The sequence below is a fragment of the Aerococcus sp. BD502 genome (assembly GCF_057919555.1).
Genome location: NZ_CP147972.1, coordinates 1,253,186 through 1,365,000, shown reverse-complemented (window position 1 = coordinate 1,365,000; position 111,815 = coordinate 1,253,186). Strand labels below are relative to the sequence as shown.

General features: G+C 48.9%; 100 protein-coding genes, 1 tRNA gene, 1 rRNA gene and 1 pseudogene (1 of these 103 cut by a window edge). 33 read left to right on the top strand and 70 right to left on the bottom strand.

What is annotated here, in order from left to right; genetic code table 11:
- The 3 genes from WF803_RS06365 to WF803_RS06355 all read right to left on the bottom strand — a co-directional run.
- Positions 1–36 (bottom strand) — tRNA-Ile (locus WF803_RS06365) (it extends 38 nt beyond the left edge of the window).
- A gap of 80 nt (positions 37–116) precedes the next feature.
- Positions 117–1,666 (bottom strand): 16S ribosomal RNA (locus WF803_RS06360).
- Positions 1,667–2,039: 373 nt separating this feature from the next.
- Positions 2,040–2,495 carry a Fur family transcriptional regulator gene (locus WF803_RS06355; RefSeq protein WP_489610705.1) on the bottom strand — a complete coding sequence of 152 codons (456 nt, stop codon included), beginning with the start codon at positions 2,493–2,495 and terminating at the stop codon, positions 2,040–2,042.
- A 167-nt stretch (positions 2,496–2,662) separates the two neighbouring features.
- Between WF803_RS06355 and WF803_RS06350 the strand changes: the two genes are divergently transcribed.
- Positions 2,663–3,787, top strand: coding sequence for an FUSC family protein (locus WF803_RS06350; RefSeq protein ID WP_489610704.1), 1,125 nt, complete (start codon positions 2,663–2,665; stop codon positions 3,785–3,787).
- A gap of 58 nt (positions 3,788–3,845) precedes the next feature.
- On the opposite strand, the gene WF803_RS06345 is transcribed toward WF803_RS06350, so the two are convergent.
- Positions 3,846–4,988, bottom strand: coding sequence for an SGNH/GDSL hydrolase family protein (locus WF803_RS06345; RefSeq protein ID WP_489610703.1), 1,143 nt, complete (start codon positions 4,986–4,988; stop codon positions 3,846–3,848).
- 246 nt (positions 4,989–5,234) lie between these two features.
- Between WF803_RS06345 and WF803_RS06340 the strand changes: the two genes are divergently transcribed.
- Positions 5,235–5,795, top strand: coding sequence for a DUF402 domain-containing protein (locus tag WF803_RS06340; RefSeq protein ID WP_489610702.1), 561 nt, complete (start codon positions 5,235–5,237; stop codon positions 5,793–5,795).
- A gap of 96 nt (positions 5,796–5,891) precedes the next feature.
- Here WF803_RS06340 and mutY read toward each other — a convergent pair whose 3' ends face one another.
- From mutY to WF803_RS06320, 4 genes are all read right to left on the bottom strand, one after another.
- A complete protein-coding gene (mutY, locus tag WF803_RS06335; RefSeq protein WP_489610701.1) occupies positions 5,892–7,115 on the bottom strand; it encodes an A/G-specific adenine glycosylase in 1,224 nt (407 codons plus the stop codon).
- Positions 7,102–8,094: a RecX family transcriptional regulator gene (locus WF803_RS06330; RefSeq protein WP_489610700.1), complete on the bottom strand. Its 993-nt coding sequence runs from the start codon at positions 8,092–8,094 to the stop codon at positions 7,102–7,104. Before WF803_RS06330 ends, mutY begins: the two co-directional genes overlap by 14 nt.
- An 81-nt stretch (positions 8,095–8,175) precedes the next feature.
- The gene (locus WF803_RS06325) at positions 8,176–8,427 is read right to left on the bottom strand and encodes a helix-turn-helix domain-containing protein (protein ID WP_489610699.1); all 252 of its coding nucleotides are present in this window, start codon (positions 8,425–8,427) and stop codon (positions 8,176–8,178) included.
- Positions 8,428–8,433: 6 nt separating this feature from the next.
- Entirely contained in the window at positions 8,434–9,402 is a 969-nt protein-coding gene (locus WF803_RS06320) for a glutathione S-transferase family protein (protein ID WP_489610698.1), read from the bottom strand.
- Between the two features lie 132 nt (positions 9,403–9,534).
- Between WF803_RS06320 and WF803_RS06315 the strand changes: the two genes are divergently transcribed.
- Together WF803_RS06315 and WF803_RS06310 are read left to right on the top strand one after the other, a co-directional pair.
- Positions 9,535–10,431 (top strand): DMT family transporter, encoded by an 897-nt coding sequence (locus tag WF803_RS06315; protein ID WP_489610697.1) that lies wholly within the window; start codon positions 9,535–9,537, stop codon positions 10,429–10,431.
- 1 nt (position 10,432) lies between these two features.
- Positions 10,433–11,833, top strand: coding sequence for an RsmF rRNA methyltransferase first C-terminal domain-containing protein (locus WF803_RS06310; RefSeq protein WP_489610696.1), 1,401 nt, complete (start codon positions 10,433–10,435; stop codon positions 11,831–11,833).
- A 44-nt stretch (positions 11,834–11,877) separates the two neighbouring features.
- Here the strand turns inward: WF803_RS06310 and WF803_RS06305 are convergent, their stop codons facing one another.
- On the bottom strand, positions 11,878–13,413 hold the full coding sequence (locus tag WF803_RS06305; protein ID WP_489610695.1) for an AbgT family transporter: 1,536 nt from the start codon (positions 13,411–13,413) through the stop codon (positions 11,878–11,880).
- A gap of 339 nt (positions 13,414–13,752) precedes the next feature.
- Here WF803_RS06305 and WF803_RS06300 point away from each other — a divergent pair, with 339 nt between their 5' ends.
- The 5 genes from WF803_RS06300 (at position 13,753) to WF803_RS06280 (ending at position 19,103) form a co-directional block, all read left to right on the top strand.
- The gene (locus WF803_RS06300; RefSeq protein WP_489610694.1) at positions 13,753–14,703 is read left to right on the top strand and encodes a metal ABC transporter solute-binding protein, Zn/Mn family; all 951 of its coding nucleotides are present in this window, start codon (positions 13,753–13,755) and stop codon (positions 14,701–14,703) included.
- A gap of 60 nt (positions 14,704–14,763) precedes the next feature.
- A complete protein-coding gene (locus WF803_RS06295; protein ID WP_489610693.1) occupies positions 14,764–15,510 on the top strand; it encodes a metal ABC transporter ATP-binding protein in 747 nt (248 codons plus the stop codon).
- Positions 15,503–16,378: a metal ABC transporter permease gene (locus tag WF803_RS06290; RefSeq protein WP_489610692.1), complete on the top strand. Its 876-nt coding sequence runs from the start codon at positions 15,503–15,505 to the stop codon at positions 16,376–16,378. The genes WF803_RS06295 and WF803_RS06290 overlap by 8 nt, the downstream gene beginning before the upstream one ends.
- Before the next feature lies 1 nt (position 16,379).
- Complete coding sequence (locus WF803_RS06285) at positions 16,380–17,528, top strand: metal ABC transporter permease (protein ID WP_489610691.1); 1,149 nt, start codon at positions 16,380–16,382, stop codon at positions 17,526–17,528.
- Positions 17,529–17,648: 120 nt separating this feature from the next.
- Positions 17,649–19,103: an FAD/NAD(P)-binding protein gene (locus WF803_RS06280; protein WP_489610690.1), complete on the top strand. Its 1,455-nt coding sequence runs from the start codon at positions 17,649–17,651 to the stop codon at positions 19,101–19,103.
- Positions 19,104–19,144: 41 nt separating this feature from the next.
- Here the strand turns inward: WF803_RS06280 and WF803_RS06275 are convergent, their stop codons facing one another.
- Positions 19,145–19,894, bottom strand: a complete 750-nt coding sequence (locus tag WF803_RS06275) for an SIR2 family NAD-dependent protein deacylase (protein ID WP_489610689.1) — start codon at positions 19,892–19,894, stop codon at positions 19,145–19,147.
- Between the two features lie 192 nt (positions 19,895–20,086).
- Between WF803_RS06275 and sdaAA the strand changes: the two genes are divergently transcribed.
- Entirely contained in the window at positions 20,087–21,661 is a 1,575-nt protein-coding gene (gene sdaAA, locus WF803_RS06270; protein ID WP_489610688.1) for an L-serine ammonia-lyase, iron-sulfur-dependent, subunit alpha, read from the top strand.
- A 152-nt stretch (positions 21,662–21,813) separates the two neighbouring features.
- Positions 21,814–23,544 carry an IS1182 family transposase gene (locus WF803_RS06265; protein ID WP_489610687.1) on the top strand — a complete coding sequence of 577 codons (1,731 nt, stop codon included), beginning with the start codon at positions 21,814–21,816 and terminating at the stop codon, positions 23,542–23,544.
- Here WF803_RS06265 and ypfJ read toward each other — a convergent pair.
- Positions 23,510–24,448, bottom strand: a complete 939-nt coding sequence (gene ypfJ, locus WF803_RS06260; protein WP_489610686.1) for a KPN_02809 family neutral zinc metallopeptidase — start codon at positions 24,446–24,448, stop codon at positions 23,510–23,512. The two genes, WF803_RS06265 and ypfJ, sit on opposite strands and share 35 nt — an antisense overlap.
- A 256-nt stretch (positions 24,449–24,704) precedes the next feature.
- On the opposite strand from ypfJ, the gene WF803_RS06255 reads away from it, so the two are divergent.
- The 3 genes from WF803_RS06255 to WF803_RS06245 all read left to right on the top strand — a co-directional run bounded on the left by WF803_RS06255 (position 24,705) and on the right by WF803_RS06245 (position 26,884).
- Positions 24,705–25,376: a UPF0236 family transposase-like protein gene (locus tag WF803_RS06255; RefSeq protein ID WP_489611906.1), complete on the top strand. Its 672-nt coding sequence runs from the start codon at positions 24,705–24,707 to the stop codon at positions 25,374–25,376.
- Entirely contained in the window at positions 25,274–26,020 is a 747-nt protein-coding gene (locus WF803_RS06250; RefSeq protein WP_489611905.1) for a UPF0236 family transposase-like protein, read from the top strand. The genes WF803_RS06255 and WF803_RS06250 overlap by 103 nt, the downstream gene beginning before the upstream one ends.
- A gap of 351 nt (positions 26,021–26,371) precedes the next feature.
- Positions 26,372–26,884: a type 1 glutamine amidotransferase domain-containing protein gene (locus WF803_RS06245; RefSeq protein ID WP_489610685.1), complete on the top strand. Its 513-nt coding sequence runs from the start codon at positions 26,372–26,374 to the stop codon at positions 26,882–26,884.
- Positions 26,885–26,932: 48 nt separating this feature from the next.
- On the opposite strand, the gene epsC is transcribed toward WF803_RS06245, so the two are convergent.
- The 4 genes from epsC to WF803_RS06225 form a co-directional block, all read right to left on the bottom strand.
- Entirely contained in the window at positions 26,933–27,451 is a 519-nt protein-coding gene (epsC, locus tag WF803_RS06240) for a serine O-acetyltransferase EpsC (RefSeq protein ID WP_489610684.1), read from the bottom strand.
- Between the two features lie 15 nt (positions 27,452–27,466).
- On the bottom strand, positions 27,467–28,372 hold the full coding sequence (gene cysK, locus WF803_RS06235; RefSeq protein WP_489610683.1) for a cysteine synthase A: 906 nt from the start codon (positions 28,370–28,372) through the stop codon (positions 27,467–27,469).
- Positions 28,373–28,488: 116 nt separating this feature from the next.
- Positions 28,489–29,850, bottom strand: a complete 1,362-nt coding sequence (locus WF803_RS06230) for an alanine/glycine:cation symporter family protein (RefSeq protein WP_489610682.1) — start codon at positions 29,848–29,850, stop codon at positions 28,489–28,491.
- 259 nt (positions 29,851–30,109) lie between these two features.
- Positions 30,110–30,937, bottom strand: coding sequence for an exodeoxyribonuclease III (locus WF803_RS06225; protein WP_489610681.1), 828 nt, complete (start codon positions 30,935–30,937; stop codon positions 30,110–30,112).
- Positions 30,938–31,101: 164 nt separating this feature from the next.
- Here WF803_RS06225 and WF803_RS06220 point away from each other — a divergent pair, with 164 nt between their 5' ends.
- The 4 genes from WF803_RS06220 to WF803_RS06205 are packed head-to-tail and all read left to right on the top strand — an operon-like array spanning position 31,102 to position 34,147.
- On the top strand, positions 31,102–31,479 hold the full coding sequence (locus WF803_RS06220; protein WP_489610680.1) for a GntR family transcriptional regulator: 378 nt from the start codon (positions 31,102–31,104) through the stop codon (positions 31,477–31,479).
- Positions 31,472–32,158, top strand: a complete 687-nt coding sequence (locus WF803_RS06215; RefSeq protein ID WP_489610679.1) for an ABC transporter ATP-binding protein — start codon at positions 31,472–31,474, stop codon at positions 32,156–32,158. Before WF803_RS06220 ends, WF803_RS06215 begins: the two co-directional genes overlap by 8 nt.
- A complete protein-coding gene (locus WF803_RS06210; RefSeq protein ID WP_489610678.1) occupies positions 32,155–32,943 on the top strand; it encodes a hypothetical protein in 789 nt (262 codons plus the stop codon). The genes WF803_RS06215 and WF803_RS06210 overlap by 4 nt, the downstream gene beginning before the upstream one ends.
- Positions 32,944–32,953: 10 nt before the next feature.
- A complete protein-coding gene (locus tag WF803_RS06205) occupies positions 32,954–34,147 on the top strand; it encodes a hypothetical protein (RefSeq protein WP_489610677.1) in 1,194 nt (397 codons plus the stop codon).
- Between the two features lie 265 nt (positions 34,148–34,412).
- Here WF803_RS06205 and WF803_RS06200 read toward each other — a convergent pair whose 3' ends face one another.
- From WF803_RS06200 to pdhA, 21 genes and pseudogenes are all read right to left on the bottom strand, one after another.
- Positions 34,413–34,718, bottom strand: a complete 306-nt coding sequence (locus WF803_RS06200; RefSeq protein WP_489610676.1) for a hypothetical protein — start codon at positions 34,716–34,718, stop codon at positions 34,413–34,415.
- Positions 34,693–35,043: a DUF4298 domain-containing protein gene (locus WF803_RS06195; protein WP_489610675.1), complete on the bottom strand. Its 351-nt coding sequence runs from the start codon at positions 35,041–35,043 to the stop codon at positions 34,693–34,695. Before WF803_RS06195 ends, WF803_RS06200 begins: the two co-directional genes overlap by 26 nt.
- A 17-nt stretch (positions 35,044–35,060) precedes the next feature.
- Complete coding sequence (locus tag WF803_RS06190; RefSeq protein WP_489610674.1) at positions 35,061–36,773, bottom strand: IS1182 family transposase; 1,713 nt, start codon at positions 36,771–36,773, stop codon at positions 35,061–35,063.
- Positions 36,774–36,944: 171 nt separating this feature from the next.
- Positions 36,945–40,265: an LPXTG cell wall anchor domain-containing protein gene (locus WF803_RS06185; protein ID WP_489610673.1), complete on the bottom strand. Its 3,321-nt coding sequence runs from the start codon at positions 40,263–40,265 to the stop codon at positions 36,945–36,947.
- A gap of 506 nt (positions 40,266–40,771) precedes the next feature.
- On the bottom strand, positions 40,772–40,957 hold the full coding sequence (locus tag WF803_RS06180) for an LPXTG cell wall anchor domain-containing protein (RefSeq protein WP_489610672.1): 186 nt from the start codon (positions 40,955–40,957) through the stop codon (positions 40,772–40,774).
- The gene (locus tag WF803_RS06175) at positions 40,890–41,135 is read right to left on the bottom strand and encodes a hypothetical protein (RefSeq protein ID WP_489610671.1); all 246 of its coding nucleotides are present in this window, start codon (positions 41,133–41,135) and stop codon (positions 40,890–40,892) included. The genes WF803_RS06180 and WF803_RS06175 overlap by 68 nt, the downstream gene beginning before the upstream one ends.
- Before the next feature lie 59 nt (positions 41,136–41,194).
- A complete protein-coding gene (locus WF803_RS06170) occupies positions 41,195–41,359 on the bottom strand; it encodes an albumin-binding GA domain-containing protein (protein WP_489610670.1) in 165 nt (54 codons plus the stop codon).
- A gap of 989 nt (positions 41,360–42,348) precedes the next feature.
- The gene (locus tag WF803_RS06165; protein WP_489610669.1) at positions 42,349–42,492 is read right to left on the bottom strand and encodes a hypothetical protein; all 144 of its coding nucleotides are present in this window, start codon (positions 42,490–42,492) and stop codon (positions 42,349–42,351) included.
- Positions 42,493–42,841: 349 nt separating this feature from the next.
- Positions 42,842–43,112: pseudogene (locus WF803_RS06160) on the bottom strand (transposase); the annotation flags it as partial.
- A gap of 19 nt (positions 43,113–43,131) precedes the next feature.
- Positions 43,132–44,085: an arsenosugar biosynthesis radical SAM (seleno)protein ArsS gene (gene arsS, locus WF803_RS06155; protein WP_489610668.1), complete on the bottom strand. Its 954-nt coding sequence runs from the start codon at positions 44,083–44,085 to the stop codon at positions 43,132–43,134.
- A 135-nt stretch (positions 44,086–44,220) separates the two neighbouring features.
- A complete protein-coding gene (locus WF803_RS06150; protein ID WP_489610667.1) occupies positions 44,221–44,517 on the bottom strand; it encodes a DUF2129 domain-containing protein in 297 nt (98 codons plus the stop codon).
- 11 nt (positions 44,518–44,528) lie between these two features.
- Complete coding sequence (locus WF803_RS06145) at positions 44,529–47,960, bottom strand: pyruvate carboxylase (protein WP_489611904.1); 3,432 nt, start codon at positions 47,958–47,960, stop codon at positions 44,529–44,531.
- Positions 47,961–47,996: 36 nt separating this feature from the next.
- The gene (locus WF803_RS06140; protein WP_489610666.1) at positions 47,997–49,226 is read right to left on the bottom strand and encodes an FtsW/RodA/SpoVE family cell cycle protein; all 1,230 of its coding nucleotides are present in this window, start codon (positions 49,224–49,226) and stop codon (positions 47,997–47,999) included.
- Entirely contained in the window at positions 49,219–49,509 is a 291-nt protein-coding gene (locus WF803_RS06135; protein ID WP_489610665.1) for a DUF1507 family protein, read from the bottom strand. Before WF803_RS06135 ends, WF803_RS06140 begins: the two co-directional genes overlap by 8 nt.
- A gap of 103 nt (positions 49,510–49,612) precedes the next feature.
- The gene (locus WF803_RS06130) at positions 49,613–50,578 is read right to left on the bottom strand and encodes an acyltransferase family protein (protein ID WP_489610664.1); all 966 of its coding nucleotides are present in this window, start codon (positions 50,576–50,578) and stop codon (positions 49,613–49,615) included.
- A gap of 50 nt (positions 50,579–50,628) precedes the next feature.
- On the bottom strand, positions 50,629–52,476 hold the full coding sequence (typA, locus tag WF803_RS06125) for a translational GTPase TypA (RefSeq protein WP_489610663.1): 1,848 nt from the start codon (positions 52,474–52,476) through the stop codon (positions 50,629–50,631).
- Between the two features lie 110 nt (positions 52,477–52,586).
- The gene (locus tag WF803_RS06120) at positions 52,587–52,874 is read right to left on the bottom strand and encodes a UPF0223 family protein (RefSeq protein ID WP_489610662.1); all 288 of its coding nucleotides are present in this window, start codon (positions 52,872–52,874) and stop codon (positions 52,587–52,589) included.
- A 288-nt stretch (positions 52,875–53,162) separates the two neighbouring features.
- On the bottom strand, positions 53,163–54,581 hold the full coding sequence (gene lpdA, locus WF803_RS06115; RefSeq protein ID WP_489610661.1) for a dihydrolipoyl dehydrogenase: 1,419 nt from the start codon (positions 54,579–54,581) through the stop codon (positions 53,163–53,165).
- A gap of 11 nt (positions 54,582–54,592) precedes the next feature.
- Entirely contained in the window at positions 54,593–55,927 is a 1,335-nt protein-coding gene (locus tag WF803_RS06110) for a dihydrolipoamide acetyltransferase family protein (protein ID WP_489610660.1), read from the bottom strand.
- A gap of 55 nt (positions 55,928–55,982) precedes the next feature.
- Entirely contained in the window at positions 55,983–56,975 is a 993-nt protein-coding gene (locus tag WF803_RS06105) for an alpha-ketoacid dehydrogenase subunit beta (RefSeq protein WP_489610659.1), read from the bottom strand.
- Between the two features lies 1 nt (position 56,976).
- Entirely contained in the window at positions 56,977–58,080 is a 1,104-nt protein-coding gene (gene pdhA / locus WF803_RS06100; protein WP_489610658.1) for a pyruvate dehydrogenase (acetyl-transferring) E1 component subunit alpha, read from the bottom strand.
- Positions 58,081–58,435: 355 nt separating this feature from the next.
- Here pdhA and def point away from each other — a divergent pair, with 355 nt between their 5' ends.
- On the top strand, positions 58,436–59,011 hold the full coding sequence (gene def, locus WF803_RS06095; RefSeq protein WP_489611903.1) for a peptide deformylase: 576 nt from the start codon (positions 58,436–58,438) through the stop codon (positions 59,009–59,011).
- Between the two features lie 58 nt (positions 59,012–59,069).
- On the opposite strand, the gene coaBC is transcribed toward def, so the two are convergent.
- From coaBC to pfkB, 3 genes are all read right to left on the bottom strand, one after another.
- Positions 59,070–60,272, bottom strand: coding sequence for a bifunctional phosphopantothenoylcysteine decarboxylase/phosphopantothenate--cysteine ligase CoaBC (coaBC, locus tag WF803_RS06090; RefSeq protein ID WP_489610657.1), 1,203 nt, complete (start codon positions 60,270–60,272; stop codon positions 59,070–59,072).
- A gap of 46 nt (positions 60,273–60,318) precedes the next feature.
- Positions 60,319–62,304: a PTS fructose transporter subunit IIABC gene (locus WF803_RS06085; RefSeq protein ID WP_489610656.1), complete on the bottom strand. Its 1,986-nt coding sequence runs from the start codon at positions 62,302–62,304 to the stop codon at positions 60,319–60,321.
- Positions 62,305–62,383: 79 nt separating this feature from the next.
- The gene (pfkB, locus tag WF803_RS06080; RefSeq protein ID WP_489610655.1) at positions 62,384–63,319 is read right to left on the bottom strand and encodes a 1-phosphofructokinase; all 936 of its coding nucleotides are present in this window, start codon (positions 63,317–63,319) and stop codon (positions 62,384–62,386) included.
- A 187-nt stretch (positions 63,320–63,506) separates the two neighbouring features.
- Here pfkB and WF803_RS06075 point away from each other — a divergent pair, with 187 nt between their 5' ends.
- The 3 genes from WF803_RS06075 (at position 63,507) to WF803_RS06065 (ending at position 65,943) form a co-directional block, all read left to right on the top strand.
- On the top strand, positions 63,507–64,154 hold the full coding sequence (locus tag WF803_RS06075) for a 50S ribosomal protein L25 (protein WP_489610654.1): 648 nt from the start codon (positions 63,507–63,509) through the stop codon (positions 64,152–64,154).
- Between the two features lie 198 nt (positions 64,155–64,352).
- Positions 64,353–64,682 carry an iron-sulfur cluster biosynthesis family protein gene (locus WF803_RS06070; RefSeq protein ID WP_489610653.1) on the top strand — a complete coding sequence of 110 codons (330 nt, stop codon included), beginning with the start codon at positions 64,353–64,355 and terminating at the stop codon, positions 64,680–64,682.
- A gap of 61 nt (positions 64,683–64,743) precedes the next feature.
- Positions 64,744–65,943 (top strand): hydroxymethylglutaryl-CoA reductase, degradative, encoded by a 1,200-nt coding sequence (locus WF803_RS06065; protein ID WP_489610652.1) that lies wholly within the window; start codon positions 64,744–64,746, stop codon positions 65,941–65,943.
- Positions 65,944–65,987: 44 nt separating this feature from the next.
- Here WF803_RS06065 and WF803_RS06060 read toward each other — a convergent pair whose 3' ends face one another.
- Positions 65,988–67,184, bottom strand: a complete 1,197-nt coding sequence (locus WF803_RS06060) for a hydroxymethylglutaryl-CoA synthase (RefSeq protein WP_489610651.1) — start codon at positions 67,182–67,184, stop codon at positions 65,988–65,990.
- 60 nt (positions 67,185–67,244) lie between these two features.
- Here WF803_RS06060 and WF803_RS06055 point away from each other — a divergent pair, with 60 nt between their 5' ends.
- Positions 67,245–67,376, top strand: coding sequence for a hypothetical protein (locus tag WF803_RS06055; protein WP_489610650.1), 132 nt, complete (start codon positions 67,245–67,247; stop codon positions 67,374–67,376).
- A gap of 44 nt (positions 67,377–67,420) precedes the next feature.
- Here the strand turns inward: WF803_RS06055 and WF803_RS06050 are convergent, their stop codons facing one another.
- Complete coding sequence (locus tag WF803_RS06050) at positions 67,421–70,333, bottom strand: insulinase family protein (RefSeq protein ID WP_489610649.1); 2,913 nt, start codon at positions 70,331–70,333, stop codon at positions 67,421–67,423.
- A 685-nt stretch (positions 70,334–71,018) separates the two neighbouring features.
- Between WF803_RS06050 and pgeF the strand changes: the two genes are divergently transcribed.
- Entirely contained in the window at positions 71,019–71,789 is a 771-nt protein-coding gene (gene pgeF / locus WF803_RS06045; RefSeq protein WP_489610648.1) for a peptidoglycan editing factor PgeF, read from the top strand.
- Between the two features lie 7 nt (positions 71,790–71,796).
- Complete coding sequence (locus WF803_RS06040; protein ID WP_489610647.1) at positions 71,797–72,681, top strand: cation diffusion facilitator family transporter; 885 nt, start codon at positions 71,797–71,799, stop codon at positions 72,679–72,681.
- A gap of 69 nt (positions 72,682–72,750) precedes the next feature.
- On the opposite strand, the gene WF803_RS06035 is transcribed toward WF803_RS06040, so the two are convergent.
- The gene (locus WF803_RS06035) at positions 72,751–73,233 is read right to left on the bottom strand and encodes a redoxin family protein (RefSeq protein ID WP_489610646.1); all 483 of its coding nucleotides are present in this window, start codon (positions 73,231–73,233) and stop codon (positions 72,751–72,753) included.
- Positions 73,234–73,637: 404 nt separating this feature from the next.
- Between WF803_RS06035 and WF803_RS06030 the strand changes: the two genes are divergently transcribed.
- A complete protein-coding gene (locus tag WF803_RS06030; protein ID WP_489610645.1) occupies positions 73,638–75,563 on the top strand; it encodes a heavy metal translocating P-type ATPase in 1,926 nt (641 codons plus the stop codon).
- Positions 75,564–75,648: 85 nt separating this feature from the next.
- Here the strand turns inward: WF803_RS06030 and WF803_RS06025 are convergent, their stop codons facing one another.
- Positions 75,649–76,833, bottom strand: coding sequence for a glycosyltransferase (locus tag WF803_RS06025; RefSeq protein WP_489610644.1), 1,185 nt, complete (start codon positions 76,831–76,833; stop codon positions 75,649–75,651).
- A 654-nt stretch (positions 76,834–77,487) separates the two neighbouring features.
- Here WF803_RS06025 and WF803_RS06020 point away from each other — a divergent pair.
- Together WF803_RS06020 and WF803_RS06015 are read left to right on the top strand one after the other, a co-directional pair.
- Positions 77,488–78,144 carry an endonuclease III domain-containing protein gene (locus WF803_RS06020; RefSeq protein ID WP_489611902.1) on the top strand — a complete coding sequence of 219 codons (657 nt, stop codon included), beginning with the start codon at positions 77,488–77,490 and terminating at the stop codon, positions 78,142–78,144.
- A 179-nt stretch (positions 78,145–78,323) separates the two neighbouring features.
- Positions 78,324–80,033, top strand: a complete 1,710-nt coding sequence (locus tag WF803_RS06015; protein WP_489610643.1) for an IS1182 family transposase — start codon at positions 78,324–78,326, stop codon at positions 80,031–80,033.
- On the opposite strand, the gene purD is transcribed toward WF803_RS06015, so the two are convergent.
- Genes purD through purS form a run of 8 tightly spaced genes read right to left on the bottom strand, consistent with a single transcriptional unit; the run spans position 79,991 to position 89,108 of the window.
- Positions 79,991–81,247, bottom strand: a complete 1,257-nt coding sequence (gene purD, locus WF803_RS06010) for a phosphoribosylamine--glycine ligase (RefSeq protein WP_489610642.1) — start codon at positions 81,245–81,247, stop codon at positions 79,991–79,993. The genes WF803_RS06015 and purD overlap by 43 nt on opposite strands.
- A gap of 9 nt (positions 81,248–81,256) precedes the next feature.
- Positions 81,257–82,810 (bottom strand): bifunctional phosphoribosylaminoimidazolecarboxamide formyltransferase/IMP cyclohydrolase, encoded by a 1,554-nt coding sequence (gene purH / locus WF803_RS06005; RefSeq protein ID WP_489610641.1) that lies wholly within the window; start codon positions 82,808–82,810, stop codon positions 81,257–81,259.
- Entirely contained in the window at positions 82,782–83,390 is a 609-nt protein-coding gene (gene purN / locus WF803_RS06000; protein ID WP_489610640.1) for a phosphoribosylglycinamide formyltransferase, read from the bottom strand. Before purN ends, purH begins: the two co-directional genes overlap by 29 nt.
- On the bottom strand, positions 83,383–84,396 hold the full coding sequence (gene purM, locus WF803_RS05995; RefSeq protein WP_489610639.1) for a phosphoribosylformylglycinamidine cyclo-ligase: 1,014 nt from the start codon (positions 84,394–84,396) through the stop codon (positions 83,383–83,385). Before purM ends, purN begins: the two co-directional genes overlap by 8 nt.
- Positions 84,389–85,939, bottom strand: a complete 1,551-nt coding sequence (gene purF / locus WF803_RS05990; protein WP_489610638.1) for an amidophosphoribosyltransferase — start codon at positions 85,937–85,939, stop codon at positions 84,389–84,391. Before purF ends, purM begins: the two co-directional genes overlap by 8 nt.
- A complete protein-coding gene (gene purL, locus WF803_RS05985) occupies positions 85,915–88,149 on the bottom strand; it encodes a phosphoribosylformylglycinamidine synthase subunit PurL (protein ID WP_489610637.1) in 2,235 nt (744 codons plus the stop codon). Before purL ends, purF begins: the two co-directional genes overlap by 25 nt.
- Positions 88,150–88,186: 37 nt before the next feature.
- The gene (purQ, locus tag WF803_RS05980; protein ID WP_489610636.1) at positions 88,187–88,852 is read right to left on the bottom strand and encodes a phosphoribosylformylglycinamidine synthase subunit PurQ; all 666 of its coding nucleotides are present in this window, start codon (positions 88,850–88,852) and stop codon (positions 88,187–88,189) included.
- A gap of 1 nt (position 88,853) precedes the next feature.
- Entirely contained in the window at positions 88,854–89,108 is a 255-nt protein-coding gene (gene purS, locus WF803_RS05975; protein ID WP_489610635.1) for a phosphoribosylformylglycinamidine synthase subunit PurS, read from the bottom strand.
- 229 nt (positions 89,109–89,337) lie between these two features.
- On the opposite strand from purS, the gene purE reads away from it, so the two are divergent.
- A complete protein-coding gene (purE, locus tag WF803_RS05970; protein ID WP_489610634.1) occupies positions 89,338–89,826 on the top strand; it encodes a 5-(carboxyamino)imidazole ribonucleotide mutase in 489 nt (162 codons plus the stop codon).
- On the top strand, positions 89,819–90,955 hold the full coding sequence (gene purK, locus WF803_RS05965; protein ID WP_489610633.1) for a 5-(carboxyamino)imidazole ribonucleotide synthase: 1,137 nt from the start codon (positions 89,819–89,821) through the stop codon (positions 90,953–90,955). The genes purE and purK overlap by 8 nt, the downstream gene beginning before the upstream one ends.
- A 52-nt stretch (positions 90,956–91,007) precedes the next feature.
- Here the strand turns inward: purK and WF803_RS05960 are convergent, their stop codons facing one another.
- Positions 91,008–91,463 (bottom strand): DUF4430 domain-containing protein, encoded by a 456-nt coding sequence (locus WF803_RS05960; protein ID WP_489610632.1) that lies wholly within the window; start codon positions 91,461–91,463, stop codon positions 91,008–91,010.
- 156 nt (positions 91,464–91,619) lie between these two features.
- On the opposite strand from WF803_RS05960, the gene WF803_RS05955 reads away from it, so the two are divergent.
- A complete protein-coding gene (locus WF803_RS05955) occupies positions 91,620–93,086 on the top strand; it encodes an amidase family protein (RefSeq protein WP_489610631.1) in 1,467 nt (488 codons plus the stop codon).
- Between the two features lie 52 nt (positions 93,087–93,138).
- Here WF803_RS05955 and WF803_RS05950 read toward each other — a convergent pair whose 3' ends face one another.
- From WF803_RS05950 to WF803_RS05890, 13 genes are all read right to left on the bottom strand, one after another.
- Positions 93,139–94,005 (bottom strand): immunity protein Imm33 domain-containing protein, encoded by an 867-nt coding sequence (locus tag WF803_RS05950; protein WP_489610630.1) that lies wholly within the window; start codon positions 94,003–94,005, stop codon positions 93,139–93,141.
- A 71-nt stretch (positions 94,006–94,076) separates the two neighbouring features.
- Positions 94,077–94,556, bottom strand: coding sequence for a threonine/serine exporter family protein (locus tag WF803_RS05945; protein ID WP_489610629.1), 480 nt, complete (start codon positions 94,554–94,556; stop codon positions 94,077–94,079).
- Positions 94,556–95,329 (bottom strand): threonine/serine exporter family protein, encoded by a 774-nt coding sequence (locus tag WF803_RS05940; RefSeq protein WP_489610628.1) that lies wholly within the window; start codon positions 95,327–95,329, stop codon positions 94,556–94,558. Before WF803_RS05940 ends, WF803_RS05945 begins: the two co-directional genes overlap by 1 nt.
- Before the next feature lie 117 nt (positions 95,330–95,446).
- Entirely contained in the window at positions 95,447–96,469 is a 1,023-nt protein-coding gene (locus WF803_RS05935; RefSeq protein WP_489610627.1) for a PTS sugar transporter subunit IIC, read from the bottom strand.
- A 419-nt stretch (positions 96,470–96,888) separates the two neighbouring features.
- Positions 96,889–97,413, bottom strand: coding sequence for an FUSC family protein (locus tag WF803_RS05930; RefSeq protein ID WP_489610626.1), 525 nt, complete (start codon positions 97,411–97,413; stop codon positions 96,889–96,891).
- A gap of 26 nt (positions 97,414–97,439) precedes the next feature.
- On the bottom strand, positions 97,440–98,435 hold the full coding sequence (locus tag WF803_RS05925) for an asparaginase (RefSeq protein WP_489610625.1): 996 nt from the start codon (positions 98,433–98,435) through the stop codon (positions 97,440–97,442).
- Positions 98,432–99,133: a hypothetical protein gene (locus WF803_RS05920; RefSeq protein WP_489610624.1), complete on the bottom strand. Its 702-nt coding sequence runs from the start codon at positions 99,131–99,133 to the stop codon at positions 98,432–98,434. Before WF803_RS05920 ends, WF803_RS05925 begins: the two co-directional genes overlap by 4 nt.
- Before the next feature lie 118 nt (positions 99,134–99,251).
- Positions 99,252–100,760, bottom strand: a complete 1,509-nt coding sequence (locus WF803_RS05915; RefSeq protein WP_489610623.1) for a YfcC family protein — start codon at positions 100,758–100,760, stop codon at positions 99,252–99,254.
- A gap of 361 nt (positions 100,761–101,121) precedes the next feature.
- Positions 101,122–101,343, bottom strand: a complete 222-nt coding sequence (locus tag WF803_RS05910) for a hypothetical protein (protein ID WP_489610622.1) — start codon at positions 101,341–101,343, stop codon at positions 101,122–101,124.
- Positions 101,315–101,716 (bottom strand): UPF0236 family transposase-like protein, encoded by a 402-nt coding sequence (locus tag WF803_RS05905; RefSeq protein WP_489611901.1) that lies wholly within the window; start codon positions 101,714–101,716, stop codon positions 101,315–101,317. Before WF803_RS05905 ends, WF803_RS05910 begins: the two co-directional genes overlap by 29 nt.
- Before the next feature lie 237 nt (positions 101,717–101,953).
- On the bottom strand, positions 101,954–103,183 hold the full coding sequence (gene arcA, locus WF803_RS05900; RefSeq protein WP_489610621.1) for an arginine deiminase: 1,230 nt from the start codon (positions 103,181–103,183) through the stop codon (positions 101,954–101,956).
- A 217-nt stretch (positions 103,184–103,400) separates the two neighbouring features.
- A complete protein-coding gene (locus WF803_RS05895) occupies positions 103,401–103,955 on the bottom strand; it encodes a DUF4352 domain-containing protein (RefSeq protein ID WP_489610620.1) in 555 nt (184 codons plus the stop codon).
- Between the two features lie 111 nt (positions 103,956–104,066).
- A complete protein-coding gene (locus WF803_RS05890; protein ID WP_489610619.1) occupies positions 104,067–105,221 on the bottom strand; it encodes an MFS transporter in 1,155 nt (384 codons plus the stop codon).
- A gap of 276 nt (positions 105,222–105,497) precedes the next feature.
- Here WF803_RS05890 and WF803_RS05885 point away from each other — a divergent pair, with 276 nt between their 5' ends.
- Positions 105,498–106,100, top strand: coding sequence for an NADPH-dependent FMN reductase (locus tag WF803_RS05885; RefSeq protein WP_489610618.1), 603 nt, complete (start codon positions 105,498–105,500; stop codon positions 106,098–106,100).
- 26 nt (positions 106,101–106,126) lie between these two features.
- Positions 106,127–106,615 (top strand): dihydrofolate reductase, encoded by a 489-nt coding sequence (locus WF803_RS05880; RefSeq protein ID WP_489610617.1) that lies wholly within the window; start codon positions 106,127–106,129, stop codon positions 106,613–106,615.
- Positions 106,616–106,703: 88 nt separating this feature from the next.
- Here the strand turns inward: WF803_RS05880 and WF803_RS05875 are convergent, their stop codons facing one another.
- The 5 genes from WF803_RS05875 to WF803_RS05855 are packed head-to-tail and all read right to left on the bottom strand — an operon-like array spanning position 106,704 to position 111,716.
- Positions 106,704–107,183, bottom strand: coding sequence for a hypothetical protein (locus tag WF803_RS05875; protein ID WP_489610616.1), 480 nt, complete (start codon positions 107,181–107,183; stop codon positions 106,704–106,706).
- A gap of 3 nt (positions 107,184–107,186) precedes the next feature.
- On the bottom strand, positions 107,187–108,368 hold the full coding sequence (locus WF803_RS05870; RefSeq protein WP_489610615.1) for a cobalamin-independent methionine synthase II family protein: 1,182 nt from the start codon (positions 108,366–108,368) through the stop codon (positions 107,187–107,189).
- A 9-nt stretch (positions 108,369–108,377) separates the two neighbouring features.
- Positions 108,378–109,190, bottom strand: coding sequence for a phosphate/phosphite/phosphonate ABC transporter substrate-binding protein (locus WF803_RS05865; protein WP_489610614.1), 813 nt, complete (start codon positions 109,188–109,190; stop codon positions 108,378–108,380).
- Between the two features lie 51 nt (positions 109,191–109,241).
- On the bottom strand, positions 109,242–110,366 hold the full coding sequence (locus tag WF803_RS05860) for an acyl-CoA dehydrogenase family protein (protein ID WP_489610613.1): 1,125 nt from the start codon (positions 110,364–110,366) through the stop codon (positions 109,242–109,244).
- Positions 110,367–110,381: 15 nt separating this feature from the next.
- Positions 110,382–111,716 carry a Na+/H+ antiporter NhaC family protein gene (locus tag WF803_RS05855; RefSeq protein ID WP_489610612.1) on the bottom strand — a complete coding sequence of 445 codons (1,335 nt, stop codon included), beginning with the start codon at positions 111,714–111,716 and terminating at the stop codon, positions 110,382–110,384.
- Between the last annotated feature and the right edge of the window lie 99 nt (positions 111,717–111,815).

The window sequence follows — 111,815 nt, the reverse complement described above, 5'->3', positions numbered from 1 at the left end:
TCAGGGGTGCGCTCTAACCAGCTGAGCTACAGGCCCGTTAATGGGCAATAGTCAAGCGACCTCTCAAAACTAAACAAAGAGCGTTCCGGTGTATTCCGATTTTTTTATATCCTTAGAAAGGAGGTGATCCAGCCGCACCTTCCGATACGGCTACCTTGTTACGACTTCACCCCAATCATCTGTCCCACCTTCGGCGGCTGGCTCCAAAAGGTTACCCCACCGACTTCGGGTGTTACAAACTCTCGTGGTGTGACGGGCGGTGTGTACAAGACCCGGGAACGTATTCACCGCGGCGTGCTGATCCGCGATTACTAGCGATTCCGACTTCATGCAGGCGAGTTGCAGCCTGCAATCCGAACTGAGAATGGCTTTCAGGGATTCGCTGGCTCTTGCGAGTTCGCAGCCCGTTGTACCATCCATTGTAGCACGTGTGTAGCCCAAGTCATAAGGGGCATGATGATTTGACGTCATCCCCGCCTTCCTCCGGTTTGTCACCGGCAGTCTCGTTAGAGTGCCCAACTAAATGCTGGCAACTAACAATAAGGGTTGCGCTCGTTACGGGACTTAACCCAACATCTCACGACACGAGCTGACGACAACCATGCACCACCTGTCACTCTGCCCCCGAAGGGGACCCACTAATCTCTTAGTGTAACAGAGGATGTCAAGACTTGGTAAGGTTCTTCGCGTTGCCTCGAATTAAACCACATGCTCCACCGCTTGTGCGGGTCCCCGTCAATTCCTTTGAGTTTCAGCCTTGCGGCCGTACTCCCCAGGCGGAGTGCTTAATGCGTTAACGGCGGCACTGAAGGGCGGAAACCCTCCAACACCTAGCACTCATCGTTTACGGCGTGGACTACCAGGGTATCTAATCCTGTTTGCTCCCCACGCTTTCGAGCCTCAGTGTCAGTTACAGACCAGAAAATCGCCTTCGCCACTGGTGTTCTTCCATATATCTACGCATTTCACTACTACACATGGAGTTCCATTTTCCTCTTCTGCACTCAAGTTCCTCAGTTTCCAATGACCTTCCACGGTTAAGCCGTGGGCTTTCACATCAGACTTAAGAAACCACCTGCGCTCCCTTTACGCCCAATAAATCCGGACAACGCTTGCCACCTACGTATTACCGCGGCTGCTGGCACGTAGTTAGCCGTGGCTTTCTGGTAAGATACCGTCAAGACGATAGCAGTGACTCTATCGTTTGTTCTTCTCTTACAACAGAGTTTTACGATCCGAAGACCTTCTTCACTCACGCGGCATTGCTCCGTCAGGCTTGCGCCCATTGCGGAAGATTCCCTACTGCTGCCTCCCGTAGGAGTCTGGGCCGTGTCTCAGTCCCAGTGTGGCCGATTACCCTCTCAGGTCGGCTATGCATCATCGCCTTGGTGAGCTTTTATCCCACCAACTAGCTAATGCACCGCAAGGCCAGCGATAAGTGACAGCAAAGCCGTCTTTCAACCTGAAGTCAGGTGACTTCAAGTATTATGGGGTATTAGCACCCGTTTCCGGATGTTGTCCCCCGCTTATCGGTAGGTTCCTTACGTGTTACTCACCCGTCCGCCGCTAACGTCCGGGGTGCAAGCACCCCTTCAGTTCGCTCGACTTGCATGTATTAGGCATGCCGCCAGCGTTCGTCCTGAGCCAGGATCAAACTCTCATGAAAGAAAGATTTTGATCAGCTCAAAATTTACTGACAGTTTTTTGTCTTGTCTAGACTTGAATTGTTGGGATTTGCCTCAAGCAAATTCCCTACACATTTGGTTCGTCTCTTTGTTCAGTTTTCAAAGGTCACATCTCGTCGCTCTCACGACGCGACTATTTTATAATAGCCTACATCAGGAATAAAGTCAAGCGGTTTTATAAAAATTATTTTATCCATTTTTTAAGTTCCGCTCTCTTAGCGACAAATATTATCTTAGCAAATAGTTTGGTAAGTTGTCAACTCTTTTTTGCAAAGTTTTTTGAATTCAGAGATCCCAAAAAATTGAGCTGCGAGTATATTAATAGTAGGAAGCCATTCGTCTAAGGGAAAATTTCTACTTTGCCTGTTGTTTTTCCAAGCAAAGCGGGCAAAGGCCGTAGAATTCGATTTGATGCCCATCGACTCGGTAGCCCGTTCGCTCAGCGGCAAAATTTTCTAGGCTCGTGAGCATGGGATAATCCAAGTCCATAATGCGGCCGCATCCTCGGCAAATCACATGATAGTGCTTGTTCAGCTCAAAATCGTAATGGCTAGCTCCCCCGCCAGATTTAAGCTCTTTAACGACATTTAATTTCACCAGCAAGCGCAAGTTATTGTAAACCGTAGCTAAACTCAGACTATCGAAATCATCAAGCAAATCGTCATAAATGTCTTCGGCACTGGGATGGCGATCGCTGCAAATCAAATATTTAATGATCGCCCGCCTTTGTGGGGTAAAGCGCACGTGATGCTGAGCTAAACTATCTAAAGTATCCTGATACTTTTGTTGTTGATCAGTGTTTAGTTGCATGTCAAGCCTCCTCTCTTTAGCTTCTATACATAGTCCACCTCTTATTGTAGCGATCTTTTTTAAAAAAAGAAAGTTAAAAAGCTTCTAGAGGCTTGTGTTATAACTTTTAGAAAGGTATTTTTCATGCTAATCTTAGAGTAAACAATTGAAAAAGGAGTTATAACAATATGAAACTGGGGGCAAGAACAATCAAAACCGGCTTTGGGGTCGCCCTAGCCATTATCATTGCAAATCTCCTGCCGGGTATTGATCCAACCATGCCGGCCTTTACGGTAGTGCTTGCTATGCAGCAATCCGTCGGAAAAACTTGGTCCACAGTCTTAGAGCGTATTATTGCTGCCATCCTGGGTGGCGTCATGGCGATGGCCATGTATTATTTTTTCGGCAATAACGCCATGATTGTCGGCCTAGCGGTCATCTTGTTTATTTTAGTCTTAAACTTTCTTCATTTAACCGATGTGATCCCGCTTGCTACCATCGCAGTGGTGATCATTATGCTAGCACCCTATGATGGCTTTAATGGCCAGGAATTAGTCCAGCACGCCGCGGTAATGCGGGTGGTAGAAAGTATTTTAGGTGTCTTTATTGCTTTTGTCATCAACACCTTCATTTTCCCGCCCAAATATGACGCTGTTCTCTATGATGACATTAATACGACCAACACCGAAGTCCTTATCCGCTTGCGGGCTATTTTAAGGAAGAATGGTGAATACTCAACACTTAATTCCGATATTAGTTGGATGAGGAAACGCTTCGCCCATACGGAATATCTCTTCGACCTTATGCGTGATGAATACTTGTGGTGGCGAATTAAGGGAATTACGGAGTTCAAACGAAAACTGGTTATTTTTCGCAGCTTCCAAAAAGCGCTCTACCAATCCACCCGTCTTCTCCGCATTTTACATGAACATACTTATATCATTTTTGAAATTCCCGATCCCCTGCGCCTGCAAATACGCGAGCGTATTGAAACCTTATGCGCAGCCCACGAGCAAATTTTTCTTAAATTTGATGGCCGCATTTCCCCCGATGAAGTTAATTTCTTCAAATCTTCCGCCGACTACCGGCAGGAATTAATGGAAAATATTTTCAAAGAAGCCCATCTCTCCGGTGAGCAAGTGGATCGCTCTGAACTGGAGCGAAGTAACGCCCTCATCCTCATTGCGAGTGCCATCATTCGCTACGAGGATGCCTTAGTCCATTTGAATATGCTGGTTAGAAGCTACCATAAATACCACGGGGAGGATGAATTCCGTGCTGACAGCCTAACCGGCCGCGAACAGCGTTCCTAAAAAAAGCTCAGAAGTCTTCACCTTCTGAGCTTTTCGGCTTTAGCCTGCTATTCATTTCCTAATTTCCACCTGGAGGCGTGCCCTGGCCAACGCCATGATTTCCTCCTTGATTAACCGGAGGATTTTGGGGTTCTGGAGCCGGCTGCGGGGCGGGTTGTTGGGGCATTGGGTTGGGCGAGGGCGTCTGCTGTTGGGCCGCTTCCTCCCGGCGGCGTGCCTCTTCTGCTTCTTTTTGCCGCTTCTCTTCGGCAGCTCGAGAAGCTTCAATTTCGGCTTGACGTTGGGCAGCCGCTGCCGCTGCGGCTTCTTCTTCCTTCGCTGCCTCAATACTTTCTGCCTTAGCTTTTAAAGCCGCTAAGTCATCCGTCTTCCCCCGATAGCCACGGCGTGTATCAATTTTATTTTCCTTAAGAGCTTTAACTAAGATATTTTGTAGGGCTTCATTGCCTTTTTCAGTGAGGACATTCTCTTCTGCCTGATAGAAATCGTCTAGACTCTCCTTTTCAACCTGTGCTTGGAAGTCACGCTCTAAGCCCAAGGTGGTTAGGCCGGCTTCACCGAGTGCTTCATTTAAGCGACTGGTATAGGAGAGAGCCATCTCATCGGTGCTTAACACCGGCATGACGGTGAAGAGAATAAGGGTATCCGGATTCGCCTCCCGCAGGCGGGCATAAAGTAATTGATATTCCCGCACCGTATTTTCCAGAGTTTTGCCCTCACTATACCAAGGCCAGGCGTTGACAGGCACCATCAGCACATGGGGCTTTTTCTCCGCCACTACCTCAGGGAGGTTTTCACTCCAGTCCGCCCAGGCACTTTCACTATAATCAATCGTTTCTGTCATTTCTAAGGGCAGCCCCTTCGCCAGCTGCGCCATGGCCCCAGTCAGCAGTTCACGTTGGATCGCCGTCGTCTGCACGCCCATCACTTTGGGCTTTTCACCCATAGCTTTGACATATTTCAAATAATCTAACACGGTTGCCGACTGGCGTGATGCTTCAAAAGCCTTCACATCAAAATCTTCAGTCAGCTTCTCATCCTGATCTTTCTTGGACTGGGCTTCTAGCTCAGTGGGTTCATCTTGGGCGAGATGTTTTTCTTCACGTCCCTTTCCGATGACATAGCTCGTCGCCACGATCGCCAAGCCCACCACAATCGCTGCTAAGATCGTGATGAGTGTTTTTCTCTGTGAGCGGTTCATTGTAACACTCCCATCTTTTAAGTCTCATCTTATTGTACCATAAAAGCCGGCTCGTCTTCTGTTTGAATATTAAGTTTAAGGAAAACAAGTGACTTTAGAAGAGTCGTCAGTGTTGCCGTAAGCTCAGTCAGGGAAGTAATATTTTAACCTGCCAGCTGCCAGCATTCAACTTACCTTTTACCAAGCTCCTATGTTATACTGGAGAAGCATTGTTTTGAATACACTGGGCAGAAAGTAGGAATTTTGATGCGAGAACCACGTGAAGGTGAATTTATCGCGGTCAAAAGCTACAAGCACGACGGCAGTCTGCACCGAGTCTGGCATGATTGTATGGTACTGAAGACAAGCGACCAAAGTCTGATCGCCTGCAATGACCATACGCTCGTTACCGAAGCCAATGATAGGCGTTGGGTAACCCATGAGCCGGCCTTACTCTACTTCCACAAGAAGTACTGGTTTAATATCGTCACAATGATCCGTCAGCGCGGTACATCCTATTACTGCAATCTAGCCACGCCTTACCTTCTGGACGAAGAAGGGCTGAAATATATTGACTATGATTTAGACATTAAGATCTTCCCAAATGGGGAGAAAAGATTATTGGATGTGGACGAGTACCTCGAGCATGGCGCTAAGATGGGCTACCCTTACGATATCGACTATATTGTCACCAGCTACCTCTATGAATTGGACCGCTGGATTCGTGAAGGTATAGGTCCCTTCAGTGCGGCCTATGTCGATTTATGGTATGAACGTTACTGCCAATTAACCCAAAGGCAATATCGGAAACGGCGCCGCAAACATTAAAAATTAATTAATGGTAGGTAACTTTTGACCCGAATGTATTCATACAAAAACTGGTCTAATACCAGCCAAGCAGCCAACGAAAGGCTGCTTTTTTCTTTACCCCTCTTTTTGAGGCAAGAGGGACCAGATTTTTTCCTGTAAGGCAGACGTCGCATATTTTTTTAGGTTAGTGGGCGCCACCCAAACAGCGGGACCCATGGCAGTGTCTAGCTCCTCCTTTTTGACCTGGGTTTTAGCGTAGTAGACACGCACGTGCCAGCGCCGGTGGGAAAACTGGTGGACAACTTCACCCAGCACTTGTGGATGCTCCGTATCTAAAAGCTCATAAGTCGCTTCCGCCTCTTGAACCAGCAGGCTATCTTCATTTTCTTCATCCTCCTCAAACAAGGGGCCCAGATCTTCGTAAGCTTTCTCCTGCTCATTGAAGAGGGGGACGAGCCACATATGCCGTAACAAGCCCGTCTGTTCGCGCTTCTGCAGGAGAAATTCACCGGCCTCATTTTCTAGGATCAGGGCTTCTAAGTAGCGGTCTTGGACTTTGACTTTTTTCTTCTTAACCGGATATTGTAGGGTCGTCCCCGTTAAAATTGCAAGATTAAAGTCCCGGACCGGATTTTTATCAGGCTCTGGGGCCTTAGCGCGCTCGTAACTGCTGCCCAAATCCATAATCGCTTGATTGAAGTCTCCAGGACGCTCAGGAGCAATTAAATAATCCCCCACTGCTTGGAAAACTCGCCGGGCCGGACTGGAACTGATATCCACATTAATCATCAACAGGCGGGAGAAAACGCGCATGGCATTGCCGTCAATGGCTGCCCGCGGCTCTTGAAAAACCATGGAGCTAATAGCAGCCGCCGTGTAGGGGCCAATCCCCTTTAACTTCAGCATGTCAGCATACTTTTCTGGAAAATGACCGTTAAAATCCGCCATCACTTGCTTGGCGGCGGCTTGCAGATTGCGGGCTCTAGAATAATAGCCCAAGCCTTCCCAAGCTTTGAACACTTCTTCTTCGGGAGCTGCTGCTAAAGCTTTAATGCTGGGAAACTGGGCCATAAAATTTTGATAGTAAGGAATCACCGTTTGCACCTGCGTTTGCTGAAGCATAATTTCTGATACCCAGCTACGATAAACTGTGCGCTTCGTCCGCCAGGGCAAGCGGCGGCCGGCTCGGTCATACCAGGCCAAAAGTGTCTTCCTAAACTGCGCATTGGTCCTTGGGCCCCAAAGCCTGACCCCCGCTATTTCAGGCCCTAAGTCAGTAATCGCCCCTTGGCCCAGCCAAGCCTTTAAATTTACATCTTGGTATTTAGTCTTCGTCAAAAAATTCCTCCTCGCTTAACTGCTCTGTGGGGTAGCCCTTCTGGTAAAGGGCACTTTTAATTTTATAATAGCGTTCCTTAGGCGGCAGACGGCGGTGCCGGCGCTTCAATTTGGCTAATTCCTTCGCTAAGGCCGCTTGTTCCAAATCCTCATCGGCATATTCCCGGCTAATCACTTGGACCACTTCCTGGCTGAGACCGCTCGGATAGCCCTTGCCTAAGAGATGCTGGATGGCCCGATTTTGAGCCTCTCGTTGGGAGCGACGCTTACGATCCTTCTTAAATTTTTTAGTGGCCAGGGTATAGGCATTCTCCCGCATCACATTCGGATCATACACCTGTAAGGCCGCCTCCATATCAGCCTTGGACAAGCCCTTCCTTTGCAAGTACTTTCTAATCTCCCGCGGCCCTTTCCGATTTAGGCGCATGGCTGTCCGGGTATAGCTCTCCCCATAATTTAAATCGTCTAAGAGGGCGAGGCCTTTTAACTTATTGATAACGTCAGCAATTTGCTCCTCACTATAAGCTTCCCGCGCCAAACGCTGACGCACTTCCTCTTCAGAACGCAATTGACTATTCAAATAGCGCAAGGCGAGGGCATAAGCACTTTGGAAGCCCTCCGCCTCCTTAAGTGCTTCGAGTTCCTTGGGGGAGAGCTCCTGGCCCTTAGCCAAGGCGAATTTCACCAGAACATTTTCACTCACGCCTAAGGCAAAAACATCGTCAACGTAAATATTAAAGCGATCCTGCCGGCGCTTCTGGACTTCAATCTTCGTGATTTTCCCACCCGCCAGCCTTTCCTTTTGGGGTCCCTGCCCTGAGCTTTGTATTGCGCTGGACTGCTTCTTTGCTTTTTTCTGAGCCTTAAGACGCGTTGCTTTCTGGACTAAATTTTCCTCCTCAGCAGGCAACCGCCGCATGCGGGCCGATTTTTTAGGCTGGTTGCCAATATCTTGTAAACGTATGGGTTTTTTTCCCATGGAATCCCTCACTTCCTTAGGCTCATTTTACATGACTTCCCCCAACTAAAAAAGCCTAGGCCCAAGCACTAGGCTTTTCTCTTATGACTTCTCCGTCAGGTCAATGGTCAATTCGGCACCGGCTGCTTCCACAATTTCCAGCAAAGTGGCTAAGCTAATGTTCTGCTGGGCAGATTCAATACGGGAAATATAACTTTGCCGGCGCCCACAAAGTCTCGCCAGTTCCGCTTGAGATAATTGCCGCTGGTGGCGAAGTTTTTTAACAATTGTGGCCGCTAGTTTTTTGGCATCGCGCCCGCCAAGTTCTTGGTAAGTTGCTGTTATTTTTGCCATGGTAAATTAACCTTTTCTCGCTAAACTCCAGTCTAATTCCGGTCCCTTGGGCACGATTCCAGTCGGGTTAATCGTGGGATGGCTGCCATAGTAGTGGCGCTTAATGTGGGAGAAATTGACTGTCTCTTTGACCCCAGGCACATGGTAGAGCCGCCGCGTATATTCCCATAGGTTGGGGTAGCTGGTTAGGGAACGAAGGTTGCACTTAAAGTGGCCAAAGTAAACCGAATCGAAACGCACCAACGTCGTAAAGAGACGCCAGTCGGCCTCTGTTTGCTGCTCCCCTACCAGGTAATCGCGCTGGGCCAAGTGCTCTTCCAATTGATCTAAGGCTTTAAAAACCTTAGTCACTTCTTCATCATAAACCGCTTGCTTCGTGGCAAAACCGGTCTTATAGACGCCATTATTGATGTTAGGATAAACAAAAGCATTCATCTCATCAATCTCCGCCCGGAGTTCTTCGGGGTAGTAGTCGCCTGGCTTAGCGCCCACCTCATCGAAGGCAGCATTAAACATGCGCATAATTTCCGAGCTTTCGTTACTGACGATGGTGTCTTTTTTCTTATCGTAGAGAACAGGCACGGTCACGCGGCCGGTAAATTTGGGGTTCACATGCGTGTAAACTTCATAGAGATAGGCGGCGTTTAGGATAGGATCGGGAATAACGCCCTCACCTTCTGCAAACGTCCAACCGTGCTCGCCCATGTGCGGGTGGACCACCGAAATTGAGATCATGTCCTCTAAGCCCTTCAAGGACCGCATGATGAGCGTCCGGCAAGCCCAAGGGCAGGCATAGCTCACATAGAGATGGTAGCGGCCAGCTTCCGCCTGAAAGCCACCGACACCGCTGGGGCCAGGGGAGCCATCAGGGGTCACCCAATTGCGAAAACTTGACTCTTGACGTTCAAAATGTCCCCCCGTTTTTTCGGTATCATACCATTGATCGACCCACTGGCCAGCAACCAATAAACCCATCCTATCGCCTCCTTAAGAATTTCTAATTCGTAATATCATCTCTAGTATAACGAAGCTTCCGCCCCGAAACAAACAAAAGCCGTCCAGACATGCTATACTATTTTGTGGATAAAATTTCAGAAAGGAGACCCTATGACCAACTATTCTCGTTTAAAGGGGATCGCCTGCATCCTCTTATCTGCCCTCGGTTTTGCCCTGATGAATTTATCGATTCCTCTCTCAGGGGACTTGCCGACAGTGCAGAAAATGTTTTTTCGTAACTTAGTTGCAATTGGTATTGCCTTATTCACCCTTTGGGAAAGCAAGAAAAAAACTCCCCACACTAAAATTAAAAATGTGCCTTGGCGCATATTATTTCTACGTAGCATCTTAGGGACTTTAGGAATGGGGCTGAACTTCTACACCTTAGATCGCTTGCTCCTCGCCGACGCCTCGGTGTTAAACAAATTAGCGCCTTTTGCCACGCTTATTTTCTCCGCCGTATTCTTGAAGGAAAAAATGGCTCGCCCCCATCTCTATGCCCTGGCTTTGGCCTTCCTAGGGGTGCTACTCATCAGTAAGCCCACGGGAGCAGCCGCTAGCCTCTTCCCCTATCTCACCGGCGTGGTCGGTGGCTTATGTGCAGGTGGTGCTTATACCACGGTCCGTTACTTAAATCAACTCGGGGTCGAGCCCAGCTTGACGGTGCTTTTCTTCTCCGCTTTTTCCTGCCTGGCTTGCGTGCCCTTTATGTTATTTACCTACACCCCTATGCCCCTAAGAAGCCTATTGATGCTCTTAGGAACGGGTTTAGCAGCCAGTGTGGGACAATTTGGCGTTACTTACGCCTACCGCTTTGCCCCAGCCAGCGAAATTTCCATTTTTGACTACAGCAGTATCATTTTTAGCGGACTTTTAGGTTTTATCTTCCTCCAGCAAGTGCCGGATGGCGGCAGTTTTTTGGGCTACCTGTTCATTTTCCTAGGGGCCGTTTTAACCTTCCTCTATAACCGCCGGCAAGCCAGGCGAGCTCGCCAGGAAGAGGTTTAGCATGACCTTAAAGAAAACCTTCCAAAGTAAATATGAAAAACTGCTAGGCCAAGAGGCGACCGCCTTCTTCCAAAGCCTGACAGGCGACGCCCAGCAGGCCTACCGCGCTAACCCCAGCAAGCCCCAAAGTGCAATGCTTAGAGAAGAACTCGAACATGCCGCGGCTATCCCAGGGGTGCCCCAAGCTTATTATGGGTCGATCTCCGGCCATTGCCCCGCCCACCAAGCAGGTTACTTGTACAGCCAGGAGCCCAGCGCCATGCTGCCAGTGCTGGCTTTGGACCCAAAGCCCGATGACTGCGTTTTAGATCTCTGTGCCGCACCAGGCAGTAAGGCGACGCAAATCGCTAGTGTTTTGGGCACGGGGGAGGGGCTCTTGGTCGCTAATGAACCGGTCCCCAAGCGGGCCAAAATTCTGGCCGAAAATTTAGAGCGCTGGGGGAGCGCCAACAGTATCGTGACGGAGGCCAAGCCGGACGCCTTAGCCCCACATTTCCCCGCTTACTTCGACAAAATTCTCGTCGATGCCCCTTGTTCTGGGGAGGGTATGTTACGAAAGCATCCCCACGCCATGGCGGAATGGACCGCCCAAACGCCCCGTCATTGTGCCGACCGCCAAAAAACCATTTTACAAGCAGCCCTCCAGATGCTAAAGCCTGGGGGCCAATTGGTCTACTCCACCTGTACCTTTGCCCCTGAGGAAAATGAAGAAATCATCAGCTGGCTCTTGGAAAATTTTCCCCTGACTTTAGAAGCCGTTGACCTCCCCGGCACTCGGCCCGCCCAAACGGCCTGGGGCTTAGGACCCGACTTGACGAAAGCTCGCCGCGTCTGGCCCATGGATGGTTTTGGCGAAGGGCATTTTATTGCCAAGCTAACCCTAAATGAAGCCTTAGCTACGCTTCAACCGAGCCGTAAAAAAGGCAAAAAGAAAAAGCGGCCCCGCTCCCATCAAGGCCTAGATCCCAAACAACAAAAGGACTGGCAAAGTTTTCTGGCCGCTTGGCCGCTTGCTTTTGAGCTGGCCCGCTATCAACTCCGCGCTTTTGGCCAACATCTCTGGGCCCTGGACCCGCGTTTGCCAGCCTTAGATGCCTTACGCCTGCACAAAAACGGCCTCCACCTCGGTGCCTTCCGCAAAAATCGTTTTGAGCCCAGCTTCGCCTTAAGCTTGGCCGTTAAAAATACCGACACCCTCCCGCAAATCGAGCTGACCCCGAGCGACTGGCAGGCCTACGTGGCAGGGGAAACCTTCCCCCACCCGGGCCACCAAGGCTTCATCTTGCTAAATTTTAAGGGCCTCATCGTCGGTCTTGGCAAGCAGGTACAAGGCACCGTGAAAAATTACTATCCCAAAGGCCTGCGCTTTAAAACCGAGACGCCTAAACATTTAGTATTCTAATACAATAAAAAAAGCCGCCCCGAGGGGACGGCTTTTTGTGATTTTTAAATGAAGAGTGGTGCACCTGGCCCTAAAGGCAAGCCCAGCAAGTACCAGGCAGCGAGTAGCAGGGTCCAGAATATGAGGAAGGCGATAGAGTAAGGCAGCATCATGGAAACTAAAGTACCCAAGCCACTGTCCTCATCGTAGTCCTGCATGAAGACCAAAATCATCGCAAAGTAACTCATCAACGGTGAAATGATATTGGTGGACGAGTCGGCGACCCGGTAAGCCATTTGTGTCAACTCTGGCGACATGGCTAATTGGTAGAACATCGGCACGAAAATTGGCGCCATGATGGCCCACTTGGCTGAAGCTGAACCGATAAAGAGATTCACGAAGGCCGCCAAGAGAATGAAAGCAATAATCAATGGTAAGCCGGTCAGGCCGACTTTTTCCAAGAGATTGACCCCACCACTCGCTAATAGCAAGCCAATATTTGTATAAGAGAAATAGGCAATCAGCTGAGCAGCAAAGAAGGCAAGCACAATAAAGGATGCCATGGAGCGCATGGAACCCGCCATCGCTTCAACAAAGTCGCCAGAGGATTTGATGGCTTTAGTGGTGACCCCATAAACAATCCCCGGAATACTGAACATGAGGAAGAGATAGAAAATCAAGCCCCCATTGAGGAAAGCTTCCAAGGAATACTTCCCAGTATCAGGATCAATTGTTTTGAAGAGACCCCAATCCGGGATCATCATCAAAGCTGAAATAATCAAAAGAATGACGAGGGTAATGCCCGCATTTCTTAAGCCCCGATGCTCAACTTCGGTGAGGGGTTGATCGTCTTTCTTCAAAGCACCGGTATAGGTCCCTAAGTGGGGTTCAACAATTTTCAAGGACACCCAAGTGCCCACAAGCGTTAAGATGACGGTCGAAGCCACGAGGAAATACCAGTTCCCCGTCACGGACACCGTGTAATCCATGCCCACACTCTCTAAGGCTGCATTCGTAATCCCCGAAAGCAAGGCATCGGTTGGCCCAAAAATTAAATTGGCCGAGAAACCCCCGGACACCCCAGCAAAGGCAGCGGCTAAACCAGCCAAGGGATGACGACCCGCTCCGGCAAAAACGAGAGCCCCGAGCGGTACCACCACGACATAGCCCGCATCACTTGCAATGTTTGAAATAATCCCGGCGAGAACCACCACAGCTGTGAGTAAGGCATTCGGCACGCGGGTAATCAATTTTTTCAAAGCCGCCGCAATCAAACCGGTTCCTTCAGCGACCCCCACCCCGAGGATGGTGACCAACACGTTCCCTAAAGGTGCAAAGCCGGTAAAGTTCTCAACGGCACTATCAAAAATGTAGCGTAAGCCATCGCCATCTAACAAGGACACCGCCTGCACGGTGACTTCCTCATTGGCCTTGGCGTCAAAATAAGTCGCACTCACGCCCAAACTATGCAAAATTGCTGAAATCACCGCAATAATGACTGCTAAAATGATAAAAATAATTACTGGATGGGGCAATCGGTTACCAACGCGCTCTACCCAGTCCAGGAACTTCTGCAATGTACTTTTTTGCGTTCGTTCCATGCAACAACCTCCTTATAAATTTAAATTAAAATTTTAGACGTAAATCAATCTTAACAAAAATTCCAGCGAAAATAAAACCATTTTTTGTTCATATTGGCAAGAAAGCCTTGACAGATAGCGCTAAACCCCAAGTCAGAAAAGGCTTCTTATTTTTTTGAAAATATGACTTAGCCTGCCATTTTTTGCCTAAAGCAAAATAATTACGATTTAGGCTTGCCAAAATAACAAGCATCAGTTATGATTTGTTTAGGCCAGCCTAAAGCGCGCTTTATTTTTTAACTGGATATTTAGGCACAGCTAATTTATCTTGCTTTAAGCAAAATGCCAAGGAGGAATAAAATGAAACATAAAATAAAAGCTTTCCTTGTCCTACTACTGGGAGCGAGCCTGCTCTTCGCCTGTGGCCAAGGGAAGTCCAACGAAAAAACAGCCAACACGGCTGAAAAAACATCCGATAAGTCCCGTGTCGTCGTCACGACCTCTTTCTTAAGTGACATGGTCAAAAATCTAGCCGGCGATAAGGTTGATGTCGACATGATTATCCCCGCTGGTGAAGACCCTCACCTCTACGAAGCCAAGCCTCAGGATCTGGAAAAGATCAAGCAGGCTGATCTCTTAATTTACCACGGCTTGCATTTTGAAGGGAAAATGGTGGATGTGCTCGAAAGTAAAGGCAAGGCCGTCACTGCTGATTTCAAGGAGGATGAGATCGGCGAGATGGATGAGGACGGCGACACGGTAGTTGACCCGCACTTCTGGTTCGATATCGACCTCTACAAGAAAGCGACCCAGGCTTGTGCCAAGTACTTAGAAGAATTACTACCAAATGATACCGAAACGATTGAGAAAAATGCTGAAAGCTATCTGGCTAAATTAGACGAATTGGATCAGGAAAACCGTGAGGCTTTAAATAGTATTCCCAAAGACCAACGCTATTTGATTACGCCCCACGACGCCTTCAACTATTTCTCCAGGCGCTATGACATGCCCGTCAAAGCACCCCAAGGTGTCAGCACCGATTCCGAAGTTGCTAACAAAGACGTCGATGATACCGTGAACTTCATCGTCGAACACAAAATCAAAGCTATTTTTGCTGAGTCCACCACCGATCCTGCCCGCATGCAGAAGCTCCAGGAAGCCTGCCAAGCGAAAGGCCATAGCGTGGAAGTGGTGCACGGCGATGGCAAGGAATTATTCTCCGACTCCTTAGCGCCCCAGGGCGAAGCCGGTGACACCTATCTTGATATGTACCGGCATAATGTGAAATTGATGACAGAATATCTGAAATAAGCACCAGGCAAGAGGTTGGCTTTTAGCCAGCCTTTTGCCCTTTATAGAAATGAGGATTTTATGCCCAACGAACCCAGTTTAATTCATGTAGAAGATTTAACCATGGCCTATCAAGACAAGCCGGTCTTATGGGATATTGACGTGGATATTCCTAAAAATTCCCGTACAGCCATTATTGGACCCAATGGCGCCGGAAAATCAACTCTCATCAAAGGCATCCTCGGCCTCCAACCCATTTTTTCCGGGCAAATCACCGTCTTAGGGCGACCTTTTAAGGAAGTTTACCGGCAAGTTGCCTATATTCCGCAAACCTCCAGCGTCAATTGGGATTTCCCTACAACCGTGGAGGATGTCGTATTGATGGGTCGCTACGTCCACTTGGGCTGGCTCAAACGGCCGAAAGCCCAAGACAAAGAACTCGCCCAAGCTGCCCTAGAACGTATCGGCCTAGCGGATTTCAGGCACCGGCAAATTTCCCAGCTTTCGGGCGGCCAGCGGCAACGGGTTTTTATCGCCCGTGCGATTGCCCAGCATGCTAATATTTACTTTATGGATGAACCCTTAGCCGGGGTGGACAAGAAAACCGAACAAATCATCATCGATTTCCTCGCTGAAGCACAAAATGAAGGGAAGACCTCCATCGTTGTTCATCACGATCTCAATACTTTAGAGGATTATTTTGACTATGTTGTCATTTTAAACAAAAAATTCATCGCCCAAGGTCCCGTATGTGAAGTGTTCACTGAGGACAACTTGATCGAAGCACAGATGCTGGCAGCACGACATCGAGGTGGGCGTTATGCTTAACTTTGATATTTTAGGCAGCTATTCCTTCCAACTGATTGCCATAGCGACTTTCCTACTCGCCAGCGCTGCTGGTGTGGTAGGCACCGTCAACGTTCTAAAGGGGCAAGCTTTGATTGGGGATGCGATTGGCCATGCCACTTACCCCGGCATCATTTTAGCCTTCATTGTGTTCATGTCCCGCGAGCCCTTGCTGCTACTCTTAGGGGCTGCCTTTGTGGGGGTTTTGGCCTTCTTGTGTATTCAAGTGATCGACCACCACTCCAGCCTGCCCCTAGATGCCGCCTTAGCCATCACCTTATCCAGCTTTTTTGGCCTCGGCATGGTTTTAAAAACCTTCATCCAAGGCCATGATAAGTTTGTCAAAGCCTCTCAGGCCGGCCTAAAAACTTATATTTTCGGCCAAGCCTCTTACATTATGGAAGATGATCTCAAAATCATTTTAGGGGTTGCCCTCGCTGTTCTCGTCCTTTTTGCCCTCTTCTATAAGGAAATTAAAGTTTTTGTTTTTGATGATACCTATGCCAAAACACTGGGCTACCGCACAAGCTTCCTGCAAGCCGTCATCATGCTCATGAGTATGGGAATCATCACCATAGGCTTAAAGCTGGTGGGCACGATCCTGATCGCTTCCTTACTCATTGCTCCGCCCCTCACGGCCCTGCAATGGAGCCACCACTTCGCCCACGTCCTCGCCTTAAGCGCCTTAGTGGGGGGCTGCTCTGCGATCATTGGCACCTATTTCTCCACCGCCTATAATGGGGTCAGCACTGGGCCAGCGATTATTATTGTTATGAGCCTGGCGGCCTTTGCCTCGATGTTGTTTGGCCCCCATGGCGTGCTCAAGCAACTGCTAGAAAGGAGGCGGTAGCATGACTTGGTGGGAAACGCTTCAGTATGTCCTCCAGAGTGACCACGAAGTCCTCGGTGTGCTCATCATTACCGCTGTGACTTGCGGATTAATCGGCAGCTTTTTAGTGTTACGGCGGCTTGCCATGATTGCAGACGCCATTTCACACTCGGTTTTACTCGGCCTCGTTCTCGCTTATTTCCTGACCAAAGACGTGGCCTCACCCTGGTTGACCATCGGGGCGGCTATTTTTGGCCTCATCACCGTTTGGAGTACCGAGACCTTGCCGCGCTCAGGGCTGGTGAAGGGAAACGATGCTATCGGACTGGTCTATCCTTTCTTCTTCGCCATTGCGGTCATTCTCCTGACCCGTTACGGGCAGAATGTACACTTGGATGCCGACTGTGTTTTAATGGGAGAAGTCATTTTAACCCCTCTCAATCGGGTCAGTTTCTTAGGCTTGAGCTTGCCCAAGGCGATGCTCGAAATGCTCGTCCTACTCATCATCAATTCCGCCTTCATCGCCCTGCTCTATAAGGAATTGAAGGCCAATACCTTTGACGCAGAATTTGCTAAATTAGCCGGTTTTTCTGGCGCTTTCCTGTTTTACGGGCTGATGACCCTCACTTCCTTCACAACGGTCGTGGCTTTTGACGCCGTGGGAGCCATCCTGGTCATCTCCTTCCTCATCGCCCCCGGCGCCGCTGCAAATCTCATCAGTAAAACCCTTGGCCAAATGCTCTTCAACACAGTGTTGTATGCTATTTTAAATTCCTGCCTCGGTTATTTTTTAGCCCTGCACTGGAATGTCTCTATGGCAGGCATGACCGCCACGGTGGCCGGCCTCACCTTCTTGGCCACACTTTTCTGCCATCGCCAAGGTGTCCTAACGCAATACCTTAGCCGCCGACGCAAGCGCCGGGAATTTAAGGAAGCCCTAGTCCTCCTTCATATCGCCCACCACAGTAACGCGGACGAGGCCAAGGAAGAACTAGGCACAAGAAGCATCCACCAGCACCTACAATGGCAAAAAGAAAAACTGCAGCCGCTCTTAGAGAAACTGCTCTCAAAGAAGGAGATCATGATCCAGCAGGAGGATCACACCTACCAGCTCACTCCCAGTGGTTTAATTCGGCTCGACCAGTTGAAGAAAAAGTATCAAATCAATTAAGCCCCCAGCATAAAACCAGCGCCCTTTTTGAGTGCTGGTTTTTAATATCGAAAGCCTAGCTTTTTAGGTTGATCATCGCTAAGATAGCTATGGAGATTATTCAATAGATGAGGGGATAAAATGCGAAAGGAAAATATTGCAATTATTGGCATGGGCATTAGCGGTTGTGCCGTTCTAGCCGCCTATGCAACGAGCAAAACGCCACACCAAATTACCTGCCTAGCGCCCGAAGAGAGCTTCGGCTACGGCTTACCCTTTGCTCCAGACAGTGAGGAAGCCTTAATGAACACCCGCTCCATTGACTTGAGCGCCTACCCTAATCGGCCTAGCCACTACGCCACCTGGTTAGAAGAGAAGCTCGGTGACGTGCCCGCTTATACGAGCCGGCCTCTATTCGGCCGTTACCTGCGCGAGCAAGCTTTCCATTTATTAAAAATTTCAAAAGCCCAATGGGTGAAAGCCAAGGTAACCGGCTTTCATTTCGACCATCCAACAGCCACCTATCAGTGCACCTGGGTCAAAAACGGCATAAAACAAGTGGGTATTTTTGACCGAGTTCACCTCTGCACCGGTGAGGTGCCCCACCTGGATCCTTACCAGCTCGTAGGTTCCCCTCAATACTTAAGCCAACCCTATCCCCTAAAAACTTGGCCAAAAGAAATTACAGCCAGCAGTCGCTTGGCCATCATTGGCACCAGTCTTTCGGCAATTGACGCCATTAAATATGCCGCCAAGGTCCGCCAAGTGGAACAGATTACCGCCTTTTCCCGCGGGGGATATTTTCCCATTCTAGGACAAGATGACGCCCAAGCTGATGTTACTTTTAAATTTCTAACCCCAGCGCACTTCGACAGCTTGCTGGCCGCCCATCAGGGGCACTTGCCCCATACCGCTTTAAACGAAGCCCTTCTGGCCGAGTGTACACATTGTGCCTTGAATATCAATAAGCTGCGAAAAAGTGTCCTGCAAGCTGGCCTCCGTCCCAAAGCATCCCCCAAGGCGCTTCGCCAAGACCTTCTCACCTTCGAAGCAATCGCCACCCAGATGACGCGCCTCCTCAACCATTATTGGCCTTTTTGCTACCGTAAGGATCGAGAAGCCTTCCAAGCGAAATACCAGCGGCTGTTCGACTTGGTGAAAGGCAAGCAGCCCCAAACTTCAGTAGACTGCCTGCTCCAAGCCCAGGAAGATGGGCAATTAACCCTAAGCACTGCAGTCGCCGCCATCGAGCAGTCACCGCAAGCCGATACCTTCCAACTCAAAAATACAGCCGGTGCGGTCTTGCAGGAGGTCGATTGGGTCATTAATGCGACCGGTTGGGACTTTTCTTTTGAAAATTTAGGAGCTAACGAGCCTTTATTGGCCGCCTTATTCAACCAGCATCTTGCCCAAGTCGATCCAGCTGGGGGCTTAAGCATCTATGCCCCCACCCAAGAAATCATTTCGCCAGTGTATGGCCGCCTGCCCCGCTGCCATGCCCATGGCAATTTGGTGAGCGGTGCCCTCTACCAGACCAATTCTATCGGCGGCATCCAATTACTTGCCCAAAAAGTCATTCAACATACTAAACCTTAAAAAAGAAGCTGCCCAGCACTCCACCAGGCAGCTTTCTTCAATTATAGATCAAGGCCCATCTCCAATTGTAAGGCGCGAAAAACATCGTCCACCGGTTCCTCGAGGAAGAAATCAATCGCTAAGGGCTCAATATCGACTGGCTCCAGGTTAATGACTACCAGATGGTCGCCTTGGAAGTTTTGCAGTAGGCGCTTCGCAACGGGGGTCGACAAACTCGTCCCCGCTAAAATCAATAAGTCACTGGCCTTGAGCACATAGGCCGCTTCTTCCATGTCAGATTTAGGAATATCATCGCCAAAGTAGACCACCGTGGGGCGGACAATTCCCTGGCATATGTCACAGCGCGGAATCCCTGCCGCATCCTTCTTAACCTCAGCGGTCTCATAATGGCGGTGGCAGTCGAGGCAGTAGGATTCATGTTCATTCCCATGCAACTCCAACACATAGCGCTGGCCCGCCGCCTGATGCAAGCCGTCAATATTTTGTGTGATGACGCGAATATCATGGCCTTCCTGCTCAAGGTGGGCTAACAATTTATGGGTCGTGGCCGGTTTGGCATTTGTACTGAGCACCGGATTATCGCGAAAAAAGCCCGCCGGATCCGTGCGCAGGCGTTTGCTGTGCCCGTATTCTAAGGGGCTAACCCCCTTTTCCTCCAGCTCCGTCCAACGACCAAAGCGTGAGCGGTAATCGCGAATACCACTCGCTACCGAGGTTCCAGCTCCACCATAAAAACAGGTGACGGAACTGTTTAACAGCCACTCGCTCAATTGCTTAATTTCTATCTGCATGCCGACCACCTTCCCTTGTGGCTAGGATAGCAGTATTGACTTCATTTGACAAAAGAAAGGCTTGCCCGTAAACTGTACTATATCAGTTGCTTTTGATGAGGCCTTCGATGAAAACTCCTATGAAAATGGTCGACAAGGGGACACCTTTCGCCTATAATGAAAAAGAATATGGAAGAAACAAGGAGGGATGCTATGTCCTTTACGAGTTTGCGTGATTTGATTAACACAGCAAGCGAACAGCAAATCCCCATTTATCAAGTCATGCTAGAAAACGAGTCGGAGCTGCAAAAAAAGCCCATCGATGAGTTAAAAGAACAAATGCGCGAGCAAATTGATGTCATGATCGAATCCGTCCGCCAAGGAACCACCGAGGAAGTGCTCTCTAAAACCGGTATTACCGGTGGGGACGGCCATCGCCTCTATGAATACTGCAAAAAACATGCCAGTGAAACCCTCGTCGATGCCTTCACCTTATCAACCGCCGCCAATGCCATGGCGGTGAATGAAGTCAATGCCAGCATGGGGCGGATCGTCGCCACACCGACAGCGGGCTCCGCTGGAATCTTGCCAGCTGTATTAACACACATGTACGATACGGGTGACTATACGAAAGAACAGCTCGTCAATGTCGCCTTCACCTCATCAGCGCTCGGCCTCACGATTGCTAACCAAGCCTCGATTTCTGGAGCGGCGGGCGGCTGCCAGGCAGAAATTGGTTCGGCGACAGCGATGGCAGCCGGTGCTCTCGTAGAATTGCGCGGCGGCACACCCGAGCAAGTCGGCAACGCCTTGGGCCTGGCTCTCAAGAACTCCTTAGGCTTGGTCTGTGACCCCGTCGCCGGCTTAGTGGAAGTGCCTTGCATTGTTCGCAACGGCATGCACGCTATCACCGCCCTCGTCGCGGCTGACATGGCTCTGGCGGGCGTTCGCAGCGTCATTCCTCCCGATGAAGTGATCGGTGCCATGTACGATATCGGTAATGAAATGCCCGAATCCTTGCGGGAAACAGGCATTGGTGGCTTAGCCGGCACCCCCACCGGGCAAAGTATTAAGGAACAGGTCTTTGGCGCCCATGGCCAACTGGAGCTCAACTCCTCAGCCACCTACCAAAGCGCTTATGAAATTATCGGCCCGGTCATGGTCGGCCCTTCCAGCTCACACACAGCCGGCGCCGTCCGCATCGGAAACCTAGCCCGGCAACTCTTAGGCGAAGAACCCGAAGAAGTGGTCTTCAGTTTGATGAATTCCTTTGCGGAAACTTACCTCGGCCACGGCACCGACGTCGCTTTGATTTCTGGTGTCCTCGGCTTTAATACTTTTGACCCCGAAATTGCTGATGCCCGAAAATTAGCCAAGGACCATGATTTAAAATACCACTTCCTGCAATCTAATATTGGCAACTACCATCCCAACACCGTCCTCGTCGACCTCTGGGGGCCCAATAAATATGTGACGGTGATTGCCAGCTCCATCGGTGGGGGGAAAATTGAAGTTCAGCGCCTCGAAGAATATGACATTAAATTTACGGCTGTTCGGCCCACGCTCATTTTATATTACTCGGATGCCGTTGGCTTGATTTCCCGCCTCACCAAATACCTATCCGAGCATAATATTAATATTTCCTACATGGTGAATGAACGCAAGAAAATTAATGGCCCGGCCATCTTGGTGGTGGAAATTGACACCCCCCTCAACAAAAGCCAGCTCGACCAAATTCGCACTGATTTTCCCTTCATCGATGAAATGCAATATGTCCAAGTCACCTAAGCAAAAGGGGCTGGGAAAAAACTCAGTCTCAGAATATAAAAAACGCATCAATTTATTTCGAAAATAAATTGATGCGTTTTGATATTTTATAAAGACAAAGCGAGTTCCAAGCCTTATAATAAAAGGTAAGCAAACCGAAGGAGGAACTCGCTTTGTATCAAAATTATACCACAATGGAAACAGCTTTAACACTAAAATTAGATTTTACGATTCCTGAGGACCATGAAGCTCGGCTGATCAGCCGATTTGTCGACTCGATTCCTACGGAAATTATTCTGGAAGACACTTCTCATACGGGACGTCCTGCTTTTCATCCAGCAATGCTATTAAAGATGTGTTTATTTGCCTATAGTCGATCAACGTTTTCAGGTCGAAAAATTGAACGAATGAATGAAGAATCTATTCCGATGAAATGGCTAACGGGCGATACCCCAGTTTGCTACAAGACGATCAATAACTTTCGTTCAAGCGAACATGCCTCGAACTTGATCAAGTATGCTTTTATCCTTTTCACCATGCTGCTGAGGGACAATGGTTTAATCCACCCAGAGGCTTTATTTATCGATGGGACAAAAATTCAAGCGGATGCGAACATCTATAGTTTTACTTGGCGAAGAGCGATTGAACGCTATGAAGCGAAGCTCAATGAAAATGTTTCGAGTTTATATGAGGAACTTATTCAAACGAATGTCGATATCGCCTTGACCGAAGAAGAATTAACGACTTCTGATGGGATTGAAAAAATTATTGCGTGTCTTGATGAAGCAATCGAAGAGGTTGAAAGCAAAATTGAAAATGAGACGACCATTCCTAAAGGAGGTTCTCGACACAAGCGACGTCGTCGCACGCTTAAAAAGCACCGGAATCGATGTATGAAGGATTTCTTACCCCGAAAACAGAAATACGAGGAAGCAAACGCACGATTTAATGGCAGAAACAGTTTTTCAAAAACGGACCCCGATGCCACCTTTATGTGTATGAAAGAAGATCCCATGAAAAATCGGGAGTTAAAGCCTGGCTATAATCTCCAAGTTGCTTCAAGTCATCAATATATTATTGACTTTGATATTTTCCCGAACCCTACCGATACGCGCACCCTCATTCCGTTTTTAAAAACAATCCCAACGCTTGATCTGTTCCAATATATTGTTGCGGATGCGGGTTATGGGAGTGAAGAGAATTATATGGCGATTATCGATGACTTTGAGAAAGTCCCTTTGATTCCTTACGGAATGTATCATAAAGAACAAAGTAAAAAATATCGAAACCAATCCAAGCATCGTGAGAACTGGCACTATCATGCGGCTGAAGATTCCTATACGGATTTAGATGGCGTTCATTTTAGTTTTTCATATTATCGTACGCGAAAAGATAAAAAAGGTTTCCAAAGACAGTTTAAAGTCTATCAAGCCGATACTGAACAAATGGATGAGCGTTTAAATGAGCTTGCGAAAACTCCGACAGGACGTCAGCGCCAGACGGCGGTCAATCTTAATTGGGAATATTTTAAGCACCAAGCAAAAGAGAATTTAGAAAGCACACCTGGAAAAGAAATCTATGCGCAACGTAAAATTGACATAGAGACCGTTTTCGGACGGATGAAAGGTGTCTTTGGTATGCGCAGAACACATGTGAGAGGCAAACAAAGCGTGTATAATGATATCGGAATGATGCTGATGAGCATGAATTTAACGAAATTAGCCCTTAAAGCTCGGCGAAGAGCAGAAGCTCTTCGTAATCATTTCTCTAAAAGTAAAAAATGCACTGAAGGAATCCAAATATGGATAACTTCAATGCATTTTTTATTATTTAGGGCGACTTATTTCCCAGCCCCTTTATTATTCAGAATTATTTGGGGGCCGCTTCGTCCTCGGGCAAGTTAATATTGAAGGTATCCCCGTGCTCAATATCACCGTACTGATAGCCACGCTTGAACCAAGCCATCCGCTGCTTGGCCGTTCCGTGGGTGAAGGAATCAGGCACCACACGGCCGGTCATCTCTTCCTGGATCGTGTCATCCCCGACCGCCGCAGCCGCTGTTAGAGCCTCCTCCAGATCTCCCGACTCCAGCAGGCCTTCCTCTTCGGCATAGCGCGCCCAAACACCCGCTAAGTAGTCCGCTTGTAATTCCAGACGCACTGATAGAGCATTTTGCTTGCTTTTAGAAGCTCCTTGCCGGTATTTTTCGTAGGTTGTCATCATCCCGATTTGGTTTTGCACATGGTGGCCCACCTCATGGGCTAAGACATAGGCCATGGCAAAGTCTCCCGGGGCGTGAAATTGCTCCTGCAACTCCCGATAGAAACTCAAGTCCAAGTAAATCTTCTGGTCCGGCGGGCAGTAAAAAGGCCCACTCTGCGCCTGGCCTAGACCGCAACCCGACGTTTGAATCAAATCCTGGTAGTAAACTAAAGTCGGCTCCTGGTAACTCTGGCCAGCTTCCGACTTTAATTGAGCCGCCCAGAAATCTTCCGTACTCCCTAACACAGCCGCCATAAAGTCCGCTTCCTGGTCCGTTGGCCGCACCTGGCTACCGGGCTTCTGTGCTTGCGTTTGGGTCGTCTGGGGCTCTTGGCCTTGGCCGGAATTAAAAATATCACCAAAGAAATTCCCCCCTCCAAACAGCATGAGGGCAATAACCACAATGATTAACCACTTCGGCCCGCGCAAAAGGAGCAAAAGCAGGCCAAGCGGATTGCCCCCACCCATCCGATTAAAACCACCACCTGTACGCTGGCCGCGCCGGTCATCCACATTTTGACTCCGCCTCAGATCATCCCATTTCATTTCTAAACCCCCCTAACGTTCTATTTATTGTAGCATAGAAAAGGCTAAAAAGCGGCTGAACAGATTGGCTGCCGCCCCGAGCCTTAGTGTAAAATTATGCTCGGTAAGACTTGAAAAATAAAAAAAGGACATCTATCTTTAAGTTGAACAATAAAAAGAAAGAAGATGTCCTCATGAATGATATTATCACAGATATTCTAAAAAAGACGGAAAAATGCTCATCTTTAGGTGATTTTGAAGATCTTGTTTATCCGATATAAAGAATTTTTGCTGTGAATGTCTTGCAGCGGTTTTCACTCAACTTGATCAGCAATTAATTCAAAGATACCAAGCCGAAGGCTGGAAAATTGCTCGCTATGAACCACGCACACTATGTTTTATGTTTGGTGCCGTCACTTTTAGACGCTGTCGGATGAAAAAAGAAGGTCACTCTAGCTTTCTTCCCCTAGATTTGTGTTTAGGCCTAGAAGCAAGAAGTCATCTTTCTTCTCAGGTCAAAGAAAAAATTGCCCAGCTTTGTACGAAGCAAACTTTTCGTGCGACTGCAGAAGCCTTCAATGCTTTAATGTCTTTTAGTATTTCGCATCAGACCGCACATCATATTGTTCAAGAAATTGGGCAAAAAATTTTAAGCTTTGAGAATAAAAAAGCAGAAGAGAAGGAACTGGCTTACTCTCAAAAACGATCCGTTCCTTTTCTGTACATTGAAGGGGATGGGGTTTTAATCACTAAGAAGAAGAAAAAAGGGAAAAGGACAAAACATCTTCAACTACACCGTGTGCTCTCTATGAAGGCGTCGATCGATCCACTTCGCGGCATCAACTTATTCAAGCTCATTATTTTTCTTCTGTTCAATCTAGTGCAGCCCTTCGAGAAAAAGTTAGCCGATTTCTTAACTCCTACTATGATTTACATCAAACGATTGTGATTTCTAATTCGGATGGTGGCAGTGGTTATACGGAGGAAGATTTTAACGAGATGATTGGGGTATGCCTTCGGCATGAACATTTCTGCGATAAATTTCATGTCATTCAAAAAATCAGAACGCGCCTATTTTTTGATCATAAAATACGTCAATTGGTCATTAAAAAAGTGAAGGCTTATGATTTCGAAGGAGTTCAAGTTACTTTGGAGACCTGTGAAAGTCGCTGGCACCATCATCAGGAGTTTTTGGCTGAAATTGAAGCTCTAAGAGCTTATCTTCAACGTAATTGGTTACTCATTAAACCAGCAGAGCAGCGAGGCTTACCGAACCATTTTTCCGGTGGCGTTTGTGAAGCAGGCCATCGGCTTTATACTTATCGCATGAAAAAGCAAGGACGAAATTGGACCCGTCAAGACGCAGCAGCAATGGCTGCCATTATCACCGCTCAATCTAATCATTGTTTTGAAGAAGCTGTTCGATCAGATATTGAAGCTAATACAAGCCCATTTATACCCGAATATCCAGGGATTGTTAGGGCAATACTATGTCACAGGCCGCAACAAAGTTCTTGTGGTGCCCATCAGGGCACGATTCCAAGTGAAGTGTCAAGCAGTATGGTCGGGAAATTATACCATACATTTTGTTAGCTGCTTCGCCAAAAGACACGGAGTGCGTGCTAAAGACCTGCGTTAGCAGTGTTAGCAGGCCGTCCGTATATCTGGCTCTCGGAGTGCCGATAGGGTGAGCGTAGCGAGGCCTATCCAACGACATAGAGCCAGAATAGGACGGTCAGGCGTAAGCTTCTATGAAGCGTAAGCCGGTGCCACTGCTTTTCAACGCAGCGTCCTTTAGCACAAAAACGAAGTGACTTTTGAATAATTAGATACGAGATAGAGTTCTTTATGATTGACCGAGCATTGCTTGACACTAACCCTCGATGCCTATCAATAGCCGTTACGCGCTGCTTATGTTAGGCTAAAAATACAGGAGGCGATAATATGGCAAAAATTGCCGCTTTAGTGACGGATTTGTTTGAAGACAGTGAATACCTTTCCCCGAAGGCAGCCCTGGAGGACGCCGGCCATGAGGTAGTGCCCATTAGTTTTAAAACAGGCACGATTCATGGCAAGAGCGAGAATTCCGCTGTGGAGATTGAACATGCGGCTAAGGGTACGGAGCCGGCAGAATTCGATGCGCTCCTCATTCCTGGTGGCTACTCGCCCGACAAATTACGGAGCCACGAATGCGTGCTGAACTTCGCCAGGCACTTTGCCTGCCAGGAAAAACCCATCTTCACCATCTGCCACGGGCCACAACTCTTGGTCAATGCGGAAGTTTTACAAGGAAAAAACATCACCGCTGTTAAAAATGTGGCCATTGATGTGAAGAATGCGGGTGCCAATTACTTTGATGAAGAAGTCGTTATCGACCGCTCCGGTCTGATTTCCAGTCGGACGCCGGATGACTTACCTGCCTTCAACCAAGCGATTGTGCAAGCCCTGGAAAAATAAGCCCAATAAAGAGACCTGGTGTCCATGAGATACCGGGTCTCTTTTTATCTAATGATCGCCCAGTACTTCCGCAGGCACTCCCACGGCGGTTTTATGGGCGGGAATATCAGTTAAGACGACGGCACCGGCACCGACCTTCACGTGATCGCCTAATGTGACATTGCCTAAAACCATCGCCTCAGCGCCGATAAACACATGGTCGCCCAAGGTGGGATGGCGCTTCTCCCCCGGCCGACCGGACATGCCGCCTAGGGTCACCCCGTGGAAAATCTGGACATAGTCCCCAATCACGGCGGTTTCCCCAATCACCACGCCCATGCCATGGTCAATCATGGGGGCGCGGCCAATCTTGGCGCCTGGGTGAATTTCAATGCCCGTTAAGCGCCGCGCTCGGTTGGCTAGCCAATAGGCGCGAAAGAGCTGGCCTTTTTGATAGTGGCGATGGGCCAAACGGTGGTAGAGCAGGGCCTTCACGCCCGGATTAAACCAGAAAGCCTGCCAGCGACTGTGGCAAGCCGGATCGCGGTCAACAACGGCCTGCGTTAATTCTTGGATTTCTTGCCACATGCTGATCCCTGCCTTCTAGTCGAGTAAGGGCGTGGATAAGTAACGTTCGCCGGTATCCGGTAAAATCACCACGACCCGCTCTGCTGGCGTTAATTTTTCAGCGACTTCCAAGGCGGCCTTGTAATTGGCCCCTGCGGAAATTCCGACAAAAATGCCGGCTTCCTGGCCTAATTTCTTGGCATAAGTAAAAGCGTCCTCATCCGCCACATCGACCACCTCATCCACCAGCTCAGCTTGGTAAATATCAGGAACAAAGTTCGCCCCTAGCCCTTGAATCTTGTGGCTGCCGGCCTCGCCCGTCGTTAGAACTGGGGAAGCAGCGGGTTGGACAGCGACCGTCTTCACGTCCGGTAATTTTTCCTTCAAAACAGAGCTGACACCGGTGATCGTGCCGCCAGTGCCCACGCCGGCCACAAAGGCTTGGAAGTTGCCGTCCGTTTGCTCAATAATTTCCGGTGCGGTGGTTTCCTGGTGGGCATGCACGTTGGCGGGATTGCCGAATTGGTCGGCATAGAAGTAACCTTTCTCGTTGGCCAGGGACTTCGCCTTGTCCACTGCCCCTTTCATCCCTTCTGCTCCGGGAGTTAGCACCAGTTTTGCCCCGTAAGCTTTCATCAGCTTCTGCCTTTCCACGGACATCGTTTCGGGCATGACGATCACCACCTGGTAGCCCTTGGCCGTCCCTAACATGGACAAGGCAATGCCCGTGTTGCCGCTCGTCCCTTCAATAATGGTGCCACCTGGCTTTAAAGTGCCCGCTTTTTCTGCTTCTTGAATAATATATTTAGCAGCGCGGTCCTTGACACTGCCGCCGGGATTGCGACTTTCTAATTTACCGTAAATCGTGGCGCCTTGGTCTGGACTGGGTAATTTTACCAAAGGCGTATGTCCAATGGCTTCTGCAATGTTTGCATGTAACATGTTATCCCTCCCGAATTCAAAGTGTTCGTCTATCATGTCACACCCGCAAACGAAGTGCAAGCATTTCCCCTTCGAAATAAAAAAGAGCCCCCAGGAGGGAGCTCTGAGAAACTGAACTAGAGTAAGTCACGTTCCTTCAAACGCATGTCATCCTGCATCTCTCGCACATGGCGGCACAGGAGAATTAAGGCGATAATGTTAGGCACGACCATGAGGGAGTTCGCTAAGTCGGCTAAGTTCCAAACCAAGGTCACTTCTTGCAAGGAACCGAAGATAACACAGAGAATGACCAAAGCGCGGTAAGGCAAGAGCCCTTTCCGGCCAAACATAAAGCGAATATTGGTTTCCCCGAAGTAATACCAGCCAACAATCGTCGTGAAGGCGAAGAAGCAGAGGCAGGTGGCTAAAGTCGCCGAGCCAAATTGCCCGAAGGCGGTACTAAAGGCATGCTGGGTCACTAAGGCCCCATCCTTACCCGAGTTTTGCGCGCCCGTCACCAGAATAATCAGAGCGGTCGCCGAGCAAACAATAATCGTATCGATAAACACTCCCACCATGGCGGTGTAACCTTGAAGAACTGGGTGTTTCACGTTAGCTGTGGCGTGGGCATGCGGTGTCGAACCCATCCCGGCTTCGTTGGAGAAGAGTCCGCGGCCGACCCCTTTACTGATGGCTTGACGAACAGTAATCCCCAAAGCCCCACCCAAGGCCGCCTGCGGATTAAAGGCGGAACGAATGATCAAACTGATCGCGGGGATAATTTGATCATGGAACATGAACAAGGTAATAATGGAAAGAATCACATACAAGACGGCCATAAAGGGCACGACCATTTGCGCGAAACGTGCAATCCTTGTAATGCCCCCGATGAAAATTAAGCCCGCAAAGAAAGCAATCACTAAACCGATGAATAGCGGTTGAATGCCCGTTGCTTCGGCCACGGAAACTGAAATGGAATTTGATTGTACCATGATACCAATGAAACCTAAGGCAATGACAATCAGAATAGCAAAGGCATGAGAGAGAAATTTGGAAAGTCCGGGAAATCTCTTGCCCAAACCATTTTTAATATAGTAAGCCGGTCCCCCTACCCAGTTGCCTTCATCATCGCGCTCTCTAAATTTTTGCGCGAGAATGGCTTCCGCAAAAATGGTAGACATCCCGAGAATCGCCGCTAGCCACATCCAGAAAATGGCCCCGGGCCCGCCCGCAATAATAGCGGTGGCAACCCCAGCAACGTTCCCTGTCCCGACTTGCGCTGCAATGGCCACGGCCAAAGCCTGGAACGAGGAGACGCCCCCTTCACTGTCTTTCTCAAACATACCGCCGAAGACTTGCTTAAAAGCTAAACCTAATTTACGGAATTGCACGCCCCTCGTGTAGAACGTATAGAAAATCCCACACCCTAGGAGGGCAATCAGCAAAATATTGTCACTTAATATACTGTTAAACTTCACGACCATACTATTTAGATCCATTGTTGTCCATCTCCTATCTCGAATCTATGGTCACCGCCTCAAAACAGACATTCCATCCCTCCTTCAGCCTCTTAAAGTTAAGTGACACCGGTTCCAATATTTTTGTAACCGTTAACACTTACTAAGTCTATTATACCCTTTTTCTTAAAAAATGCAATAGCTTACATTAACTTCCATTAAAACTTTACAAACCCTTCCAAAAAAAAGCCCAAAAAACGAGTCTCGCCCCGCTTTTTGGGTAGGAATGAACAAATTTGTTCTATAGGGAGAATTCCAAGGCAATCGGCGTATGATCTTGGCGTTCACCGGAATCGACCATGCGAGAGACCTGCACTTCGCCAGCAATGCGGTTGCTGGTCAGCCAGTAGTCAATCCGCCAGCCGGAATTATTAATTTTGCTGGTCTTAGCGCGCTGATTCCACCAGGTATACTGCCCTTCGATCGGCCCATGCAGGTGGCGGAAGGTATCCGTGAAGCCAGCGTCTAAGAGATTTGTAAAACCTTCGCGCTCTTCATCCGTAAAGCCGGCACTACCGCGATTGCTTTTCGGATTGGCCAAGTCAATCGCCTCATGGGCCACATTGAAATCCCCACAAGCGAAAAGAGGTTTTTGCTGGTCCAATTTTGCCAGATAGTCCCGATAGCGGGCGTCCCACTCTTGGCGTTGGGGCAGGCGTTTCAATTCCCCTCCGGCATTGGGAGTATAGACCTGCGTGAGGTAGAAGTCGGAAAATTCCAAGGTCAAAAGCCGCCCTTCCTGATCCATGGTATCGGGGGCTTTGAGGTTGGGCCTATCCACCTCATAGGACAAACCCTTCTTCACCATGAACATCGTCCCTGCATAAGATTTCCGCGCAGGCGGCTCAGCACAACGAAAATGCAGGTCGTAGTCAGGAAAATGCTCTGCCAACAATTGCAGATGCTTCTTCGAGGGGCCCTTAGCAGGCAACTTCGTTTCTTGTAGGCCAATCACCTCGGCGTCTTCTTGCTTTAACGTGTCTAACACCGCCCGTGACATGACGGCCCGCCTTGAATCACTCGTCAGCGCCGCATTGAGGGAATCAATATTCCAGGAAATAAATTTCATTGTCTCGCTCCTTCTTATCGCATTTCTATTCCATCATAGCATAGGCTTACGGCAAGGAAAAACAAAGGCAAGCAAAAAATGCCCTCCCAGGCTTGACAAAAACTGTATGGCATGTATAATACAATTAAAGTGTATCACGCAATTAATACAGAAGGAGGTGGGCAATGGCTTTTGATCAACGACTACCCATTTACACGCAATTGGAAACCAACCTCAAAAAAGATATGGTGAGTGGCCGCTATGAATTGGGGGAACCCCTGCCGTCACGGCGTGAACTCGCCCAACAATTTAAAGTCAACCCAAACACGGTCCAGCGCGCCCTCAAAAACCTCACCGAAGAAGGCCTGATCACAACCATTCCCCAGGTGGGGTCAAGTGTGACCAGTGACCCGACCGTACTCGCTAAGCTCAAACGCTCGCTAATGCAAGAAGCACTCACCACCTTTATCGACGAGATGAAAACCATGCAGTTTAGTGATCAAGAAATTCTTACTGCCTTACAAGCCAAGCTCCAAGATAGAAAGGATGAACCCAATGCTTGAAGTTAAAGCACTAAATCAACGCTATGGCAAAAAGCAAGTCCTCAATAATGTCTCCTTCACTATTGAAGCCGGTGAGATTACCGGCTTGATCGGGGTGAATGGTACTGGGAAAACGACCCTCATGAAATGCATCATGAACCTCACCCCCAAGCAAAGCGGGGAGATTCTCCTCGACGGGAAGCCTGTGACCCAGAAAGAGATGGAACGATTGATTTTTGTTCCGGATGAAATTTCCGTATTAAAAAATATGACGGTCGGCGAAAGTCTGGACTACATGGCCACCTACTACCAGCGTTATAATCCGGAACGGGCTAGTGATTTGTTGACCTTCTTCAATTTAGATCCTGATGCCCCCATTCATACCTTCTCCAAGGGGAATATCGCAAAAATTAACCTCCTGATGAGCCTGGCGATCGATAGCGATTACCTGCTCCTCGATGAGCCCTTTTCCGGCATTGATATTTTTACCCGTGAGGAGATGCGCAATGTTTTTAGCTCGGATTTGCTCCAAGGCAAGGGCGTCCTTATTTCCACCCATGATATTGAAGAAATTGATACCTTCCTCGACCATGTGTTGATTATGGAAGAGGGAGAAATTGTTCGTGACTTTTACGCTGAAGAGGCTCGCCTAGAAGGGCTGAGCGTTATCGATGTCCTCCGGGAGGTGCATGGAAAATGAAAAAATTTTGGCATTTAACCCAAGACGAATGCCAGCGCAATGCTGGACTTTTGGGACTCTTACTAGCCTTACAAATCGGCTTGCAGGTGATCGGCTGGGTACAGCGCTACTTGCGTTTTCGCAGTAGCCCCGACCAATTTGCCCTCGGCCTCGACCAGCTGTTTGATACCAGTATCGTCTATAATATTACGGTTGCGATCATCGTGGCTACCCTGCTAGGCTTTTGCGTCTATACCTGGGTCCGGGAATGGCGTTTCGAAGGGCGACTCATCTACCGACTCATGCTCCTGCCTGGTTCACGGATGAGTGTCGTTTGGGCCAAGCTTGCCGCCATTTTCCTCATGATCATGGCCATCCTTACCGTTCAGGTGCTCTTGATCATCTTGGCCGCTTGGCTTTTTAACCTGATCCTAGCTCCCTACCACATTGCCCTCTACCCCTGGTATTATTTCTTCAGTAATGCCCAAGCGAGCACGCCGCTCCTCTTCCCAGCGTCACCCGTGAGTTTTTTCCTCACCTACTTTATGGGGAGTAGCGTGATTCTGGCCTTATTCTTCGGGAGCTTATATTACTTAAATCGGCGCCAGCTCTGGCAGCTAGTGCCCGCCAGCCTACCCGTGGTGGTAGTGGTCAGTGCCTACCTCTATCTCATCCTCTCCCTACGCATTAACAGTCATCTACTGGGCAGGGAACTGATGGCCTTATGCTTTCTTGCGACACTCTTCTTCCTCCTCGTGCTGACCTTACTCATTCGCCGTGAAGTGTACCAACGTCTAAGTCTTTGAGGTGATTACTATGACGAAGAAATTACTCACTAGCCTACTCATAACCTGTCCTTTTCTACTGTTATTCCTAATTTTTGGCGTTCCCTGCCTTATGGGCGAACGCCTGGAGACCACCCAGGAAAGCGGGCAAATTGATACCCAGCGCTTAGAGCCTAGCCAAATTGAGCTCCTCACTGCTGACGCTAAAAATGACCGGGTAGAAAGTTCCTTCACACTTTCCTACCCGCCGACGTCCCTCCTGCCTTACAACAAAGGTAACAGTGTGCTTGAGGAGGAGACGCAAGTAACACGCTTGCTGCGCGAATATCCCTGGTCGGAGCGCAAAAAAATCCCCCACGATATCATGTCGGACGTCACGCCTATCAATGCGCGTTTTCGGCTCCTGCATAATATCGATCAAGACTTCTCCACACTTTATGATGAAGGTGAAGAAAACGAAAAACGCCCCTCCAGGCTCCAGCTTTTTCTCCTGGATGACGAGGAGAAAAGGATCCAACCTTTGGAAGCTATTACCAAAAACTTGGCCTACACCTCGAACGTTTTGGGGGCGATCCTGGAAGGCCAGCAGCTCACCATTTTTCGGGCAGAGGAGCACACCCTCTGTGCCTACACCATTGATCTCCGGTCGGGCCAGGCCAGTGCCGGTAAAAAAATCAAGTCCTTCCCCGAAGACTTGGACCTTACCTCACTACCGTATCAATATTTCCATGAGCCCATCTTCATCGCCCGGCAGTATCAGGATAAGGATGACACCCTACCCACCTGCTACCGAATCACCGACGCTTCCGGACGATTAGAGGAGGTCTCCTATAAGGGTTTTGAAAATCGAGCCGGCGATGCCTTAGTCAGTGGCCTGCTCTCGACCCGTGACCACCTCTATTTTGTGGATTACCCCCTCCCAAAAGCTGGTCCAGCTGACGACGACCCCGAAGTAAAGGCGAAGGGGGGGCCTGCCAAGGTCTACCAATATGATTTTAAAAAGAATCAGTTTGTCCCCTACCTGGAAAGTAAGGCCCAGCCCCAGGACACCAGCTGGTACACTACGCCTGAGCAATTGATCTGCTATGAGAAAACGGCTCAAGATAAGCTGCAAGTGAGCGCCTATGATGGGCAAAAAACGGCCGCCTGCGGGCAGAGAACCCTAGAACTCCGTCCCCACCATGGCAGCCAAATCATGGACTTCTACCCCGTCGATTCCTTTTAAGCGCAGTGGAAGCTTCAAAAGCAATGAAGATATTGAAAGCACTAGCCTGCCCCAGCCATTGGGCTCAGTTTCCCCCTGTTATTCAACGGCCTGTTGCCGCGCTCGTAGCGGCAGCAGGCTTTTTGATTTTTTGAGCAAGCAGCAACAGCAGCTAGCCTTTTTCGCAACAGGAAGCCCTGCTAGCCGACCTTAAGCCACAAAAAGTCCCCTGAAAAGGGGCTAGTGTCCAATTCAGGGGGTAAAAAAATGAGCTCAGTGCGTTTTTTTACTTAGGATAGGTATACGGCTCTAATCTCCGGGTATTAATCTGCCCGCGGGTCACCCAGAAGGTCGGCCGCCCACGGTAAGTCCCCCGCTTGGCCAGGGCAGCGCCACAATGTGGGCAGGTCAATTCGCCTGCCGATGCCCAGACATTCTCCTCCGCCGCAATCACCCGGGGCAGTTGAATTTTAGTTAAACCCCCGTTGCCCCCTTTCTGATAGTGGAGCACGGGGGTTTTGCAATGGGCACAGCTCACCTCGAGAACATGAGTGTTGCTCTGCGCCTTAATTCTCGTATTTCGATAGCGCATCCTCATCCTCCTGACTGCTGTAGCGTGTTTTCAGTATCGCATGGCTCAAGCCTAATAGAGCCACAGCCGTTTCATCCAGTTCGCCCAGAAGATCAAAAATCGTATCTTCTGATAAGATCCCGTGCGGAAAAGCTGGCACACAAGCATGGCTATCCACCGCCAACTTGTCGACGGCATAGTCCCCGTAATAGTACTGCAGTAAAGCCCTCAAGCTCTGCTCTTCCGCCTGCATGGCCGCTGCCGCCGTGCATAAGGCTTCCTGCTTCGCCCGTAAGCGATCGTAGACCGCTTGCATCTCATAAATTCGCTCTAAACGCTCGTCCATCTCCTCACCCCTTTCTCTCATTCTAGCATGCTGCTGACCATAAGAAAAGGGGCTGGGAAATAAGTCGCCCTAAATAATAAAAAATGCATTGAAGTTATCCATATTTGGATTCCTTCAGTGCATTTTTTACTTTTAGAGAAATGATTACGAAGAGCTTCTGCTCTTCGCCGAGCTTTAAGGGCTAATTTCGTTAAATTCATGCTCATCAGCATCATTCCGATATCATTATACACGCTTTGTTTGCCTCTCACATGTGTTCTGCGCATACCAAAGACACCTTTCATCCGTCCGAAAACGGTCTCTATGTCAATTTTACGTTGCGCATAGATTTCTTTTCCAGGTGTGCTTTCTAAATTCTCTTTTGCTTGGTGCTTAAAATATTCCCAATTAAGATTGACCGCCGTCTGGCGCTGACGTCCTGTCGGAGTTTTCGCAAGCTCATTTAAACGCTCATCCATTTGTTCAGTATCGGCTTGATAGACTTTAAACTGTCTTTGGAAACCTTTTTTATCTTTTCGCGTACGATAATATGAAAAACTAAAATGAACGCCATCTAAATCCGTATAGGAATCTTCAGCCGCATGATAGTGCCAGTTCTCACGATGCTTGGATTGGTTTCGATATTTTTTACTTTGTTCTTTATGATACATTCCGTAAGGAATCAAAGGGACTTTCTCAAAGTCATCGATAATCGCCATATAATTCTCTTCACTCCCATAACCCGCATCCGCAACAATATATTGGAACAGATCAAGCGTTGGGATTGTTTTTAAAAACGGAATGAGGGTGCGCGTATCGGTAGGGTTCGGGAAAATATCAAAGTCAATAATATATTGATGACTTGAAGCAACTTGGAGATTATAGCCAGGCTTTAACTCCCGATTTTTCATGGGATCTTCTTTCATACACATAAAGGTGGCATCGGGGTCCGTTTTTGAAAAACTGTTTCTGCCATTAAATCGTGCGTTTGCTTCCTCGTATTTCTGTTTTCGGGGTAAGAAATCCTTCATACATCGATTCCGGTGCTTTTTAAGCGTGCGACGACGTCGCTTGTGTCGAGAACCTCCTTTAGGAATGGTCGTCTCATTTTCAATTTTGCTTTCAACCTCTTCGATTGCTTCATCAAGACACGCAATAATTTTTTCAATCCCATCAGAAGTCGTTAATTCTTCTTCGGTCAAGGCGATATCGACATTCGTTTGAATAAGTTCCTCATATAAACTCGAAACATTTTCATTGAGCTTCGCTTCATAGCGTTCAATCGCTCTTCGCCAAGTAAAACTATAGATGTTCGCATCCGCTTGAATTTTTGTCCCATCGATAAATAAAGCCTCTGGGTGGATTAAACCATTGTCCCTCAGCAGCATGGTGAAAAGGATAAAAGCATACTTGATCAAGTTCGAGGCATGTTCGCTTGAACGAAAGTTATTGATTGTCTTGTAGCAAACTGGGGTATCGCCCGTTAGCCATTTCATCGGAATAGATTCTTCATTCATTCGTTCAATTTTTCGACCTGAAAACGTTGATCGACTATAGGCAAATAAACACATCTTTAATAGCATTGCTGGATGAAAAGCAGGACGTCCCGTATGAGAAGTGTCTTCCAGAATAATTTCCGTAGGAATCGAGTCGACAAATCGGCTGATCAGCCGAGCTTCATGGTCCTCAGGAATCGTAAAATCTAATTTTAGTGTTAAAGCTGTTTCCATTGTGGTATAATTTTGATACAAAGCGAGTTCCTCCTTCGGTTTGCTTACCTTTTATTATAAGGCTTGGAACTCGCTTTGTCTTTATAAAATATCAAAACGCATCAATTTATTTTCGAAATAAATTGATGCGTTTTTTATATTCTGAGACTGAGTTTTTTCCCAGCCCCTTCATCAACCAGAAGATGGTCAAATTTATTGACGTTTGCGGAAGGCGAAGCCTGCACCAAGCGTGGTCAACGCTAAGCCGAGAGCCGCAGAGCCGAGGGAAGCTACTGCCCCTGTTTGTGGCAATTTCTTCGCTGCTTCCTTCTTGCCTTTCTTCGCTTCTTCCTTCTTACCGGTCTTCACTTCTTCTTGCTTGCCAGGTTTCTTGTCACCCTTCTTAGCAAGTAATTCCTTCACTTTATCCCAATCGATCAATTCTAGCCAGTCTTTCGCTGGTTTTTCGCTTTCTTGGCCACCTGTGCCTGGTTTTTCACCTTCGTTACCTTGGCCAGGTTTTTCGCTTTCTTCGCCACCTGTGCCCGGTTTTTGGCCTTCGTCACCCTTGCCAAGAAGGTCTTCGAGTTTATCCCAATCAATGAGATCGTTCCAGTCTTTGCCTGGTTTGTTTGGTGTTTCTTCTCCACTACCTTCACCAGGTTCTTGGCCTTCGCCTTTATCAGGGAAGAGAATGTCTTCTAGGTCTGGGACATTGCCGAGGTCAATCTCTGTATCCGTGATCGGCTTGTTGCCCTCAGGATCTTCATCCTTAATTGGAGGATTAATGGTAGATTCATCTTCACCTTCGCCAGGTTTTTGGCCTTCCTCGCCCTTGCCAAGAAGGTCTTCGAGTTTATCCCAATCAATAAGATCGTTCCAGTCCTTGCCTGGTTTTTCACCTGGTTTTTGATTATTTTCGACTAAGTCTTTGATACCGTCCCAATCGAAAATGCCGTCCCAGTCTTTACCTGGTTTTTCACCTTTATTGATCAGGTCTTTCAGGCCTTCCCAATTGATGAGTTCGTCCCAAGCTTTATCGTCCTGATCTTTAAGACCTTCCCAGTTAATGAGATCATCCCATGGATCTTTCTCGTCGGAGTCTCCCTCTTCACCTTCGCCGGGTTTGTCGGTTTCTCCGTCGCCTTCTCCGGGTGTAAGAGAGTCTAATACTTCTTGTACTTCCTCAACTGTTTCCGCTTTTTCAACAGCTAATTCTTTTTCAAGACGTTCTTCTAACGTAATGTAGCCTAAATCATAATCTTCTTCTAGCTCAGCGAAAGCCGCTTTCTTAGCCTTGTCTAAGTCAGACTCATCTGGAGTTTCAGATGCTTTTTCTTCGACAACAACGTTGACAGTAACAGTCTTAGTTGAGCCATCACCAAAGGTCACAAGCACTTTAACCGGGAACGCGCCAGTTTTTGTAACATCTGGTAATTCAGCCCCTTCGGCTAAGGCTACAGTGTACCACTTGTCTTCTTCCTTAGCACGTGTCTCAGCGGCACTGGCTTCCTTACGTTCGAGACCTTCAACAACTACAGCATCCAGAATATCTTGTTCAGTGACCTTATCATCTACAGTGATGGTAATATCCTTAATGGTCACTTCATATTCTTCAGCCATTGTCTTGTCGTTTTCTTTTTCAATGACCGTAACCGGAATAGTCACTGTTATTGTTGAATCATCTGAGAAGGTTAATTTAACTTCAATCTCGTGTTGACCAGCTTTTTCTTCACCCGTTAAATTCTTTGTGATTTCTAGGCTGTCAACAGCTGAAGCCCACTCGTCATCAGTCATGCCAACGGGTTGACCAAGAAGCATTTTAGCTTCTTCTACAGCAACCGTTTCGCCTTCTTGTTTTTCTAGCGGACGAATTTGAATCTTATCGCCAAATTTGTCAGCAATTGTTTCAGTTTCCTCTGGCTCTTCAGGTTCTTCTGCAAGTCCTGGGAAAGCTTCATCTAATTTTTCAAGAGCGGATCCTAATGCTTCAATATCATTAGAATTAATAGCAATTAATTTTTTAGCCTTTTCAAGCGCATTATATTGATCAAGTGTTACTTTTTCTTTTTTATCAGCCTTTTCAATGAGAGGCTTAATATTTTTCTTTAATTCATTGATCTGATCAATTTCAGCTTTCTTATCATCATACAACTGAGCTAATTTGCTATTTGCTCCACGAAGCTCCTCTAGCGTCACATCTTCTTTTTCAAGAAGTTTTTCTGCATCTGCTTTCGCGTTGTGAAGATCAATAGACATTAGGCTAAGTTCGTCAACTTTATTGATCGTATCTGTTAATGTTGCTTTAGCATCATCGAGCTCGATAATGTCATAGTTATCAATAGCTTCTTTAAGTTTGTCATTGGTAGTGACAACATCATGAAGCGTTAAATCCTCAATATCTTTTTCAAGAAGTTCTTCAGCCGCAGAAACATCAATTAATTTATAGTTTTCCTTGATATCAGCGACTGTGGCCTTTAATTCTTCAACTGCTTCTTTTAGGTTTTCAAGATTAGCGTCTTCTTCAAGCTTTTCCTTATATGCATCTTCATCATATGCAGCTAGGAAATTATTGTGAGCTTCATTAACCTCTTCAGGTTTCAAAGACTGACTATCTTTCTTCAAGATATCCTTCGCCTCATCTAATGCATTATGAGCGTCGAGAGTCATCTTAGGGCTTTCTGCATCAATTTGATCAACTAGTGCCTGAAGTTTTGCCTTAGCTTTTTCTACTTCCTGAAGGTTCTTATTAAGCTCTTCATTTTTATCAAGCTGTTCTTTCAGGTTAGCATTAGCTTCATTAATCTCATCTAAAGTAACTTCTTCTTTTTCAAGAAGCTTGATGGCAGCACTTTTAGAGTGCTGTAAGCCGATAGTTACATTTTCTTGGGCCTTGACTTGATCAATTAATTTTTGAAGGTCAGCCTTAGCTGAGTCAAGTACAAGTTCGTCATAATTCTCAATGTTTTCTTGAAGCTTATCATTAGTATTGACTAAATCAAATAGTGTAGCTTTTTTATCATCTAAAATCGCTTTTGCTTCTGTAACATCAATAAGTGGGTAGTTTTCTTCTATATCAGAAACCGTTGCTGCTAATTCTTCACGAGCTTTTTCAGGTGACTTGATTTCTTCTTCACCTTCGCCTGGCTTGTCGGTGTCTTCATCAGTTGCCCCAGCAATTGCAGCATTTACACGTTTTTCAATAGCACTGAGTTCAGCTTCAGTTTCAGCTTCGCTTACCTCTTGAAGAAGTGCAGCGGAGTCTTCTAATTTATCAGCATTCTCTTTGATTAGAGTGCTAATACGATCTTTTTCAGAATTTAAAGTACCAGTTTCCTCAGATTCATTACCTTCAATGGGTTCAGTTTGAGAACCATCTTGGTCTGAACTATCATTATTACTTGGGTCAGTAGTCTCAGAATCAGGGTTACCATCTTCAGCAGCTTGCGCAACAGCAGCATCGCTGGCAAATAATACACCCAAAGCCGCAGTGGTCGCTAAACCACTCATTAATAACTTTTTCAAATTGGCCATAGCTTTATTTTCCTCCTTATAAATTATCTTTCCATCATTCATGAAAAACTCTATAATATGTTGCCTGACAACAATTACTTAAGAGCATCCCTCCCAAAAAATTGTAAACCGCTTTCACTTAAGCTTCTGTAGTTCACGTAACTATCTATACTCTACCGAACATTATAAAAATGTCAAGTATTCTTCGCTATTTCTTCATATTTTATATTGTAACTATTTGATTACAAGAATAACATCGTCCCTAAGCCTTTGTAATCAGCTTTTGAACATGTTAATGCATTGTCAATTAGAAGAAAAAACACTTTTATAAGCCCTATATCCCTTACAATAAGTAACACCTCCACAATTGTCAAGTGAATATTTACACAAATTTAATTAATCAAAAATATTTGTATAAAATGGTGCTTTTGCTCGTTTTCCTCTGAATTTTAATACAATATGGTATTCAACAAATTTAAAATAGCTAGCCAAAGCAAAGTTTGACTAGCTACTTTAATATTGAGGACTTATTGACGCTTGCGGAAGGCGAAGCCAGCACCAAGCGTGGTCAACGCTAAGCCGAGAGCAGCAGTGCCTAAGGAAGCTACTGCCCCTGTTTGTGGCAATTTCTTCGCTGCTTCCTTCTTACCAGTCTTCGCCTCTTCTTGGTTGCCAGGTTTCTTGATCGCCTGTCCCTGGTTTTTGGCATTCATTCCCTTGGCCAAGTTTTTGACCTTCCTCGCCCTTACCAAGAAGCTCTTCGAGTTTATCCCAAGCAATGAGATCGTTCCAGTCTTTACCCGGTTTGTTTGGTGTTTCTTCTCCACTGCCTTCACCAGGTTTTTGGCCTTCGCCATTATCAGGGAAGAGAATTTCTTCCAAGTCACCCACATTAACAAGGTCAATTTCAGTTCCCGTGATTGGTTTGTTACCAGAAGGATCAACGTCTTCTACTGGAGGTTAATCGTAGAGGCATCACCTCTAGCGTGTTCAGCTAATAGGAAACCCTTTAGTGCCTGAACGTCGGCAATAGTTTTAGCCCCATTTATCTTATTGAGCAAGTAATCACTTAATCCTGTACCATTGAAATTAGCGGATTGTTCATATTCATACAATTATCCAGTAGGTTATTTTCATGTTTCTAAGCGTATAACGTCCATAAGAGTTCGCTTAAAAATCAATTTCTATACCGATGATTGAACCATTTAAATTGAAGATTTGAAAATCAGGTGGATAACTGTCTATTGCTGAAAGCTGGTTTATGAGATAATCACTCCTACAAAAAACAGCATTCCCACTTTGAACGTCTGAATCAATAGTTCAAGTGAGCTTTGCGTTCATCGCTAATAGCCCGTTGGTAGATATAATCAAACGGATTCTCTATAGTTAGTGTCTGAAAAGAAAATGGTTTTATAGTAATTCACCTCCTTTCTTGCCATAAATAAGAGTGAGCCTTAGCTCTTTTCCTCCTTCGAACTAAGACCCGACCCACCCGACTCGAGTTGGCTTTCCATTGCACTAGGAGTAATAAAAGATTAATAAACTTCAAATAAAAAACACACGGTAGACTGTATGCTCTACTTATGTACTTTTTATAAGAGTTTTTATCGACTACAAAAATAAAATTTTTGACCTTATCCCCCCAAAGACTTCTCTTAAAATACATTAATAAGTTTTGGATAAAAGAAAACGACGGCCTTTAAACCGTCGTTTAGTCAATGGAATATTAACTTAAGTGTCTTGGTTATTGAAAACCTATATTTTTTATCTTTTTAGCAAAATCCAAAAGGATACCAAAACGATAGCAAGCAATGCGAGTAGAACCAGTGTATTAAAGACATTTAAAAAATAGAGGATAAACAAAATAAGCATGAGACAGCTCGTTATTGTCTTTAATAAGAGTTTACTTTTGTTTTTCTTCATTATTGCCACCTTATATTACTGACTGCTGGGAAGACCATGCTCATTCCAGGAAGTAATTTACCAATACCAGCGGTAATGTAGTTATAGTCAAAGACTATTCCACCAGGACACAATGCTGCAGCGACTCCAAGTGTAGACAAAATTTTTGATACTACAGGTTCAGGAATCCAAATTCCTCCAATCAATGCACCAGCACCAATAACATTAATTGTTGTTTTTGATAGGTAAATCCTTGCACCCCACCAATGGAAAGCAGTTTTGTGACTCCTTCATTGAAGCGTGCTGCTAACGATCCAGTTGTTCCTTCATCTTCTGGTGAAACCACAAAAACTTCTCCGCTTGTAAAATCTGCCCTGGCAATATTAGAATTTGTTACTGCAAGGCATTTATTCAGAAGTTCATAATCTGGCTGCCCAAGAGCGTTTTTAGCTCCTGCCTTGGCTAAGAATTGATTGGCTTCATCATCATATGTAACCCATTCGTTGAAGGTATTTATCTGTTCATGGCTTAAGGTCGGAGTTGCTTTCAGTGTGTTTTATTTTTCGGCAGCAAATGCACTAACAGTTGAAGAAAATATCATCATTGCGGCTAACATAAATGCTATCAATGAGCGTAAGTATTTTTTCATGTTTTAACCTCTTCTTTAGCAAAATCTATAGTCTTGTGTCAAATGCCTACAATATTTTAAACGCTATTGAGTATTCAAACTTAAGGTATTTCCTTGTGGCACTCAGCTGCTCTTCATGATAATCCACCATGACTGCTCCAATCAATCGATTATGATGAAACATAATGAAGAAAAATACGAATATTTCTTTTTATTCGCCGAATTTTTTGCTTCCATCTTCCAAGACGATAAGTGCTTTTTAGTCGGTTATGACCTTGTCCAGCACCAGTATATTGAAAGGTATCTTCGAAGCCGTTACCTAAGAGCTCACACGTTTTTTATCGTGCACAACTCCTCTTAGGCCTGCTGGGCGGCGGCTTGGAGGGGGCAGGTCGTTAATTCGCCGCCGCAGCTAGAACCGAAGCCTGCGGTACAGCCGTAGCAATATTCACGGAAGACAATTTCCCGCTGTTCAAGGCCATTTTCGACGAGATCAAAAATGGTTTCCCCCGACTTGATCGGTGTATTGGTCATTTGGTGGAAGTCACAATCATAAATTTTTCCGTCATAGCCCACCGACACTTGCGAGCGGCACATGACATTCGGAACGGTCACCGGGTTAAAATTGTCCTCCAGCAGTTGCATGTAGCCATCGAAGTAATCCATCTCATTGAGGAAGTCCTCAAAATAGCCGAGCGGTAAATTGGTTATGGTGTAAAGCTCGGTAAATTCGATGCCATAGGGTTCAAAATGAGCGCGATAATCTTCTGCTAGCGCATTTTGTTCGGGCGGCAAGGTGGCTCCCAGTGGGTTATGAACGAGATTCAAAGGTCGATCAGGGTCGATGCCATAGCCCATGTCATTTAATTCCTTCAGGGTTTTCATGATTTTCTTGAACACCCCGCTGCCGCGCACTTTGTCCACGTTATCAGCCGTATAGCAAGGCATGGAGATAAAAATAGTGACCGGGTATTTTTTGTAGAAGGCCCGCATCTTCTTGTTCAAAAAGGTCCCATTCGTGCGCACGATCACCTCATCCACGAGGGGAAAGGCCCGCTCGGCAATATAGGTGAAGCGGGGATGCATGGTCGGTTCACCGCCCGTAATATCAAATGTTTTAATTTTTGGATTTAAGCGGGCAAGATCCAAGCAGGCATCCATGGTGCGCTGATCCATCATTTCATTATGGGAATCCCGCATGACATGGCAATGCCGGCAACGTAAATTACAAATTTTTCCAATATTCACTTGTAGGGTTGAGATGGTGTCCGTCACTTGAAATTCTTTGGGGACACGGTCTTTAAATTTCATGGCTATCCTCTCCTCACTCCAGCGTTAATGCCTACTTCTTCCCACTTACCATAAGTAACAAAACTTGTTTTGTCAAGGTTTATCGCTCTTTTTCCACAAAAAAACGCACCCGTCTCAACGAGTGCGTTTACTCTTTTAAAAGCGATATTTTAGGGGCAGGCCTTCGGTGGGTTCTTCGGGCTGAGGTAGATTTTCCAGCACCGTACTAAAATCCTCTGCTAGCTCATAGCGGGGTGAGACATTCACGGACGCCACGATTTTTAAGCGGCGTAATTTCCGAATGGTTTCACTGACATCCTCCTTATTCACATAGAGAATGGCATATTTTTGCTGGTGGGAAATATAGTGCACAAAGCCATAACGCTGGAGTTGCCGTGTTTTTTTGGTATGGCGTAAAGTTAGCACTAATTCCCGGCGTTCTTGCTTTTCCATGGCAACACCCCCTAACTTTCTTCAATCACGAGGAGCAGATCGCCACTTTCGACTTGCTGGCCGGGGCTGACTTCTACCGCGGCTACCCGTCCCTTGACTGGTGTTTTAATCGTCGTTTCCATTTTCATCGCTTCGCTGACAAGGACGACATCCCCCGCTGCGACCTCATCACCCACTTCCACCTTCACACTAACGATACTGCCGGGCATGGTGGCACCAATATGGCCACGGTTATTCTTATCGGCCTTCAAGCTTTTGGCTTCATGGCTTTCCGCCTTTTGATCCACGATCTTGATTTCTCGGCGCTGGCCGTTCAAGTCGAAGTTCACAAGACGTTCTCCGCGCGCATTCGGATCGCCAATGAAGTTCAAGGTAATGAGGAGGACTTTCCCCTTTTGAATTTCCACGGCGATGGATTCATGGGGAGCCATGCCATAGAAGAAGGTGGGCGTGTTGATAAATTGGACGTCACTGAAGATATTGGTTTTCTCCAAGTAGTCCAAGTAAACTTTCGGATACATGAGGTAGGAGAGCACATCACGAGTGCCCGCCGTGATATCAGCTGCTTCCTCGAGTTCCTCTTGCACGGCCTCAAAATCAACCGGTGGCAGGAGTTCGCCTGGCCGCTTCGTCGTGTAGTCGGCGCCTTTAAGGATAATATCACGGACCTCAGGTGGGAAGCCGCCAACGGGTTGGCCGAGCTCGCCCTTCACAAAGCTAATAACGGAATCAGGAAAATCAATCTCCCGCCCTTTTTCATAGAAGTCGGCAATCGTTAAGTCATTTTGCACCATGAAGAGCGTCATGTCACCCACGACCTTGGAGGAGGGCGTCACTTTGATGACGTCGCCGAAGAGAAGGTTCACTTCATGGTACATGCGCTTAATGTCCTCCCAGCGGTCATCCAGTCCGACCCCTAAGGCCTGCTGCTGGAGGTTGGTGTACTGGCCACCGGGCATTTCGGTCAGGTAAATTTCAGTCTCTGGTGCCTTTAAGCCGCTCGTGAAAGCCTCGTAGTAGGGGCGGATTCCGGACCAGTAATGATTCATTTTTTGGACGTTCCGGATATTGATATTGGGGCAACGCTCCGTTTGCTCCATGGCATAGTAGAGGCTGGACATGCTGGGCTGGCTCGTGAGGGAACTGAAGGCTGAAGTGGCCACATCCACAATATCCACTCCGGCACGCGCTGCTTCTAAGTAGGTGGCAATCGCATTCCCGGCCGTATCATGGGTGTGCAGGTGAATGGGGACGTCGACGGCTGCCTTCAATTCGGAAATCAAGGCATAGGCACCCTGGGGCTTCAGTAAGCCGGCCATGTCCTTCACCGCAATGATATCCGCCCCCAAGTCGACGAGGTGCTTGGCCAAATCCGTGTAATATTTCAAATCATATTTCCGCCGGTTGGGGTCAAGCACATCGCCCGTATAGCACATGGCAGCTTCCGCAATTTTCCCTGTTTCCTTCACAAACTGCAGGGGCTTTTCAATTTGCTTGGGCCAGTTCAAACTGTCAAACACGCGGAAAATATCAATGCCAGAACGGGCGGCCTCTTCAATAAAAGCCCTCAGAACATTATCCGGATAAGCCTTGTAGCCCACGCCGTTCGCCCCACGGAAGAGCATCTGCAACAGGGTATTCGGCATAGCTTGGCGCAGTTGATCCAGCCGGTCCCAGGGATCTTCGGTTAAGAAACGGTAGGCCGCATCAAAAGTCGCCCCACCCCAAACTTCCATGGAGAAGAGCTCGGGCGTGGCCACTTCCACCTTTTTCGCGGCTTTAACCATATCCTTCGTGCGCATGCGAGTCGCCATCAAGCTCTGGTGGGCATCGCGCATGGTCGTGTCCGTCAGGAGGAGTTCCGGCTGGCTTCGGATATAGTCCTTAACAGCAGAGACGCCCTCGGTATCCAAAATATTTTTCGCCGTCCGCTTTTTAGGACGTGGTTCGAGATCCGTCGGCATTTCGGCCTTGGTGAAGTAAGGCTTGGGCTTTTGCTCGAGTCCTGGAAAACCATTGATCGTCGTTTCTGCTAGATAGCGAAGCACTTTATTCCCGCGGTCCTGGTAGCGACGTTTAGGAAATTCAAATAATTCCGGACTGTCGTCAATAAAACGCGTGGTCGCTTGGCCAGATTGGAAAACCGGATGGTGAATCACATTACTGAGGAAAGGAATATTATGCTTTATCCCGCGAATACGATATTCACGCAGGGCCCGCTTCATTTTCGCAACGGTTTCCTCAAAAGTCATGGCATGGGCAATTAATTTTGTCACCATGGAATCATAATAAGGGGAAACCTCCGCATTTTGATAGCCGTTCCCGGCGTCGAGGCGTAAGCCGAAGCCGCCTGGCGAACGGTAAGTGTTAATCACACCCGTATCGGGCAGGAAATGATTGGAGGGATCTTCGGTCGTAATGCGGCATTGGATGGCATAGCCCATGAGTGGCAGATCCGCCTGCTTCGGCAAGCCAATCTCCGCCAAAGTCTCACCGCCAGCAATACGGAGCTGGGCTTTGACAATATCGACGCCGGTAATTTCTTCAGAAATGGTGTGCTCCACTTGGACTCGGGGGTTGACTTCAATAAAGTAGAAGTCCTGGCCATCGAGGAGAAATTCCACCGTGCCCGCGTTCTCATAGCCGACTTCCTTCATTAAGCGCACGGCTTCCTGGCACAATTTCTTCCGTACCGCCATGTCGAGGCCTACCGTTGGGGCGACTTCCACGACTTTTTGGTGGCGGCGTTGGACAGAACAGTCCCGCTCCCAGAGGTGCATGACGTGGCCAGCTTGGTCCCCTAAGATTTGCACTTCGATGTGCTTGGGATTTTCGATGTATTTTTCCACGTACATTTCTCCCGCCCCAAAGGCTTTTTGGGCTTCACTTTGGGCGGTGGTGAATTGCTCTTCAATTTCCGCTTGGGAACGAATGACCCGCATGCCACGGCCTCCACCCCCGAGCGCTGCTTTCACAATAATGGGATAGCCATATTTCTTAGCAAAAGCTTCAACGTCCTCTAGGGAATCGACCGGTCCTGGCGTACCTGGAATCTCCTGCACGCCACTGCGTCGTGCTGCCTCCTTGGCCTTAATTTTATCGCCAAACATTTCTAGCGTTTTGGTTTTCGGACCAACAAAAATGAGGCCTTCTTCCCGACAACGGCGCGCAAAGGTAATGTTTTCGGAGAGGAAGCCATAGCCGGGGTGAATGGCGTCGGCCCCGGTATCCTTAGCCAGCTGGATGATCCCTTCAATATCTAAGTAAGCCTCCACCGGCTGCTTCCCTTGGCCAACCATGTAGGATTCATCTGCCTTAAAGCGATGGACGGAGTGCTCATCCTCTTTGGCGTAGATGGCGACCGTCTCCATGCCGAGCTCATAGCAAGCTCGGAAGATGCGAATAGCAATTTCGCCACGATTAGCAACTAGAACTTTTTTAATGGCCACAAACATCATCCTTTCACAATGGGTATCCTGTTACTCTGTTGGTTCCTGAACGACTCGTAATTTATTGTCATGCCGAATGGTGGACAGGCAGAGGCCGATGAAAATCGCCGTTGTAAAGACCGAGGAGCCCCCGTAAGAAATCATCGGAAAGGTGACCCCCGTAATCGGCAATAGGCCAGTAATCCCCCCGAGATTGACTACCATTTGTACCAGTAAGTAGCTGGCTGTGCCATATAAAAGCAATTGGTGGTAAGTTTTTTGCATGGTTAAACCCCGCATGAGGAGGTGGCCAATGAGGTAGATGTAAATACCTAAAATGATCAGCAAGCCAAAATAGCCCAGCTCCTCGCCCACGATCGCCATGATAAAATCGTTATGCGGTTCGGGCAGGTAGCCCTTTTTTAAAATACTATTCCCCAAGCCGCGCCCCAACCAGCCGCCCGAATAGAGGGCATAGTAGGACGTGACCTGCTGCAAGCCGGCACCCTGGGCCGTCCTAAAAGGATCGACAAAGGTCAATAAGCGCTCGGTTTGGTAGTGGCTGGGAGAAATATTGAAATGATTGAGCACTTTGACTAAGAGCACCAAAGCCCCGTAACCCAATAAGCCCATGCCGCTAAGCCAGTAGGCAATTTTATTGGGAATTCCAGAAGCTAAGAGCATCAGTAAGGCGATCCCCAAGAGTAAGGCCATGCCCCCAATATCTGGTAAGAAAAAAGCAAGGCCGAGCCAGCTCGCCAGAACGAGGAAAATGCCCTTATGCGCAAGAACCCCTGGCCACAGTCCCTCTACCGGCAATTGGGCCTCCATCTGACTGAGCGTCCCCGCCAGCAACAATACCAAGGCAGGCTTCGCAAATTCAATGGGCTGCAAGGTAAAGGAACCAATCACAATCCAGCCTTTGGCACCATTAATTTCAGCGCCAAAAAACAGCACATAGATTAAGGCAGCCGTTATGCCAGCTATCAGCGCCCATCTCGCTGGGGGGCGCTTCAAACAGTTAATATTAAGCCGATAAACAACGAGAATAATAGCGAAAGCCCCAAGCGTAAAGAGAGCCTGCTTAAGCCCGTAGCTCCAAACCGGCAACTGCTCGGTCAAGGCCCGGTAGCTGCTGGCACTAAAAACGAGTAAAATACCAGTCATTTGGAGAAGTAAATAAGGTACCAGCGTCCGCCAATCACATTCGGCCAGCCAATTCCCCAGGCGGCGCGCCCAGCGCTCCTTGAGAGGGGGTTTACTGCTGCGGTCTTTAGGCATTGGGCCGCTCCTGCTGCTGGGCTTCAAAAGCGTCCGTATAAACTTGATTCAAAGCTTCATCCAAGTCTGTGAGCAGCTGGTGCCCCTCCGCTTCGTCCAAGAGGTCGACACTGATCGCCAAGGCAACCTGCTTAGAGAGGCCATACATTTGCGTGTCCACCACCTCTTCAAAAACAGGACACTGGGCATAGCAAAGGTGTTCTCTCTGGGTTTGAATTAATTGGTAAATCCGGTTCGCTTCTGCTTCCAGTTGCGTGCGAACTGCAGTTTTATATTGAGACATGATGAGCCTCCTTTGATCATCTTAAATACTTATATTATAACATATTTCGCCTAATACTCACTGATTTTAAGCAAGTAAAGCCCGCCTGGCCAGCAAATACAGCCTACTCCCCTTGGGTAAGGAAGCGGCGCCCTTGGCCAAGGAGGGTGTTTACACCTAAGCAGATACTCCCAAAAACGAGGAGGCGTAAATAAGGAGACGGCAGGAGGGGCAAATGCCACCAGGCGGCGATTTTTCGCGCCCAATCCAAGCTAAAGGAATGACTCAAATACAGTAAGTCTGAGCGAAAACGACCAAAATGGCTGAGCCGATCAGCCTGGCCAGGGCTAAGGCTGGCCAAGTACACCAACAAAATAGCAGCTGCTCCTAAGGCCCAAGCATAGAACAAACCAAAAGTGTGCTGGGCGAGCCAGGGTAAGCTAGCGATTAAAAGGCCAACCAAAAGCCCGAGTAAGGGCCGGAAACGTTCTTTGAGAGGCTTGATTTGAACCAGCAAGCTGCCAACGGTTAAATACCAGTAGGCTTGGAAAATACTGCCATAACGGAAGAATGGCTCTAGGCCAAAAAAATCGCGCCCCTTCATCCCGATCAGGTAGAAAAGCGCCGCAAAAACCAGTTGGCCGTCAGGAGATAAATGGCGCTTGACTCCGGGGAGAAGCCAGAGTGCCCAATACACGGCCCACAAAAACCACAAAGGAATAGACGCAACCACCCCACTAAACACCGCATCTAGGGTAAAGCTATGATAGAGACGCTCGACAGCTGTCACAAAGGAGCGGTCCATCGTCCACATGAAAAGATTACTGATGAGGTAGCAGCAGCTAGCCTTTAAAAATAGGGCCAGTATTTTTCGCCGGTAGCGAGAGAGATAGTTTCGCCCTTTTTCCCCGATAAAATAGCCCGCCAGCAGGAAGAAAATAGGAACAGCTAAATTCAATATTGGCCGGTACCAGCCATAATTCCAAAAGTTTGTGGTCTTTAAATCAGCAACCGGTGCGGTGATGTGAATCGCCATGACCATCAGCGCCGCCAGGGCTTTGAGTTGATCGAAGTGGTGCAAACGTGCCATAATCCCTCCCAAAAAAGCCCAGGTCTCCCTAGGCTTAATATCTGTAGCAACTAATCATTGTTTTTCGCTTTTTTCAAGCGTTTGTGATAACGGGCTCGTTCACCCTTGTTCAGAATTTGCTTGCGCAGGCGAATGTTTTCTGGCGTGACTTCGCAGTATTCATCATCGTCCATAAATTCCAAGGATTGCTCGAGATTCATATGGCGAGGTTCCTTAATGGTCGCTGTTTGGTCTTTGTTCGCCGAGCGCACGTTGGTTAAGTTTTTGGCGCGCACAATGTTCACGTCAATATCTTCCTCCCGCGCATTTTCCCCGACAATCATTCCTTCGTATATTTCCGTGCCCGGCGTCACAAAAATTGTTCCCCGGTCTTCCACATTCATAATGCCATAGGTCGTCGCCTTGCCTTTTTCTGTGGATACCAAAGAACCGTGATGGCGGTGGCCAATGGCTTCCGGTAATTTGGGCTGGTAACTGTCAAAGGTATGGTTCAAAATCCCATAGCCGTGGGTGAGCGTAATGAATTCAATGTTATAGCCAATCATGCCACGAGCGGGCACCAAGTAAGTCAAACGCACCGTCCCTCGGCCTTCATTCACCATGTCTTGCATTTGCCCTTTGCGCGTATTTAAGGATTCAATGACGGCACCTTGGTAGGCTTCGGGTGTGTCAATTTGCACCAATTCAAAAGGCTCGCAAGTTACACCGTCGATCTCCTTCAAAATAACTTCGGGACGGGAAACTTGCAATTCAAAGCCTTCCCGCCGCAAGTTTTCAATGAGAATGGACAAGTGCAATTCCCCCCGGCCGGAGACAATCCATTGATCCGGTTCCGAAGTATCTTCCACCCGCAAGGACACGTCCGTATGCAATTCATATTTCAGCCGTTCTTCCAATTTACGAGCAGTCACCCATTTCCCTTCCTGGCCAGCAAAAGGTGAATTATTAGTCAGGAAGGTCATCTTCAAGGTCGGCTCATCAATCCGCAAGGCAGGCAGGGCTTCCTGTACCTCGGGGTCGGTGACAGTTTCACCTACATAAATATCTTCCATCCCCGAAACAGCAATCAAGTCACCGGCAAAGGCCTCATCAATATCGACTCGCTGCAAGCCGAGGAAGCCAAAAAGCTTCGTCACGCGGAAATTTTTCGTGGTGCCATCCAATTTATTTAAGGTCACGTGATCGCCCACCTTAATGTGGCCTCTAAAGACGCGACCAATACCAATACGGCCGACGTAGTCATTGTAGTCCAACATGCAAACTTGGTATTGCAAGGGCTGATCGCTATTATCGAGAGGAGCTGGGACGGTATCAATAATCGTTTCAAAGATCGGCGCCATGGTATGCTCCTGGCGTTCAATCTTCGGCGAAAAGCTTGAAGTTCCATTCGCCGCTGAAGCATAAATCACCGGGAATTCAATTTGGGAATCATCGGCCCCTAATTCAATAAATAAATCCAGGACTTCGTCAACCACTTCATAAGGGCGGGCTCCCTCTTTATCGACTTTATTCACGACAACCAGCGGTGTTTTCCCCGCTTCAAAAGCCTTTTGTAGGACGAAACGGGTCTGGGGCATGGTGCCTTCCTTAGCATCCACCACCAAAACAACGCCATCCACCATGGTCATGATCCGTTCCACCTCGCCACCGAAGTCGGCGTGGCCTGGAGTATCCATGATATTGATGCGCGTGCCCTTGTACTCCACGGCGGTATTTTTCGAGAGAATGGTAATGCCGCGTTCGCGCTCAATCGCGTTGGAGTCCATCGCACGATCTGCTAATTCCGTGCGGTCGTCCAGGGTATCCGACTCTTTCAGTAATTGATTCACGAGCGTCGTCTTGCCATGGTCAACGTGTGCAATTATAGCAACATTTCGAATATCTTCACGTGTCTTCATTTTGCTCCCTCCAGCGATTGTTCTATCATTTTGACAACTTATGTATTTTACCATAAGCCCAGGCTTCTGTATAGTTTTTCTGAAAAGGAAGCTTGCCCTGCTCCAAAAAACTAATGCTTAGGGCGATCGAGACTGATGCGACCTCGACCTTGTCTTTTTGCCTTTTTCATGACGTGGTAGAGTTCATAGCCACCAGTCACCCGCGCAAATTCACGGGCTAATTGCTTTTCTTCCGCCTTACTTGGCACCACTTCCTTAAAGCCTTGGTAGAGGAGCAAGAACTCTTCGGCTAAAATATTAGCTTCATAAGCACGCTCTACCCCGCGCCAGCAATTAATGACCTTCGTCATTTCCTCAACCGACCAGTGGTGGTCAATGGGATAAGTATAGTCAGCCATAAGTGACTCCCTTCAATTTTTGTTTTCACCTTTAGGATACCAAAAGAAAAAAGCATTGCCCAATTCCTCACTCTCAAGAGCGGAAAAGGGCAATGCAATAGTAGGACTTTGAAACTAGGTCGCTGTGACTTTCTAGTCCGGCTCACCTCCAGTTCCTTCGTCTGCGTTACTCTTTAGGCCGAACCTGACTATGTCAGAACCGTCCTAAAGAGTCAACTCAACGGGAACTTTGGTGGCTTCGTATCCTAGTTTTCCAGTGGTCCTGCCTGCTCTTCGAGCTTCGCCTCCTTACATGTGAATAGGTAGGCCTAATAAGCCTTCAGCGGCGTCCTTGATGGATTCGATCAAGGTTGGGTGGCCGTGAACTGTTAAGGCGATATCTTCGGCGGTGAGGCCATTTTCGATAGCTAAGCCGATTTCAGCAGTGATGTCGGAGGCATGGGGGCCGACCATTTGACCACCGACGATGACGTTGTCTTCCTTGGTAGCGACGAGGCGCACGAAGCCTTGGTCAACGCCCATGGAGACGGCACGCCCATTCCCACCGAGTGGGAATTTAACGGTGTGAACATCCAAGCCTTTTTCCTTGGCTTCGTCTTCGGTGAGACCGAGGCTAGCCAACTCAGGATCGGTGTAAGCGATGGAAGGCATGGATTTGTAGTCAACTTCACTGGCTTCACCGGCAATGGCTTCTGCGGCAACAATGCCTTCATAAGAAGCCTTATGGGCAAGAGCAGCACCCGGAACAATGTCCCCAATGGCATAGATGTGGTCAGCGGTGGTTTTCCCTTGCTTATCCACTTTGATGAGGCCGCGGTCGTCTAGTTCAACACCCGCTGCTTCAAGGCCGAGGTCATTGGTGTTCGGGCGACGGCCAACAGAAACGAGGACGTAGTCGGCAGTGACTTCTTTTTCTTTGCCTTTCTTCGTTTCGTATTTCACGGTCACAGAATCGCCATTGTCGATGGCTTCTTTGGCCATGGCTTTCGTTTCGACCTTGATGCCTTTTTTCTTCATGCCGCGTTGTACCACTTTGACCATATCTTTTTCAAAGCCGGGGAGAAGTTGTGGGGAACCTTCGAGAATGGTGACGTCGGTACCAAGGTTAGCGTAAGCTGAGCCTAATTCGGAACCGACGATCCCCCCACCAATGACGATTAAGCTCTTAGGGAGGTCCTCAAAGTGTAGGGCGCCGGTGGAATCCACAATGCGGCCACCGAAGGGGAAACCAGGAATTTCAATCGGACGAGAGCCCGTGGCAATGATCAAGTTTTTGAAGCTGTAAAGTTGGTGCTCGTCGCTATCCTTCATTTGAACAGTCAACTCGTTTTCACCGTTGATGTAAGCTTCACCTTCGACTACTTCAATGTTATTTTTCTTCATCAGGAAGCCGATGCCGCTAGTCATTTTATTGACAACGGTATTTTCCTTCCAATCTTGGGTTTTATGGAAATCAAGCTCAACATTTTCCGTAGTGATCCCAAACAATTCACTGTCATTTTTTGCCATTTGGTAAGCATGACCAGCTTCGATTAAGGCTTTTGAAGGGATACAGCCGACGTTCAAGCAAACCCCACCTAGGAATTCGCGTTCAATAACGGTGACTTTTTGGCCTTTTTGTGCAGCCCGAATTGCAGCGACATAGCCGCCAGGGCCTGCACCAATAACGATGGTGTCGCGTTCTTCTGCCATTGCTCCAACTACCATAGATGATCTACCTATCCTTCCATCAATAAGCTTTCAGGGTCAGACAACAAGCGCGCAATTTCGTTGAGCGCCCGTTGACCTGTCGCACCATCAACAATCCGGTGGTCAAAGGTCAACGATAATTTTAATACCCGACCAACAGCGAGGTCTCCTTGCTCATTCACAACAGGTTCTTGGACAATTGCGCCAAAGCCTAAGATAGCGACTTCCGGATAGTTAAGAATTGGGGTGAAGAATTCTCCACCGATTGAGCCAATGTTGGAGATTGTAATGGTACCATCTCCCATTTCCTCATTGTCCAATTCACCGGCATGGGCTTTTTCGGCTTTTTCGGCAATTTCTCCGGCCAAGTCAAACATGGACTTAGTGTCTGCGTTCTTAATGTTAGGAACGAACAAGCCGGCATCGGTATCGGTCGCGATACCTACATTATAATAGTGTTTCAACAAAAATTCATTGTTTTTGGCATCGACTGAGGCGTTAAGGGCTGGGAATTGCTTCACAGCAGCAATGACGGCCTTCACGGCATAAGGCAGGAAGGTTAGTTTCTTACCTTTTTCCTCTGCAAGTGCCTTGAATTTTTTGCGATGGGCCCAAAGCTTGGAGACTTCAACGTCTTTGAAGAGGGTCACTTGGGGTGCGGTTTGCGAGGACACGGTCATGGCTTCGGAAATCAAGCGACGCATGGGTGCCATACGCACATGCTCGACCTTATCAGCATTGGCTTCGGCAAAGAAAGTCACGTCTGCTGGTTGGGCCATGACAGGCGCTGCCGTAGTCGCAGGGACTGCCTCGCTAGCTTCACCGGCCGCTGGTGCCGAGCCACCCTCAGCCTTAAAGGCATCAATGTCTTCCTTTAAGATGCGACCGTGCTGGCCGGAGCCGCCCACTTCCGCAATGTCCACGCCTTGTTCACGGGCGTAGCGGCGGACAGAAGGCATAGCCAAAATGAGGCCGTCTGCCCGTTGTTTTCTTGGAGCAGCTGGTTTTGCTTCCACAGGAGCTTCATCGCTAGCCTTGTCTGCGGCTGCTTGAGAGGCTTCTGCTGTTTCCTCAGCATCTGCTGCGCTGTCTTCTGCAGAAGCAGGCTCTTCATGATCCGGTAAGCCTTCCCCTTCAAAAGCCACGAGCGGTTCACCAACAATTGCCATGTCGCCTTCCTCCACGTATAATTTCGTGATTTTACCAGCGACCGGTGACATAATTTCTTCAACAGATTTATCGTTTTGAATTTCCACTAGGGTGTCTTCTTCTTGGACTTGGTCGCCCACTTTGACATCCCAGGCAACAATTTCGCCTTCTGCCATGCCTTCGCCGACATCGGGCATATTAAAAATGTAAGCCATCTTTGGACTCATCCCTTCTATTATCTACTAACTTCCTCACAAAATAAAGGCTTTCCTAGAAATCCTTTGCCTTTAGGGCAGCAGCCACGATATCGTCGGCTTTTGGGAGCCAGTCCTTCTCGGCTAGACCGAAGGGGAATACCGTATTGGGTGCGGCAACGAATTGAATGGGTGCTGCTAGGGAGAGAATATTACGTTGCGAAATTTCAGCAATGACATGGTTGCCCACTCCCGCTTGTTTTTGGGCTTCTTGGACCATGACCACGCGACCCGTTTTTTCAATGGATCGGCTAATGGTTTTCATATCCAAAGGCCAGATCGTACGCAAGTCAATGACTTCAGCTGAAATATCCTGCTTGGCCAAAGCATCCGCCGCCTTGAGAGCTTCGCGCACCATGTAGCCGTAAGCGATGATGGTGATATCCGAACCTTCGCGGGCAACGTTCGCTTGGCCGAGTGGTAATTCGTATTGCTCTGCCGGCACTTCTTCGCGGAAGGACCGGTAGAGGCGCATGTGCTCGAGGAAGATGACGGGGTCATTGTCGCGGATGGCTGCCGTGAGCAGGCCCTTGGCATCGTAGGGACCAGAAGGAACAACGACCTTCAAGCCAGGGGTTTGCACCATTAAGCCTTCCAGGGAATCAGCGTGCATTTCTGGCGTGTGTACCCCACCACCAAAAGGCGAACGTACAGTAATTGGCATCTGTTTCGTCCCCTTCATGCGGTAGCGGTAGCGCGACATTTGCCCACAGATGGAGTCCATGACTTCAAACACAAAGCCGAAGAATTGAATTTCCATCACAGGGCGGAAGCCTTGCAGGGACAAGCCAATGGCCATCCCCCCAATGGCTGATTCAGAAAGGGGCGTATCGCTAACCCGCTCCGTACCGTGGTTGGCTTGCAGACCCGTCGTCGCCCGGAAAACTCCACCGTTCACACCGACGTCTTCGCCAAAAACAAGTACGCGCTCATCTTGGCTCATTTCTTGATCTAGGGCTTCCGTAATGGCTTCGACCATTGTTTTTTGCCTTTCATTTTTTTTCGCCATTTTAGCTACGCTCCTTTTCTTCGTAAATCTCAATTTGTTCAACAATATCTTGGCCAGGTTCTTCGTACATATTCTTCAAGAAGCCAGAAACTTTTTGCTTCGGAGCTGCTTCAGCTTCTTCAATACCGGCCTTAATTTTTTCTTTATAGTCTGCGATAATTTTTTCTTCTTTCTGTTCGTCCCAAAGGCCTTTCTCGGTTAAGTACTTCCGGAAGCGAATTAAAGGCTCCCGAGCTGTCCAGGCTTCAATGTCTTCTTCCGTCCGATAAAGTTTCGGATTGTCGCCTGAAGTCGAGTGGGCACCCAAACGATTTGTCACCGTTTCGATAAAGACAGGGCCGTGTCCCGCTAAGGCCCATTCGCGGGCTTGCTTGGCCACAGCGTAGACTGCTAAGGCATCATTACCGTCCACTTGCACGCCAGGAATCCCAGCGGCAGCAGCCTTTTGGGCGAGGGTGTGGGCGGCTGTTTGCTTTTCCCGTGGTGTGGAAATCGCATAGCCATTGTTTTGAATGATGAAAACAATCGGTGCTTGGTAGCGGCCCGCATAGTTCCATGCTTCATAGGAGTCCCCTTGGGAAGAACCGCCATCACCAGTGTAGGTGTACGTTACTGCTTGGTCGCCCTTTAATTTTTGGCCGACTGCACAACCCATGGCTTGGATCAATTGCGCCCCAATAATGATTTGTGGGGGCATGGCGTTAAAGCCTTCCTCGTAGACATTGCCATCCTCATGGCCTCGTGACCAGAGGAAAGCCTTGGACAAAGGATAGCCCTTAGCCACCATTTGGGGAACATCCCGGTAGCCAGGGAATAGCCAGTCATCGGTGGTGAAGGCAAAGGATGACGCAATTTGGGAAGCTTCCTGGCCAAAGGTAGGCGCATAGAAGCCTAAACGGCCTTGCTTGGAGAGAGCAATGGAGCGCTCATGCAGCGTCCGCGCTTGAACCATCAAGGTCATCAACTCCACCATTTCTTCATCACTTAATTCAGGTAGATAGTCTTCGTTTACGACTTGGCCTTCTTCATCGAGTACTTGAATCTCAGGATAAAGTGCGGCTAAATCTTCCAATTGTTGGTTAAAATCAACGATTGCTTTCGCCATGTTGATCATTCCTCCCTATGTACTTTAATGTATAGCTGTTATAACTAAGTCCTCTTACTGTTTCATTCTAGCCCATTCATTATGCTATTTCAAGAATACAATTCACTTTTCACAAAGTTCTTTTATAGTACAGTAAGGATTACATAGCGTTTTAGGGGGAATTCAAGGCTAGCTGTTTCACAACCTGTTAGCTTGTAACTGTATCCTTTTATTTTTTCATTTGTTACAAGTTATGTCTTTTAAACCGGAAAGGCTTACGATTAAGATAGGCCTGAACCAGCAATTTTTGACAAAGTAGGGAAGTCATGGGAAAATGAAGTGATTCTAGGAATTGACGATTAAGGAGATGCAAACGATGATCACGATGGCTGATATTATTCGTGACGGGCACCCCACCCTGCGCGAAAAAGCGGAGCCGGTTGAATTTCCGCTTAGTGAAGAGGACCAGCAACTGGCCCACGACCTGATGGAGTATGTTTTAAATTCTCAAGATGAAAAAATCGCCAAGAAATACGGCTTGCGTCCGGGCGTGGGCTTAGCGGCCCCCCAGATCAATCAGAAAAAACGGATGACAGCCTGCCATTTTGCCGAGTATGATGAGGACGGCCAAACGCATCCCGTGATTGACGGTGTTTTTATTAATCCCCGTGTCATTAGCCACTCCGTGGAAAAAGTGGCCCTACGTGAAGGTGAAGGCTGCCTCTCGGTGGATGAAAATTGGCCAGGCTACGTGCCCCGTTACGCTCGGGTGACGGTCCGCTACCAAGACGAAAGTGGCGAAACACACGAGCAACGCTTCAAGGGCTATCCCGCAATTATTATTCAACATGAAATTGACCATTTAAACGGCATCCTCTTCTACGATCATATTAATGAAGCAGAGCCCTTCACTCTGAAGGAGCATGAATACCTCTTAGGGGAGGAAGATTAAAAAACTCAAAGGTGGCGCTTGTGCGCTGCCTTTGAGTTTTTGTGTGCTTGGCATGTAACTACTGACTTGCCAGTATTTTTAGGAAAATTTGCCCAGCCAAGGCGACTTTATCTTGGGGCGGCAAGGCCACTTCCCCATCGGCCGTGAGGAGGTAGGCCGCATTCCGCTCACTTTGAAAGCCGAGGCCGGCTTGGCTGACATCATTGGCAACCAGTAAATCCACACCCTTCCGCTGGAATTTATCCCGGGCGTACTTTAAGACCTGCTCCGTTTCCGCCGCAAAGCCCACCAAGAAGAGCTGGCCGCCGTGGGGCAGGCTTTGGAGGATATCCGGATTCTCAACCAAGTCCAGGCTTAAGCCCTGGCCTTTTTCTTTTTTGATTTTTTGCGGGGCAGAAGTTTGAGGTCGGTAATCACTGACCGCTGCTGCCATCACCACGATATCAGCCTCCGCACTATGTTTCACCATGGCAGCAGCGAGTTCACGGGCGTCAGTGACCCGATCGACCTCAATTTGAGGCAGCACTGGCAAGCGCCTAGCCTCACCCGCCGCCACGAAGGTCACCTGGGCTCCTAGTAGGCTAGCCACGGTCGCTAAAGCCAAGCCCATCTTCCCACTGGAGTGATTGGTGATGGCTCGCACGGGATCCAAGGCCTCGACCGTGCCGCCGGCGCTGACCACCACTTTTTTCCCGGCTAGCGGATAAGGCTTGGAAAATTCAGCGAGAACGAGCTGGGCCTTGACCGCCCAAAAGATGGCTTCTAAAGCTGGTAAGCGGCCACGACCGGCATAGCCTTCTGCTAGGTAACCGTAAGCCGGCAGGAGAACCGTGTGCCCTTCCGCCTCAAGCACTTGGACGTTTTCTTGGGTTGGGGCTTGGGTCCACATTTTTTCATTCATCGCAGGCGCCCATAAGATTGGCCCCGCATAGGCCAAAAGCAAGCTGGCCGCTTCGTTATCAGCGAGGCCTTGCGCTCGTTTGGCGAGGGTATTCGCCGTAGCAGGCACCACCAACAAGAGGTCGGTCCAGTCCGCCAGCGCAATGTGGCCGACGGGATCGGGGTACGGGTCCTTGCCGCCCAAGACCGGATAGCCGCTCAAGACAGCGAGGGTTTTTTCACTCACGAAATCTAAGGCGTGTTGGGTCACAGCGATGCGCACTTGGGCTCCTGCTTTCACCAAATGGCGTAGCAAAAGAGGTGTTTTATAAGCCGCAATCCCCCCAGTAATGACTAAAGTAATGTGTTTTCCTTTAAGCATACAAGCCTCCTTCTGCCCTTTCCTGTGTGCAGCTGGTCAATTTTCCTTAGGCCTGACTTTCTTTATCGCGGAGGAAAATGATGAGTAAAATTGCCCCCACGATACCGCCAATGAGCCAAGCCAAGAGGTAGAGAACCGGATGGGTGACCCCGTTAGCAAACACGGCAAAGATGCCGCCATGAGGGACATAGCTCACACAGTCAAATAGCATGCTTAAAGCGCCTGCCAAACCGGACGCAATCGCCAAAGACGGAATCACCCGCAAAGGTTTCGACGCCGCAAAGGGAATGGCACCTTCCGTAATAAAAGCCGCCCCCATGACATAGTTAACGAGCGCACTGTTTTTCTGGGCTACTGGCCAGAGATCCTTCTTCAAAGTACTCGACAAGGCGATCGCTAGGGGAGGGACCATCCCCCCAATCATCACAGCAGCCATGATGTCTGAGCCTTGGCCAGCGGCTTCGCTCACCAGTGCTGTCCCAGTAACGTAGGCTGCTTTATTAATGGGGCCACCCATATCAATACTCATCATCGCCGCCACAATGAAACCTAAGAGCATATTAAATTCCCTCGGCACACTGGATAGGCCATGCACCAGGGCTTGAGACAGGAGTCCTAAGGGCCCGTTAACCACCAGTAACATAATCACCGCCATGATAAGAACCCCGAAAACAGGGAAAAGCAGAATGGGTTTCATCCCGTTCAAGGCTTTGGGCAGCCAGGAGAAGGCCCAGCGCAAGAAGCGCACAATGCCTCCCGCCAGAAAGCCAGCCACAATAGCGCCTAAAAAGCCCGAACTGGTGGTGTGCGTCAGTAAGCCTTCTGCCGAAAAGGCGGTCAAAATACTAGGATTAGCCAAGACACCACCCATCATCCCAATAACAAGGCCTGGGGTGTCCGCCAGGGAACGGCCAATAAAACCCGCTAGCACCGGCAGCATCATGGCAAAGGCCAGGCCGCCCGTGGTTTTTAGAAAGTGAGCAATGGCGTTAAATTCACTTGAAGTTGGGTCCGCAGAATTAATCCCCCAGAAGAAGGAAAGCGCAATTAACAAGCCCCCTGCCACCACAAAAGGCAGCATGTGGGAGACCCCATTCATTAAATGCTTATAGGCCTGACGGCCCAGACTTTCCTTTTCACCGCTAGCATGTCCTAGCTCTTGGGACTCGATGTCACCTGTGGCTTCATAAATCGGTAAATCCCCACTCAAGGCGCGGTCTAAAAGCTCATCAGCATGATTAATGCCCGCCCCGACAGACGTCACTAAAACCGGCTTGCCGGCAAAGCGGGTCATCTCTACATTCCGATCGGCACCGACAATAATAGCATCACAAACCTGAATATCCTCTGCCGTCAGCGGGTGTTCAACCCCCACTTGGCCATTGGTTTCTACCTTGATTTTTAGGCCCCGTTTTTCCGCAGCCTGCCGCAATTTCTCTTCGGCCATATAGGTATGGGCAATCCCCGTCGGACAGGCCGTCACGGCGAGCAGGTAGGCGCCCTCCTTAGCTTCTGGCTTGGCGGCCTTGCGAGCACTGGACCTCGTTTCCTCGGGTGCGGCTGTTTGCTCGTCCTTAGGCTGGCTTAATTTAACAACCGTCTGCTTCACCGCGCTAGGAGAAGTAGCTTGGAGGAACTGCTCCTTAGCGCCCGGCTTCATTAATACACTGGATAATTGGCTCAAGGCCTGCAAATGAGCATTATCACTGCCTGCGGGCACCGCAATCAAGTAAACTAATTTTACCGGCTGATTATCCAGCGCCTCCCAGGCTAAGCCCGCTTCACAGCGCGCAAATACAATGACAGCTTCCTTAATCGAAGCATCTTGGGCATGGGGAATCGCAATTTCATCCCCCACCCCAGTTGTGGACTGTTCTTCTCGTGCCCATAGTTTTTGGGCAAAGGCCTCGGCATCCTCTACTGCACCAGCTTGGGCACAGCGCTTGGCAAGTTGTTCCAGCACGGCCTTTTTAGGGGCTGGCTTGAGGTCCAAGACCATTAAATCCTCACGAAATAAATCCTGTAAACCCATTTTTCTCCTCCTTAAATTTCTAGGCAATTCGCCCAGTTGCCTTGATTATACAATAATAAGCTTCTTTTGGGCAGCTTTTCTAAGAATGTGTTGAACAAGGTTCAATGCGGGTTTGGGCAAAACATTTTTCAATGAGAGGGCGCTCGGCAATGCCAACGGAAAAAGCCGTGGCCGAACCACAGGCCGTGGCCCACTGCAGAACTCTGTCTGCCGTCTCCCCCGCTGCTTGGGCTGCTAAATAGCCGGCTAGCATAGAATCCCCAGCGCCCGTAGGATTAACGACTTGGCCTTGAGGAGCTTGACTTTTATACACTTCTCCAGTTTCCGTTAGTAAGAGAGCCCCTGCTGCTCCCAGGGAAACCAGCACATTTCGCGCTCCCAAGGCTTGAATTTCCTGGGCTGCTCCTAAAACGTCCGCCGCTGTTACTAGAGTGCGCCCCACCAGGTCTCCTAATTCCTCTTGATTGGGCTTAATGATGGCCGGCCGGTAAGGCAGGCAAGCTTTGAGGAGATCACGATTCGTATCCAAGGCAAAGTGTACGTCCTTCTCCTGGCAGAGGCGGGCAATGGCAGCATAAAATGACGGGCTTATTCCCGGCGCCGCATTGCCAGCCAAAGCCAGCGTGTCCTGGGCTTGGAGGCGACTTTTTAAGTCTTTTAAAAAAGCCTCCTGCTGCTCTAAGCCGACTTCAGGTCCGGGGGCATTCACTTCCGTGGCCGTTTGCCCTTGGCTGTTTACCTTCGTGTTCAGACGTGTGGTGCCGGAAAGCTTTAAAAAGCTTGTTTCTAGACCGAGTTTTGCCAATTCATCTTCAATATAGAATCCGATAAAGCCACCCAGGAAGCCCAGGGCGATATTTTCCAAGCCCAAATGCTTCAGCAAAACAGAAATATTGATGCCCTTCCCGCCAATAACCACCTCCTGTGACTGAGCCCGATTCAAGCCACCTAGAGTCAAAGTCCCCGTTTGGTAGACAATATCCAAGGCCGGATTTAAGGTTACGGTGTAAATCATTGCAAAACTCCTCCCTAGCAGGGACCAGGCCTGGAATTTCCCCAGAACCCTAGCCAAAACCCGCTGGCTTATGCTATAATACGGTTTATATGCGATTAAAATTTGCACAACTTGAAACATCATTTGCTTCTATGGTATCATATGGTGTATTTCTTTATGAAGAAGTAAATGCTCAGGAGGGAAAAGAATGAAATACGTAGCAAAAACTCGTGACGCTGCCGGTACTTCCGCTTCCAAAAAATACCGCGAAGACGGCCTCGTCCCTGGCGTCGTCTACGCTAGCGATATGGAACCTATTAATATTGTTCTCGATAAAATGGACGTTGAAGAAATCGAGCGTGAGCTGGGTTCTAACTCTGTTTTCCAATTAGAAATTGAAGGCGAAGAAACACGCACTGTTTTCTTGCGTGACATTTCACGTGCCGCTTTGAAGCCTATCATTTACAACGTGGCCCTACAAGCCATTAAAGCGGGTGAAAAACTCGAAGTGACCTTGCCAATTTGGATTGAAAATGAAGATAAATTGGCTGATAAGGAAGGTATTGCTTCCTTGAACATCTTCGAAATCGAAGCCCGTATGGAACCCGCCAAAGCTCCAGAAGCCATTATTGCAGATGTGGCAGGCATGGAAATCGGCGATACCATTTCTGTTGCTGATATTACCTTCGAAGGCATCGAAGACGCTGAAATCCTCACCGATATGGATGACGTGCTTGTTTCAATCACGCTACCTGATGAAGAACCTGAAGAAGAGGAAGCAGTCGACGAAGAAGTTGAACCCGAAGTAATCGGTGCAGAAGACACCGAAGTTGAAGAAGCAGACGACAAAGAATAAGCTAGCCAAAAAGTCTGACGGTGGTCAGGCTTTTTTCTTTTTTTTAAAAGCAAAAGAAATCGCTCGCAGGAAAATGAATACGTCTACAGTAAAAACACCCGCCAAAAGTGTGCTATAATAGGCTTCGTACACAAGAACTTGGCACAGGAAGACCTTGGCCAAGTCGTAAATAAAATGTATTTCGAAAGGGATTCATAAATGAGGCTATTTTTTACTCGTAAGGCGATTGAAAAATTAAAAGAACTCGACCGTTTGGATAATTTGTGCCTCCTGACAGTACGAGATACCCAAACCGACTTGGACGAGTCGGGCTATAATCGCATTATCATGCGAGCGAAAGTCACCGATTCTAAGGAATTCCCCTACCAAGTGGAGACAGGGATTGGCAACATCTATTTCACAGCCAATGCCAAATACCAACTGGGGGAGGACAATCGGATCGACTACGATGATTTCCGTCATACCTTCGTTCATGTTCGTGACGGCCACATGGTTGATGACAATTTACTTTTAGAACAAGCAGAATAAACTCAGCTAGCGGGTCTGCCCGCTTTTTTATATTGATAACGATTTATAAGGAGGAATCCCCATGCAGCCCCGCGCTTTTCGCCGTTTTCAACAGAAGAACCAAGCCGAACGCCTCCAAGTGCTCAGGGAAGAAGGCCTTCTCACCGCTCAAGAGGAGAAGCGTCTTTTAGCCGGCTCGCCCTTAAGTTTTCTAGAAGCTGACCGCATGGTTGAGCAAGTCATCGGAAGCTTCGGCCTGCCCTTGGGCTTAGCGACGAATTTCCACATTGACGGGGAGGACTATGTCTTGCCCATGGTCATTGAGGAAGCGAGTGTCATTAAGGCAGCCAGTTTTGCGGCACAACTCGCCAAGGCTGGGGGCGGTTTTCAAACGGACGTGCCTAAACGGCTGATGGAAGGCCAGATCACCTTTACCGGCACCTGGTCAGCGGACCTAGCAAAAACTTTTCAGGAAAAAATAACGCAAGCGACCCCCACGCTCCTGCAAGTCGCTAGGGAAGCTTTCCCCGATATTTTAAATTACGGTGGTGGCCCGCAAACGCTTACCACCCAATGCTTTCAAGATAAGGCAAGGGGCTACTACACCCTCTACCTCACCGTGGATACCCAGGAGGCCATGGGAGCCAATATGATAAACACCATGCTAGAAGCCATCCAGGCCCAGTTAGAAGCGGACTTTAAACGGGCGGCTTTACCGCTGAGCCCTCTCTTCGCTATTATCTCCAATCACGGGGAAAAGGCTTTGGCTACGGCTCGCTGCCAGATCCCCTATCGTAAATTAAAAGTGGGTAAATTAGCGGGCAGTGAAGTCGCTAAGCGCATTAGTCAAGCCAGCGCCTATGCCAAAATCGATCCCAAGCGGGCCGTCACCCATAACAAGGGCATTATGAACGGGGTGGATGCCCTAGTCTTGGCGACTGGAAACGATTGGCGGGCCATTGAAGCGGGCGTGCATGCCGCTGCCGTTCAAGGGGGCCACTACCAAGGCTTAGGCGCTTGGACACTCGCTCCTGAAATTGAAATGCTCCAAGGCGAACTAACCCTGCCCTTGCCCGTAGGTACGCTTGGCGGCAGTATCAATAGCCAGCCCGGCGCCCAATTGGCCTTCAATCTACTCGGCCGGCCTAAAGCCCAAAAATTTATGGGTATTTTAGCGGCTTTGGGCTTGGCACAAAATCTAGCCGCCTTAAGGGCTTTGGTCTCTGAAGGAATCCAAGCCGGGCACATGCCCCTGCAAAAAAGGCAAAAAAATAAGCCCTAAGACCAAGTCTTAAGGGCCAAGCCAGCTTCTTCGGCTGGCTTTTTTTAGCCGTAATAGCGTTTATGGTCAGCGACTTTAAGCAATTGGAAACGATCAGCTCGGGGGAGGGCTACTTCCCTCGTCTGGCCATTAATTGGTAGGTTTTCCTTAAAGTTAGCTTCATAGGCCGCGATCGACCATTGCTCCCGCTCTTTAAGCAGGCTTTCATGATGCGCCCGGTGCAAATGTTTCTCATAGCCAGGACTTAGGGTGCCGGAGAAAAATTCGGCCACGGAGCCCGAACCATAGCTAAAGAAGCCCAAACGCTCCCCACCCTGGAGGCTTTCATTTTGCTCCAAGAGGCTGAGTAAGCTGAGGTAGAGGGAGGCCGTGTAAATATTTCCGACCTGGCGATTGTAGTAAGTACTCGTTTGAAAGGCAGCTTCCAAGCGTCTTGACGTTTCTTCTGTACCTTCCTGACGCAAGCGCCGCAAGCCTTTTAACCCCATTTTCGTATAGGGGATATGCAAGCAAATCGCCGCAAAGTCATCAACGGTCAACTGGGTAGCGGTCTTATAACCTTCCCAGGTTTCCTGAAGCATATGGAGGTATTGCGTCAGGGATAATTTCCCATTCACAAGCGCTTCTTTTTGGTAGTTGGGCCGCCAGAAATCCATGCAGTCCTCCGTGCGCACACTGCTGTCAAGATTCAGGCGCAAAATTTTAGGATCAGCACTCACCAGCATGGCCACTGCGCCAGCCCCCTGGGTGGGCTCCCCAGCGGTGTTTAAGCCGTAGCGGGCAATATCACTGGCAATGACGAGGGCTTTTTCCCTAGGATGGGCCAAGACATGCGTGGCCGCGAGATGCAAAGCGGCGGTCCCACTATAACAAGCTTCCTTCATTTCCACCGAACGAGCTTGGGGACTAAGACCCAGTAAGTGGTGCACGTAAACAGCGGCCGCCTTCGACTGGTCCACCCCACTCTCCGTGGCTAAAATAACGAGTCGGATCGCTTCCTTATCTTCCGGCAGCAAAATGTCCTGGGCCGCATTGGCTCCCAAGCTCACAATATCATCGGCAAGCTTGGGCACTCCCATGAGGTCTTGGCCAATGCCTTCCAAGTATTTTTTCGGATCAATGCCCCGCGCCTTCGCCAGGTCTGCCATGTCAATATACTGCTCCGGCGTCGCAAAGGCGATTTGTTCAATTCCTACATTCATCATCTCATCCTCAATTTCTAACTCTGAAGCATTTCTCAAGTCTCAATTACTTTTCGCGGGTTAGCCAATGTGGTAACATGAAACAAAAGGAGGCTAACGATGGCAATTTCAGATGACCAAAAGAAACGCAATCGTAAAATATTACGCTATGCCCTACTCCTCATCTTCACAATCGGCCAGAGCCTATATCTCGCTTACAAAGACCGGAAAGATGAAGAAGAAGTTGAATAGCAGGAAAGAAAAAGTTGATGCGCGCATCAACTTTTTTCTTTGCCTTATTGTTTCAACGGGCGGATGTCATCGAAAAATTCTTTTTTCTCTTGGATATGATCTTCATTGCCGATGACCACCACATTTTGCGCACTCATGGCCTGGCTGAGACGGTTGTAGCTGACTTTTAAGTCGTCGAGATTGGTCTCTAAGGCTTCGGCGAGGCGGGCTTCCAGGCTGGCCTTATTTTGACCGGTGAAGTATAGACCCAGCATGAGCTGGTTCACGTTGGCAGGCACAATCGGATAGTGGAAGCTGGTCATGGAACCGATAATAAATTGATCCAGCTCCTCTTGCGTCAAGTCAAGCTCAGCCAGAGCCTCTGGCAATTGGGCATAGGTGTCTAGGGTCGTTTCAATGTGCGGATCGCGGTAGGAATAGGCATAAATATCCCCCGTTTGCTGCATGATCACTCCTGCCCCATAGGCTCCCCCCTGCTCGCGGATTTTTTCATGCAAGTAATTATGGCTTAAGATATTGGCCAGCACGACATCATTGCCCGTTTTCTGCGTGGCCGTGTAGGGCATGACTTCCCCTTGGGTCACGTAAAGCACATTACTGTTCGTAGTAATGGCTTCCCGTTTCTGCCCCGGCAAAGCAAAAGTCAAAGGCACCACTGCCACATCCACAGGCGTCAGGTGGCCCAGGAAGGCTTCAATGTCCGCTAGCGTCGCTTGGAAATTATGCTTCTCGCCAGTTAAGCTCAAAACGACACGTTCAGGATCAAACAATTTAACCAGCAAGTCGCCCAAGCGTTTTTGGTAGCTGGCAAAAGTTGCCGCATCGGCCTCCAGCATTTCCCGCACGTGGTCATAATAAGTCAGGCCAGTCAAGTGCTCTTGGAATTGCCCGGCTTGGCAGGTGAAGCTCCGCAAGCGGCGAATCGCTAGGCTATGGCCGCGGTATTCGGCCGATTCTTCAAAGCTCAATTTCATGCGCTCAAGCAAATTCTTCAAACGCTTCGTGTCGGAAAAGTCGCTGGCGTTTAAAATACCCTCTAAAATTGCTAAGGCATTGGTCATTTCCCCCGCTAGAGTCGCAAAGCAGACTTCAAATTTCGCCACATAAGCCCCGGTATCTTGCACATGGCGGTAAACTTTAGGCGTGATCGATAAGCCATTGGTATATTTCATCAAGGCCGTATCCAAGTCCCCATAAGCAAAGTCGGGGGTATCCACGCTCCCGAGGAAGGCCGCTAAATCACTGACGAGCGGTAAATCCTCCGCCGCAATCGTGTCCAATGGGAAGGCAAAGCGCAAGTAACGTACGCCGGCCGTCTCCTGCGGATGGAAGAGTAGGCGCTGACCCCCTTGAAGTTCAACCCGTTCTTGGGGAATCGGGGTAATCTCTTGCTTCACATCCGAAAGCTCTAATTTAGGCAAAGTTGCCTTAGCAGCTTCCGAATCCTCCTGCTCTTGGTAGGCTAAAAGTTCGGCCTGCGTTTGGCAAATGGCAGCAAACTCCGCCGCCGACATTTGCGCACGTTTTTCGGCTAATTTTTCCGCCTGGCGTTGGTCCGCTTCTTTAAATAAGTCCGTGCGCGGAATATGGCAGAGGACTTGATGGCCGTGGTCGCTCAGGAAATATTTCTCCAAAACGGCCTCATAATAGCCCGTTCCTAATTTATCGCGCAAGTCTTGGTAAATAGCGGTGTAATTGACAATTTCTTCAATCGGCATGTCATAGCGCCAGCCGGAGATGAGTTGAATAACCCGGGTGACCCCCCGCATATTGCCGCCAGCTTCCCGCAGCATAAATTCATGGGAATTAAGCAAGGCCTCCAAGAGGTCTTGATCCAGACCATCATGGACAATTTGGGCAATGGTGTTATCGATAATTTGCGTAATTTCTTCGGCATTCGCCTCATTAATTTTTTCCAAAATGAGGGAGAAGTCCAAGTAATAGCTATTGGAGAGGTAGCCGGTAATGTCCTTGGCATAGTCCTTTTCCACGAGGGCTTGGCGTAGGGGACTCGATTCGGTATTGGCTAAGGCGTCGATTAAAACCGCGAGCGTGATTTGCTGCTTGCGGTCCGTCGCCCAGCCAAAAGGCACGGAATACGTATAGTAGCTATCTTGAGCCGGCTGCATGTCTTCGTCACCATTGAAGTAAAGGCGCTCGCAATACTTGCCCACCGCCGGCTCGCGCGTTTCCAGGCGCACCTTGCCTAAAGAAGCCGTGAAATGTTTGAAATAACCTTCACCGATTTGCGTCAGGCAGCGTTCAATATCCAAATCCCCATATAACACGGCCAAGCTGTTTTCCGGCCGGTAGTGGTCGCGGTGGAACTGGCAGAATTCCTCATAGGTTAGAGTTGGAATTTCATAAGGGTCGCCACCTGAATCCACAGCATAAGTCGTTTTCGGGTGCAAGCTGCGGGTCATTTGCTGGATGACCAAGCGATCCGGACTTGAATAAGCCCCCCGCATCTCGTTATAGACCACACCAGAAATCCCTAATTCACCGGTTTCTTCGTCCGCCGTATAGTGCCAGCCTTCTTGCTGGAAAATTTTATCGTTTTTAAGCATATTCGGGAAGAAGACCGCATCCAAGTAGACGTCCATCAAGTGGTGCAAGTCCTTCTCGTTCATCGAAGCCACGGGATAAACCGTCATATCCGCAAAAGTCATCGCATTTAAAAAAGTGTTCATGGATGTCTTCATCATCGTCATAAAGGGATCACGCACTGGGAATTTTCGGGAGCCTGAAAGCACACAATGCTCCACAATATGAGCGACCCCTTGGGACGTTTCCGGCGGCGTCATAAAGCCAATCCCAAAGGCACGGTTCGGATCTTGATTTTTCAGCCAGATGACTTGGCCACCCGACTGCTCATGGTCATAAACGCGCACCTCACTATTCACATCATTAGAGTAAAAAGTCTCCGTCAGGGTAAAACCTGATATCGCTTCAGTCATAATTTCTACGCACTCTTTCCTCAAAAATTCAATAGCTTTAGTATAGCATAGACCCCATCAGGAAGCGAAGGGGGTGCAGTGAGTGGTTAGTGTCAAGCAATGCTCGGTCAATCATAAAGAACTCTATCTCGTATCTAATTATTCAAAAGTCACTTCGTTTTTGTGCTAAAGGACGCTGCGTTGAAAAGCAGTGGCACCGGCTTACGCTGAGCGTATTATTGTATCTCTACGTCACTTCGTTCCTAGAGCTACATATGCATACGCTCTGCTAACCACTGCTAATAAGAAAGTGAGACCAGATCAGCAGTCAGGATCACTGGAATTCCATGGAGGTTCTGGTCTATGACCAGGTTCTTCATTGAGTGAAGTGGATGCCTAGACTGCCTGGTCGAACTGAACTAGCAGGTCTTTAGCATGCACTCCGTGTCTTTCAGAAAAACAAAAATATATATCCGACAACATTTTTCGAGTATACGGCTTGACACCTCACAAATTTATTTAATAAAAGCTGAGAAATTTTTTCATAACTCCTGAGGAAAGATGACTTTTTGCCTGTAGTCCTAAACACAAATCTAGAGGAATAAAGCTAACATATCTTTTTCCAAAAGATGGTATTTTTAATACTCAGCCACCTCTGCCCTATTTTGTTATCTGGCTGGGGTAGCTTATAATAGAGGTAAAGTTTATGGAAGGAATGAGACCTGTGTATATCACCTACGAGAGTCCGGCGCCAATCACCATGGGACGCACCTTAGTCAAGAGTCCCCAAGACAGTAATTTTTCCCTAAAAACCGAGCCGGCAGTGGGTCTGGCCGTCCGGGCAGACTTGGCGACTGGCTTGGATATGCCGTTGTCGCAATGGATCCTCCCCCAGCAAACGCACAGCCAAAACGTGGTAGAAGTCGACGAAGCATCCTGGGGCCTAGGAGCTGTGACGGTAGATACAGCCATTCCCGCTACGGATGCCTTGTATACTTTTGCGTCCGACACCCTCTTAGCCGTCCAAACAGCCGATTGCGTCCCTGTTTTATTTTATGAGACGCAGAGTGGCTTAATTGGCGCCATTCATTCTGGCTGGCGGGGCACCGTGCAAAATATTACGGGCCAAACCTTCCAAAAAATTAAGGCCAAGCATCCCGAGGTAGACCTCAGCCAAATTCACGTCCGCTTAGGGCCTAGCCTCTGCCAGCAGTGCTTTGAAGTGGATCAGGATGTGCAGGCAGCCTTTGAAAAGTTACCCGCTGCCGCTGGCCTCATTCGTGAGGACCCTAAGGCCCATAAATGGCTGATCGACAACCAAGGCGTCGTCAGGGAGCAATGCCTTGGGGCCGGCATTTTGCCCGAGCATATCACTGAAGATAGCACCTGTACCCTAGAAGACCCCGCCTCCTACTCTTACCGGGAAAATAAGACAGCGGGACGCTTGGGGCATTTCATCTTCCAACGTAGAAAGTAGGTAAATTGTGAAAGGAGCAGCCAGTAATCTTGAGCAGGCAGAACGGGCCAGCTGGGTGACCATTGTCACCTACTGCCTCATGGCCGCGGCTAAACTATCCGGCGGCTATTTCTTCCACTCGCGCGCCCTATTTGCGGATGGGATGAACAACTTGTCCGACTCGATCAGTGCCATAACCATGGCAGTTGGCCTTCGCTATGCCCGGCGCCCTGCCGATTCTGATCATCCCTACGGCCACTGGAAAGGAGAAACGATCGCCACCCTAGCCATGAGCTTTTTGATTATTTTTATTGGTTTGGAAGTCATCTTGGATAGCGTGCGCGCCTTCTGGAAGCCGGTTCGCCATGCTCTGGATCCGACCACTGTCGGTGTCGCTTTGCTAGGGACAGTGGCCGCCATAGGCCTCTACCGCATGAACAGCCGCTTGGCAAAAAATCTGAATAGCCAAGGCCTGAAAGCCCAAGCCAAGGATAATTTTGCGGATGCGCTGACTTCTCTGGCCACGGCAGCAACGTCCTTAACCAGTTTCCTGGCCTTACCCTGGTTGGACGGCCTCATGTCACTGATTATCGGTGGCATTATTTTAAAAACCGGCCTGGAAATTTTCCTCGAGAGTGTCTACCTTTTAACCGATGGCTTTCCACCGGAAGATCTCGTCAAATACGCCACGGTCGCAAAAAAGGTGCCTGGAGTAGAAGCGATTGGCAGTGTCCGTGCCCGCCGTTACGGGGCGAACGTGGCTTTGGAATTAACCATTCTCGTCGATCCTAACCTCACCGTCCAAGCCAGTCATGCTATTACCGAAGTCGTCGAAGAAGCGCTCATGGCCAATTTCGATGTCCATGCGATTGCCGTCCATGTGGAGCCTTCTACTCGGACTCCCCCAAACTAAATTAAATGATTTCTAAAGAAAAACCTCCTGCCACCTTAGGCAGGAGGTTTCGTTTTTTAAAGCTAGCAATTAGAGAAGTTGATGGACAGCTTTCAGAGCAGCTTCAAAGTCTGGTGTTTTAGACATTTCTTCGACAATTTCTCGGTAAGTGATTTTCCCGTCGGCATCGAGAACAAAGACGGAGCGAGCGAGAATATCCTTTCCTTCAATATATAAGCCATAAGCTTTCCCCATTTCGGCAGCTTCCACGAGGACTTCTAAATCGGTTAAGTCATGTTTTTTAAGGAAGGCCTTTACCGTGTCCGCTGAATTTGTAGTGGCGGTCACCAGTTGGTAGCCAGCCTTGCTTTCCTTGCCAAAGGTTAGGGTTTGCTTTTGGCAAGTCTCCCCACTTAAATCTGGAAGTACGGATAGCAGGACGGGTTGCCCCTTAAAATCTGCCAGACTTTTCTTTTCCCCTTTTAAATTGGTTTCGGTAAAATCAGGAGCTGGATCACCCACTTCAGGAATGGCACCATTCGTTTTAATTTCTTGTCCTTTAAATGTAATCATGCCTTTGTCCTCCTTATCGAAATGTCAATGATTTTTTCCACTAACCTGAGTTTAGCAAGCAGCAAAAAAAACTGCAAACAACTTGCTTTAACCTTAAAAATAAAATTTTTTTGTTGAGAGCCGCTCCCAATTATATTTTTCAATTCTCAATGAATGCCGGCAAACTTTTCCCAAAAAGCTTGCCCTCATCAACTTTCTACAAAACACGCTAAGCAAGCGCCTGCCAGATGATAATGAAGCTCTTATTTAATCGTCTTTTCCATTATAATGAGTCGCATCTATCGACTTGACCTTCTTTCTTGTTTAGATCAATTCTATTGACAATCCTCTCAATTAGAGCTAACCTATGGGTAATAAGATTTTTATTTATATTGGTTATAATCTGTTAGAGAGGAGCTAGGAGAATGGATAAATTATGGGAAGAAGAGCACACAGAAAGTGCCTGGCAAAAATTCATTCACAATGAAAAAATAGCTTTAATCAGCTATTTCCTAGGCCTAGGCCTTTTCTTGTTAGCTTTTGCAGCACCGTTTTCACCCGACCTTAAGAAGGGCTTGATGGTGCTGGTGTTAATCTTAGCCGGCTATTATGTGATTTGGGAAGGCATCGAAGAAACGATCGCAGATACCAAAACGCGTGGCAAATTTACGCCGAATATTCATGTGTTAATGGGGCTGGCAGCTGTGGGGGCGCTGATTATTGATGAATTTGTCGATGGGCCACTCTTGATCCTCATCTTTGCGGCCGCCAATTTTCTAGAGGACTATGCCGAAGGACGCAGCCGCCGGGAAATTACCGCTTTGCTGAAAATGCACCCTACAGAAGCGCGCCGCTTGCTCGCCAATGACACGACGGAAATTGTCCCCGTGCAAAAACTGAAAATTGGTGACCGCGTGCTTGTCCAAAACGGTGACCAGGTGCCTACCGATGGGGAAATCCTTACGGGCTCTCCATTTATCGATGAAGCAGCCATCACGGGGGAGAGTATGCCGGTGGAGAAAAGCCAGGGCGATGATGTCTTCGCCAGTACGATGAATGGCGATTCCAGTTTCACCATGCGAGTGACGAAGGATAGCCAAAACACCGTCTTCGCCAAAATTGTGCAATTGGTCAAGCAATCGCAGGAGAATTTAAGTCCAGCAGCCTCTAAAATTAAAAAGTTTGAGCCTTACTATGTGAACGCCGTTCTCCTTTTTGTGCCCTTAACCATTCTCCTGATGCCTTTGTTAGGTTTTTGGTCGTGGAATGAGAGTATTTACCGGGGCATCGTGCTCCTCACTGTCGCCTCGCCCTGTGCCCTAGCGGCCAGTGCCGTGCCAGCAACCTTATCGGGGCTCTCGAATCTAGCCCGCCACGGTACCTTGTTCAAAGGAGGGGCCTACTTAACCCAACTTCAAGCCTTAAAAGCAGTCGCCTTTGACAAAACTGGTACCCTCACCTCTGGGCAACCCAGTGTGGTAGCCTATGAATTCCTCGGCACGAAAGCCGAGCAGGAAGACCTAAAAAACATTGTCGTCGCCATGGAAAAGCAAGCCAACCATCCCCTAGCCCGGGCCATTACGCAGTACTTCGATACCCAAGAAAATTCTAGGGTGCTCCAGGTCACCAACGAAACCGGGAAAGGCTTGCGGGCGCACGTGGACGGAGAGGAATATCGGATCGGCAAGCCTAGTCTCTTCACCCAGGTGCCTAAGCAAATCACGAGCGACGCCCAAACAGAAGCCCAAGCCGGTGCTACGGTAGTTTATGTCGCCAAAAATATGCAAGTTCGCGGTTTTATTGCCTTAATGGATCGTCCACTACCGGCCAGCGTCCAAGCCATCCAATACTTCCGCAAAGAAGGCGTGGCGACCATTATGATCACCGGCGATAGTGACGCTACCGGACAAGCTGTAGGGCAAACGCTCGGGCTTGACCATGTGGAAAGTAATGTGTTACCCGAGGACAAAGCTCACCTGATTAAAACCTGGCAAAAAAAAGCAGGTGCGACCGCTATGGTTGGCGACGGTGTCAATGATGCCCCTGCGCTGGTCACCGCTGATGTAGGGATCGCCATGGGGCAAGGGACAGATATTGCGATTGACACTGCTGATGTCGTCCTCACCCAAAATGATTTGACCCGCCTGACCTATGCCCACCGTGTGTCCAAGAAATTAAACCGGGTCGTCCTCCAAAATATTACTTTTGCCCTCGGCGTCATTATTCTCCTCATCATTTTAAACTTCCTAGGAAAAATTGATATCGCCTGGGGGGTGGTGGCCCATGAGGGGAGTACGATTCTCGTCATTTTCAATGGCCTCCGCCTCTTACTCCCTTTGCGTGAAGAGTAGCATGAGCAAAAAAAAGACGTCTCCTCGTGAATGACTTCCTGTTAAGTTAGCAGGGAGCCCTTCCTTAGGAGGCGTCTATTATCGTTTAGAAGGAAAATAAATCAGGGTCAGCTTGGGTACGGCGACGACGGCGAACATACTGGTAAATCCCCAAGACTTCTGTAGCAAAGCTTTCTGCGGAAAACTGCAGACTCACCGTCACTTCCGCCTGCTGGCTAAATTGCTGGCGGCGGCCGGAGTCTTCCAACAAAGTGGTTAAGAAGTGGCGAAATTCCCCGTCATTGATATACATATAGCCATTGTAATCAGGCAGCAAAACGCCCTCTAAGCAGGGATCGTTCCGGCAGAGTAAGGGTAAGCCACTGGCCAAAGCTTCAATATAAGTGAGCCCTTGTGTTTCTGACGTCGAACTGGTTACAAAAATATCTCCTAAATGATAATAAGTCGCCACCTGGTCGGCCGGCACCTTCCCCATGAAGGTCACGCGCTCATCTAAAGCTAAACGCTCGGTTAAGTCTTCTAAGTCCGCCCGGTAGGGACCATCCCCCACCACCAGCAACTGCCAAGTGAGGTCGGTATTTTGACTCAGATAATGGAGGACTTCTTGAATATTTTTCTCCTGAGCCAGCCGTCCAACATAAAGGAGAGTAGGAACGTTCGTTACCAAGCCCAGCTCGTGAAGTTTTTGCTCCCGCCAATTGGCCAGGATCGGTTCTTGAAATTTCTTCAACTCGATCCCAGTAGGAATCACGACGACAGGAGGCTTAACCCCATAGCCTAAGAGCATGCGGCGAATTTTTTCTGTCGGTGCAATTAAGAGATCTACCGACCGTAAAAGTCGATCCGACAGCCAGCTCGCAATTTGCCGGCCACTCCGCTTCGTCGGAGAAAAATAACAGGTCATTTCTTCATAAGCCGTATGGTAAGTATGCACTAAGGGCACGTCCCGCTCCCGGGCAATTAATTTCGCTGCGTGCAAGGCACTAAATTCACTCTGAGAATGCACCACGTCAGGAGCCCAATTAATGATTTTTGCTAAAACCGAGCGATTCACAGCTAAACTCACCCGTGCCCCGGGGTATAGGTGATTGATTTCTAGGGAAGACAAATAATAAACTTTTTCTGCTGCGTCATATACGGAGCTTTCGCCAAGCGTTAAGATACGCACATCATGGCCTTTTTGCTCCAGCATCCGACGCAAGGTCAAAATCGACGTAATGACGCCATTCACCTGCGGCAAATAAATATCTGTCGTCAGTAACACTTTCATTCGCCTTTCCTCCTTGCTTCCTCCATTATACCAAAGGCCAAGTCCCCTGCGAATGAAATAAGTTAGCTTCCTCTGCAGATAGGACAAAAAATAATAATTCTTTAGTTATTTTTTATCTATAGTAAACGAGAGAAAAGAATAAACGGAGAAGGCCGACAGCCAACACCTACCAAGAGGCCCTGCCCTCGCCTTAATACCAGCCTTTAAATTGGCCGCTGCCTGAGGTTCACATCACCTAGCGAAGGAGGTGCCATCTCTTTTTGCGACTGTGCAAACCCTTAACTTTTTTATTTGTCAATTTCTCCTGATCTTCAGTATAATGTGGCTAAGGAAGTGTGAAGAAGCGACAAACCCTAAGGGAAGCCTTCACCCGTAGCCTAGCAAACTTCCAATAAGCCCGCCTGGCCTTGTAGCATCTTGGCGTTATTGGCAACACAGTGAGGAGAGCTGCCGGTGGGCTAAGCATGGTCGCTAGTGAAATGGGCCCAATTGCAGAAGAGCTGCTGGGGAGATTGATGATCCGCTGACTTCCACTTCAAATTAACTTGATGAGTACCCACGATATTTAAGAACTCTTGAATAACCATAGAAAGGCTGTGTCCCTTGACTGAAAAATTACGAAATGCCCATGAAACGCAAAGGCTCGTTTATGCGATGATGGCCTGCTACCCCAGTGCAGAGTCCGAACTCAGGGCGGGCTCTCTCTTCCAATTTTTGTGTGCGGTGGTTTTAAGTGCGCAAACGACGGATGCAGCGGTTAATAAAGCCACCCCTGCCCTCTTTGCGGCCTACCCGACACCAAAAGCCATGGCCAAAGCCAGTCCCAGCGATATTGAACCCTATATTCAAACTATTGGCCTCTACCGCAATAAGGCGAAATTCTTAAGCGGCCTGGCCCAACGCCTGGTAGATACCTTTGACGGTGAAGTCCCTAAAACGCGTAAAGACTTGGAAAGCCTGCCCGGGGTGGGCCGGAAAACCGCCAGTGTCATGCTGAGTGCCGGCTTTGGGGAGCCCGCCTTTGCGGTGGATACCCACATCAAGCGCCTCTGCCGGAAGTTCCGCTTCGCCCCGGCCGAAGCCAAGGAACGGGAAATCGAACGCCTCATGTGTGAAAAATTACCGCCAAATCTCTGGCACCGGGCCCATCATTCCATCCTCCTCTTCGGCCGCTACCAATGCGTAGCCAGAAAGCACGACCACAAGGAATGCCTGGCCCGGCTAGAAGAGCACCTGCCCACTGCCGAGGCATTAGCGGCCTGGCTAAAATCCGAAGAAGACGGCGGCCACGCCTATCGAAAGCCCCAATAAAAAAGGAAGGCGAATGCCCTCCTTAAACATTCTGGGGCTGGGAAAAAACTCAGTCTCAGAATATAAAAAACGCATCAATTTATTTCGAAAATAAATTGATGCGTTTTGATATTTTATAAAGACAAAGCGAGTTCCAAGCCTTATAATAAAAGGTAAGCAAACCGAAGGAGGAACTCGCTTTGTATCAAAATTATACCACAATGGAAACAGCTTTAACACTAAAATTAGATTTTACGATTCCTGAGGACCATGAAGCTCGGCTGATCAGCCGATTTGTCGACTCGATTCCTACGGAAATTATTCTGGAAGACACTTCTCATACGGGACGTCCTGCTTTTCATCCAGCAATGCTATTAAAGATGTGTTTATTTGCCTATAGTCGATCAACGTTTTCAGGTCGAAAAATTGAACGAATGAATGAAGAATCTATTCCGATGAAATGGCTAACGGGCGATACCCCAGTTTGCTACAAGACAATCAATAACTTTCGTTCAAGCGAACATGCCTCGAACTTGATCAAGTATGCTTTTATCCTTTTCACCATGCTGCTGAGGGACAATGGTTTAATCCACCCAGAGGCTTTATTTATCGATGGGACAAAAATTCAAGCGGATGCGAACATCTATAGTTTTACTTGGCGAAGAGCGATTGAACGCTATGAAGCGAAGCTCAATGAAAATGTTTCGAGTTTATATGAGGAACTTATTCAAACGAATGTCGATATCGCCTTGACCGAAGAAGAATTAACGACTTCTGATGGGATTGAAAAAATTATTGCGTGTCTTGATGAAGCAATCGAAGAGGTTGAAAGCAAAATTGAAAATGAGACGACCATTCCTAAAGGAGGTTCTCGACACAAGCGACGTCGTCGCACGCTTAAAAAGCACCGGAATCGATGTATGAAGGATTTCTTACCCCGAAAACAGAAATACGAGGAAGCAAACGCACGATTTAATGGCAGAAACAGTTTTTCAAAAACGGACCCCGATGCCACCTTTATGTGTATGAAAGAAGATCCCATGAAAAATCGGGAGTTAAAGCCTGGCTATAATCTCCAAGTTGCTTCAAGTCATCAATATATTATTGACTTTGATATTTTCCCGAACCCTACCGATACGCGCACCCTCATTCCGTTTTTAAAAACAATCCCAACGCTTGATCTGTTCCAATATATTGTTGCGGATGCGGGTTATGGGAGTGAAGAGAATTATATGGCGATTATCGATGACTTTGAGAAAGTCCCTTTGATTCCTTACGGAATGTATCATAAAGAACAAAGTAAAAAATATCGAAACCAATCCAAGCATCGTGAGAACTGGCACTATCATGCGGCTGAAGATTCCTATACGGATTTAGATGGCGTTCATTTTAGTTTTTCATATTATCGTACGCGAAAAGATAAAAAAGGTTTCCAAAGACAGTTTAAAGTCTATCAAGCCGATACTGAACAAATGGATGAGCGTTTAAATGAGCTTGCGAAAACTCCGACAGGACGTCAGCGCCAGACGGCGGTCAATCTTAATTGGGAATATTTTAAGCACCAAGCAAAAGAGAATTTAGAAAGCACACCTGGAAAAGAAATCTATGCGCAACGTAAAATTGACATAGAGACCGTTTTCGGACGGATGAAAGGTGTCTTTGGTATGCGCAGAACACATGTGAGAGGCAAACAAAGCGTGTATAATGATATCGGAATGATGCTGATGAGCATGAATTTAACGAAATTAGCCCTTAAAGCTCGGCGAAGAGCAGAAGCTCTTCGTAATCATTTCTCTAAAAGTAAAAAATGCACTGAAGGAATCCAAATATGGATAACTTCAATGCATTTTTTATTATTTAGGGCGACTTATTTCCCAGCCCCTTTTTCTTTGCCAATATCTTGCCGGTAAAAACAGCCTGCTGTCGGCTGCTTGCTTAAATAAGCGAGCACTTCCGTTCGAGCCGCGGCCAGGGTATCAGCTTGGGCAACGGGCATGTACAAGCGGCCTCCATTCGCCAAGTAGCCACCGGCAGGCGCTTCCTTGACCCCCGCCGCAAAAACTTGCACCTGAGCCGTATCAGCTAAATCTCCTAAAGGCATGCCCTTCTCATAAGCCAGCGGATAACCTTCAGCTGCACAGACAATGCCTAAGCTGTAGCCAGGCTTGAAGCTCGTCTCAATGGCCTCACCCTTGAGGCTGGCCATTAAGCAGGCATCCAAATCGGTCGCCAATTGTTTTAAGACCACCTGGGTTTCGGGGTCACCCAAGCGGACATTAAACTCAATCACACGGAGCCCCGCACTCGTTTGCATCAAGCCACTGTAGAGGAAGCCACGGAAGGGCGTCCCGGCCTTAGACATTTGCTGGACCACGGGTTGAACCACCTGTTCGTAGGCGTCCGCTACCACGTTGGAAGGAAAATGAGGAATGGGACTAAAGGCGCCCATACCGCCCGTATTAGGACCCTGGCCTCCTTCATAGGCGCGCTTATGGTCTCGGGCCACTCCCATAGGAATTAAGACATCCCCCTCACCCACTAAGGTAAAGACCGAAAACTCTGGGCCTTCCAAGTATTCTTCCACCAAGGCGCGGCCGTCTTCCTCGGCGAAAATCGCCGCCAAAGCCTCCTTCGCCTCGGCTTCATTTTGGGCAATGGTGACCCCTTTGCCAGCCTTTAAGCCATCATCCTTAATGACAACGGGATAGCTTTGCCCCGCCAAAGCCGCCACCCCCGCCGCTAAGTCGGTCACATAGGTGTACTTGGCCGTGGGGACATCGGCTTCCTGCATGATTTGCTTGGCAAAATGCTTGGACGTTTCCAATTGGGCGGCTGCTTGGGTCGGTCCGATGGCTGAAATACCGGCAGCCTTTAAGTCATCGACCAAGCCCAAACTCAAGGGCAATTCCGGACCCACTACCACATAGGCGGCGTCAATTTCCTGGGCCCGTTCAATAATGGCTTTCGTGTCGGTCGCTGCAATCGGCCGGCAGGAGATCTTATCAGCCTCCATGCGCGGATTGCCCGGCAAAACTTCGACCTGTTCAACTGCTTCGCTCTCACTCAAAGCCCAGGCCAGCGCATGTTCGCGTCCGCCTGAACCGAGCACTAATACTGTTTTCATCACTGCCTCCTAATGCTTGAAATGCCGTTGATGCGTGTGGAGCATGGCGATATCGTACTGATCAGCCACCTCGGTTGAAGCGGCGTCCTTAATCGAGCCGCCCGGCTGAATGACCGCCTTAATACCAACCTGGGCTGCTAATTGCAGGCAGTCCGGCATCGGGAAGAAAGCGTCACTAGCAAGCACAGCTTCATCTAAGGCAAAGCCCCGCGCTTGCGCCTCCTTGATGGCAATTTCCAAAGCACCAACCCGGTTCATCTGCCCGGCGCCAATGCCTAAGGTTTGCGTCTTAGAAGCTAAGACAATCGCATTGGATTTCACATGCTTCACCACCCGCCAGGCAAAGTCCAAAGCCTGCCGCTCCGCCGTGGTGGGCTGGCGCTTGGTGACAACTTGAGGCTCTTCTTGGTAGAGACCTAAGTCCACGTCTTGGCGCAAGAGGCCGCCGTCCAGGAAACGCCCCGTAAAGGCTTCAGCAGCTGCTTTTTCCCTGGTGGGCGTTTCGAGCAAGCGGATATTTTTCTTCTGCGTCAAAATAGTCATCGCCTCGTCCTCGTAGGCCGGCGCAATAATAATTTCTAAAAATAAGTCATTCAGGTCTTCAGCTAAAGCCTTGGTGACCGTTTCATTAACGATGACAATGCCCCCAAAAATAGAAACCGGATCAGCTGCTCGGCAGGCTTTAAAGGCTTCCTCTATACTTTCTCCTTGGCCGACGCCGCAGGGATTGGTGTGCTTGAGGGCAATCGCGGTGGTTTGATCAAATTCACGCATTAATTGGAGGGCGGCATCCACATCCTGCCAATTATTGTAAGAAAGAGCCTTCCCGTGCCATTGCTTCAAGTCCGGCGTCCCTTCACTACCATGGAGGACTTCCCGATACACCGCTGCTCTTTGCTGGGGATTTTCCCCGTAGCGCAGGTCGTCTTGGCGCTCATAAGTTAGGGTCAAACGCTCGGGAAAGGCGGCCTCTTCCTCATGGGCTTGGAGCCTTTCCGTAAAAACTTCCGCAATCAAAGCATCATAGGCCGCCGTATAGCGAAAAGCCTTGGCTTGCAGTTTTCGCCGGGTGGCCAAACTGACTTCGCCTTGGTCAGCTAATTCCTGGCTCACTTGGGCGTAATCCTTGGGGTCGCTAACTACGGCTACTTGCTCACCATTTTTGGCTGCTGCCCGCAAGAGGGCCACCCCACCAATATCAATATTTTCAATTATTTCTTCTAAACTAACGTTTGGCCGCTTCACCGTTTCTGCAAAAGGATAGAGATTAACCGCAATGAGGCCAATCGGCTCGATTCCTTGCTCCTTTAAGGTGGCTTGGTGGGCTTCATTGGTTAAATCTGCCAGCAAGCCACCATGGATGACCGGATGCAAGGTTTTGACCCGGCCGTCTAAAATTTCAGGATATTGGGTCAAGTCGCTGACCTTTGTAACGGGCAAGCCTTCTGCCACCAGGGCCTGATAGGTCCCACCGGTGGAGACTACTTCCATATCCGCCCCGACACAAGCCTGGGCGAGGGGAATAATGCCGTCCTTATGGTAAACACTCAGTAAAGCTCTCATGATCAGCCTCCTGCCTTTCTCTTAAATAACGTTTTACGGTCTTGGGGTACAAAATATGCTCTACCGCATGAATGCGCGGGGCCAAAGTTGCCAAAGTATCCCCGTCTTCAATAGGGACGCGCTCCTGGGCTAAAATTGGACCCGAGTCCATGCCGGCATCGACCAAATGAATCGTGACCCCGGTTTCCTTGGCGCCGGCGGCTAGGGCATCTTCCATGGCATGGGCCCCAGGGAATTCAGGCAGGAAAGCCGGATGAATATTTAAAATTCGTCCCGCGTAATGAGCCACAAATTCCGCCGTTAATAGGCGCATAAAACCCGCTAAGAGGAGCACATCCACCTGGTAGTAGGCAAGCTGCTTTAATAAAACAGCTTCAAAAGCCGATCGTGATTCATAAGCCTGGGCCTGCAAACTCACCACCGGCAGATCAAAAGCCTGGGCCCGGTGAATGACTGGTGCACCAGGCTGATCCGTCACAAGAAGCACCACCTCGCCGTCAAAGTCCGGCTCCTGGCTGGCCGCCATTAGGCTTTGGAAATTACTGCCGGAGCCACTCGCAAAAATCGCTAGCCTAGTCACCGGCCGTCACCACACCCAGGCGGACGGGTTTCTCCCCGGCCTCCTGCAAGACTTCAAGCACTTCATCTGCTCGGTCCTTATCAACCGCATAAACAAGGCCAATGCCCATATTGAAAATCGCAAACATTTCGTCGTCACTTAAGTCCCCCAAGTCCTGCAGGTAAGTGAAGATTTCGGGGCGCTCAATCACGGAGCGATCAATGTCGACCCCGAGGCCCTCCGGCAGCATGCGGGGGATATTTTCATCAAAACCCCCACCCGTAATGTGGCTGATGCCATGAATGGCGCCTGTTTTTAAGGCTTTGAGCGTGGGCTTCACGTAAATGCGGGTCGGCTCCAAGAGGGCTTCCCCTAAGGCCCGGCCGCTAGGTAGGCTTTCATCGTACTGGCATTGGTGGTCCTTAAATAAGATTTGCCGGACTAGGGAATAGCCATTGGAATGCAGGCCACTGGAAGGAAGGCCAATGAGGACATCGCCCGGCACAACTTGCTCAGGGCGTAGAGCTTCATCAGCATCCACCACGCCCACCGCAAAGCCCGCAATATCAAAACCTAAGGCGGGGTAAACATCAGGCATTTCTGCCGTTTCTCCCCCAATGAGGGCGGCCCCGGCTTGGACACAGCCTTCGGAGATGCCACTCACCAATTTTTCAATGCGGTCAGGATCATTCTCCCCCACGGCCAAGTAGTCGAGGAAGAATAAGGGCTCTGCCCCGACGGTAATGATGTCGTTGACACACATGGCCACCGCATCAATGCCGATCGTGTCATAGCGTTTCAATTCTTGGGCAATGAGAAGCTTAGTGCCCACCCCGTCCGTGCCTGAAACGAGCACAGGGCGTTCATACTTGTCCTTATCGAGGGCAAACAAGCTCCCAAAACCGCCCAAGTCACTCATGATTTCTGGGCGATTGGTGCGCGCCACATGTTTTTTCATTTGTTGGACAGCCTGGTAGCCGGCCTCCACATCCACGCCGGCTTCCGCATAACGGTCACGTTTACTCATCGTCCACTTGCTCCTTTTCTTGCTTGGCTTTTGCTTTCAAATAGTCGGCTTGTAAAGGGGTCAACTCGGCTTCAAATTGCTCTTCGTAATCCAAAATGGGTACCGGATAATCCCCGGTAAAGGACTCGAGGCAAAGGCCTTGGTAGGGGCCCTCTTCATCGAGGTCGATGGCCTTCACCAAGCCAGGGACACTCAGGAAGGCTAGCGAATCAGCTCCGATCGTTTCCTGCATTTCCGCCACCGTTTGCTGGGCACCCAGCAGTTCGCTAGAATGCGTCACGTCAATGCCGTAAAAGGACGGGAAGCGGAAGACGGGGCTAGCAATCCGAACATGGACTTCCAAAGCCCCGGCATCCTTCAAATGGCGGACAATACGCCGGGCCGTCGTCCCCCTAACGAGCGAATCGTCGACTAAGACGACCTTTTTTCCGGCGACCACGCCACGGACGGCAGACAATTTCAAATTGACCGCTTCTTCGCGCTTGGCTTGGTTAGGTTGAATAAAGGTGCGGGCAACATAATTACTCTTAATGAGGCCCATTTCGTAAGGAATACGCGCCGCTTCTGCATAGCCACTAGCGGCACTCAAACTGGAATTGGGGACGCCCACCACAATATCCGCATTCTCAGCAGGGGCTTCCTGGGCGAGAATCTGACCCGAGCGCTTTCTAGCCGTGTGCACATTCACGCCGGCAATATTGCTGTCGGGCCGGGCAAAGTAAATGTATTCCATGGCGAGAATACTGGAGCGTGTTTCTTGCGTGTAGCTCTCTTTTTGGTAGCCGGTTGGCGTGAAGTGAACCACTTCACCAGCGCGAATTTCTTCGATAAAACGCGCACCCAAGGTATCGAGGGCACAGGTTTCACTGGCAACCACATAGCCGCCTTCTGGCAAGGCCCCGATAGCTAGGGGGCGGAATTGATTAGGGTCCACACAGGCGTAGAGTTCGCCATCCTTTAAAAGGACAAAATTAAAGCAACCCTTCAATTTCCGCAAGGCCTGGCAGAGCTTGTCGCGGAAGTTCTCTCCCGGGCTACGGCGCAGTAAGTGAACGAGCACTTCCGCGTCACTGGTCGAATGGAAAACGGCACCTTCATCTTCTAATTCCTTGCGCAAAATTTGACTGTTGGTCAAATTGCCATTATGGGCAAAGGCTAGGTCCATGTCGTGGAAATTAAAGACAAAGGGTTGCACATTCTGCAAGAGATTATTGGCCGTGCTCGCATAGCGCACGTGGCCAATTCCCACCTGTCCAGGGAGGCCGCGCTCAACGTCCAAATGCTTCATGACTTGCGACAATAGGCCCAAGCCCGCATGCAAATTCATTTCGGCTTTTTCGGCGTCATAAGTTGCAATGCCGGCGGCTTCCTGGCCCCGGTGTTGCAGGCTATGGAGAGCGTAGTGAACGTCGCGCCAGGCTTTATTATTGCCCATAGCTTCGGGGACAATCACCCCACAAATGCCGCACTCTTCATGCAGACCAGTCGTAGTTTCGCTGGTATGAGTTTCAGTCTTATTTAGGAACGTGTGGTTAAACGACATGGGATAGCCTCCTCAAAGCGTCGTTTCAAAGCAGCTAAAGCGGCGCTCGTGTCTAAGTTTTTAGCAGCAAAGTGGGCAGTGGCGTCGGCCTTCACCTCACCCAATTTTTGGGCTTCTGGGCAAGCTTCTTCAAAAGCTTCGACGTGGTCAGGGTGAACGGAAACCACAAAGCGGCCAGGCCGTTCACTAAAGTAGTGGGCACTCTTCTCAGCAAGTTGAACCTTAAAGCCTAGGCCACTGACGAAACTGCTCTCTAAGAGATTGAGGGCCAAGCCGCCTTCGCTCACGTCATGGGCTGAGGCAACGAGACCGGCTTCAATGGCTTTAAGCAATTGGTCTTGGCGGGCCTTGATGGCTTTTAAATCAAGATCTGGCAGGGTGCCTTCCAAGCGGCCCGTTTGATAGGCTTGCAGTTCGGAGCCGCTAAAGTCGCCAGCGGTTTCCCCGAGCAGGTAGAGCTGGTCGCCAGCTTCTTGAAAGGCAATGCCCGTATGGTGGTCGAGATTTTTAATTAAGCCGACGGTCCCAATGCTTGGTGTGGGCAAAACTGCCCCATCGTCAGCTTCATTGTGCAAGGAGACATTCCCCGAGACGACTGGTGTATCGAAGACTTCACAAGCCCTGGCTAGGCCCTTAATGGAATACCACATATCGTAGTAAATTTCTGGCTTGTATGGATTCCCATAGTTCAAGCAGTCCGTAATCGCCAAGGGACTCGCCCCACTAGCCACAATATTACTGGTGCCTTCCACAATGGCCCGCTCGCCACCGCGTTCCGGATCCAAGTAAACTAAGCGCGCTGGGCAGTCCAAACTCATAGCCACGCCTTTGTGGTGAGGACGGATACGGACCACCGCTGCGTCACTCAATTGATCCGAAGCCGCGACCGTGTTCGTTTGCACCGTGGAGTCGTAGGTGTTGTAAACCACTTTTTTGCTAGCTAAATTCGGCCGATCTACCATCGCTTCTAGGGTGGCGTCAAAGTCTTCCACATCCAAGTCCACTGCGCCAATTTTCTTGAAGTCAGCAAAGCGTTTAGAAGCTTTAGCTTCCGGCGTGTTTTCCGGTGCCCCTTCTGTCAAGGCCTCCACCGGCAGGTCACAAACACACTCGCCTTGGTGGTAGAGGTAGTAGCGTTCTTCCTCAATGACTTCCCCAATAGTGATCGCATCTAAATTATAACGGGCAAAAAGATCGATCACTTCCTGCTCCCGGCCCGCTTCAACACATAAAAGCATCCGTTCTTGGGATTCTGAGAGCATCATTTCATAAGGCGTCATCTCAGCTTCCCGTTGGGGGACGAGGTCCAAGTTCAATTTAACCCCCATGTTAGCCTTGCTGGCCATTTCGCTAGATGAGCTGACGAGGCCAGCCGCGCCCATGTCTTGAATTCCGACAAGCAAGTCGTGGTGATTTTCAATCAAGTCCAAGCAAGCTTCCATGAGGAGTTTTTCCATAAAGGGGTCGCCCACTTGCACGGCCGAGCGTTCTTCTTCGGCTTGGGAGTCGAAAGCCTTCGAGGCAAAGGAGGCACCGTGAATGCCGTCACGACCCGTTTTGGCCCCAACATACATGATGCTATTGCCGGCCCCGTGTGCTTGGCCTACTTGCATGTGTTCATGCTTGACTAAGCCCAAGTTGAAGGCATTAACTAGGGGATTGCCGTCATAAGACGCGTCAAAGACGGTTTCTCCGCCCACGGTAGGAATGCCCATGGAGTTCCCGTAATTGGAAATCCCATGCACAATTTCGGTGAGCAAGTGCTTCTTCCAAGCGGTATCCAGTTCCCCCACGCGAATGGAGTTCATATTCGCAATCGGCCGGGCTCCCATACTGAAAATATCGCGTAAAATACCGCCCACGCCGGTGGCGGCCCCTTCATAGGGTTCAATGGCGCTAGGGTGATTGTGGCTTTCGGTTTTGAAAACGACGGCCTGGCCATCGCCTACGTCCACAATTCCTGCCCCTTCACCGGGCCCGCGCAGCACTTGGCCACGTGCCCCTTTGGTTTTGAATTGGCGGAGGGCCTTGCTGGAGTTCTTGTAGGAGCAATGCTCACTCCACATGACCGCAAAGAGGCCGAGCTCTGTTTCATTGGGCAAGCGGCCTAAAATATCATCCGTAATCGTTTGGTACTCTGCTTCACTCAAGCCCCATTCTAAATATTGCTTCGTGTCCCGCAAAGTTTCTGGGCTAATTGTCTTCGTCAATCGATCTACACCTCTGTCCTTTTAAAATAAGCGTCCACTAAGCGTCCATATTTTTCAGCAAAGCCGTAAAGAAGGCCTTCCCATCCGCACTACCGAGGATTTCCTCCATGCCGCGCTCCGGATGGGGCATCATGCCGATCACATTCCGTTTTTCATTGCAAATGCCGGCAATATCATGCACCGAGCCGTTGGGATTATTGACATAGGTTAAAACAATTTGCTTATTTTTAACCAATTGTTCGTAAGTCTCCTCATCACAATAGTAATTCCCTTCTCCGTGGGCGATCGGTAAGTGCACGATGTCTCCCGGTGTGAAGTCACTCGTGAAAGGCGTGTCGGCACTTTCCACACGCAGGGGTTCTAATTGGCTAATAAATTTCAAATTTTCATTTTTTTGCAGGGAACCAGGGAGCAGGCGCATTTCGGTGAGCATCTGGAAACCATTGCAGATGCCAATCACCGGCTTGCCACTGGCCGCAAAATCTCGCACCGCACTCATAACGGGGCTGACCGCCGCTAAGACACCGCTACGCAAGTAATCCCCATAAGAGAAACCGCCGGGGAGAAAAATCGCTTCATAGGCACTCAAGTCCGTTTCCCGGTAATCGACCAAGTCAGCCTTGCCCCCTAAAACATTGACAATGCCGTGATAGAGGTCTTGGTCGCCGTTAGTTCCCGGAAAAACTAAAATTCCAACCGTCATCTTAGGCCTCCTCTACAATTTCATAATGGTAATTTTCCATCACCACATTGGCCAGGAGCCGGTCGCAAATGGCTTCAATTTGCTTCTCTAACTCGTCTTCTGCTAAGCCTTCCCGCACCCGCAATTCAAAGTACTTGCCCATGCGCACTTCTTCAATCGCATCATAGCCCAATTGGTCCAAGGTATTTTCAATGGCCTTTCCTTGGGGGTCTAAAATTGATGGCTTATACATGACATGAACTTGAACTGTTTTCATTTGCTCCTCCTTGGCTGACGCCGAATCCTAATTCAATATGCTGAACATTATTTTTTGTATTTATTTTATTGTTCGCCCTTTAGTTTAGGGATGTTTGCTGCCTTTGTCAAGTTAAATCACGTACTTTTTTAATTAATATGAGTTGATTGTTCGTGTTTAATTGCGTATGATAGGAAGTGTAGCAGAATTCCAGGGATTTACACGTTGAATTAGCAGAAAGAAGGATATTATGACAAACATTGCTATTGTGATGGGCAGTTCCTCAGATTGGTCGACCATGAAGGCCGCTGCCCAAATATTGGACGACTTCCAATTGCCCTACCATAAGGAAGTGCTTAGTGCCCACCGGACGCCTGATAAAATGCTTAATTTCGCTAAAACTGCCCGGGAAAAAGGCTTTAAAGTTATCATTGCCGGGGCAGGCGGTGCCGCCCATCTCCCCGGCATGCTAGCCAGCGAAACAACCTTGCCGGTGATCGGCGTACCCGTGCAATCGCGCGCCTTAAGCGGCCTGGACTCCCTGCTTTCCATCGTGCAAATGCCCGGCGGGATTCCTGTCGCCACCACCGCCATCGGGAGCAGCGGCGCTAAAAATGCCGGCCTCTTGGCTTTGGAAATTTTGAGCACCCACGATGAAAAAATTGCCGAACAATTAGCAGACTACCGGAAGCAATTAGCCGCTCGCGTGGAAGAAATGAATGGTGAACTCGATGACTAAGGAAAATTTAAACCCTAATGCCCTGCCTGTTGTCGGCATTATCGGCGGTGGCCAGCTCGGTAAAATGCTGGCCCAAGTGGCCAAACGCATGGGACACCGCGTGATCATCTTAGACCCCACGCCAGAGTGCCCAGCCGCCCAAGTCAGTGACGAGCAACTCGTTGCCCCTTACACAGATACAGAAGCCTTGAAAACCTTAAATGAGAAGGCGGACGTGATCACCTTTGAATTTGAGAACATGCCCGTTGACTTGCTGGAAAGCCACCTCGACCCCGAACGTTTTGTTCAAGGGACGAAGGCTTTGGCCATTAGCCAAGACCGCCTGGCTGAGAAAGCCTTCCTTAGGGAATGCGGGCTTAAAACAGCGCCCTATGCCAAAATTGAAAGCTTTGAAGATTTAAAAGAGGCCCTCGAAGGCATGGGCTATCCCGCGGTGTTAAAAACGACCCGCTTTGGCTATGACGGCAAGGGGCAAATCGTTCTAGAAAGCGAAGCAGACCTGAAGGCCACCAAGCCCCTGATCGATGAACAAACCTGCATCCTCGAAGGCTTTGTGCCCTTTGAAGCGGAAGCCAGTGTGATGGTCGCCAGAAACCCTCAGGGCGAGATGACGACCCTCCCAATCGGGGAAAATCGCCACGTCAATAACATTCTTCACGCCAGCCTCGTGCCGGCCGCCCTCCCCGAAGCTACCCAGGACAAAATGATCCAGGAAGCTAAAACCCTATGTGAAGCCTTAGATTACGTGGGCATTTTGGGCATTGAATACTTCGTTTGCCAAGACGAAGTTTTAGTCAATGAAATTGCCCCCCGTCCTCATAACTCCGGCCACTACAGTATTGAAGCTTGCGACTTCTCCCAATTTAATTTACACATGCGGGGGGTCTTGAACTTGCCCCTACCCGAAGACGTCCAACTGCTCAAGCCAGCTGTCATGGTGAATATCCTTGGCCAGCACTTGGCAGCCTGCCGGAAATTAGAAAATGACCCTGCCTTTGTCCGCGCGCAATTCCATGACTACGGCAAAGCCGAAGCCCGCGTGGACCGCAAAATGGGACATATTACCGAACTTGGCGCCGACCCCGAAAAACTCTACCAGAAATTTACTGCCACTAAAATTTGGGATTAAAAGAAAAAAAGTGAGCCCCGAAGAGCTCACTTTTTTCTTGCGATTTTTTAACTTACATGGCTTCTAATTTCCAAAGAACTTGGTCGCCGTCTTTTAATTCATAGTCAGCGGCACCGACTTCAGCCATCTCGCCGTTGACTTCATACATCCAATACTTATTAGCCTTATCATCTTGTTCGTGGCGGTCGATGGAAGTCACCATCCCGTCTTTTTCCTCAACAGTGAAATTAGCTTTCAAGACATCCATGGCACTGTCGCCTTCTTCAAAATGCACATTTTCTTCGGCGATTTCTTCCCCATCTACTTCTAAGGTCACCTTGGCGGATAATTGTTCAGCGTCCGCATCCGCTTCGCTGTCCGCCTCTTCTTCGGAAGCTTTATCCTCGGAAGTTTCCTCCTGCACCTCTTCCATCTTGGGTTCGGTACTTTCCTTGGTGGCCTCCTCAGTTGCTGGCTGTTGGCAGGCCGCTAGGAATAAAGCCAGTAATAAGGCTAGTAGTTTTGACATCTGCATCCACTCCTTCTTAATGTTACTTCTATCATATGAAATTATAGGGGGCATTGCAATTAATTTCTCTAGACCCCAAATTTGGGTTCACCTTACTTTTAAGGTATACTTAATTTGTATCAGATGCTGTACAATTTATGTTTAAGGAGTGGTTGCATGTCTCTCGATTTTAAGCAAATGGACGCTCTAGAAATTGCCCGCCTGATTAAAGGCAAGCAGATCACGCCCTTGGAGGCTGTGGATCATGCGATTAAAATGATTGAACAGGAAAACTCCAATGTCAATGCGGTGGTTCATACTTGGTTTGACGAAGCGCGTGAGTACGCCAAAAACTTTAAGCATTTTGACGCTCCTTTTGCGGGCGTGCCCATTCTAGTCAAAGACCTCGGCCAAACCCTAAAAGGCATGCCCAGTACCAGTGGGGCCCGGCTCATGAAGGATTACAAGGCCGAAGTGACGAGTAACTTTGTCCAACGCTTGCTAGACGCCGGCTTCATTATCCTCGGAAACACAAATATTTGCGAATTTGGGATGAAATTTATTTCCGATTGCGAACTTTTCGGCACCACGAAAAATGCGATCAAACACGGCTTCCACGCTGGTGGTTCCAGTGGCGGTGCGGCGAGTGCCGTGCAAAGTGGCATGGTTCCACTTGCGGGGGCCAGCGATGGAGGCGGCTCGATCCGGATTCCGGCTTCCTTCCAAGGCTTAATTGGCTTGAAGCCCACCCGGGGACGCATTGCGACCGGACCCGAAAAATGGCGCGGCTGGGCTGGCTGCTCGATTGACTTTGCGGTTACCCAAACCATCCGAGATACCGAAGCCTTACTCATGAGCATGCAAGGCAGCCTGAACCCCATGCCTTTTAAGGTGAAAAATCTCACCCAAGACCAAATGCAAAAAGCTAAGGAGCAAGTTTCCTCCTTGCGGATCGCTTATAGCACTGAGACCCCAACCGGCACGCCGGTCAGTGATGATGCCATTCGCGCAGTCAAGGAATTAGCTGAACACCTGCAAATGCTCGGCTTTTCCGTGGAAGAAGCCAAGCCCAATTACCCTAAACGCGATCTCGTCGACGACTACTACCTCGTTTTGGGGGCTGAAACCAGTGCCGCCTTCAAAATGATGGAAGAGCAAATCGGCCGACCAATTGAAATTGGCGATGTCGAGCGGCAAACCTGGGCGTGGAATGAATACGGGAAAACCATTCCGGCCTGGAAATACACGGACCGTTTGGATGTTTGGGATCAATTGGCGAAGAATATGGACGATTTCTATGAAGACTACGATATTCTCCTGCAACCAAGTACCGCCTTCCCTGCCCCCGAATTGGACAAGGCCCTCTTCACCGAAGACTTGGCCAGCCAGTTGAAGCATGCTGACCAATACTCAGAAAGCGAACTTTCCGAATTGATGTATGCGGCCAATAAGATGGGCACCTACTACTCCCCCTTCAACTATATCTACAATATTACCGGCCAACCCGCTCTCGGCCTGCCCACCTACACCTGCCCAAACGGCTTGCCCCTCGGTGTGCAATGTGTCGGACGCTTCGGCCGCGAAGACCAAATTCTCGCCTTAGGAGAAAGGATTGAAGCCTCCGGTCTCTTGCAGCGCTACTAAAATAATAAAATACCGAAGAAAAAATGCCTGACTGCCAATGCAGTCGGGCATTTTAATCTTCTTTTGCTAAATAGGTATCCTCACGGGGCTGCTGCCATTCCTTTTTCTGTTCTTTTCGCACTTGCAGGCGGTAGGTGCGATTCATCTCTTCCATTAAACCAAGCTCCATGCCAAGCGTGAACCATTCGCCTAGGGCCAGTAAGTGCTCCGCCCAGGGATCCTTGGCCGTGTCTTTTGCGAAGCGATCGTAAGCTGCCTTCACGACGGTATAAGGTTGGTTGAAGCGCTGGGTTAAGTAACTCGTGAGGAAGCGTTCATACATGGTCGGCGCAAAATCCTCCGTGGCCCCCAAATGAGCCAGGTAACCCTGCAAAACGCCCAGTAAAATTTCCACTTCATAGGCTTTGGGCTGGTCCACCCGTGTGCCAAATAACACATTCACCAATTGCTCAACCTGGGCCTCCAAATGGCGCAGGGCCTCGAGATCAGCTTCATTAATCGCCAATTGCTGCTCAATTTCCGCCTCATAATTTTTGATAAAGGCGGGAAAATGCGTTCGGAAGGCCGGATCGGAGAAAGGCAGCGTTTCGATACTGTCGCTTAAAATTGCCACTTCGCCCGTATCCTCATAGACAAATTGCTTTTTCGGCCGCCAATCCAAGCGCAGGTCTGCCCCCACCGGATACCAATAGATACCGGCCACGAGCGGTTCGAGCTTGATCATCGTATTCATATCACAAATCATTAAAGCCGACTTGCTGGCTAAGCTTTCGGTCGTGTCTTCTGCTGCCAAGAAACGCCAGCCTGAGTCATTGGCGTGCTTGGCCGGTTCATGGAAGGCCCATTTCAAGCGGCCCCGCTTCTGGTAGAGCCGTTTGGAAACCAAGCAGGAGCCTGCCTTTTTGATCCTTTTTCTCATCATCGTCTCCCTTTCTAAGCCCTATTTTAGCACAGCTTGCGCGTGGTGTGAGCCAATACCGCTGGAAATTCTTACTTCTGCGCTCTATCCTTTTGCCGATTGGGACGAATAAATTTGGGCAAGGTGCGCTGGTTGAGGAGGTTCATCAAGGTGTCGACGGTGAAAACAGCGAGAGCAATCGCTACTGCAATGACAAAGGTATTTAATAATTCCTGGAGGGCCAGCTGATTGTCGCCTTGAATAAAATGCAGGGCGGTTAAATACATGCGGCCGCCGGGGACCAAGGTAAAAAAGCCGGGAATAAAAAACACTGTCACGGGTTGCTGGTAGCGGCGGGCAAACCAGTGGGCCATGCCGGCGATCACCAGGCCTGCCGCATAATTGGCTACCCCCACTGTCAGGTGTAATTGCTCATACATGAGGAGGTAAGCTAGCCAGCCGACGGTAGAAATAAAAGCCACGTGCCGCATTAGATGCCGGGGGGCCTGCACTGCCACCGTACAGCAAAGCCCCACTGCGTAAGCGGCTAGTAATTGCTTTAACCAATGCATTAGAAGAGCCTCCTTAGTAGGGCCAAGGCTAAGGCTGACCCTATCGCAATCATCAAGGCCTCCAGAAAAGCCTCCATCCCGCGGGCCCCACCAGCCAGGTAATCTTCCCTAAAAATATCCCGCAAGGAGTTCGTAATAGCTGTTCCCGGCACCATGGGCATGAGGGTTGCCATGACGACCGTATTCACATTCAAGCGATAAATAAAAAAGTGCATGGCCAAATAGGACAGCATGGTGACCATGAAAGCCTGAATCACATTCGACACCATCGTGCTCAGCCCCCGCTTCTCCGTCATACGCATGGACCAAGCCAAAAGCACCCCGATGGCCGTGGCGCAAAGGCATTCCAGCCCGCCCCCACCAAAAAGAAAGGCAAAAGCGGCACAAAGTCCGATCACACTCACAGCTTGCAAGCTCGGCTGATAGTAATCCCGATGCCGGTGGAGGAGCTTAAGCTTGAGATAAGCTTCCTCAATACTGATGATCCCCGACGTTAGCTCTCGGGAAATTTTATTGACCGCCGAAATTTTGTGCAAATTATTACTGCGGCGGGTGATACGCTTAATGCCCACATAAGAGCCCTGGGTAAAACTCGCATCATCCAAGGTCGCGTATAGGCTCGTGGAAAACGAGACCGCCACCGCATAATCAGCCTTACTGAGGGTCAGCATGCGGTTCATCGTATCCTCCACCCGGTAAGATTCCCCATTGCTTTCTGTCATAATTTGCCCCGCTAAGAGAGCTGTTTCCAAGAGCAATTTGTGTCGGTCCATTTTCCACCTCCTAAAAGTCTCCGCCAGAACTGCCTTCATCATAACATAAGCCTCCGGTTACGGATGGTAATTTTATATAAAAAAGGCGCTGCCAACCGCAGCGCGCAAAATTTAAATTTATGCTTCGTCTTTGAGAAGTTCTTTAGTGGTCACTACCTTCATATTACGGGACAGATGCGCCATGATGAAGGCGACAACCACCCCAATGATCAAGGACACCGCACCGGCTTTAACGACTTCCAAAGGTGGATTATCCGCAAAAGGAGCGATGATCCCCGGAATCACAGATGCCGTACCGGGCGTATTATTCACTAAGTCGGTTAAGGCGACATAAATCCCCGCAAAGCCACCGGCGAGGAAACTGGTCGGGAAAACCACCAGCGGGTTAGCGGAAACTAAGTGGGCTTGGGTTAAGGGTTCCAAGGCGAAGCTGATACTTTCCTCCCGCGTTCCAATACCAGACTTGCTGAAGAGAATGTAGTTAGCCGTCAAAGTGCTAAAAATCGCCAAACCAGCGATAGCCATTGGTTTCCCGGTCAAACCCATCATGGCCGTGAGCGCCATTGAGCTTAGCGGCGCCGTTGATACCACGGTGAAGATCCCCCCGAGAATGAAGCCCATCACGATTGGGCTGGACGTACTAGCTGCTTCAATAATATTCCCAATTTGAGCGAGCAAGGCGTCAACCGTTGGGGCAGAAACAGCAGCGATGGAGTAAGCAATCGGTAAGGCAATTACCATAATAGCAAATGAATCTAATCCATCGGAAACCTTCTCTTCAATCCAATTGGCTAAGAAGCTAATAAAGTAACCGGCTAAGAAACCGGGTAAAATGCCAAAGTTCATCATACAAATCCCGATCAAGACGGCGTTAACCGGTTTTACTTTTAACTTCAAGCAAACCAAGGTGGCCGCTGCCACACCGGAAAGAGCCCCGTTAGAAACGGCAATCCCATTTAAAAACGGAACATCGAAAATCGTCCCAAACAATGCCCCATAAACAGCTTCAACTAAGAAACTCGCTACTGCCGCATCCGCCAAGGCACTCATGGCCAAGGCACCTTTAGGGGCTTTATAACTAAAAAGCGTAAAAGCTGCAAGGAGCAATAATAAATAAACAATACCTAATATAACTTGCATAAAAATCGTTCTGTAAACAGAAACTCCTTTCATTCATTCCTCATCAAACCGTAATCACTTACAAATAATACCGTGGAAGCATCCCCGAATCCCAAGTATTTAGAAAGTAATTACAAAAAGTATTATAACACCAGATTAGCAAAAATTGAAGGCATTTTTAATGTGAAAAAACGCACATGCAAAAACTCGAAACATTGAAATACCGCCGTTTCCACCAAGTAACCCCTTCCCTAAAAAATCCAAAATTTTTAGGTTCTTCCCCTTGACCCTTAGCCAGAAAGCTCGAATTTTATCTGTAAAATTCGAAACAATGGCAAAGTTCTAAGAGCAAATATTACATTTTTATTTAGAATAATGAAAAGGCTTTTATGAGAAAGCTGTGGTGAAAACAAAAAAGGCTGGTGAAATACCCCACCAGCCTAAGCTTTATTCTCCTTCCAGCGGAGCAACCAGCGTTTCACGCGCGCCCGGGGCAAGACCCATTCCACAATCGTTGCCATGCTGGCGCCGACAAAGGTATCTAAAACCCGAAAAATCGCATAAGTATAGCGATTCGTTTCTGGAATGGAGAAATAGACGATCAAAAAAACCGCCATCCCCCCGACCACCGCCTTTTTGGCCTGGCTCAAATTACAGAGCTTAATCGTCATCATCGTACCAAGCATCGGCAGTAAGTAGGTAATCACCGGCCACTTCGGTAAAATGCTGGAGAGGAAAATCATCAAAATCGCAATCATCCCCCCCAGCGTATTGGAGAGAATGCGCTGGAAGCCCAAGTGCCAGGTCTCCGAGAAATCCTTCCGCTGGGCAAAAACCGCCGAGAGGGTCGCGATTTGCGGATTGCTGCCAATCACCTGGTCGTAGAGGCAGGTTAACAGAAAAATACTCAAGCCTGTCTTAAAAATTCGCATGCCAATTTTAAAATGTTTGAGTTTTATTTTCACGCCGACTCCCCTCCCTCAGTCGTTTCCTAAGCCTCAGTTAAAGCCGGCGGCAAAATATCCCAGGCCACCGGTGTTTTCAGTAATTCCTTGACTTGACAGAGATCCTCTGCTTGGCCGAGTGCCCACATGGTTTTCATCACTAAAGCCTCTAAAACCATGCCCTCGACCGGCAAAATACCGTCCTCTTCCTCAACTTGCCCCACCGCATAAACGTTAAAGCGTGGCCCCCCATAACGGACTTGGCTGTGCAAGAGGACCAGTACCCCTTCCTTGGCCAAAGCATTGAGTGCATCTTTAAAGCCTTGGGGTAAGCCACCCATGCCAAAGCCGCCAAGGATCACGGCCTTAAAGCCCCGAGCCGCCTCTAACATGTCTTTAGGCGACCAGCCGGGCACAAGGGGCAGATTTAACACCCGCGGGTCAAAAGCCGTCTTCAGTGCTCTTTTTTTCGTTTCAGGCAAGCGATGGCGATGCTGCACCTGCCAGCCGTCTACTGTGGCCAAAGCCGGCAAATCAATGCTCGTAAAACCCGCTGGCTTAGAGGTATGAATTTTCACCGCATGCGTGCCCGCTAGCACCTCACCCGCAAAGGCGATGACAATTCCTCGACTCTGCTCATCTAAGGCATAGGCGGTAGCCACTTGCAGATTCCCATAGCCATCACTGCCCAAAACGGCAAGGGGCAATTGGGAGCCCGTCAACACAATCGGCTTGCCGCTCCCCCCTAACATATAAGTCAGCATGGCACTGGCGTAGCCTAAGGTATCCGTGCCGTGTAAGACGACAAAACCGTCATAGTGGTCCATTTTTTCGCCTAAAAACTCCGCCAAGCGGGCCCATTCCCTAGGACCCATTTCCGAACTATCCCGGTTAAATAACACCGCTATTTCCGACTGGAAGTTGACGGGATAGCTATCCAGTAAAGCGCTTAACTCTCCGGTCATAACAGAAGGGGCAAGACCCGCCGCCGTCTGCTGGCTCGCTATCGTTCCCCCTGTTAAGACATATAATATTTTCTTCATCGTACATCTCCAATCTGGGACACCACCGACTCCTGGTGCAAGTCATTCAGGGACCGCTGCAAGGCTTCGGCCACTGCCGGACGCTGGGCTTTAAAGCTCTGGCCATCCGTGAAACTGATCGGCGCCCCAAAATGCACGGTCTTAGACGACCAATCGGAATACATGGGCACAAATTGCACATGCTCCCGGTGGGCCTTCCAGTACAATTTCTCCAAAAATAGGAAGCCGTCATAAATATCCGTGGTAACCCCACTCTCATTTTGGTAATCCTTATCGGGGAAAATCAGCACCGGCTCCCGCTTCTTTAGGGCGGCGACACTCTGGCCGAGCGTTTTTAAGATATCTCGCGAACCCCGGTAGACCGGAATGGCCCGCATGCTCTGCAGCAAAGCTACCACAAAGAAGCTCATCGGCTTCGCCAACAGCCAAGCGAGAGGACCCGGCAGGCCAAAACGCTGGGTGAGCGTATAATCATAGTATTGTTTAAAGCAAGTTTCCTGCTCCAAAAAATTCCCCAAGACCCAAAGCCGCACAAATTTCGGCTGCCACATCATAATAGACACTGGCCCAAATAAATTCTGATGGTGGGACACAAAAACAGTCGGCCGATCCAAGGCAGGAAAAGCGGAAAAAGTATAGGACGGGAAAAACAGGCGCACAACTTTCCGCAAACGTAAGAATAATTTACCGTAAGCCATCTAGCCACCGCCCTTTCCTAAAAATACGTGAATTTAAAGGTATCATAACATATTTTTAGAAGCTTGATAACTCAAAGGGCTTCCTCAACCCACCTAAGTAGCCAAGTGCTAGGCCAATTTACAGCCAGGCAAAAAGGACTAACATGAGGATGGAGGCGCCGAGTAAGGCCAAGAGAATTTTGCCCAAATACCGCCACCAGGTCGTCAAGGGGATCTCTGCAATGGCTAAGGCCCCCATGACCACACCGGAAGTGGGCGTGAGTAGATTGATCAAGCCATTGGCCGATTGAAAGGCCGTCACGACCAAATGGGCAGGCAAACTGGCAAATTTAGCCAAGGGTGCGACAATGCCAATCGTAGCCGCAGCGAGGCCAGAACTGGAAGGAATTAAAAAGGACAGGGGCAGGTAGAAGAGATAGGTTAACACTAAAAATAGGCTTTGCGGTAAGCCCCGCAAGAAACCCTCGCCCCAGTGCAGGAGCGTGGCGGTAATATGCCCGTCATTCATCACAATTTGAATGCCCCGGGCCACCGCACAGATAAAGGCCACCGCCAAGAGTTCCTTAGCTCCCGCAATAAAAATCTCTAGCATCTCCCCTTCTGAGAAGCCCCAATACCAACTAATCAAAACGCTCATCAGCAGGAAGAAAGCCATCATATCCAATAAAGACCAATGCCCCAAAGGCACAAAGCTTTGCCCCAGCAAGGTCTGCACCCCAGGAATGTGGCCCAGCCAGGCGTAGAGGTCTTCAAAAATCGTCAAATGAGCGGATAAATCCGACCAGGGCACCAGGCCTAAAATCATGACGAGGAAGGAAAAAATAAAGAGGGTCAAGACCCCTTTTTGCTTTTTCGTCACTTGGGGAGTGGCTGCTGACCATTGGTATTTCTCCAAAATGGCCGCCCTTTGGCCAGGGACCAGGGAATTATTAGGATCGGCCTGCACTCGTTTAGCGTAACGGGTGGTCAAGCCGGCCGCAATGACATAAGTCACGATGAAGAAAATGAGCCGATAACCCAAACCGGCACTGATAGGAACTCCTGCCATGGCGCTCGCCACCCCCGTTGAGAAAGGATTCACCGTCGCCGACACCACGCCCACGCCCGAACCGAGTAAGGCAATGGACACGGCCACCAAGCTATCCATGCCCACGGACACCATCATCGGTAGGAGTAAGGGGAAGAAAGGCAGCGTCTCCTCCGCCATGCCAAAAGTGGTCCCCCCTAAGGCAAAAACAAACATCAAGGCCCAAATCAAAAGCGTCTCCTTGCCCTTAAAGCGCCGGATAAAGGCACTCAGACCGGAAGCCAGGGCTCCCGTTTTTTCCACAATCGCTAAAAAGCCCCCCATGGTTAAAATAAAAAGGGCAATATCCATCGTTCCCTGGGCCGGTCCTGCCCCCAACATGCCAATAAAGGGCGAACGAATCACATCCCACAAACCTTGGGGACTCTTGGGGAGTTCTTGGTAGGTGCCGCTTAATACTTCTCCCGCCTCGTTCACTTGGTATTCCCCGGCCGGTATCAGCCAGGTCAACAGGGCGACCAATATAATGAGGGCAAATAAAATCGTAAAGGCTGAAGGCAAGCGCCAGCCTTGCTTTTTCGTCTGTTGTTTTGTGCCCATAAAAATCACCTCAAAAATTCAATACGTCCTCTAAAATAACATGAAGCGCGCCCCTTGTCACGCGGGCCTAGGGAAAGGTTAGTGTCAAGCAATGCTCGGTCAATCATAAAGAACTCTATCTCGTATCTAATTATTCAAAAGTCACTTCGTTTTTGTGCTAAAGGACGCTGCGTTAAAAGCAGTGGCACCGGCTTACGCTTCATAGAAGCTTACGCCTGACCGTCCTATTCTGGCTCTATGTCGTTGGATAGGCCTCGCTACGCTCACCCTATCGGCACTCCGAGAGCCAGATATACGGACGGCCTGCTAACACTGCTAACGCAGGTCTTTAGCACGCACTCCGTGTCTTTTGGCGAAGCAGCTAACAAAATGTATGGTATAATTTCCCGACCATACTGCTTGACACTTCACTTGGAATCGTGCCCTGATGGGCACCACAAGAACTTTGTTGCGGCCTGTGACTTAGTATTGCCCTAACAATCCCTGGATATTCGGGTATAAACGGGCTTGTATTAGCTTCAAAATCTGATCGAACAGCTTCTTCAAAACAATGATTAGATTGAGCGGTGATAATGGCAGCCATCGCTGCTGCGCCTTGACGGATCCAATTTCTTGGACAATATGATGTGCGGTCTGATGCGAAATACTAAAGCATTGAAGGCTTCTGCACTCGCACGAAAAGTTTGCTTCGTACAAAGCTGGGCAATTTTTTCTTTGACCTGAGAAGAAAGATGACTTCTTGCTTCTAGGCCTAAACACAAATCTAGGGGAAGAAAGCTAGAGTGACCTTCTTTTTTCATCCGACAACGTCTAAAAGTAACGGCACCAAACATAAAACATAGTGTTCGTGGTTCATAGTGACCGATTTTCCAGCCTTCGGCTTGGTACTTTTGAATGAACTGATGATTAAGTTGAGTGAAAACCGCTGCAAGACATTCACAGCAAAAATTCTTTATATCGGATAAACAAGATCTTCAAAGTCACCTAAAGATGAGCAATTTTCCGTCTTTTTTAGAATATCTGTGATAATATCATTCATGAGGACATCTTCTTTCTTTTTTTTGATCAACTTAAAGATAGATGTCCTTTTTTATTTTTCAAGTCTTACCGAGCATAATTTTACACTAAGTAGAGAAAGTTACCCAAAATTTAAAAGGCCGCCGCAAGGGCGACCTCAGGCAAAAATGCTTCTGTTAATAAGGACGGCGGCAGAAAGGCATGCTCATGCAGCGCGGGCCACCGCGGCCGCGAACCAATTCCGCACCGGGAATCTCATGGACCTTGAGTCCGGCTTTTTTCAGGAGGGCATTCGTTTTAATATTGCGATCGTAAACGACCACTTCCCCAGGCGCAATGGCTAAGGTATTGGAGCCATCGTTCCATTGCTCGCGCGCAGCAGCGACGGGATCCCCACCCGCACAAGGAATTAATTCCACTTCGGCAAGATCCAAGGCTTGGGCCAAGACATCCTGCAGGGGCGCCGTCATTTCCTTCACCGCCAAGCTTCCGGCTTTTCCGGGGCGCAATGCAAACACCTGCAAGTCCCCAGTAATTTCCGGGTGAATGGTAAATTTATCCACGTCCACCATGGTAAAAACCGTGTCCAAGTGCATAAATTTCCGGTTATTGGCAATCTGGAAGGCTAAAATACAGTCATAGGCCGTTTCCTTGAAGAGGCGCTTGGCTAATTTTTCCACCGCCCGTGCCCCCGTCCGTTGCGACAAGCCCACCGCCAAAGTCGATGCCGACAGGACCAGTTCATCTCCCCCTTCAATACGGGAAGTTTCCTTGCGGTCATAGTAGAGCTCGACTTGCCCTTGACCATATATTGGATGGTAGGTAAAAATATACTTACCATAAAGTGTTTCACGGTTGCGCGTGTCGGAGTACATGTGATTCAAAGACACGCCGTGCCCCATCGTCGCAAAGGGATCGCGGGCAAAGTATAAATTCGGCATGGGATCCACTAGGAAAGGGTAAGCTGAATCCATCCGATCCACCAAGCTGCCCCGGTCCCGCACTTTGAGTTCGTGTTTCGTGTAGCCCTCCATGGATTTCAAGACGAGGTCTAGGGTATCTTTTCGCGCCAGCAAATCTTCACGGACCGCTCTGTAAGTCCCCGAACCTGGGATTAGGCGGGCCTCCACCAGCCAGTCATCCACAAATTCTTCCCGCGCCTCGGCGTGGTCCAAGGCCTCGGCCACCAATTCTTCCAAGTAGAGGACCTCCACCCCCTGCTCTCTAAGCACGGCCGCAAAATGATCGTGCTCAGCTTGGGCATCGGCCAGATAAGGAATATCGTCAAAAAGTAGCCGGTCCAGAAAGTCCGGCATTAAATTCTCAAGCTCTCGGCCTGGGCGATGGAGCATGACCGTCTCCAAAGGCCCAATCTCAGAGAAAACTTGAATCGGTTTGTCCCTCATGGGTTCACAGTCCTTCCTTATGGTCTTAATGGTCTTTTCCCTATTGTATAACAGAATAGAAATGTAAGCGAGTTAAAGTTACTGTTTAGAACAAAAAATCAAGCAAGCTTAGAAAAAAGCACACAAGGACGCAGCGAGCCATACAAAAAAGGCGTCTACATAAATTGTTCTAAAATAAAAAGACCACCCAGGCAAAACTGAGTCGTCTTTTCGCAGGCTATTCCACACCCCGGGCATCGAGGACAAAAGTGAAGCGGTCACCCTGCACCCACTCTCCGTCTTTTTCATAATGGGGCTGCCATTCCACATCAATTTCTTCCGTGTCTCCCGGGATAACAAAACTCAATTCGCCTCCGATAGAATGACCCGGTGAGATTTCATCCGCCGTCGATGAGTCTAAATAGTAATCTTTTACTTTTTTCCCATCCGCGTACACAGAATAGGAACCGTCTGCCCCAACATAATAATTTTCTTCGCTTTCATTCTTGACTTCAAAGAAGATGGTTAATATTTTGTCCTCATCACCTACTTCCACCTCAGTATTAACTTCGGGGAAACGCTCGTTAACAAATTTAGCATCGTTCAGGGTAAAGGTTAAACCGTCCATCTCCACCGTATCGCCAAGGGTATACTCAACGCTTTCTTGTTTAGACTCTTCCACTTCCTCCGTGGGGGCTTCCTGCTCCACTTTGGCAGGCGTTTTGCCGGTGTCCTCCCCACCACAAGCCGCTAAAGCCACGGCACACAAACCTAAAACGAGTAATTTTTTCATCATACCCACTCCTTTTCTATACTAATTTTATCATACCTTAACAAAAATTTAATAGCTAGGCTTTCGGGCAAGTAAAAAGCCGGCTGTCATGAACAGCTGGCTTAAAATACCTTAATGGGCGAGCGTTTCCTGGGCCAGGGTGGCCACGACACAATCAGCGACTAAAACAATAATCGCCATATGTGCAATGGTTAGAGATGAACCCATGGTTAACAGCCAGCCGCTCAAACTGGTGCCAATCATAATAGAGAAATTAAAGCAAGCGGACTGCACAGAAGTCGCCACCGCGACGCCATCGTGAACCTGCCGCGTGACGGCGGTTTGGAAGAGCGTGACCAAAGCGCCAAAGCCGATGCCCCAAAGGATAAAGCTGAGATGGTGGAGGAAGGTGACTGGCGTAAAGCTAAATAAAGCCATTGCCACCGCTGCTGACCCCAGCATAGTTAACGTCACAAAGCGCAGGTGCCGGTCGATAAAGTAAGCTGCGAAGAGTACGGAAAGAACAGAGCCCACGCCGAAGAGAATTTGCGCGACACCAATACCGGGATAGTGGATGTCACTGACCAAATTGGTGATATAAGTATACATGCCGTAGTTCGCTATCGCTGCTAGCGCAGTCATCCCCCCAACAAGCAGAACGCCCTTGTTTTTCAGCATGGTCAAAGGAGAGTTAGCCCGCGAACGTTTCTCCCCAGGCACATGCGGGAGGAAAAAATGACAGAGCACACCGATTAAGGCAATGCAAGCCCCCATCACCACAAATTCGACTTGGTAAGAGAAGTAGCGTCCAATCGCTGTCATCAAGGGCAAGCCCAAGCTCATGCCCACCGTCGTTCCAGCCATAATCACAGACACTGCCAGACCACTTTTTTCTGTGGGTACCAACATCATGCCATAAGCAGAGATCATCGGCCACAACACGCCTGCACACAAGCCACCCAGCAAGCGCGCTACCACCGCCAGCCAGTAGCTAGACGTGAGTCCAGTAATAAAATTAGCCAAGGCAAAGCCAAAAATTAAATAGGCTAGGAGTTTCTTGCGATCCCACTCCACCGTTAAAGCAATCAGGGGCAGGCCGCAACACGAATTCGCAATCGCATATTGGCCCACAAAACCACCCGCTTGAGCCTGAGAAATATGAAAGCCTTGCGCCATTTCCGGCAGCACGCCCGACGGCATTAATTCCGATAAAATTGCCGAATAGGTAATACTGGCCATTAGAATTAATAAGGGCCAGGAAAAATATTTTTTCGGTGCATTTTCCATCGTTTCTCCTCCTCATATTTTTATTTCAACACTCCCATTATAGCCTTATCGATTGATAAAACAAGGCTTAGGATAAAGCTTATTTTTGCCCTCTCCTACTCTCTTAAATCGCCAGCTCTGGCCGCCTAAAAACACAGCTTGAGACTTATTTATGGAGGGAAATGCCTTTGCTTTCACAATTCCCAATAAATTGGTTATACTTAAAGTAATATAAAGCTCTTTTATGAAGAATAAAAGCCAGTCACTCAAACTCATGCCAGCAGAAAGGAGCCGACCATGGCCATTGGACTGATCATGGGGAGTATCCGCCCCCATCGCGAAAATGCGGACGTGTCAAACTGGGTCTTAGACATTTTACAGGAAACTTACCCTGAAACGGACTTTGAACTCGTAGACTTAAAGGCCTACGACTTGCCCCTCTTTAAGGAACCCAAGTCACCCGGCTTAACGAAGCACTTGGAAGCCCCCGAAGCCGAAGCTTGGCTCAAAAAAATCAAAGCTCTCACCGGCTATATTTTCATCACCCCGGAATACAACCACAGCACTTCGTCGGCCTTAAAAAATGCGATTGATTACTTATCAGGACAATTGATCGATAAGCCGGTCGGCATTGTAAGTTACGGGGCAAATGGTGGCCAGTTAGCCGCTAGTCAATTACGGGAAATGCTAACCGAATTTCAAGTCGCTGATGTGAGCGAAAATCCAACCTTGGACTTCGACCACGATTGGCAGGACAAGAAATTTAAGCCCAGTGCCAATGCCAATGACAGTGTTAAAGTCTTGGGCTATCAATTCATGCACTGGCACGACGCCATGGCCCAAGTGCGCCAGGCCAAAGCCCAGGAAGACACGAAGCAAAAGGGCTACAAGCTCGATTAAAATAAGAACCTTGAGGAGGACGAGAAATGTTAACATTTGTTTGGGCAGAGAGTAAAAATGGTGTGATGGGGAAAGACGGCAGTGTGCCTTGGTACTTGCCAGCCGACCTGAAATTTTTCAAGGAAATCACGATGACCGGTGATATGCTGATGGGCCGGGTCACCTTCGACAGCTTCCCTAAGGGCGCCCTCCCCGGCCGGAAGAATTATGTCATGACCCGAAATACCGACTACGAACGTCCGGGCGCCATTGTCCTGCACTCTAAAGACGAAGCCCTAGCCGTGGCAAAGGAAAGCGACAAGCCCCTCCATATTATTGGTGGTCCTACTATTTTCAAGCAATTCCTTAGGGAGGTGGATGTCCTCTACCGGACCGTTTTGCATAAGGACTTTGACGGGGACACCCACGTGCCGGAAATCGACTACAGCCAATTCGAACTGGTTGAAGAATGGGACGGCCCCCTCGATGAAAAGAACACCATCCCCCACACCTACCAAAAATTTGTCCGCAAGTAAACCTAGTCACCGCTGGCCGGCCAGGCCAGCGGCTTTTCTTTTTAGCGCACAAAAAATCAGCCCCTCCAAAGAGACGGCTGATTTTTTCTTAGAGAATAATTTTCACATGCAAGTCTAAGGGCAGCGTCGCCTTGACCGTTTGGTAGAGAATACTTTTCTCGAGGCCAGCTTTCACACTGGCCACCACGTCCTCTTCCTCCTCATAGCTCACAATGTAGAGGTGCAGGGACCAGGTCGAAATGTGGCACTGGCCTTCGTAGCCAATTACATCGAGGTAGGTCATGGGATGGGCGAGGGTGAAGGAAAATTTACCTTCCATCTCCTCGATTAAGTGCGCATGCTTTTGGTCATAATGCTGAATGGCCAGCATGACACTGGACGCCAGGCCCCCCATAAAATGATCCACCGCCGTGAGTTCGGGATTGAGCATATCAAAACTCTGCTCCCGAGCCACGTGGTAGCTTACGGTATTAGCATATTGCTCCACGCCGCCCTCCGGCTGGCTAACCGAGCGCAGGGTCATTTCATGCTTTTCATTTTGCTTAAAGGTCCGATCAATATTGGCCATGGCCTATGCCTCCCCCTGGCGGTCGCGGAGGGTGTGGGCTGCTTCGACCAAGGCCTTAATTTTCCCAGGAATATGGGCGTCATCATTCACCGGCCGATTAGCAAAGGTCGCAAAGCCGCAGTCTGGATTCAGCAAGAGGCGTTCCTTGGGCAAGTATTCGAGCGCTTCTTCCGCCCGGTCCACAATGGACTGCACACTTTCCGCCTCATCCAAGCGGGGGTTTTCCACTCCCAGGCCCAGCCGGCAATTTTCGCGGATGATATCATCGCGCAAAAGGGCCGACAATTCCCCCGCCCGGGGCGTTGAGAATTCCAAGGTCAACAAATCCGCCTTCACGCTTCTAAAGAGTGGCACTAAGGCTGTATAGGGCCCTTCCAGGAGAATACTTTCATCCTTGGACCAGTTGCCCCGGCAGACGTGCAGGGAAGCGAGTGACTTCGTGCGGTCAATCTGACTCATGGCTTGGGCAATTAAATCAGTTGCAAAGGCAATCTCTTCCTTAAAATCCTTCTTCTCCGACAAAGCCCCGCACATGAAGGAGCGCGTCTTCCCTTCCGAGAAAATGACTTCGGTGAGGACCGGTTCGTCGAATTGGATAATCTCTACACCCAAGTCCTGCAGGTTCTTAATCTCCCGAGCTAAAATCTTGAGCACAGCTTGGCCCAAGTCTTCCTTACTCTCGTAAGCTTGCCCGGACAATTCCTTCAGCCACATGGAGCGCGTCATCAAGTAAGGGCCAGGCAAGGTAATTTTCACCGGCTTATCGGTGTACTTTTTCAGCCATTTTAATTCGTGCACAGCCAAGGGATGGTAGCCCAAGCGACCGGTGCAAATGGCGTTTTTAATGCTGATGGAGGGCACATCCAAAACTGACAAGATATCTTCAAAAGCCTGCTTATCGGGCATGTAGTCAACCATGTCATTCATGCTCAGTAATTCCGCTCCATCCAAGTGGGTGGCCACAAAGGACGAATAGTTATCGCGCGTCAATTCGCCCGAAGTAATGATATCAAGTCCCAGATCATCTTGTAATTCGATGACCCGCTTCGTTTCTTCCTCGGCTTGGGCATAAAAGTCTTCCTCGCTCAATTGCCCCTGCTCATAGCGGCGCTTCGCCTTCAAGAGCTTCTTAGAACGAGGCCACGACCCAATGAGAGTCGTGGCAAATGCTGGTAATTCAATCATTAGGGTCGCCTACTCGAAGAAGTTGAGGTAATCCACAGCCTTGCGCAAGAGGGTGAAATTGGTGTCGCGGCCAGGAACCCATTTCTTCAAGCCTTCCATGTCCATCATTTCCTTGTGTTCAGGATTGTTGTAGTCCATGCGGCCTAAAATGCTTTCCCATTCTTCTTGGGCTTCAGCAGGGAAACCAGGGCGCAAGGTGAAGATGCAGTGGTCGAAGGTGCCAGTGCGTTCCACGAGTTTGATTTCATCCTTGTTGATGGTGCCGTCTGCGGTCCATGCTTCCCAGTTTTCGTTAGCAATAACGGCCACGTCAACTTCACCCTTCTTCAAGGCTTCCAGCGCATCAATTTCCCCACCGATGTGGTCGCCGTCAAGGCCTTGGTCCACGTCGAAGTCTTTTTCGGTATAGTCTTTTTCCGGTTCGAGGCCCGCTTCACGTAAGGATTCGATCGGAATTAAACGCGCTTGTGGGGAGTCTTTGGCCCCGAAGCCAATGGTCTTACCACGCATGTCTTCAAAAGAATCGATACCACTATCCACCTTAGCGATGTAGCAGCTGGTCCGGTCTTGGTCAGTGTCCCGCATCATGGAGAAGCCACATTCGCCCTTGGACTTAATGTCGGCTTCCACGTGAGCGAGGGGAGAGTTCCAAGCAATGTCAATTTTACCGTCTAAGAGGTCTTTGATTTGTGTCCGGTAGTCCTTGTAGAAGACGGTATCAATGGGATGGCCTTCTTCTTCAAAGAATTTGGCAATGATTTCCCAAACGACAGCGACTTGAGGGGCGTAGGCAACAGCACCAAGTTTAATTTTGTCTGACATGTTATTCCTCCTATCGAAATGCTAATAACAACAACGATTATTACTTTGGCTTTATTCCTTTTCGCCAGTTAAGTAATCTAATTCAACACGCATGCGTCCGAGCCAAACTTTCAAGACATCGAGGCCGGGCGCCATGACTTGCGCACCGAGGGAGTCGCGCATCCAGCGTTCCATCGGTTCCTTCCCGCGGACATAACCAATTCCACCGAAGAGTTTCATCCCTTGGGTCCCATTTTGGACAGCAGCATTGGTCGTTTCGATCCGGGCAGCGGTAATATTTTTGAAGGCTTCCGGATGTTCTTGGTCGACGTAAACAGCCGAGTTGAAGAGGGCTTCACGGGCACTGAAGGCACGGGCGTATAATTCCGCACAATTCACTTGGACAGTTTCAATGTCGCGTAAGGACTTCCCGGTGGAGTAGCTGCGGCGGACCACATAGTCAGCGCAAGCATCCGCAATCCCCATGGCAATCCCGGCACTGGAGCTGGCCAGGCCCACCACGAAAATCAAGCGGTCACCATCGCCGTTCCCTTCAATCTTGTAGAAGTGATCGACCTTGGCATTATCTAAAACCATGGGGTCGGACACATTACCACGCAGGCCCACACCATCAAAAGTCGATTCGAAACTTAGACCTTCCGTATCCCCAGGGACAAGCCAGAGGTTGATATCGTCCGGATCATCTTTGCCGCGGGTAATCGTAATGTAGTAGTCGGCTTCGCGCGCGGTCGTCACGAAACTCTTCCGACCATTTAAAATGGAATAGCCGTCGTGGCGTTCTTCCGTCATTTCCGGCAGGTAGAAGTGCGTGCCGGTGCCGGTTTCACTGTAGGCCAAGCCCAAAACAATTTCCCCATTAGCGACTTTAGGCAGGATTTCCTTCTTCAAATCTTCGGAAGCGTAGAGGGAGAGGCAGTAGGCCCCGACATTACTCATCATGTAGCATAAGCTAGCGGACGGGCCACTTTCCGCTAAGCCGGTACAAACTTCCGCATGCTCGAGCACGCCCTTGCCTTGGCCACCGTATTCTTCGGGAATGACGAGCCCGAAGTAGCCATGTTCACGCAGGGCCTTAATGGATTCCTTGGGGAAGCGTCCTTCTTGGTCCACTTCTTGGGCATAAGGAGCTAAATATTTCTTACCAAAAGCTTTCGCTTCTTCATAATATTGATGCAAAGTTAGTCTTCCTTTCTATGCTTTTTCTAATTCTTCAACTTGTTCTTTAGGCATTTGGCCGATTTGCGGGAGGAAAATCGTTAAAATTGCTACCAGTAAACCGGCGAAACCATACCAGAGATAGGGAATCACTTGCAGGGGTGAGACGGCTTTGTTGGCAATACTGGTGACCAATAAAATCTGCGCCCCATAAGGCAAGGTGCTCTGGAAAATACAAACGGTTGAGTGCATGAGGGACGCCATATAGCGCTTATCAATTTTGTAGTGTTCGGCAATATCCTTGATAATGGGTCCGGTCACGAGGGCCGACACCGTATCGTTAGCGATTGACACGTCCACCAAGCCGGGCAGCAGCATGCCCATCAGTTGGGCACTCTTCCGGCCAACAATGAACCGTTTCAACTTCTCATTGATCCAGTCAATTCCGCCCTCTTCCTTCACCATGTAGGCCAAGCCCCCGATGAGAAGGGAGAAAAGCAAGACATCAAACATGCCGTTAAAGCCTTCCTGGATGCTGTCGGTAAAGCCGAGGAAAGTGAGTTTCCCAAGGATCAAGCCGAGCGCGCCGGCGAGGAGAATGCCGGCCATTAAAACCACAAAGACATTCACGCCGATTAAGGCTAAGACTAAAACAACAATGTAAGGCAAAACGGTCCACAAATCATAGGACCCCGCCTCCACTGCGACCGAGGTATAGGGCCGGCCGGCCATGTAGTAGCCAACCAGGGCCACCAAGACCGCTGGCACCGTAATTAACAGGTTGGCCTTGAACTTTTGGCGAATTTCAACACCCAGCGTCCGCGAAGCCACAATCGTTGTATCGGCAATGATGGACATGTTGTTCCCAAACATGGCTCCACTCAGTAATGTTGCTAAAATAAGGGCCAAATTGATGCCCGACTTATCGGCCAAGGCCACACAAATCGGCGCCATCGTGGCAATTGTCCCCATGCTCGTTCCAATCGACAAGCACACAAAGCAAGCGATCAAAAACATGCCCGGCACAATGTAAGCCATCGGGATTAAACGAAGGCCAAAGTTCACCACAGAATCAACGCCGCCGATCGCATTCGTCACCGAGCCAAATGCGCCCGCCAAGAGGAAAATCAAACACATGATAATAATGTTGTCCTCCCCGCAGCCCTTGATCAGGGTGGCAAACTTCTCATCCACGGAACCGTGGTAGAGCAGGAAAGCTGTGATGAGGCCCGCAATAACGGAAATCGATGCCGGCATGGCATAAAAGCCTTCATCATTCCCCTGCATCGTTAAGTAGATCCCGACAAATAAGTAGAGGCCCACAAAAACCAAGAAGGGCAAAAGCACCCAGCCTCGAGTTTTCTGCTTCATGTTTCACTCCTTTTCACTTCTAAAAGAACACAAAATTCGTACGGCTAGCCTCAGGTCATAGCTTATGGCTAGTAAGTACTTTTTTCAAGTGAAGTAAAA

Excerpts from the sequence above, each read along its gene's own strand:
- WF803_RS06355 (WP_489610705.1), bottom strand. The coding sequence starts at position 2,495 with ATGCAACTAAACACTGATCAACAACAAAAGTATCAGGATACTTTAGAT.
- WF803_RS06350 (WP_489610704.1), top strand. The coding sequence starts at position 2,663 with ATGAAACTGGGGGCAAGAACAATCAAAACCGGCTTTGGGGTCGCCCTA.
- WF803_RS06345 (WP_489610703.1), bottom strand. The coding sequence starts at position 4,988 with ATGAACCGCTCACAGAGAAAAACACTCATCACGATCTTAGCAGCGATT.
- WF803_RS06340 (WP_489610702.1), top strand. The coding sequence starts at position 5,235 with ATGCGAGAACCACGTGAAGGTGAATTTATCGCGGTCAAAAGCTACAAG.
- WF803_RS06330 (WP_489610700.1), bottom strand. The coding sequence starts at position 8,094 with ATGGGAAAAAAACCCATACGTTTACAAGATATTGGCAACCAGCCTAAA.
- WF803_RS06325 (WP_489610699.1), bottom strand. The coding sequence starts at position 8,427 with ATGGCAAAAATAACAGCAACTTACCAAGAACTTGGCGGGCGCGATGCC.
- WF803_RS06320 (WP_489610698.1), bottom strand. The coding sequence starts at position 9,402 with ATGGGTTTATTGGTTGCTGGCCAGTGGGTCGATCAATGGTATGATACC.
- WF803_RS06315 (WP_489610697.1), top strand. The coding sequence starts at position 9,535 with ATGACCAACTATTCTCGTTTAAAGGGGATCGCCTGCATCCTCTTATCT.
- WF803_RS06310 (WP_489610696.1), top strand. The coding sequence starts at position 10,433 with ATGACCTTAAAGAAAACCTTCCAAAGTAAATATGAAAAACTGCTAGGC.
- WF803_RS06305 (WP_489610695.1), bottom strand. The coding sequence starts at position 13,413 with ATGGAACGAACGCAAAAAAGTACATTGCAGAAGTTCCTGGACTGGGTA.
- WF803_RS06300 (WP_489610694.1), top strand. The coding sequence starts at position 13,753 with ATGAAACATAAAATAAAAGCTTTCCTTGTCCTACTACTGGGAGCGAGC.
- WF803_RS06295 (WP_489610693.1), top strand. The coding sequence starts at position 14,764 with ATGCCCAACGAACCCAGTTTAATTCATGTAGAAGATTTAACCATGGCC.
- WF803_RS06290 (WP_489610692.1), top strand. The coding sequence starts at position 15,503 with ATGCTTAACTTTGATATTTTAGGCAGCTATTCCTTCCAACTGATTGCC.
- WF803_RS06285 (WP_489610691.1), top strand. The coding sequence starts at position 16,380 with ATGACTTGGTGGGAAACGCTTCAGTATGTCCTCCAGAGTGACCACGAA.
- WF803_RS06280 (WP_489610690.1), top strand. The coding sequence starts at position 17,649 with ATGCGAAAGGAAAATATTGCAATTATTGGCATGGGCATTAGCGGTTGT.
- WF803_RS06275 (WP_489610689.1), bottom strand. The coding sequence starts at position 19,894 with ATGCAGATAGAAATTAAGCAATTGAGCGAGTGGCTGTTAAACAGTTCC.
- sdaAA (WP_489610688.1), top strand. The coding sequence starts at position 20,087 with ATGTCCTTTACGAGTTTGCGTGATTTGATTAACACAGCAAGCGAACAG.
- ypfJ (WP_489610686.1), bottom strand. The coding sequence starts at position 24,448 with ATGAAATGGGATGATCTGAGGCGGAGTCAAAATGTGGATGACCGGCGC.
- WF803_RS06245 (WP_489610685.1), top strand. The coding sequence starts at position 26,372 with ATGGCAAAAATTGCCGCTTTAGTGACGGATTTGTTTGAAGACAGTGAA.
- epsC (WP_489610684.1), bottom strand. The coding sequence starts at position 27,451 with ATGTGGCAAGAAATCCAAGAATTAACGCAGGCCGTTGTTGACCGCGAT.
- cysK (WP_489610683.1), bottom strand. The coding sequence starts at position 28,372 with ATGTTACATGCAAACATTGCAGAAGCCATTGGACATACGCCTTTGGTA.
- WF803_RS06230 (WP_489610682.1), bottom strand. The coding sequence starts at position 29,850 with ATGGATCTAAATAGTATGGTCGTGAAGTTTAACAGTATATTAAGTGAC.
- WF803_RS06225 (WP_489610681.1), bottom strand. The coding sequence starts at position 30,937 with ATGAAATTTATTTCCTGGAATATTGATTCCCTCAATGCGGCGCTGACG.
- WF803_RS06220 (WP_489610680.1), top strand. The coding sequence starts at position 31,102 with ATGGCTTTTGATCAACGACTACCCATTTACACGCAATTGGAAACCAAC.
- WF803_RS06215 (WP_489610679.1), top strand. The coding sequence starts at position 31,472 with ATGCTTGAAGTTAAAGCACTAAATCAACGCTATGGCAAAAAGCAAGTC.
- WF803_RS06210 (WP_489610678.1), top strand. The coding sequence starts at position 32,155 with ATGAAAAAATTTTGGCATTTAACCCAAGACGAATGCCAGCGCAATGCT.
- WF803_RS06205 (WP_489610677.1), top strand. The coding sequence starts at position 32,954 with ATGACGAAGAAATTACTCACTAGCCTACTCATAACCTGTCCTTTTCTA.
- WF803_RS06200 (WP_489610676.1), bottom strand. The coding sequence starts at position 34,718 with ATGCGCTATCGAAATACGAGAATTAAGGCGCAGAGCAACACTCATGTT.
- WF803_RS06195 (WP_489610675.1), bottom strand. The coding sequence starts at position 35,043 with ATGGACGAGCGTTTAGAGCGAATTTATGAGATGCAAGCGGTCTACGAT.
- WF803_RS06185 (WP_489610673.1), bottom strand. The coding sequence starts at position 40,265 with ATGGCCAATTTGAAAAAGTTATTAATGAGTGGTTTAGCGACCACTGCG.
- WF803_RS06180 (WP_489610672.1), bottom strand. The coding sequence starts at position 40,957 with ATGAATGCCAAAAACCAGGGACAGGCGATCAAGAAACCTGGCAACCAA.
- arsS (WP_489610668.1), bottom strand. The coding sequence starts at position 44,085 with ATGAAATTTAAAGACCGTGTCCCCAAAGAATTTCAAGTGACGGACACC.
- WF803_RS06150 (WP_489610667.1), bottom strand. The coding sequence starts at position 44,517 with ATGGAAAAGCAAGAACGCCGGGAATTAGTGCTAACTTTACGCCATACC.
- WF803_RS06140 (WP_489610666.1), bottom strand. The coding sequence starts at position 49,226 with ATGCCTAAAGACCGCAGCAGTAAACCCCCTCTCAAGGAGCGCTGGGCG.
- WF803_RS06135 (WP_489610665.1), bottom strand. The coding sequence starts at position 49,509 with ATGTCTCAATATAAAACTGCAGTTCGCACGCAACTGGAAGCAGAAGCG.
- WF803_RS06130 (WP_489610664.1), bottom strand. The coding sequence starts at position 50,578 with ATGGCACGTTTGCACCACTTCGATCAACTCAAAGCCCTGGCGGCGCTG.
- typA (WP_489610663.1), bottom strand. The coding sequence starts at position 52,476 with ATGAAGACACGTGAAGATATTCGAAATGTTGCTATAATTGCACACGTT.
- WF803_RS06120 (WP_489610662.1), bottom strand. The coding sequence starts at position 52,874 with ATGGCTGACTATACTTATCCCATTGACCACCACTGGTCGGTTGAGGAA.
- lpdA (WP_489610661.1), bottom strand. The coding sequence starts at position 54,581 with ATGGTAGTTGGAGCAATGGCAGAAGAACGCGACACCATCGTTATTGGT.
- WF803_RS06110 (WP_489610660.1), bottom strand. The coding sequence starts at position 55,927 with ATGGCTTACATTTTTAATATGCCCGATGTCGGCGAAGGCATGGCAGAA.
- WF803_RS06105 (WP_489610659.1), bottom strand. The coding sequence starts at position 56,975 with ATGGCGAAAAAAAATGAAAGGCAAAAAACAATGGTCGAAGCCATTACG.
- pdhA (WP_489610658.1), bottom strand. The coding sequence starts at position 58,080 with ATGGCGAAAGCAATCGTTGATTTTAACCAACAATTGGAAGATTTAGCC.
- def (WP_489611903.1), top strand. The coding sequence starts at position 58,436 with ATGATCACGATGGCTGATATTATTCGTGACGGGCACCCCACCCTGCGC.
- coaBC (WP_489610657.1), bottom strand. The coding sequence starts at position 60,272 with ATGCTTAAAGGAAAACACATTACTTTAGTCATTACTGGGGGGATTGCG.
- WF803_RS06085 (WP_489610656.1), bottom strand. The coding sequence starts at position 62,304 with ATGGGTTTACAGGATTTATTTCGTGAGGATTTAATGGTCTTGGACCTC.
- pfkB (WP_489610655.1), bottom strand. The coding sequence starts at position 63,319 with ATGATTTACACCGTAACCTTAAATCCGGCCTTGGATATTGTCTACCAA.
- WF803_RS06075 (WP_489610654.1), top strand. The coding sequence starts at position 63,507 with ATGAAATACGTAGCAAAAACTCGTGACGCTGCCGGTACTTCCGCTTCC.
- WF803_RS06070 (WP_489610653.1), top strand. The coding sequence starts at position 64,353 with ATGAGGCTATTTTTTACTCGTAAGGCGATTGAAAAATTAAAAGAACTC.
- WF803_RS06065 (WP_489610652.1), top strand. The coding sequence starts at position 64,744 with ATGCAGCCCCGCGCTTTTCGCCGTTTTCAACAGAAGAACCAAGCCGAA.
- WF803_RS06055 (WP_489610650.1), top strand. The coding sequence starts at position 67,245 with ATGGCAATTTCAGATGACCAAAAGAAACGCAATCGTAAAATATTACGC.
- WF803_RS06050 (WP_489610649.1), bottom strand. The coding sequence starts at position 70,333 with ATGACTGAAGCGATATCAGGTTTTACCCTGACGGAGACTTTTTACTCT.
- pgeF (WP_489610648.1), top strand. The coding sequence starts at position 71,019 with ATGGAAGGAATGAGACCTGTGTATATCACCTACGAGAGTCCGGCGCCA.
- WF803_RS06035 (WP_489610646.1), bottom strand. The coding sequence starts at position 73,233 with ATGATTACATTTAAAGGACAAGAAATTAAAACGAATGGTGCCATTCCT.
- WF803_RS06030 (WP_489610645.1), top strand. The coding sequence starts at position 73,638 with ATGGATAAATTATGGGAAGAAGAGCACACAGAAAGTGCCTGGCAAAAA.
- WF803_RS06025 (WP_489610644.1), bottom strand. The coding sequence starts at position 76,833 with ATGAAAGTGTTACTGACGACAGATATTTATTTGCCGCAGGTGAATGGC.
- WF803_RS06020 (WP_489611902.1), top strand. The coding sequence starts at position 77,488 with ATGATGGCCTGCTACCCCAGTGCAGAGTCCGAACTCAGGGCGGGCTCT.
- purD (WP_489610642.1), bottom strand. The coding sequence starts at position 81,247 with ATGAAAACAGTATTAGTGCTCGGTTCAGGCGGACGCGAACATGCGCTG.
- purH (WP_489610641.1), bottom strand. The coding sequence starts at position 82,810 with ATGAGAGCTTTACTGAGTGTTTACCATAAGGACGGCATTATTCCCCTC.
- purM (WP_489610639.1), bottom strand. The coding sequence starts at position 84,396 with ATGAGTAAACGTGACCGTTATGCGGAAGCCGGCGTGGATGTGGAGGCC.
- purF (WP_489610638.1), bottom strand. The coding sequence starts at position 85,939 with ATGTCGTTTAACCACACGTTCCTAAATAAGACTGAAACTCATACCAGC.
- purQ (WP_489610636.1), bottom strand. The coding sequence starts at position 88,852 with ATGACGGTTGGAATTTTAGTTTTTCCGGGAACTAACGGCGACCAAGAC.
- purS (WP_489610635.1), bottom strand. The coding sequence starts at position 89,108 with ATGAAAACAGTTCAAGTTCATGTCATGTATAAGCCATCAATTTTAGAC.
- purE (WP_489610634.1), top strand. The coding sequence starts at position 89,338 with ATGACAAACATTGCTATTGTGATGGGCAGTTCCTCAGATTGGTCGACC.
- purK (WP_489610633.1), top strand. The coding sequence starts at position 89,819 with ATGACTAAGGAAAATTTAAACCCTAATGCCCTGCCTGTTGTCGGCATT.
- WF803_RS05960 (WP_489610632.1), bottom strand. The coding sequence starts at position 91,463 with ATGTCAAAACTACTAGCCTTATTACTGGCTTTATTCCTAGCGGCCTGC.
- WF803_RS05955 (WP_489610631.1), top strand. The coding sequence starts at position 91,620 with ATGTCTCTCGATTTTAAGCAAATGGACGCTCTAGAAATTGCCCGCCTG.
- WF803_RS05950 (WP_489610630.1), bottom strand. The coding sequence starts at position 94,005 with ATGAGAAAAAGGATCAAAAAGGCAGGCTCCTGCTTGGTTTCCAAACGG.
- WF803_RS05945 (WP_489610629.1), bottom strand. The coding sequence starts at position 94,556 with ATGCATTGGTTAAAGCAATTACTAGCCGCTTACGCAGTGGGGCTTTGC.
- WF803_RS05940 (WP_489610628.1), bottom strand. The coding sequence starts at position 95,329 with ATGGACCGACACAAATTGCTCTTGGAAACAGCTCTCTTAGCGGGGCAA.
- WF803_RS05935 (WP_489610627.1), bottom strand. The coding sequence starts at position 96,469 with ATGCAAGTTATATTAGGTATTGTTTATTTATTATTGCTCCTTGCAGCT.
- WF803_RS05925 (WP_489610625.1), bottom strand. The coding sequence starts at position 98,435 with ATGAAGAAAATATTATATGTCTTAACAGGGGGAACGATAGCGAGCCAG.
- WF803_RS05920 (WP_489610624.1), bottom strand. The coding sequence starts at position 99,133 with ATGGCTTACGGTAAATTATTCTTACGTTTGCGGAAAGTTGTGCGCCTG.
- WF803_RS05915 (WP_489610623.1), bottom strand. The coding sequence starts at position 100,760 with ATGGGCACAAAACAACAGACGAAAAAGCAAGGCTGGCGCTTGCCTTCA.
- WF803_RS05910 (WP_489610622.1), bottom strand. The coding sequence starts at position 101,343 with ATGGCTGCCATTATCACCGCTCAATCTAATCATTGTTTTGAAGAAGCT.
- arcA (WP_489610621.1), bottom strand. The coding sequence starts at position 103,183 with ATGAGGGACAAACCGATTCAAGTTTTCTCTGAGATTGGGCCTTTGGAG.
- WF803_RS05895 (WP_489610620.1), bottom strand. The coding sequence starts at position 103,955 with ATGAAAAAATTACTCGTTTTAGGTTTGTGTGCCGTGGCTTTAGCGGCT.
- WF803_RS05890 (WP_489610619.1), bottom strand. The coding sequence starts at position 105,221 with ATGGAAAATGCACCGAAAAAATATTTTTCCTGGCCCTTATTAATTCTA.
- WF803_RS05885 (WP_489610618.1), top strand. The coding sequence starts at position 105,498 with ATGGCCATTGGACTGATCATGGGGAGTATCCGCCCCCATCGCGAAAAT.
- WF803_RS05880 (WP_489610617.1), top strand. The coding sequence starts at position 106,127 with ATGTTAACATTTGTTTGGGCAGAGAGTAAAAATGGTGTGATGGGGAAA.
- WF803_RS05875 (WP_489610616.1), bottom strand. The coding sequence starts at position 107,183 with ATGGCCAATATTGATCGGACCTTTAAGCAAAATGAAAAGCATGAAATG.
- WF803_RS05870 (WP_489610615.1), bottom strand. The coding sequence starts at position 108,368 with ATGATTGAATTACCAGCATTTGCCACGACTCTCATTGGGTCGTGGCCT.
- WF803_RS05865 (WP_489610614.1), bottom strand. The coding sequence starts at position 109,190 with ATGTCAGACAAAATTAAACTTGGTGCTGTTGCCTACGCCCCTCAAGTC.
- WF803_RS05855 (WP_489610612.1), bottom strand. The coding sequence starts at position 111,716 with ATGAAGCAGAAAACTCGAGGCTGGGTGCTTTTGCCCTTCTTGGTTTTT.